This is a genomic window from Escherichia sp. MAL-1, assembly GCF_052948035.1.
Genome location: NZ_CM129609.1, coordinates 1,380,222 through 1,495,564 on the forward strand (window position 1 = coordinate 1,380,222; position 115,343 = coordinate 1,495,564).

106 protein-coding genes, 6 tRNA genes, 1 other RNA gene and 2 pseudogenes (2 of these 115 cut by a window edge) are annotated in these 115,343 nt (G+C 52.2%); 64 read left to right on the top strand and 51 right to left on the bottom strand.

Features of this window, described 5'->3' with window-relative positions; all coding sequences use genetic code 11:
* The 14 genes and pseudogenes from focB to ACU8XX_RS06800 form a co-directional block, all read right to left on the bottom strand.
* Positions 1–115, bottom strand: partial view of a formate transporter FocB gene (focB, locus tag ACU8XX_RS06735; RefSeq protein ID WP_001244735.1) — the start only. It extends 734 nt beyond the left edge of the window; 115 of the gene's 849 nt are visible here — the first part of the coding sequence; it begins with the start codon at positions 113–115; its stop codon lies off the left edge, out of view.
* Positions 116–136: 21 nt separating this feature from the next.
* Positions 137–2,149: a DNA-binding transcriptional regulator HyfR gene (gene hyfR / locus ACU8XX_RS06740; protein ID WP_001251538.1), complete on the bottom strand. Its 2,013-nt coding sequence runs from the start codon at positions 2,147–2,149 to the stop codon at positions 137–139.
* Between the two features lie 29 nt (positions 2,150–2,178).
* Positions 2,179–2,592: a hydrogenase 4 assembly chaperone HyfJ gene (gene hyfJ, locus ACU8XX_RS06745; protein WP_001344401.1), complete on the bottom strand. Its 414-nt coding sequence runs from the start codon at positions 2,590–2,592 to the stop codon at positions 2,179–2,181.
* Complete coding sequence (gene hyfI / locus ACU8XX_RS06750; protein WP_000075558.1) at positions 2,585–3,343, bottom strand: hydrogenase 4 catalytic subunit HyfI; 759 nt, start codon at positions 3,341–3,343, stop codon at positions 2,585–2,587. The genes hyfJ and hyfI overlap by 8 nt, the downstream gene beginning before the upstream one ends.
* A complete protein-coding gene (gene hyfH / locus ACU8XX_RS06755) occupies positions 3,340–3,885 on the bottom strand; it encodes a hydrogenase 4 subunit H (RefSeq protein ID WP_000916058.1) in 546 nt (181 codons plus the stop codon). Before hyfH ends, hyfI begins: the two co-directional genes overlap by 4 nt.
* 9 nt (positions 3,886–3,894) lie before the next feature.
* A complete protein-coding gene (hyfG, locus tag ACU8XX_RS06760) occupies positions 3,895–5,610 on the bottom strand; it encodes a hydrogenase 4 catalytic subunit HyfG (protein ID WP_240765401.1) in 1,716 nt (571 codons plus the stop codon).
* A complete protein-coding gene (gene hyfF, locus ACU8XX_RS06765; RefSeq protein ID WP_139466814.1) occupies positions 5,600–7,180 on the bottom strand; it encodes a hydrogenase 4 subunit F in 1,581 nt (526 codons plus the stop codon). Before hyfF ends, hyfG begins: the two co-directional genes overlap by 11 nt.
* Before the next feature lie 4 nt (positions 7,181–7,184).
* Positions 7,185–7,835 carry a hydrogenase 4 membrane subunit gene (hyfE, locus tag ACU8XX_RS06770; protein WP_000147987.1) on the bottom strand — a complete coding sequence of 217 codons (651 nt, stop codon included), beginning with the start codon at positions 7,833–7,835 and terminating at the stop codon, positions 7,185–7,187.
* Between the two features lie 11 nt (positions 7,836–7,846).
* A pseudogene (gene hyfD, locus ACU8XX_RS06775) lies at positions 7,847–9,285 on the bottom strand (hydrogenase 4 subunit HyfD).
* A gap of 16 nt (positions 9,286–9,301) precedes the next feature.
* Positions 9,302–10,248 (bottom strand): annotated as a pseudogene (gene hyfC / locus ACU8XX_RS06780) (hydrogenase 4 subunit HyfC).
* Between the two features lie 10 nt (positions 10,249–10,258).
* A complete protein-coding gene (hyfB, locus tag ACU8XX_RS06785) occupies positions 10,259–12,277 on the bottom strand; it encodes a hydrogenase 4 subunit B (RefSeq protein ID WP_000339450.1) in 2,019 nt (672 codons plus the stop codon).
* A complete protein-coding gene (gene hyfA, locus ACU8XX_RS06790; protein WP_001352202.1) occupies positions 12,277–12,894 on the bottom strand; it encodes a hydrogenase 4 subunit HyfA in 618 nt (205 codons plus the stop codon). Before hyfA ends, hyfB begins: the two co-directional genes overlap by 1 nt.
* Positions 12,895–13,146: 252 nt before the next feature.
* Complete coding sequence (bcp, locus tag ACU8XX_RS06795) at positions 13,147–13,617, bottom strand: thioredoxin-dependent thiol peroxidase (protein ID WP_001068682.1); 471 nt, start codon at positions 13,615–13,617, stop codon at positions 13,147–13,149.
* Positions 13,617–14,189: a glycine cleavage system transcriptional repressor gene (locus ACU8XX_RS06800; RefSeq protein WP_000176187.1), complete on the bottom strand. Its 573-nt coding sequence runs from the start codon at positions 14,187–14,189 to the stop codon at positions 13,617–13,619. Before ACU8XX_RS06800 ends, bcp begins: the two co-directional genes overlap by 1 nt.
* A gap of 145 nt (positions 14,190–14,334) precedes the next feature.
* On the opposite strand from ACU8XX_RS06800, the gene dapA reads away from it, so the two are divergent.
* From dapA to ypfH, 6 genes are all read left to right on the top strand, one after another.
* On the top strand, positions 14,335–15,213 hold the full coding sequence (dapA, locus tag ACU8XX_RS06805; protein ID WP_001311023.1) for a 4-hydroxy-tetrahydrodipicolinate synthase: 879 nt from the start codon (positions 14,335–14,337) through the stop codon (positions 15,211–15,213).
* Between the two features lie 16 nt (positions 15,214–15,229).
* Complete coding sequence (bamC, locus tag ACU8XX_RS06810; RefSeq protein ID WP_001297320.1) at positions 15,230–16,264, top strand: outer membrane protein assembly factor BamC; 1,035 nt, start codon at positions 15,230–15,232, stop codon at positions 16,262–16,264.
* A gap of 212 nt (positions 16,265–16,476) precedes the next feature.
* Positions 16,477–17,190, top strand: a complete 714-nt coding sequence (purC, locus tag ACU8XX_RS06815) for a phosphoribosylaminoimidazolesuccinocarboxamide synthase (protein WP_001295467.1) — start codon at positions 16,477–16,479, stop codon at positions 17,188–17,190.
* 167 nt (positions 17,191–17,357) lie between these two features.
* Positions 17,358–18,221 carry a KPN_02809 family neutral zinc metallopeptidase gene (ypfJ, locus tag ACU8XX_RS06820; RefSeq protein WP_001267498.1) on the top strand — a complete coding sequence of 288 codons (864 nt, stop codon included), beginning with the start codon at positions 17,358–17,360 and terminating at the stop codon, positions 18,219–18,221.
* Positions 18,222–18,235: 14 nt separating this feature from the next.
* Positions 18,236–20,251 carry a tRNA cytosine(34) acetyltransferase TmcA gene (gene tmcA, locus ACU8XX_RS06825; protein WP_240765403.1) on the top strand — a complete coding sequence of 672 codons (2,016 nt, stop codon included), beginning with the start codon at positions 18,236–18,238 and terminating at the stop codon, positions 20,249–20,251.
* Positions 20,252–20,324: 73 nt separating this feature from the next.
* Complete coding sequence (gene ypfH / locus ACU8XX_RS06830; RefSeq protein WP_000679812.1) at positions 20,325–21,023, top strand: esterase; 699 nt, start codon at positions 20,325–20,327, stop codon at positions 21,021–21,023.
* A gap of 109 nt (positions 21,024–21,132) precedes the next feature.
* Here ypfH and ACU8XX_RS06835 read toward each other — a convergent pair whose 3' ends face one another.
* From ACU8XX_RS06835 to ACU8XX_RS06845, 3 genes are read right to left on the bottom strand one after another with little or no spacing between them, the layout of a single operon-like run.
* Positions 21,133–21,333, bottom strand: coding sequence for a YpfN family protein (locus ACU8XX_RS06835; RefSeq protein WP_000383836.1), 201 nt, complete (start codon positions 21,331–21,333; stop codon positions 21,133–21,135).
* A 27-nt stretch (positions 21,334–21,360) separates the two neighbouring features.
* On the bottom strand, positions 21,361–22,488 hold the full coding sequence (gene dapE / locus ACU8XX_RS06840) for a succinyl-diaminopimelate desuccinylase (RefSeq protein WP_001277801.1): 1,128 nt from the start codon (positions 22,486–22,488) through the stop codon (positions 21,361–21,363).
* Positions 22,489–22,491: 3 nt separating this feature from the next.
* Positions 22,492–22,848 carry an ArsC family reductase gene (locus ACU8XX_RS06845; protein ID WP_016242298.1) on the bottom strand — a complete coding sequence of 119 codons (357 nt, stop codon included), beginning with the start codon at positions 22,846–22,848 and terminating at the stop codon, positions 22,492–22,494.
* 264 nt (positions 22,849–23,112) lie between these two features.
* Between ACU8XX_RS06845 and ACU8XX_RS06850 the strand changes: the two genes are divergently transcribed.
* Positions 23,113–23,810, top strand: a protein-coding gene (locus ACU8XX_RS06850) for an IS1-like element IS1A family transposase (protein ID WP_103215986.1) whose coding sequence is annotated in 2 segments (ribosomal slippage) — positions 23,113–23,362 and positions 23,362–23,810 — 699 coding nt in all. Because the reading frame shifts where the segments join, the coding sequence is not laid out codon by codon here.
* A gap of 195 nt (positions 23,811–24,005) precedes the next feature.
* Positions 24,006–24,065, top strand: coding sequence for a protein YpfM (ypfM, locus tag ACU8XX_RS06855; protein ID WP_001386977.1), 60 nt, complete (start codon positions 24,006–24,008; stop codon positions 24,063–24,065).
* 98 nt (positions 24,066–24,163) lie between these two features.
* Here ypfM and acrD read toward each other — a convergent pair whose 3' ends face one another.
* Both acrD and narQ read right to left on the bottom strand, forming a co-directional pair.
* Positions 24,164–27,277, bottom strand: a complete 3,114-nt coding sequence (gene acrD / locus ACU8XX_RS06860) for a multidrug efflux RND transporter permease AcrD (protein WP_240765405.1) — start codon at positions 27,275–27,277, stop codon at positions 24,164–24,166.
* A gap of 162 nt (positions 27,278–27,439) precedes the next feature.
* Positions 27,440–29,140, bottom strand: coding sequence for a nitrate/nitrite two-component system sensor histidine kinase NarQ (gene narQ, locus ACU8XX_RS06865; protein WP_001300881.1), 1,701 nt, complete (start codon positions 29,138–29,140; stop codon positions 27,440–27,442).
* A gap of 205 nt (positions 29,141–29,345) precedes the next feature.
* Between narQ and aegA the strand changes: the two genes are divergently transcribed.
* The 3 genes from aegA (at position 29,346) to ACU8XX_RS06880 (ending at position 33,137) form a co-directional block, all read left to right on the top strand.
* Positions 29,346–31,325, top strand: coding sequence for a formate-dependent uric acid utilization protein AegA (gene aegA, locus ACU8XX_RS06870; protein ID WP_001078880.1), 1,980 nt, complete (start codon positions 29,346–29,348; stop codon positions 31,323–31,325).
* A 67-nt stretch (positions 31,326–31,392) separates the two neighbouring features.
* Complete coding sequence (gene nudK, locus ACU8XX_RS06875; RefSeq protein ID WP_001300814.1) at positions 31,393–31,968, top strand: GDP-mannose pyrophosphatase NudK; 576 nt, start codon at positions 31,393–31,395, stop codon at positions 31,966–31,968.
* Between the two features lie 125 nt (positions 31,969–32,093).
* A complete protein-coding gene (locus tag ACU8XX_RS06880; protein WP_001270542.1) occupies positions 32,094–33,137 on the top strand; it encodes a DUF1176 domain-containing protein in 1,044 nt (347 codons plus the stop codon).
* 94 nt (positions 33,138–33,231) lie between these two features.
* Here the strand turns inward: ACU8XX_RS06880 and tkt are convergent, their stop codons facing one another.
* Both tkt and tal read right to left on the bottom strand, forming a co-directional pair.
* Positions 33,232–35,235: a transketolase gene (gene tkt, locus ACU8XX_RS06885; RefSeq protein ID WP_000087280.1), complete on the bottom strand. Its 2,004-nt coding sequence runs from the start codon at positions 35,233–35,235 to the stop codon at positions 33,232–33,234.
* Positions 35,236–35,254: 19 nt separating this feature from the next.
* Positions 35,255–36,205, bottom strand: coding sequence for a transaldolase (tal, locus tag ACU8XX_RS06890; protein ID WP_001003709.1), 951 nt, complete (start codon positions 36,203–36,205; stop codon positions 35,255–35,257).
* Between the two features lie 288 nt (positions 36,206–36,493).
* Here tal and maeB point away from each other — a divergent pair, with 288 nt between their 5' ends.
* The 18 genes from maeB (at position 36,494) to eutR (ending at position 53,850) form a co-directional block, all read left to right on the top strand.
* Complete coding sequence (gene maeB / locus ACU8XX_RS06895) at positions 36,494–38,773, top strand: NADP-dependent oxaloacetate-decarboxylating malate dehydrogenase (protein WP_112033925.1); 2,280 nt, start codon at positions 36,494–36,496, stop codon at positions 38,771–38,773.
* A 292-nt stretch (positions 38,774–39,065) separates the two neighbouring features.
* Positions 39,066–39,401 (top strand): ethanolamine utilization microcompartment protein EutS, encoded by a 336-nt coding sequence (eutS, locus tag ACU8XX_RS06900; protein ID WP_000356956.1) that lies wholly within the window; start codon positions 39,066–39,068, stop codon positions 39,399–39,401.
* A 12-nt stretch (positions 39,402–39,413) separates the two neighbouring features.
* A complete protein-coding gene (gene eutP / locus ACU8XX_RS06905; RefSeq protein WP_000820782.1) occupies positions 39,414–39,893 on the top strand; it encodes an ethanolamine utilization acetate kinase EutP in 480 nt (159 codons plus the stop codon).
* Positions 39,868–40,569: an ethanolamine utilization acetate kinase EutQ gene (gene eutQ, locus ACU8XX_RS06910; protein ID WP_000733916.1), complete on the top strand. Its 702-nt coding sequence runs from the start codon at positions 39,868–39,870 to the stop codon at positions 40,567–40,569. The genes eutP and eutQ overlap by 26 nt, the downstream gene beginning before the upstream one ends.
* Complete coding sequence (gene eutT, locus ACU8XX_RS06915; RefSeq protein WP_000651297.1) at positions 40,566–41,375, top strand: ethanolamine utilization cob(I)yrinic acid a,c-diamide adenosyltransferase EutT; 810 nt, start codon at positions 40,566–40,568, stop codon at positions 41,373–41,375. Before eutQ ends, eutT begins: the two co-directional genes overlap by 4 nt.
* On the top strand, positions 41,365–42,381 hold the full coding sequence (gene pta / locus ACU8XX_RS06920) for a phosphate acetyltransferase (protein ID WP_000582977.1): 1,017 nt from the start codon (positions 41,365–41,367) through the stop codon (positions 42,379–42,381). Before eutT ends, pta begins: the two co-directional genes overlap by 11 nt.
* A gap of 38 nt (positions 42,382–42,419) precedes the next feature.
* Positions 42,420–42,713: an ethanolamine utilization microcompartment protein EutM gene (gene eutM, locus ACU8XX_RS06925; protein WP_000387713.1), complete on the top strand. Its 294-nt coding sequence runs from the start codon at positions 42,420–42,422 to the stop codon at positions 42,711–42,713.
* 106 nt (positions 42,714–42,819) lie between these two features.
* Complete coding sequence (gene eutN / locus ACU8XX_RS06930; RefSeq protein WP_000762196.1) at positions 42,820–43,107, top strand: ethanolamine utilization microcompartment protein EutN; 288 nt, start codon at positions 42,820–42,822, stop codon at positions 43,105–43,107.
* A gap of 11 nt (positions 43,108–43,118) precedes the next feature.
* A complete protein-coding gene (locus ACU8XX_RS06935; protein WP_001075690.1) occupies positions 43,119–44,522 on the top strand; it encodes an aldehyde dehydrogenase family protein in 1,404 nt (467 codons plus the stop codon).
* 10 nt (positions 44,523–44,532) lie between these two features.
* A complete protein-coding gene (gene eutJ, locus ACU8XX_RS06940; protein ID WP_000929711.1) occupies positions 44,533–45,369 on the top strand; it encodes an ethanolamine utilization protein EutJ in 837 nt (278 codons plus the stop codon).
* A complete protein-coding gene (gene eutG, locus ACU8XX_RS06945; protein WP_001491243.1) occupies positions 45,359–46,546 on the top strand; it encodes an ethanolamine utilization ethanol dehydrogenase EutG in 1,188 nt (395 codons plus the stop codon). The genes eutJ and eutG overlap by 11 nt, the downstream gene beginning before the upstream one ends.
* A 116-nt stretch (positions 46,547–46,662) precedes the next feature.
* Positions 46,663–47,889 carry an ethanolamine utilization protein EutH gene (gene eutH / locus ACU8XX_RS06950; RefSeq protein ID WP_089640360.1) on the top strand — a complete coding sequence of 409 codons (1,227 nt, stop codon included), beginning with the start codon at positions 46,663–46,665 and terminating at the stop codon, positions 47,887–47,889.
* A complete protein-coding gene (gene eutA, locus ACU8XX_RS06955; protein WP_001097542.1) occupies positions 47,886–49,289 on the top strand; it encodes an ethanolamine ammonia-lyase reactivating factor EutA in 1,404 nt (467 codons plus the stop codon). Before eutH ends, eutA begins: the two co-directional genes overlap by 4 nt.
* A gap of 11 nt (positions 49,290–49,300) precedes the next feature.
* Positions 49,301–50,662 carry an ethanolamine ammonia-lyase subunit alpha gene (gene eutB / locus ACU8XX_RS06960; protein ID WP_000769961.1) on the top strand — a complete coding sequence of 454 codons (1,362 nt, stop codon included), beginning with the start codon at positions 49,301–49,303 and terminating at the stop codon, positions 50,660–50,662.
* 20 nt (positions 50,663–50,682) lie between these two features.
* The gene (gene eutC, locus ACU8XX_RS06965) at positions 50,683–51,570 is read left to right on the top strand and encodes an ethanolamine ammonia-lyase subunit beta (protein WP_000372316.1); all 888 of its coding nucleotides are present in this window, start codon (positions 50,683–50,685) and stop codon (positions 51,568–51,570) included.
* Positions 51,571–51,579: 9 nt separating this feature from the next.
* The gene (gene eutL / locus ACU8XX_RS06970; protein WP_001111023.1) at positions 51,580–52,239 is read left to right on the top strand and encodes an ethanolamine utilization microcompartment protein EutL; all 660 of its coding nucleotides are present in this window, start codon (positions 51,580–51,582) and stop codon (positions 52,237–52,239) included.
* 12 nt (positions 52,240–52,251) lie between these two features.
* Complete coding sequence (eutK, locus tag ACU8XX_RS06975) at positions 52,252–52,752, top strand: ethanolamine utilization microcompartment protein EutK (protein WP_000606257.1); 501 nt, start codon at positions 52,252–52,254, stop codon at positions 52,750–52,752.
* Between the two features lie 45 nt (positions 52,753–52,797).
* The gene (eutR, locus tag ACU8XX_RS06980) at positions 52,798–53,850 is read left to right on the top strand and encodes an HTH-type transcriptional regulator EutR (protein WP_000753700.1); all 1,053 of its coding nucleotides are present in this window, start codon (positions 52,798–52,800) and stop codon (positions 53,848–53,850) included.
* 5 nt (positions 53,851–53,855) lie between these two features.
* On the opposite strand, the gene hemF is transcribed toward eutR, so the two are convergent.
* Both hemF and amiA read right to left on the bottom strand, forming a co-directional pair.
* A complete protein-coding gene (gene hemF, locus ACU8XX_RS06985; RefSeq protein WP_000801367.1) occupies positions 53,856–54,755 on the bottom strand; it encodes an oxygen-dependent coproporphyrinogen oxidase in 900 nt (299 codons plus the stop codon).
* Positions 54,756–54,758: 3 nt separating this feature from the next.
* The gene (gene amiA / locus ACU8XX_RS06990; protein ID WP_000102891.1) at positions 54,759–55,628 is read right to left on the bottom strand and encodes an N-acetylmuramoyl-L-alanine amidase AmiA; all 870 of its coding nucleotides are present in this window, start codon (positions 55,626–55,628) and stop codon (positions 54,759–54,761) included.
* Between the two features lie 213 nt (positions 55,629–55,841).
* Here amiA and ACU8XX_RS06995 point away from each other — a divergent pair, with 213 nt between their 5' ends.
* The 4 genes from ACU8XX_RS06995 (at position 55,842) to yfeX (ending at position 58,480) form a co-directional block, all read left to right on the top strand.
* The gene (locus ACU8XX_RS06995) at positions 55,842–56,267 is read left to right on the top strand and encodes a GNAT family acetyltransferase (RefSeq protein WP_000406000.1); all 426 of its coding nucleotides are present in this window, start codon (positions 55,842–55,844) and stop codon (positions 56,265–56,267) included.
* A complete protein-coding gene (locus ACU8XX_RS07000; protein WP_001300381.1) occupies positions 56,254–56,703 on the top strand; it encodes a DUF2919 domain-containing protein in 450 nt (149 codons plus the stop codon). Before ACU8XX_RS06995 ends, ACU8XX_RS07000 begins: the two co-directional genes overlap by 14 nt.
* A 206-nt stretch (positions 56,704–56,909) precedes the next feature.
* Complete coding sequence (locus ACU8XX_RS07005; protein ID WP_000838937.1) at positions 56,910–57,485, top strand: RpoE-regulated lipoprotein; 576 nt, start codon at positions 56,910–56,912, stop codon at positions 57,483–57,485.
* Positions 57,486–57,580: 95 nt separating this feature from the next.
* A complete protein-coding gene (gene yfeX, locus ACU8XX_RS07010) occupies positions 57,581–58,480 on the top strand; it encodes a porphyrinogen peroxidase (protein ID WP_000084590.1) in 900 nt (299 codons plus the stop codon).
* 57 nt (positions 58,481–58,537) lie between these two features.
* Here the strand turns inward: yfeX and pbp4b are convergent, their stop codons facing one another.
* The 3 genes from pbp4b to murQ are packed head-to-tail and all read right to left on the bottom strand — an operon-like array spanning position 58,538 to position 62,171.
* Positions 58,538–59,842: a penicillin binding protein PBP4B gene (pbp4b, locus tag ACU8XX_RS07015; RefSeq protein WP_021575281.1), complete on the bottom strand. Its 1,305-nt coding sequence runs from the start codon at positions 59,840–59,842 to the stop codon at positions 58,538–58,540.
* A 4-nt stretch (positions 59,843–59,846) separates the two neighbouring features.
* Positions 59,847–61,271 (bottom strand): PTS N-acetylmuramic acid transporter subunit IIBC, encoded by a 1,425-nt coding sequence (gene murP, locus ACU8XX_RS07020; RefSeq protein WP_001400779.1) that lies wholly within the window; start codon positions 61,269–61,271, stop codon positions 59,847–59,849.
* 3 nt (positions 61,272–61,274) lie between these two features.
* The gene (gene murQ, locus ACU8XX_RS07025) at positions 61,275–62,171 is read right to left on the bottom strand and encodes an N-acetylmuramic acid 6-phosphate etherase (protein WP_001400778.1); all 897 of its coding nucleotides are present in this window, start codon (positions 62,169–62,171) and stop codon (positions 61,275–61,277) included.
* A gap of 163 nt (positions 62,172–62,334) precedes the next feature.
* Here murQ and murR point away from each other — a divergent pair, with 163 nt between their 5' ends.
* From murR to cysM, 7 genes are all read left to right on the top strand, one after another.
* Positions 62,335–63,192 (top strand): HTH-type transcriptional regulator MurR, encoded by an 858-nt coding sequence (gene murR / locus ACU8XX_RS07030; RefSeq protein ID WP_001400777.1) that lies wholly within the window; start codon positions 62,335–62,337, stop codon positions 63,190–63,192.
* A 128-nt stretch (positions 63,193–63,320) separates the two neighbouring features.
* On the top strand, positions 63,321–64,112 hold the full coding sequence (ucpA, locus tag ACU8XX_RS07035; protein ID WP_000517443.1) for an SDR family oxidoreductase UcpA: 792 nt from the start codon (positions 63,321–63,323) through the stop codon (positions 64,110–64,112).
* 157 nt (positions 64,113–64,269) lie between these two features.
* Positions 64,270–65,286, top strand: coding sequence for a thiosulfate/sulfate ABC transporter substrate-binding protein CysP (gene cysP, locus ACU8XX_RS07040; protein WP_000290225.1), 1,017 nt, complete (start codon positions 64,270–64,272; stop codon positions 65,284–65,286).
* Positions 65,286–66,119, top strand: coding sequence for a sulfate/thiosulfate ABC transporter permease CysT (gene cysT / locus ACU8XX_RS07045; RefSeq protein ID WP_000458406.1), 834 nt, complete (start codon positions 65,286–65,288; stop codon positions 66,117–66,119). Before cysP ends, cysT begins: the two co-directional genes overlap by 1 nt.
* Positions 66,119–66,994: a sulfate/thiosulfate ABC transporter permease CysW gene (gene cysW / locus ACU8XX_RS07050; protein ID WP_000852686.1), complete on the top strand. Its 876-nt coding sequence runs from the start codon at positions 66,119–66,121 to the stop codon at positions 66,992–66,994. Before cysT ends, cysW begins: the two co-directional genes overlap by 1 nt.
* Positions 66,984–68,081 (top strand): sulfate/thiosulfate ABC transporter ATP-binding protein CysA, encoded by a 1,098-nt coding sequence (gene cysA, locus ACU8XX_RS07055; protein WP_000021016.1) that lies wholly within the window; start codon positions 66,984–66,986, stop codon positions 68,079–68,081. The genes cysW and cysA overlap by 11 nt, the downstream gene beginning before the upstream one ends.
* 134 nt (positions 68,082–68,215) lie before the next feature.
* Positions 68,216–69,127 (top strand): cysteine synthase B, encoded by a 912-nt coding sequence (cysM, locus tag ACU8XX_RS07060; RefSeq protein ID WP_000105477.1) that lies wholly within the window; start codon positions 68,216–68,218, stop codon positions 69,125–69,127.
* 2 nt (positions 69,128–69,129) lie between these two features.
* Here the strand turns inward: cysM and ACU8XX_RS07065 are convergent, their stop codons facing one another.
* Positions 69,130–69,498: a YfeK family protein gene (locus ACU8XX_RS07065; RefSeq protein WP_000719957.1), complete on the bottom strand. Its 369-nt coding sequence runs from the start codon at positions 69,496–69,498 to the stop codon at positions 69,130–69,132.
* Positions 69,499–69,602: 104 nt separating this feature from the next.
* On the opposite strand from ACU8XX_RS07065, the gene pdxK reads away from it, so the two are divergent.
* Entirely contained in the window at positions 69,603–70,454 is an 852-nt protein-coding gene (gene pdxK / locus ACU8XX_RS07070; protein WP_000096674.1) for a pyridoxine/pyridoxal/pyridoxamine kinase, read from the top strand.
* 42 nt (positions 70,455–70,496) lie between these two features.
* Here pdxK and crr read toward each other — a convergent pair whose 3' ends face one another.
* From crr to cysZ, 5 genes are all read right to left on the bottom strand, one after another.
* On the bottom strand, positions 70,497–71,006 hold the full coding sequence (crr, locus tag ACU8XX_RS07075; RefSeq protein WP_000522247.1) for a PTS glucose transporter subunit IIA: 510 nt from the start codon (positions 71,004–71,006) through the stop codon (positions 70,497–70,499).
* Between the two features lie 40 nt (positions 71,007–71,046).
* The gene (gene ptsI / locus ACU8XX_RS07080; RefSeq protein ID WP_000623136.1) at positions 71,047–72,774 is read right to left on the bottom strand and encodes a phosphoenolpyruvate-protein phosphotransferase PtsI; all 1,728 of its coding nucleotides are present in this window, start codon (positions 72,772–72,774) and stop codon (positions 71,047–71,049) included.
* 44 nt (positions 72,775–72,818) lie between these two features.
* Positions 72,819–73,076, bottom strand: a complete 258-nt coding sequence (gene ptsH / locus ACU8XX_RS07085; RefSeq protein ID WP_000487600.1) for a phosphocarrier protein Hpr — start codon at positions 73,074–73,076, stop codon at positions 72,819–72,821.
* Positions 73,077–73,459: 383 nt separating this feature from the next.
* Entirely contained in the window at positions 73,460–74,431 is a 972-nt protein-coding gene (gene cysK / locus ACU8XX_RS07090) for a cysteine synthase A (protein ID WP_000034402.1), read from the bottom strand.
* Between the two features lie 184 nt (positions 74,432–74,615).
* Positions 74,616–75,377 (bottom strand): sulfate transporter CysZ, encoded by a 762-nt coding sequence (gene cysZ / locus ACU8XX_RS07095; protein WP_000254839.1) that lies wholly within the window; start codon positions 75,375–75,377, stop codon positions 74,616–74,618.
* A gap of 229 nt (positions 75,378–75,606) precedes the next feature.
* On the opposite strand from cysZ, the gene zipA reads away from it, so the two are divergent.
* The 3 genes from zipA (at position 75,607) to ACU8XX_RS07110 (ending at position 78,899) form a co-directional block, all read left to right on the top strand.
* Complete coding sequence (zipA, locus tag ACU8XX_RS07100; RefSeq protein WP_001297862.1) at positions 75,607–76,593, top strand: cell division protein ZipA; 987 nt, start codon at positions 75,607–75,609, stop codon at positions 76,591–76,593.
* A gap of 70 nt (positions 76,594–76,663) precedes the next feature.
* Positions 76,664–78,679: an NAD-dependent DNA ligase LigA gene (gene ligA / locus ACU8XX_RS07105; RefSeq protein ID WP_000443700.1), complete on the top strand. Its 2,016-nt coding sequence runs from the start codon at positions 76,664–76,666 to the stop codon at positions 78,677–78,679.
* 1 nt (position 78,680) lies between these two features.
* Positions 78,681–78,899 carry a DUF3820 family protein gene (locus tag ACU8XX_RS07110; protein WP_000410201.1) on the top strand — a complete coding sequence of 73 codons (219 nt, stop codon included), beginning with the start codon at positions 78,681–78,683 and terminating at the stop codon, positions 78,897–78,899.
* Here ACU8XX_RS07110 and ACU8XX_RS07115 read toward each other — a convergent pair.
* Positions 78,896–79,894, bottom strand: coding sequence for a bile acid:sodium symporter family protein (locus ACU8XX_RS07115; RefSeq protein ID WP_000765610.1), 999 nt, complete (start codon positions 79,892–79,894; stop codon positions 78,896–78,898). The genes ACU8XX_RS07110 and ACU8XX_RS07115 overlap by 4 nt on opposite strands.
* Before the next feature lie 89 nt (positions 79,895–79,983).
* Here ACU8XX_RS07115 and ACU8XX_RS07120 point away from each other — a divergent pair, with 89 nt between their 5' ends.
* Complete coding sequence (locus tag ACU8XX_RS07120; RefSeq protein WP_001109799.1) at positions 79,984–80,910, top strand: LysR family transcriptional regulator; 927 nt, start codon at positions 79,984–79,986, stop codon at positions 80,908–80,910.
* On the opposite strand, the gene ACU8XX_RS07125 is transcribed toward ACU8XX_RS07120, so the two are convergent.
* The 6 genes from ACU8XX_RS07125 to ACU8XX_RS07150 form a co-directional block, all read right to left on the bottom strand.
* Positions 80,901–81,242, bottom strand: coding sequence for a FlxA-like family protein (locus ACU8XX_RS07125; RefSeq protein ID WP_000201405.1), 342 nt, complete (start codon positions 81,240–81,242; stop codon positions 80,901–80,903). The two genes, ACU8XX_RS07120 and ACU8XX_RS07125, sit on opposite strands and share 10 nt — an antisense overlap.
* Before the next feature lie 119 nt (positions 81,243–81,361).
* Positions 81,362–81,487, bottom strand: a non-coding RNA gene (locus ACU8XX_RS07130) — RtT sRNA.
* A gap of 30 nt (positions 81,488–81,517) precedes the next feature.
* Positions 81,518–81,593: transfer RNA gene (locus ACU8XX_RS07135), tRNA-Lys, on the bottom strand.
* Between the two features lie 4 nt (positions 81,594–81,597).
* Positions 81,598–81,673 (bottom strand) — tRNA-Val (locus ACU8XX_RS07140).
* A gap of 46 nt (positions 81,674–81,719) precedes the next feature.
* A tRNA-Val gene (locus tag ACU8XX_RS07145) sits at positions 81,720–81,795 on the bottom strand.
* Positions 81,796–81,839: 44 nt separating this feature from the next.
* Positions 81,840–81,915 (bottom strand) — tRNA-Val (locus tag ACU8XX_RS07150).
* A gap of 258 nt (positions 81,916–82,173) precedes the next feature.
* Here ACU8XX_RS07150 and gltX point away from each other — a divergent pair.
* Positions 82,174–83,589 carry a glutamate--tRNA ligase gene (gltX, locus tag ACU8XX_RS07155; RefSeq protein WP_000695655.1) on the top strand — a complete coding sequence of 472 codons (1,416 nt, stop codon included), beginning with the start codon at positions 82,174–82,176 and terminating at the stop codon, positions 83,587–83,589.
* Positions 83,590–83,640: 51 nt separating this feature from the next.
* Here gltX and ACU8XX_RS07160 read toward each other — a convergent pair whose 3' ends face one another.
* Both ACU8XX_RS07160 and ACU8XX_RS07165 read right to left on the bottom strand, forming a co-directional pair.
* Entirely contained in the window at positions 83,641–84,033 is a 393-nt protein-coding gene (locus ACU8XX_RS07160) for a MerR family transcriptional regulator (RefSeq protein ID WP_000826503.1), read from the bottom strand.
* Position 84,034: 1 nt separating this feature from the next.
* Positions 84,035–84,394 carry a YfeC-like transcriptional regulator gene (locus ACU8XX_RS07165; RefSeq protein WP_000472021.1) on the bottom strand — a complete coding sequence of 120 codons (360 nt, stop codon included), beginning with the start codon at positions 84,392–84,394 and terminating at the stop codon, positions 84,035–84,037.
* Positions 84,395–84,614: 220 nt separating this feature from the next.
* Between ACU8XX_RS07165 and ACU8XX_RS07170 the strand changes: the two genes are divergently transcribed.
* From ACU8XX_RS07170 to ACU8XX_RS07180, 3 genes are all read left to right on the top strand, one after another.
* A tRNA-Ala gene (locus tag ACU8XX_RS07170) sits at positions 84,615–84,690 on the top strand.
* Positions 84,691–84,729: 39 nt separating this feature from the next.
* Positions 84,730–84,805, top strand: a tRNA-Ala gene (locus tag ACU8XX_RS07175).
* Positions 84,806–85,013: 208 nt separating this feature from the next.
* A complete protein-coding gene (locus ACU8XX_RS07180; protein ID WP_000497400.1) occupies positions 85,014–87,203 on the top strand; it encodes a bifunctional diguanylate cyclase/phosphodiesterase in 2,190 nt (729 codons plus the stop codon).
* Between the two features lie 49 nt (positions 87,204–87,252).
* Here the strand turns inward: ACU8XX_RS07180 and nupC are convergent, their stop codons facing one another.
* Positions 87,253–88,455: a nucleoside permease NupC gene (gene nupC / locus ACU8XX_RS07185; RefSeq protein WP_000376337.1), complete on the bottom strand. Its 1,203-nt coding sequence runs from the start codon at positions 88,453–88,455 to the stop codon at positions 87,253–87,255.
* 298 nt (positions 88,456–88,753) lie between these two features.
* Between nupC and ACU8XX_RS07190 the strand changes: the two genes are divergently transcribed.
* Together ACU8XX_RS07190 and ACU8XX_RS07195 are read left to right on the top strand one after the other, a co-directional pair.
* Complete coding sequence (locus ACU8XX_RS07190) at positions 88,754–88,810, top strand: hypothetical protein (protein WP_418134935.1); 57 nt, start codon at positions 88,754–88,756, stop codon at positions 88,808–88,810.
* Entirely contained in the window at positions 88,791–90,029 is a 1,239-nt protein-coding gene (locus ACU8XX_RS07195; RefSeq protein ID WP_016242296.1) for an Nramp family divalent metal transporter, read from the top strand. Before ACU8XX_RS07190 ends, ACU8XX_RS07195 begins: the two co-directional genes overlap by 20 nt.
* 140 nt (positions 90,030–90,169) lie before the next feature.
* Here the strand turns inward: ACU8XX_RS07195 and ypeC are convergent, their stop codons facing one another.
* Together ypeC and ACU8XX_RS07205 are read right to left on the bottom strand one after the other, a co-directional pair.
* Positions 90,170–90,496, bottom strand: a complete 327-nt coding sequence (ypeC, locus tag ACU8XX_RS07200; RefSeq protein ID WP_000490072.1) for a DUF2502 domain-containing protein YpeC — start codon at positions 90,494–90,496, stop codon at positions 90,170–90,172.
* Positions 90,497–90,610: 114 nt separating this feature from the next.
* A complete protein-coding gene (locus ACU8XX_RS07205; protein ID WP_016242295.1) occupies positions 90,611–91,867 on the bottom strand; it encodes an ion channel protein in 1,257 nt (418 codons plus the stop codon).
* Positions 91,868–92,070: 203 nt separating this feature from the next.
* Here ACU8XX_RS07205 and glk point away from each other — a divergent pair, with 203 nt between their 5' ends.
* From glk to ptsP, 6 genes are all read left to right on the top strand, one after another.
* Positions 92,071–93,036: a glucokinase gene (gene glk / locus ACU8XX_RS07210; RefSeq protein WP_000170346.1), complete on the top strand. Its 966-nt coding sequence runs from the start codon at positions 92,071–92,073 to the stop codon at positions 93,034–93,036.
* A gap of 218 nt (positions 93,037–93,254) precedes the next feature.
* Entirely contained in the window at positions 93,255–93,581 is a 327-nt protein-coding gene (locus ACU8XX_RS07215) for a PTS fructose transporter subunit IIB (RefSeq protein WP_000038456.1), read from the top strand.
* 21 nt (positions 93,582–93,602) lie between these two features.
* Positions 93,603–94,850 carry a PTS fructose transporter subunit IIC gene (locus tag ACU8XX_RS07220; RefSeq protein WP_000985359.1) on the top strand — a complete coding sequence of 416 codons (1,248 nt, stop codon included), beginning with the start codon at positions 93,603–93,605 and terminating at the stop codon, positions 94,848–94,850.
* A gap of 14 nt (positions 94,851–94,864) precedes the next feature.
* Positions 94,865–95,950, top strand: coding sequence for an aminopeptidase (gene ypdF, locus ACU8XX_RS07225; RefSeq protein ID WP_000173291.1), 1,086 nt, complete (start codon positions 94,865–94,867; stop codon positions 95,948–95,950).
* Positions 95,950–96,987, top strand: coding sequence for an aminopeptidase (gene ypdE, locus ACU8XX_RS07230; RefSeq protein WP_000366028.1), 1,038 nt, complete (start codon positions 95,950–95,952; stop codon positions 96,985–96,987). The genes ypdF and ypdE overlap by 1 nt, the downstream gene beginning before the upstream one ends.
* Before the next feature lie 24 nt (positions 96,988–97,011).
* Positions 97,012–99,507, top strand: a complete 2,496-nt coding sequence (ptsP, locus tag ACU8XX_RS07235) for a phosphoenolpyruvate--protein phosphotransferase (protein ID WP_112033924.1) — start codon at positions 97,012–97,014, stop codon at positions 99,505–99,507.
* Positions 99,508–99,509: 2 nt separating this feature from the next.
* Here the strand turns inward: ptsP and ACU8XX_RS07240 are convergent, their stop codons facing one another.
* Genes ACU8XX_RS07240 through ypdA form a run of 3 tightly spaced genes read right to left on the bottom strand, consistent with a single transcriptional unit; the run spans position 99,510 to position 102,826 of the window.
* Entirely contained in the window at positions 99,510–100,367 is an 858-nt protein-coding gene (locus tag ACU8XX_RS07240; RefSeq protein ID WP_000646835.1) for an AraC family transcriptional regulator, read from the bottom strand.
* A gap of 12 nt (positions 100,368–100,379) precedes the next feature.
* Positions 100,380–101,114, bottom strand: a complete 735-nt coding sequence (ypdB, locus tag ACU8XX_RS07245) for a two-component system response regulator YpdB (protein WP_001295458.1) — start codon at positions 101,112–101,114, stop codon at positions 100,380–100,382.
* Between the two features lie 14 nt (positions 101,115–101,128).
* The gene (gene ypdA, locus ACU8XX_RS07250; protein WP_000544359.1) at positions 101,129–102,826 is read right to left on the bottom strand and encodes a two-component system sensor histidine kinase YpdA; all 1,698 of its coding nucleotides are present in this window, start codon (positions 102,824–102,826) and stop codon (positions 101,129–101,131) included.
* 375 nt (positions 102,827–103,201) lie between these two features.
* On the opposite strand from ypdA, the gene alaC reads away from it, so the two are divergent.
* Positions 103,202–104,440 carry an alanine transaminase gene (gene alaC / locus ACU8XX_RS07255; RefSeq protein WP_000785931.1) on the top strand — a complete coding sequence of 413 codons (1,239 nt, stop codon included), beginning with the start codon at positions 103,202–103,204 and terminating at the stop codon, positions 104,438–104,440.
* 64 nt (positions 104,441–104,504) lie between these two features.
* On the opposite strand, the gene ypdK is transcribed toward alaC, so the two are convergent.
* Both ypdK and lpxP read right to left on the bottom strand, forming a co-directional pair.
* Positions 104,505–104,576, bottom strand: a complete 72-nt coding sequence (gene ypdK / locus ACU8XX_RS07260) for a membrane protein YpdK (protein WP_010723117.1) — start codon at positions 104,574–104,576, stop codon at positions 104,505–104,507.
* 355 nt (positions 104,577–104,931) lie between these two features.
* On the bottom strand, positions 104,932–105,852 hold the full coding sequence (lpxP, locus tag ACU8XX_RS07265) for a kdo(2)-lipid IV(A) palmitoleoyltransferase (RefSeq protein WP_000484404.1): 921 nt from the start codon (positions 105,850–105,852) through the stop codon (positions 104,932–104,934).
* A 352-nt stretch (positions 105,853–106,204) separates the two neighbouring features.
* On the opposite strand from lpxP, the gene ACU8XX_RS07270 reads away from it, so the two are divergent.
* Positions 106,205–106,447: a YfdY family protein gene (locus ACU8XX_RS07270; RefSeq protein WP_000639883.1), complete on the top strand. Its 243-nt coding sequence runs from the start codon at positions 106,205–106,207 to the stop codon at positions 106,445–106,447.
* 76 nt (positions 106,448–106,523) lie between these two features.
* Here ACU8XX_RS07270 and ypdI read toward each other — a convergent pair whose 3' ends face one another.
* Positions 106,524–106,799 (bottom strand): colanic acid biosynthesis lipoprotein YpdI, encoded by a 276-nt coding sequence (gene ypdI, locus ACU8XX_RS07275; protein WP_000867637.1) that lies wholly within the window; start codon positions 106,797–106,799, stop codon positions 106,524–106,526.
* A 295-nt stretch (positions 106,800–107,094) separates the two neighbouring features.
* On the opposite strand from ypdI, the gene ACU8XX_RS07280 reads away from it, so the two are divergent.
* The 5 genes from ACU8XX_RS07280 to yfdE all read left to right on the top strand — a co-directional run bounded on the left by ACU8XX_RS07280 (position 107,095) and on the right by yfdE (position 113,471).
* The gene (locus tag ACU8XX_RS07280) at positions 107,095–107,727 is read left to right on the top strand and encodes a YfdX family protein (protein WP_000825604.1); all 633 of its coding nucleotides are present in this window, start codon (positions 107,095–107,097) and stop codon (positions 107,725–107,727) included.
* 512 nt (positions 107,728–108,239) lie between these two features.
* Positions 108,240–109,490 carry a formyl-CoA transferase gene (frc, locus tag ACU8XX_RS07285; protein WP_000106759.1) on the top strand — a complete coding sequence of 417 codons (1,251 nt, stop codon included), beginning with the start codon at positions 108,240–108,242 and terminating at the stop codon, positions 109,488–109,490.
* 53 nt (positions 109,491–109,543) lie between these two features.
* A complete protein-coding gene (oxc, locus tag ACU8XX_RS07290; protein ID WP_001283499.1) occupies positions 109,544–111,238 on the top strand; it encodes an oxalyl-CoA decarboxylase in 1,695 nt (564 codons plus the stop codon).
* Positions 111,239–111,307: 69 nt separating this feature from the next.
* Entirely contained in the window at positions 111,308–112,252 is a 945-nt protein-coding gene (gene yfdV / locus ACU8XX_RS07295) for a transporter YfdV (protein ID WP_000955028.1), read from the top strand.
* Between the two features lie 73 nt (positions 112,253–112,325).
* On the top strand, positions 112,326–113,471 hold the full coding sequence (gene yfdE, locus ACU8XX_RS07300) for a CoA:oxalate CoA-transferase (protein ID WP_001296867.1): 1,146 nt from the start codon (positions 112,326–112,328) through the stop codon (positions 113,469–113,471).
* 55 nt (positions 113,472–113,526) lie between these two features.
* On the opposite strand, the gene evgS is transcribed toward yfdE, so the two are convergent.
* On the bottom strand, positions 113,527–115,343 hold the 3' portion of the coding sequence (evgS, locus tag ACU8XX_RS07305) for an acid-sensing system histidine kinase EvgS (protein ID WP_001326970.1). The gene runs 1,777 nt beyond the window's last position; 1,817 of the gene's 3,594 nt are visible here — the last part of the coding sequence; its start codon lies beyond the right edge, outside the window — the gene reads right to left on this strand; its stop codon occupies positions 113,527–113,529.

A 115,343-nucleotide genomic window follows, 5' to 3' on the forward strand; every position in this document is an offset into this window, starting at 1 on the left:
TCGCCATTAAAAAGACCGACACTTTACTGCGGGCAATTTTATGGGCGGCAATCCGTTCAGCGATTGCCGCTTTTCTGGCGCTCAACTGCAAGTCGAAAGAGAGTTTGTTTCTCATGCATACTCCTGCAAAAGCAGATTACAACACCTCGCGAACCGAGATCCCCAGACGCTGCATTCGTGACAGCAGCGTGGTGCGCTTCATCCCTAATCGTGTCGCCGCGCCACGGGGCCCGGCAACAATGCCATTGGTTTCTCGCAATACCTGAACAATGCGCTGACGTTCTTCTTCGTCATTCTCTGGCGTCGTCGGGTGCAGCAACTGCGCCATTGAACTGCGAAGCGCTGAATCTTCATTTAGCGTCGGCAGTAAACGGCTTTGTCGGACATTTAGATGTAAATTCAGACTGTTACCACGAGTCAACAGTACCGCCCGCTCAATCACGTTTTCCAGCTCGCGCACGTTGCCCGGCCAATCCCACGACATCAACTGGCGTAGTGCCTCGGTCGGGATGGCGTCAATTGCGCGATTCATATGGCGCGCCATTTTTTGCGTGAAATGCTTTGCTAAAAGAGGGATATCTTCCGGACGGTCGCGCAGCGGCGGCAATTCCAGTGGGAAGACATTCAGGCGATAAAAGAGATCGCTGCGAAACTGGCGATCTTCAACCATTTGCCACAAATCACGGTTGGTGGCGGCAATGACTCTGACATTTACCGGGATCGTTCTACTCCCGCCGAGACGCTCAATCTCCCGTTCCTGCAATACGCGCAGCAGTTTAGGCTGAAGTTCTAACGGCAGATCGCCAATTTCATCGAGAAACAACGTGCCGCCATCGGCAATTTCAAAACGACCACGATGGGTATTAATCGCACCAGTAAACGCCCCTTTGTCATGACCGAATAACTCACTTTCCAGAAGACTGGCGGGGATGGCAGCGCAGTTGATTTTGACCAGCGGCTTGTCGCGTCGCGGGCTAAGTTGATGGATCGCTCTGGCGATCACCTCTTTGCCGGTTCCGGTTTCACCGCAAATCAACACCGTACTGTCGCTCTTCGCCACAATATCTACCTGCTGGAGTAGGTCTTCCATTGCCTGGCTTTGATAGATAATGTCACCGATGCCCAGATTCGAAAGGAGCTGCTCGCTAAGCTGGTGGTTTTCTTGCTGCAAACTTTCCTGCAAATCGGTCATGCTACGCCAGGCATCGGCATTGCCAACGGCAATAGCGATGCGATCGGCTATGTGTTGTAGTAGCTGGCAGTTTTCCTCACTAAAGAGAGTGGAAGAGGTATGCGCCAGCAACAATGCACCCGGTGTATGGTTGCCAAAGGTAAGCGGTATAAGGAGCGCAGATTCGCAGCCGTTAGATGCAAGTAAGAGTAATAACGGGTCGCGTTGCCAGAGAAACAGATCGTCTGCACGGTGCGTCAAGGTCGGTTGTCGGGTTTGTAGCGTTTGTGTCAGCAATACACTGTCGCCAGGCATATTGCGTGGCAGACACGCACAATGTGAGGCAGAAAGATCGCTGCACCACAGGCTAAACTTCTCGTTCTTTCGATGATCGCCCAGTACCATACTGACTGAAGCCAGACCGAAAAAATGATGGATCTCACGAGCGACGTCAGCGATCAGATCGTCGAGATCAAGATGTGACAGCACTGCATTAGTAATATCAACCAGTACCCGATGATGATCGCGATCTTTCTCCAGCAAACGCAGCGCCACCTGCTGTTCTTCATCATTGAGCCATGATTGCAGAACCGGGGTGATTATCCGCGCCAGCCAGTTAAACAGTGTGCAATCCTGGGGAGTAAAACGACTGCCGTGGGTGCGAATAAAGCGTAGCTCCGCCATTCCACTACTGCCGAGAAGGACGGCGTGACGCGAATAATCGACCATCTCGCCCTGATACTCTGTTGTTGCCGTCACATCGCTGCCATCATCATGGTAGCGGTAATAGAAGTTGCTTTTGAGAACATGCAGTTCAATAAGTTGTACCGGGCTGAACGGCGGCGGCAGCGGGATGAAGGCGCGTAATAAAGACGCCTTACCGTGTTTCTGCGCTAACCGCTCCGCGAGCATTCCGTTTACCGCTTCAATTGTTATTCCTTGCGGCGGGGCAAACATCGCCTCGTCTGACATAGCCATCAACAGTCCTTATTAATGAGAAATCCTTCTCACGTAATTTTTCTGGCCATCAGATAGATGGCCGGTTCCTGCACAATTTCATCCAACAGATGAATGAATTGAATGCTACGCGCCTGCCACACAGACGTCGCGTCATCCGCCAGTGGCGCGAATGCCCGGGTCAACAGGGCGGTGTGGCTGGCGTCAATAACAATCTCACCAAAAGTCATCACCCCCAGCATCTTACGTCGGGCTTGCTCCTCTTCGACCAGTGCAAGCCAATCTTCGTATTCCGTCAGTGGGCAGGGGAAGGCGACATTCAGACAATCAATCACGCCAACGTGATGACCGATAGCCAGCGAGTAATACATTACCTGAGAGCTGTGTTCCGGCATCTCGTCGCTACTGGCGACAAACTTTTTTCGCAGCGTCCAGAAAACAATTTCCCCGCACTCTTCAGTCATGTAACCCCCGGAGTACGCGAAAGAGTTGCTGAACGATACTATTGAGACGTGGATCGTCGGCATCGCGCAACCAGGTGTTAACCCGATTTCCTGTAGGATCGTCGCTTAAATGGCGCAGGAGCCGATCGCAAATTTCTCGCCCCTGACGATAGCCCGCCAGCCGCCGCGCTTCTCGCTCAATGGCGATACGCTGTGATGGCGGGATCTGCGGCCACAACGGTTGCATAGTCACCCCGGTGGGATCGCGATAATCCACCGCGTGAATCTTCTGTTGCAGCAAACCGAGCGCCACGGCGAAACCGTGAATGGTGGCGGCCGGTGTTGGCGGGCAGCCGGGGATCCAAACATCAATGGGGACAATGGTGTCGCTACCGCCCCAGACGCTGTAGAGATCGTGGAAAATACCGCCGCCGACACCGCACGCGCCGTAGGAAACACAAATTTTATGATCGGGGGCAGACTCATACGCCCGAAGTGCAGGCATACGCATCGCCCGGGTGACTGCGCCAGTAAATAACAAAATATCGGCGTGACGCGGTGATGAAACAACCTTAATGCCAAAACGTTCTGCGTCGAATACGGGTGTGATGGCGGCAAAAATTTCGATTTCACAGGCGTTGCAGCCGCCGCAATCGACGCGATAAACGTAAGCCGAGCGACGGATATCCTGTAGCAAATGCCGCTTCATCTTTTGCGTTTGCTCATCCAGCGTGATGGGCTGGCTGACATGTTGTGTAAGCACTGGACTCATAGCTGCTCCTTAGCCACCAGCGGTACATCTGTATCGTCGTTGATCAGCGTCGCGCGTTGTTTGCACTCCGGGCAGACGCTCGCTTGCGCCCGCAACATTTCGCGGTTTTGTGGCGCATTTTGTTGCTGTGCCAACAATTCAGCAGCCAGTGCGACGGTTTTTTGCGGGGCAAACGGGCGTTCGCAACGGCTGCAACGTTGTAGATGGAACGTCGCGCGGGTATAGAGATCGGCTTTATTGGTGACGGTCAGTTCAAAGTTATTGGTAAGCTGGATGGCTCTGGTCGGGCACACTTCTTCACAACGTCCGCAGTAAATACAACGCCCCAGATAGAGCTGCCAGGTGCGCGAATTTTGCTGGTCGTCGGTCTGGATAGTCAGCGCATTTGCCGGACAAGCACAGGCGCAGGCACCGCAGGCAATACATTGGCTGGGCATCAGGTCCGGTTTCCCGCGAAAGCCTGGGCTGACCTCCAGTGGCGCGAAGGGATATTTCACCGTCGCGGTTCCGGCGCGCATAATAGTTTTCAGTAACTTCAGCATCTTCTGTCCTTACTTCAGCGGCGAACGGTTACGATCAATGCCGTAGCGTTCGATCTCTTTATACGGCACGGTTTTTGACTGGCGCTTGCGCACATCTACCAGCGTCACACGGTCGGTACAGGAGTAGCAGGGATCAAGGCTACCGATAATCAGCGGTGCGTCAGAAACGGTATTGCCGCGTAGCATGTAACGCAGCACTGGCCAGTTGGCGTAGGTGGCGGCACGACAGCGCCAGCGGAACAATTTTTGGTTATCACCGAGCATGCTCCAGTGCACGTCTTCACCGCGTGGCGCTTCAACAAAGCCCAGCGCGAATGCGTGAGGTTTATAGCTAAAGCCTTCGGTCAGCAGCGGGGTATCCGGCATGTTGTCGAGGGCAAATTCCAGCATTGCCAGCGAATCAAACGTCTCTTTGACACGGACCATCACGCGGGAGAAAACATCGCCGCCGGTGAAGGTAAACAGTGTTTTTGGAATATTGCCGTAGTCGGCGTAGGGGTGATCAAAGCGCAAATCACGGGCAAAACCACTGCCGCGGATCAGCGGCCCTACAGGGCTATAATCACGGGCGATTTGTCGGTCGAGAATGCCAATGCCCTGAGTGCGTTGTTCCATATTCGGCGTAGCAAGCAGCATCTCTACCAGCTCCGACACGTCGGCGCGCATCTCGCGCACCAGTTTCAGCGTTTGCAGACGTTGCTCTTTGAGAATATCGCGGCGAACACCACCAATCAGATTCAGACCGTAGGTTTTACGCGACCCGGTCAGCAATTCCGCCATCGTCATCGACTTTTCCCGCACGCGGAAAAATTGCATAAAGCCGGTATCAAAACCAACAAAATGGCAGGAGAGGCCAAGGTTGAGCAAATGACTGTGTAGCCGTTCGACTTCCAGCAGAATCGAGCGAATGGTATGCGCTCGTTGCGGCACCTCAATCCCCAGTGCATTTCCAACCGAGTTGGTATAGGCCACACTGTGGGCAAAACCGCAAATCCCACACACGCGGTCTGATAAGAAGGTCACTTCGTTGTAGCCCATCCGCGTTTCTGCCAGTTTCTCCATGCCGCGATGGACATAAAACAGGCGGTAATCAGCATCGACAATTTGCTCGCCATCCACAAACAAGCGGAAGTGACCCGGTTCATCGGAGGTGATATGCAGCGGGCCGACAGGGATCACCTGCGCATCGCTGTTGCCCTCATTGATAAACGGATACGTTTCGGAATCAGTCGTCGGTTCAGGGCGCAGTCGATAATCCATCGCATCTTTGCGCAGCGGATGCATATCTTCCGGCCAGTCATCGGGCAACACCAGGCGACGCTGATCCGGCAGGCCAACCGGAATCAGCCCGTACATATCGCGAATTTCTCGCTCGCCCCAGACCGCGGCAGGGACGCGCGGTGTGACTGACGGAAACTCCCGACTGTCGGCATCGACCAGTGCCTTCACTACGATCCAGCATTTTTCGGCCCCTTCCATAGAAAGGGCATAATAAACCGCGTAATGACCGTTAAGTGTCCGCTCGTCGTTGCCAAACAGGACCGGAAGCCAGCCATCATGTTGATAATAAAGATAATGTACAACGTCAGGCAGCAGATTGATTTTCACCGTAATGGTGACCTGTTCAGGCGTTTGTCGCTCTTCATCCAGCACCGCGCCGGGGAACTGCGTTTTCAGGGCGGCGAGAATCGCTTCGCCACGATTTGACGATGAATTAACGTTCACTGTGTTTCTCCGAAACAGATGCGGTGCCTGAAGGCAAAAAATCATGCCAGGTGCTACGTTGTGCAGGCAGGTCGTGCGTCCCTGAGAGGACTATAGTGGAAGCGCCCGCCAGGATCCTGATGACAGGTTGTGGAATATGCGTTCCCATCGCCAGCATCATGACCAGCAGAATCACCATTGGCGAGGTGGTCAACCAGCCGAGATCACCCCGGTTAACGGCCTGCGGCGGTTTCGCCATTAACACCCGCGCTGCCATCCGTACCAGGCCCGCCAGCACCAGCGTTAACAGCAATAACAGCAGGACGATAATCAGCAGGTGATTACGTGCCAGTCCGGCGGTAATGGTCATAAATTCGCTAAGAAAAATGTTGAAGGGCGGCATCCCTGCCAGCGCCAGCGCACCGCCGCCAAACAGCACGGCGGTAAATGGCATGATTTTGAGCATCCCACAGACGACGTTGAGATCGCGCGTGCCGTACTTGAGCAGTACATTGCCGGAACCGCAGAACAGCAGCGTTTTTGCCAGACTGTGGTTTAAGATGTGCAGCAGCGCGGCAAAAATTCCCAGCGGCCCGCCAATGCCTAGCGCCACCGCGACCAGCCCCATGTTCTCCACGCTGGAGTACGCCAGCAGACGCTTAATGTCCCGCTGTACCAGAATGAAAAATGCCGCCACGGCAACCGACAACATGCCGAAGATGAGCAACAACCGGTTGGGGAAATCGCTGCCGATGGCTTGGCAAATAATGATGTAATAGCGAATCAGCACCAACAGCGCGCAGTTCAGCAATACGGCGGAGAGCAGGGCGCTGACCGGACTCGGCGCTTCACTGTGAGCATCCGGCAGCCAGGCGTGCATGGGAAATAGCCCGGTTTTGGTACCAAAGCCAATTAGCAAAAACACAAAGGCCAACAGCATTAATGTTGGGTCAAGCAAGGACGATTGCTTAAGAACCTCGCTCCAGAATATCGCCATTTCTGCCTGCGGCATAACGCTGGCGGCGTTGGCGTATACCAGCACGGTACCGAACAGACCAAAAGCGACACCAACAGTACAAATAATGATGTACTTCCATGCAGCTTCCAGCGATGAACGCTGACCGTAAATGCCTACCAGAAACGCCGAGCTTAAGGTGGTGGCTTCGATCGCCGCCCACATCACAATCAGGTTATTGCTGGTAACAACCAGCAGCATGGTGAACAAAAACAGATGGAAGAAACCGTAGTAATCGCACAGCGTAACGGGTGAAAGCTCGCCGTGTGCCACTTCATGACGCATGTAGCCAATCGAGTAAATACCGGTGAGAAAGCCAATCACACCAAGAATGGCGAGGAACAAACCGCCCAGACCATCAATATGAAGCCACAGTCCCGCAGCGAATATTTCTCCTGCATTAGCGGCAGTTTGGACCACCCAGAGTGCCAGAATCAGCAGCAGTGTGATCCCTAAGCTATGTAATACGGTCACCGTGCGAGTCGCAGAAAGTCTCCGTTTCCGGCAGGCAAAACAGAGCAGCGAAAAAAGCAGCGGCGTGAGCAGGAGTAAAGCGAACATCACAGAATAACTCATCTCATTATCCCTTCAGCGCGGTCAAGTTGTTCACGTCCAGCGTGCCGTGGGTACGCCATATTTTTCTTGCCAGTAACACCATCACAATGACGGCGAAGATGGCGTCGGTAGCGATACCTATTTCCACCAGTTCCGGTGCTCGCCAGGCAAGAAGCGCCAGCACCAGATGGGAGCCGTTTTCCATCAGGCAGTAACCAAAAATTTGCCGCAGGATATTGCGCTGGCTGACAATGCACAGCAGGCCAAGCAGAAAATGACCTAACGCTACCGCCAGCGCCGGTTTCAGCCCGGTAGCCATCGGTAGCTTCACGGGCTGAACGACAAATGCGCAAAGCAGGACAATTAACGCCGCGAGCAGTGCCATCATTGCCGGACCGAATAACGCTTTTTCCGGGATGTTCTGGGGAATATTTCGTGCAGCGTAAGTCATGATTAACGGTACCAGCAGCACTTTGGTGATAAAGGCGCTGGCGGACCAGATCAGCAGTTGCTCTGCGGCGAACAGGCACGAGAGGGTGGCGAAAATAGACACCAGCACCAGTGACTGGCAGGCGTAAAATCCGCATGACAGGCGATAGCTTTTGACGCTAATCACAAACAGTGATGTCAGCATCATCAGTCCCGCCAGATTATTTACGATCATAGAACCGGTCATTCATCATCTCCTTACTGCAACCAGGTCGCGGCGATTACGCTGGAAATCAGCGACATCACAATCAGTACAATCAACACCAGGCGCATTGACCCTGGCAGCGGTGCGGCATCAGCGACGGCCTCGCTCGGTTTGCCAGGCACGACGCGACCAAACCAGCGAATAAACCAGGCGAAACTGGCGACCGATTCAATCATCAGCAGAATCATGGCGGGCAGCAGGATCCAGTACTCCACTGACAACGCAAAACCGGCAGCAAACAGCGGGAATTTACTGAAGAAGCCGTTGAACGGCGGCACGCCGGTAATTGCCAGCGCTGCCACGCAGAAACCCACGCCAGGCAACGGCAGGGTGTGCAATACGCCACGCAGACGCGGCAACAAGCGCGTGCCGCAGCTGTAACTCAGCGCACCTGCTACAAGGAAAAACAGGCTTTTAGCGAACGCGTGGTTGACGATGTAGGCGATGCTACCCTCCAGCGCCAGCCGCGAGCCGAAGATGGAGAGCGACAAGCCGAAGAACATCCAGCCAAGTTGAGTGATGGTCGACCAGGCCAGCAACCGCTTCATATCCTGCTGTGGCAAATACATCAGAAATCCATAAAGAATGGTGACCAGGGCCATGACCATGCCAACGCCGCCAATCACATGCGGGATATTGCCGCCGTCGATAATGGCGCGGGCAAAAATGTAAACGCCCACTTTCACCATCGATGCGGCGTGGAGATAGGCGCTGATCGGTGTTGGCGCTTCCATTGCGTCCGGTAGCCACGCTTGCATCGGTAGCTGGGCCGATTTCCCCCACGCGGCAAACAGGATGCCGCCATAAACCAGATAACGTGCGTCGCCGTGTAACTCGCTCATCGCGCTAAGCGCAAACGTTCCGGTCTGCAAAAACAGCGTGGCGGCGGCAAGATACAACCCCAACGAGCCGATATGAGTGATAAGTAACGCTTTTAGTGCTGAACGCTGCGCTTTATCGCTCTGGTAATAACTGATCAACGCCCAGGAGCAGCCGCCCGTAATTTCAAAAAACAACAACTGACCGAGCAGCGTCGAGGAGAGTACCAGTCCCGCCATCGCGCCGATAAACACCAGCAAAAATGCGTAATAACGATTCGTGCCGTTATGCGGGTGTTCGCGATTTTTATCCGTCAGATAACCCGTGGAGTAGATCGTGACCAGCAAACCGAGAAACACCACCACAAACAGAATCAGCGTACTCACGCGATCAATGACCAGGCCAAACAATGCCACATCCCCCACGTTGACCAACGTCAACGTGACGGCAACTTTATCGGCCTGATAAAACGCGGAGATCAGCGACAACATGCACAGCGTGGTCAGTGCGGCGAACAAAACCCCCATTCGGCGGCCCGACGTTGTGGCGAAAACGAAACGACCAGTGCGCCGATAAAAGGCAGCATTAACGTCGTCAGAGCAAGATTTTCCATATTCCGTCAGTGCTCCTTACAGACCGGTTAACCAGAAGACCCATGCAAGCGCAGCAAGGCTGAAGCCAAGCCAGGTCACATGGTGAATGAGTAAAAAACGCCCGCGTGCCAGCGTGTTTTCTGCGATTGAAGCCAGTACAAAAATCAGCAAAACCTTGAGCAGCGTAACGACAAGTGAAGTCAGCAGGCAGGTGAGAGAAAGTTCTTGCGCGCGCCCAAAGGGCAGAAACAGGGCCACAAACAGTGCTGCCATCACGACCTGTTTCAGCCCCAGCCCCCATTTCGCCAACGCCAGCCCGGCACCGGAATATTCGGTCAGCGGGCCTTCCTGTAATTCCTGTTCTGCTTCAGCAACATCAAAGGGAATTTTTCCCATCTCTATGAAGCAGGCAAAACCACAGGCCAGTAACGCCAGTACGGTGGTTAGCGGCGAGTTCCAGCCCATCGCCAGCGTATTGCTGATCATCTCGATATGCGTGGAATCCGCTATCAGCGCCAATACCAGCAGTGAGAGAATGAGCATGGGTTCGACCAGAATGCCGAGCGTCAACTCGCGACTGGCACCGACTCCCGCAAACGGGCTTCCGGTATCCAGCCCTGAAAGAGCAAAGAAAAAACGAAACAGGGCAAGAAGATAGATAAGGGTGATCAGATCGCCGCCGCCCGCAAAAGGGAAACGGTAATAAATAGTGGTAGGGCCATCGCCAGCACCAGCATGCTGCTGATTAATACCCACGGCATCAGGCGGAACATCAGACCTGAAGATATAGGCGCAACTTCCTGGCGTTTAAACAGTTTGTGGATATCGCGATAATCCTGCCAGATCTCCGGCCCGCGGCGGGAGTGCATACGCGCGCGTATCTGCCGGGAAATACCCGTAAAAAGTGGGGTTAGCATCAGCAGAATCACGGCCTGTGCTAACGCAAAAATGACCAGATATCCGTCGCAAAGAGTTTGTCTCATGGTGATTTCCTTAGACGGCAATAGCGATTAGCAGCACAACCAGTGCGGCGACCACATACAGGCAATAGAGACGAAAGTCGCCGCTTTGCAGATGCTGTATTTCTTTGGCCAGCCGTTGGGTGGCGCTCACGATGGGGCGGATCACCCGCTCATCCCAGAAGGGTTCTGTGCTCTGAGCCCTGGCGGTGACGTGCGCAAGACCTTTATTTAGCCTCAGCGTAGGGTCGAGCTGTTGTCGTAGACGAAATAGCGCAGAAAAGACCACACGCAGCGGCTGCATCACGCCATTGCCTGACGGGGCCATCGCATTTTCCCAGCTGTAGCCGCATGCCCAGGCATCTCCTGTGCGACGAAACGCTGCGCGGCGCGAACGACACCACAGCCAGTAAAGGCCAGGCAGCAAAGGCATCGCCAGTAGTAACAGCAACAGTAATGAAGGAGTGACCCGTGTATGAAACGTGCCGGGTACAAGTGCTATTCCGCTGGCGACAGTGACGGGAGGGGTATCGGTAAACGCATGGGCAATATGCATTATCTTCGGTGCCAGCCAACTGGCACTAAGCGCAATTAATACGCAGAGTGCCGCGAGCAGTAGCATGGCGACGATCATCGTATTTGGCACTTCCTGTGCCTCTTCAGCGTGTGTACTGCGCGGCGCACCACAGAAAGTAATACCGTACATTTTTACGAAGCACATTACTGCCAGCCCACCAGTGACTGCCAGCATTACCATAGCAATAGGACCCGCAAGTTGTAGCGCTACGGCTTCCACACGACTTAGTGAGAACAGCGACTGCCAGGTGTACCATTCGCTGATAAAACCATTCAGCGGAGGAAGGGCTGATATCGCCAGGCAACCAATCAGGCATGCTGCGGCTGTCCACGGCATCCGTTTCGCCAGTGCCCCCATTTTTTCCATGTCGTGGGTATGCAAACGCGAAATAATCGCGCCCGCGCCGAGAAATAGCAGCCCTTTGAACAGCGCATGGTTGAGCAGATGAAACAGTGCGCCGAGCAGTCCAACCACGGTGAGCAGCGGGTCGTGCAGTGACAGACCGACCATCGCCACACCGACCGCCAGCAAAATAATGCCGACGTTTTCGACGGTACTCCAGGCCAGTAGCCGTTTGATATCCTGTTCCGCCAGCGCATACAGCACGCCCAGGAGCGCGGAGATTGCGCCGATCGCCATCACCAGAATGCCCCACCACAGCGGCAAACCCGTTTGCGCCAGCAGATCCATCGCCACTTTCAGGATGCCGAAAATACCGATTTTGACCATTACGCCAGACATCAACGCTGAAGCGTGCGATGGTGCGGCAGGGTGAGCGCGCGGCAACCAGCTGTGCAACGGCATCATCCCGGCTTTCGCGCCAAAACCGAAAAAGGCCAGCAGGAACACCGCCGACGCCAGCCCCGGAGAAAGTGAAAGCGTGCGGAAACTGGCAAAATCGAGGCTGCCGCTTTCGCGCCCCATCAGCAAGAAGGCGATCATTATCAGCACCGATCCGGCGTGGGCGATAAAAAAGTAGAGCATGCCAGCGTTGATCGACGTTTTATCCTGCCTGGCAATGACCAGAAACCAGGAAGACAGCGACATCATTTCAAACAGCACGATGAACCAAAAAGCGTTGTCCATCACCAGCAGGGCAACCATCGATGCGATGAAAAGATTCATAAAGAAGCCCATCGCCGCCGCGCCTTTGCCCTCGTATTCGCGCATATAAGTCAATGAATAGAGCGAACAAACCACCACCAGCAAGGAGATAACCAGCACCATAAATGCCGAGAGGCTATCCATTCGCAGGGTTAAATCGGCAAAGTCAAAAGGGGTGGCAAAATGGGCGACTAAAGTTACACCAGCATGTAATTGCGTAATTCCGCTGATGATGCCAATCACGCCGCCCACCAGCGATGTGATGCCGGAAAGCTTAATAGCCAGTCTGTCCAGACCGAGTAAAAACAGCGAAGCCAGACTGGCAAACAGATAGAGGATCAGCGACCAGGTTAATAATTGCAGGGCATCCATTAGCGTTGCTCCTGAGTGAGGGAAAGGGGATCCTCCCCGCCATTGGCAAACCAGCTTGCGGCAAGGCGCTGTTTTTCTTTCATCTGACGTTGCAGGCTATCGTCGGTGATCAGCCGTAACGCCTGATTCGGGCAAGCGCGAACGCAGGCCGGACCTTCTGGCAAGAAATCACACAGGTCGCATTTCACCGCGACGGTCTGGACACCCGGTTCCCAGCGCAGCAACGCATGTTGGGGCAGCACGTTTTCTTCGCCGTTTTTGAGTGAGCCTTCAGCCTGAAAAACATATTGCGCATGGGCATTCACCGGACGGCTTCCTGAAGCGCTGATTGCGCCAAATGGGCAGACCACGGCGCAAAGCTTGCAGCCAATACAGAGGCTTTCGTTGAGTTGGATCGCATCATCCCTCTGAGAGATGGCATTGACCGGGCAGACCTGCAGGCAAGGGGCTTCCTCACAGTGATGACACACGACAGGGGCAGTGATTGTTGACGTCTTCGCCAGGGCCAGGCGCGGGTGTTGCTGTAAACCTTGCGTTTTATGCACGTCCGAACAGGCAGCGAGACAGGTATTACATCCTGTACACCACAGTGGTTCGGCCACCACAAAGCGGTTCATGTCGGCTCCTTGAAAATGATATGAAACATTGCATTTCATATTGCATAAAGGATGCCATTCTGATTAACTCAATATATTCAATAAGTTATGTATTGACTGGATTCTGAACGGTACAAAAATGATGGTCATTAACGTTCAGCAAAAAATGGATTCGACACCCGTGTCGCAGGGGAAAGCGAGAATGTGATCTTGATCACGAGAAGTGAGGTATGCTGGCCGCAAGCGCAGCCAGCACGGAATGGAGCAGAGTAATCAGGCGTGTTCTTTCAGCCAGTTCAGCACAACGTCGTGGTGATTGCTGGTTTTGAAATCGTCAAAGACATGTTCGATTTTGCCATCAGCGTCAATCAGGAAGCTGATGCGATGAATACCATCGTAGGTTTTGCCCATGAAGGACTTTTCACCCCAGACGCCGAATTGTTCGCACACCTGGTGGTCCTCATCAGACAGGAGCGTAAAGTTAAGCAGCTCTTTTTCCGCAAAACGGGAGAGTTTTTCGGGTTTATCGGTGCTGATACCCAGCACATCAACGCCCGCTTTTTTCAACTCATCCATGTTATCGCGTAAGCCGCAGGCCTGTACGGTACAGCCGGGGGTCATGGCTTTCGGGTAGAAATAAACCAGAACACGCTGTCCCTGGAAGTCGGTCAAATTAACTTGTTCTCCGTCTTGATCCGGCAAGCTAAATTTCGGTGCGATATCACCGGCTTTCAGTGGATTCATTACTTAACTCCATCCTGTTCATCATGTTGGGAATAATTGACGACGTTAATACTGCCTTGTGCATTGAGTTCTGTACATAGGGCTTTGAACGCTTGCTCAATATTTGCTGCGTCCGCAGATGCGGGGCTGTGGGCGGTTATCTGAATATGCAACTGCGCAGCCCGTTCATTTTCAGCAGGTTGCGTGCGCGACACCAGCTCCGCAATGTTCATATGATGCGCGTCGAAAAGTGCTGTGAAGCGTTCAATTAAATGCGGGGAGTCTGCCACATCGACCTGAACCCAGACAGATGCTGGCATTGGCGGACGCGGACGCGCCGTCGTGCGCTTCATCACGATTAAAAGATCCAGTTCTGCACCTTTCAACGGTAACGTTGATTCAATCAGAGTAATGGCATTCCATGAACCGGAAAGCAGCATGATAAACGTGAACTCTTCTCCCAGCATCGCCAGGCGACTGTCTTCAATATTACAGCCGCAACTACTGACATGACGGGTGATGGTGTTCACAATTCCAGGGCGATCGGCACCCAACGCAGTGATCACCAGATAATGTTGCGATGACAGTGTCAAACTGGTTATTCCTTTAAGGGGTGAGTTGTTCTTAAGGAAAGCATAAAAAAAACATGCATACAACAATCAGAACGGTTCTGTCTGCTTGCTTTTAATGCCATACCAAACGTACCATTGAGACACTTGTTTGCACAGAGGATGGCCCATGTTCACGGGAAGTATTGTCGCGATTGTTACTCCGATGGATGAAAAAGGTAATGTCTGTCGGGCTAGCTTGAAAAAACTGATTGATTATCATGTCGCCAGCGGTACTTCGGCGATCGTTTCTGTTGGCACCACTGGCGAGTCCGCTACCTTAAATCATGACGAACATGCTGATGTGGTGATGATGACGCTGGATCTGGCTGATGGGCGCATTCCGGTAATTGCCGGGACCGGCGCTAACGCTACTGCGGAAGCCATTAGCCTGACGCAGCGCTTCAATGACAGTGGTATCGTCGGCTGCCTGACGGTAACCCCTTACTACAATCGTCCGTCGCAAGAAGGTTTGTATCAGCATTTCAAAGCCATCGCTGAGCATACTGACCTGCCGCAAATTCTGTATAATGTGCCGTCCCGTACTGGCTGCGATCTGCTCCCGGAAACGGTGGGCCGTCTGGCGAAAGTAAAAAATATTATCGGAATCAAAGAGGCAACAGGGAACTTAACGCGTGTAAACCAGATCAAAGAGCTGGTTTCAGATGATTTTGTTCTGCTGAGCGGCGATGATGCGAGCGCGCTGGACTTCATGCAATTAGGCGGTCATGGGGTTATTTCCGTTACGGCTAACGTCGCAGCGCGTGATATGGCCCAGATGTGCAAACTGGCAGCAGAAGGGCATTTTGCCGAGGCACGCGTTATTAATCAGCGTCTGATGCCATTACACAACAAACTATTTGTCGAACCCAATCCAATCCCGGTGAAATGGGCATGTAAGGAACTGGGTCTTGTGGCGACCGATACGCTGCGCCTGCCAATGACACCAATCACCGACAGTGGTCGTGAGACGGTCAGAGCGGCGCTTAAGCATGCCGGTTTGCTGTAAAGTTTAGGGAGATTTGATGGCTTACTCTGTTCAAAAGTCGCGCCTGGCAAAGGTTGCGGGTGTTTCGCTTGTTTTATTACTCGCTGCCTGTAGTTCTGACTCACGCTATAAGCGTCAGGTCAGTGGTGATGAAGCCTACCTGGAAGCGGCACCGCTTGCGGAGCTTCATGCCCCGGCTGGAATGATTTTGCCGGTGACCTCCGGTGATTATGCAATCCCGGTGACCAACGGTAGTGGTGCTGTCGGTAAGGCGCTGGACATTCGTCCACCAGCCCAGCCGCTGGCACTGGTTTCTGGCGCGCGTACCCAGTTCACGGGCGATACCGCTTCATTGCTGGTGGAAAATGGTCGTGGCAATACTCTGTGGCCGCAGGTGGTTAGCGTGCTGCAGGCGAAAAACTACACCATCACCCAACGTGATGATGCTGGTCAGACACTGACCACCGATTGGGTACAATGGAACCGTCTGGACGAAGACGAGCAGTATCGTGGTCGTTATCAAATCTCTGTTAAGCCGCAGGGTTATCAGCAGGCGGTTACGGTTAAACTGCTGAACCTGGAACAGGCGGGCAAACCGGTTGCAGACGCGGCTTCCATGCAGCGTTACAGCACGGAGATGATGAACGTTATTTCCGCCGGTCTGGATAAATCTGCCACTGACGCCGCGAACGCTGCGCAAAATCGTGCCTCCACCACTATGGACGTACAAAGTGCAGCTGATGACACCGGTTTACCAATGCTGGTCGTACGCGGGCCGTTCAATGTGGTTTGGCAACGTCTGCCAGCGGCGCTGGAAAAAGTGGGCATGAAAGTGACCGACAGCACCCGTTCGCAGGGCAACATGGCCGTAACTTATAAGCCGCTGTCTGACAGCGACTGGCAGGAACTGGGCGCGAGCGATCCAGGCCTGGCATCCGGTGACTATAAACTGCAGGTTGGCGATTTAGATAACCGCAGCAGCCTACAGTTCATCGATCCGAAAGGTCATACTCTGACTCAGAGTCAGAACGACGCGCTGGTAGCTGTCTTCCAGGCTGCGTTTAGCAAGTAAAAATACAGGGCTGGAATCATCCGGCCCTTTTTTCTGATATGATACGCAAACGTGTGCGTCGGCAGGAAAACGCGATTTTAGCGGTAATTCGCACGAAATTTGTTTGTCGGACGTAGTTCGGATAAGGCGTTCACGCCGCATCCGACAAAACATCCGGCACACCAGACAGCAAAAGATTTTAAAACGTTAATTCACACCCAGGAGTGATAAAGATGCAAAAGCAAGCTGAGTTGTATCGTGGTAAAGCGAAAACCGTATACAGCACGGAAAACCCGGACCTGTTGGTGCTCGAATTCCGCAATGATACGTCAGCAGGGGATGGCGCGCGCATTGAGCAGTTTGATCGCAAAGGTATGGTGAACAACAAGTTCAACTACTTCATTATGAGCAAACTGGCTGAAGCGGGTATCCCGACTCAAATGGAGCGTCTGCTCTCCGATACCGAATGTCTGGTGAAAAAGCTGGATATGGTACCGGTTGAGTGTGTCGTGCGTAACCGTGCTGCGGGCTCTCTGGTGAAACGTCTTGGAATCGAAGAAGGTATTGAGCTGAACCCGCCGCTGTTCGATCTGTTCTTGAAAAACGACGCCATGCACGATCCGATGGTCAACGAATCTTACTGCGAAACCTTTGGCTGGGTAAGCAAAGAGAACCTGGCGCGTATGAAAGAGCTGACCTACAAAGCGAACGACGTGCTGAAAAAACTGTTCGATGATGCTGGTCTGATTCTGGTCGACTTCAAGCTGGAGTTTGGCCTGTACAAAGGTGAAGTCGTACTGGGCGATGAGTTCTCTCCGGACGGCAGCCGCCTGTGGGACAAAGAAACGCTGGAGAAAATGGACAAAGACCGTTTCCGCCAGAGCCTCGGTGGCCTGATCGAGGCCTATGAAGCCGTCGCCCGCCGCCTGGGTGTACAGCTGGACTGATTTTTCTGTTCATCATCTTGCCGTGCAGCTGGCACGGCAAGACAACCGCTCTCGGAAGATGTGCATTGAACGCTCATTCCTCCGCCATTTCATCCCGCTTTCCTGTGGTAATCTTCCTCTGAACCACCTACGATCATTTCTATAATGAATATATTGTTGAGGTATCTATGCGTTGGCAAGGGCGACGTGAAAGTGACAATGTTGAAGACAGGCGCAACAGCTCTGGTGGTCCGTCTATGGGCGGTCCCGGTTTTCGCCTGCCGAGCGGTAAAGGCGGGCTGATTTTACTGATAGTCGTGCTGGTTGCAGGCTACTATGGCGTTGATTTAACCGGGTTGATGACCGGACAGCCGGTTTCCCAACAGCAATCAACGCGGTCAATTAGCCCAAATGAAGACGAAGCCGCAAAATTCACCTCGGTGATTCTGGCAACTACGGAAGACACCTGGGGACAGCAGTTCGAGAAGATGGGTAAAACCTATCAGCAACCGAAGCTGGTCATGTACCGTGGAATGACGCGTACCGGCTGCGGGGCGGGCCAGTCCATAATGGGGCCATTCTATTGCCCGGCGGATGGCACGGTTTATATCGATCTCTCCTTCTATGATGACATGAAAGACAAACTTGGCGCGGATGGCGATTTTGCCCAGGGGTACGTTATCGCCCATGAAGTCGGTCATCATGTGCAGAAACTGTTAGGCATCGAGCCGAAAGTTCGTCAACTGCAACAAAACGCGACGCAGGCGGAAGTGAACCGCTTATCTGTGCGTATGGAACTCCAGGCCGACTGTTTTGCCGGTGTCTGGGGGCATAGTATGCAGCAGCAAGGCGTTCTGGAAACCGGCGATCTGGAAGAGGCGCTGAACGCGGCGCAGGCCATCGGCGATGACCGTTTACAACAGCAAAGTCAGGGGCGAGTAGTACCAGACAGTTTCACTCATGGCACTTCTCAGCAACGCTACAGCTGGTTTAAACGTGGTTTCGACAGCGGCGATCCGGCACAATGCAATACTTTTGGTAAAAGCATTTAACTTCCGGGGCAGGGATGGCTGAACTGACTGCGCTTCACACATTAACAGCGCAAATGAAACGTGAAGGGATCCGCCGCTTGCTGGTGTTGAGCGGGGAAGAGGGTTGGTGTTTTGATCATGCGCTTAAGTTACGTGATGCCTTACCTGGCGACTGGCTGTGGATTTCGCCGCAGCCAGATGCTGAAAACCACTGTTCTCCCTCGGCACTACAAACTTTACTTGGGCGCGAGTTCCGGCATGCGGTATTCGACGCCCGCCACGGCTTTGATGCCGCTGCCTTTGCAGCACTTAGCGGAACGTTGAAAGCGGGAAGCTGGCTGGTTTTGTTACTCCCTGTATGGGAAGAGTGGGAAAACCAACCTGATGCCGACTCGCTGCGCTGGAGTGATTGCCCTGACCCTATTGCGACGCCGCATTTTGTCCAGCATCTCAAACGCGTACTTACGGCGGATAACGACGCTATCCTCTGGCGGCAAAACCAGCCGTTCTCGTTGGAGCATTTTACTCCCCGTACTGACTGGCACCCCGCGACCGGCGCACCACAACCAGAACAACAGCAACTCTTACAGCAGCTACTGACCATGCCGCCGGGCGTGGCAGCGGTAACGGCTGCGCGTGGGCGCGGTAAGTCGGCGCTGGCAGGGCAACTCATTTCTCGTATTGCGGGCAGTGCGATTGTCACCGCGCCCGCAAAAGCGGCAACGGATGTACTGGCACAATTTGCGGGCGAGAAGTTTCGCTTTATTGCGCCGGATGCCTTGTTAGCCAGCGATGAGCAAGCCGACTGGCTGGTGGTCGACGAAGCCGCAGCCATACCTGCGCCGTTGTTGCATCAACTGGTATCGCGTTTTCCTCGAACGTTGTTAACCACTACGGTGCAGGGCTACGAAGGCACCGGACGTGGTTTTTTGCTGAAATTTTGCGCTCGCTTTCCGCATTTACACCGTTTTGAACTGCAACAGCCGATCCGCTGGGCACAGGGATGCCCGCTGGAAAAAATGGTTAGTGAGGCACTGGTTTTTGACGATGAAAACTTCACCCATACACCACAAGGCAATATCGTCATTTCCGCATTTGAACAAACGTTATGGCGAAGCGAGCCAGAAACGCCGTTAAAGGTTTATCAGTTATTGTCTGGTGCGCACTACCGGACTTCGCCGCTGGATTTACGCCGGATGATGGATGCACCAGGGCAATATTTTTTACAGGCGGCTGGCGAAAACGAGATTGCCGGAGCGCTGTGGCTGGTGGATGAGGGGGGATTATCTCAACAACTCAGTCAGGCGGTATGGGCAGGTTTTCGTCGCCCGCGGGGTAATCTGGTGGCCCAGTCGCTGGCGGCGCACGGTAGCAATCCACTGGCAGCGACATTGCGTGGACGGCGGGTCAGCCGGATAGCAGTTCATCCGGCGCGTCAGCGGGAAGGCACAGGGCAGCAACTTATTGCTGGTGCTTTGCAATATACGCGTGACCTCGACTATCTTTCGGTGAGTTTTGGTTACACCGGGGAGTTATGGCGTTTCTGGCACCGCTGCGGTTTTGTGCTGGTGCGGATGGGTAATCATCGTGAAGCCAGCAGCGGTTGCTATACGGCGATGGCGCTGTTACCGATGAGTAATGCGGGTAAACAACTGGCTGAACGTGAGCATTACCGTTTACGTCGCGATGCGCAAGCTCTCGCAAAGTGGAATGGCGAAACGCTTCCTGTTGATCCACTAAACGATGCCGTCCTTTCTGACGACGACTGGCTTGAACTGGCCGGTTTTGCTTTCGCTCATCGTCCGCTATTAACATCGTTAGGTTGCTTATTGCGTATGCTACAAACCAGTGAACTGGCATTACCGGCGCTGCGTGGGCGTTTACAGAAAAACGTCAGCGACGCGCAGTTATGTACCACACTTAAACTTTCAGGCCGCAAGATGTTACTGGTTCGCCAGCGGGAAGAGGCCGCGCAGGCGCTGTTCGCACTTAATGAGGTTCGCACTGAGCGTCTGCGCGATCGCATAACGCAATGGCAATTTTTTCACTGACTCCTTCAATTTTCTCCCATGGTCATTGTGAGTCAGCGGCGTAAAATTAATGACATCAGTTAAGGAGTTCGCCATGAAACATGACCATTTTGTTGTTCAAAGCCCGGATAAACCTGCGCAACAGTTGTTACTGCTTTTCCACGGTGTCGGGGATAACCCGGTGGCAATGGGGGAAATAGGTAGCTGGTTTGCACCGCTGTTTCCTGATGCGCTGGTGGTGAGTGTCGGTGGCGCGGAGCCGAGCGGTAATCCGGCGGGGCGTCAGTGGTTTTCGGTGCAGGGTATTACGGAAGATAATCGCCAGGCGCGTGTGGATGCCATCATGCCGACGTTTATTGAGACGGTACGCTACTGGCAGAAACAGAGCGGAGTAGGGGCTAATGCCACGGCGCTAATTGGTTTCTCACAAGGCGCGATTATGGCGCTGGAGAGCATTAAAGCCGAACCGGGCCTTGCTTCGCGCGTCATTGCCTTTAACGGACGCTATGCGAGCCTGCCGGAAACCGCGTCTACAGCCACGACAATTCACTTGATTCATGGTGGTGAAGATCCGGTTATCGATCTGGCGCATGCGGTTGCGGCGCAGGAAGCGTTAATCAGTGCCGGTGGTGACGTGACGCTGGATATCGTGGAGGATTTAGGCCATGCGATCGACAATCGCAGTATGCAATTTGCCCTGGATCACTTGCGTTATACCATTCCGAAACATTATTTCGACGAAGCGCTAAGTGGCGGTAAGCCTGGCGATGATGATGTGATTGAAATGATGTAAAAGACAGATTACCTGGCCTGATAAGACGCGTGAGCGTCGCATCAGGCATCGTTCACCATTGCCGGATGCGGCGTTAACGCCTTATCCGGCCTACGGTTGAGCACTCAGCTTACTTCTTCGGTTGATCCTTTTTCGGCCAGTCGTCGTCATCGTCCCACTTATCGTTGAAATCACGATGCGGGGGAAGCTCCGGCTTGTTGGCGAGAAATTTCTTATGGTCGACGCGCTTGAGATCTTTAATCACGTTCAGCAGGACGCCTACCAAAAAGACAATCACCAGAATCCACCAATATTTAGCCAGCCAGTCCATGCTTATTTCCTCTTGCAGAACCACTCATCAGGCGACGAGCTGTTCCATGATACGTTGATACATACGGGCAAGTAGCTGCAGGTCGGCAGCGTTCACACATTCATTAATTTTATGAATAGTGGCATTGACCGGCCCGAGTTCCACCACCTGCGCCCCCATGCGAGCAATAAAGCGCCCGTCGGACGTTCCGCCTGTGGTCAGTAGCTGCGGTTTAATTTCATTATAGTGCTCAACCGCGTTAACGACCGCATCCACCAGTTTACCGCGCGCGGTCAAAAATGGCTGCCCGGAAAGCCACCAGTCCACCGTATAACGCAGTTGATGTTTTTCAAGCAGGGCAAGCACCTGTGCTTTGATCATCTCATCAGTCAGTTCGGTGCTGAAGCGGAAGTTAAACTGCACAAACAGTTCACCCGGAATAACGTTGTTACTGCCCGTTCCCGCCTGAATATTAGCAATCTGCATACTGGTCGCCGGGAAAAATTCATTGCCCTGATCCCACTCAATAGCCACTAATTCATTAAGGAAAGGTGCTGCGCGATGTACCGGATTGTCAGCCAGATGCGGGTAGGCAACATGCCCCTGAACGCCATGAATGGTGAGGTTGCAGGTTAATGATCCGCGACGACCATTTTTCACCACATCACCTACCACTTCGATACTCGACGGTTCGCCGACCAGGCAGTAATCGAGACGCTCATTACGTGCCATTAACGCCTCGACGACTTTTACCGTACCGTTGTGGGCACTGGCTTCTTCATCAGAGGTGATCAGAAATGCCAGTCGCCCCGTATGGTTGGGATGTTGTGCGACAAAACGCTCTGCTGCTACCACCATCGCCGCCAGCGAGCCTTTCATATCTGCCGCGCCGCGCCCGAATAACATGCCGTCACGAATGGTCGGTTCAAACGGCGGATTGATCCAACGATCGGCGTCGCCAGGCGGCACCACGTCGGTATGCCCGGCAAAGGCTAACGTTTCACCTTGCCCACGCCATGCCCAAAAATTCTGCGTATCGGCAAAATCCATGCGTTCAACGGTAAAACCGATCGCCTGCAAACGTTCAATCAACAAAGCCTGGCATCCTGCGTCATCAGGACTCAGGGAAGGGCGGCGAATAAGCTGTTGTGTCAGCTCAATAACCGGGCACGACATAGACTACACCTCATGGAAAAATTGCTGATAACTGGAATCACTGAAACCCAGCAGCATAGGCTTACCAGGCGCGCAGAGCAATGGACGTTTGATAATTGCAGGCATTTCAGTCATTAATGCCGCCGCAGAGGCCGCATCGGTGATTTTATTGCGGGTGGTTTCGTCCAGTTTACGCCAGGTTGTACCACGGGTGTTCAGTAACGCTTCCCAGCCTAATTCGTTGATAAAACCGTTCAATAATTCGCTGTCCAGCCCATCGACGCGGTAATCATGAAAACGATAGTCGATGTTATTGGCTTCCAGCCAACGGCGAGTCTTTTTAATGGTGTCACAATTTTTGATGCCGTAAAGTGTAACCATAATGAATCCTTTTTCGATCTATGAGAATAAATACTCATTTAAGGGTGAAAACATTTTGCCTGCAAATGATTATCAGGAAATATAACATTATCGAAGTATTCAAATTAACAACTATTAAATAATGTTAAACATTTTTAACGTAAACATTAAGAATATTCATCTTGTTATCTGTCTGTATTTTAACCAGAATTAAATCAGTATTAGATGCCGGTGATGCTGCCAACTTACTGATTTAGTGTATGATGGTGTTTTTGAGGTGCTCCAGTGGCTTCTGTTTCTATCAGCTGTCCCTCCTGTTCAGCTACTGACGGGGTGGTGCGTAACGGCAAAAGCACCGCCGGACATCAGCGCTATCTCTGCTCTCACTGCCGTAAAACATGGCAACTGCAGTTCACTTACACCGCTTCTCAACCCGGTACGCACCAGAAAATCATTGATATGGCCATGAATGGCGTTGGATGCCGGGCAACAGCCCGCATTATGGGCGTTGGCCTCAACACGATTTTACGTCACTTAAAAAACTCAGGCCGCAGTCGGTAACCTCGCGCATACAGCCGGGCAGTGACGTCATCGTCTGCGCGGAAATGGACGAACAGTGGGGCTATGTCGGGGCTAAATCGCGCCAGCGCTGGCTGTTTTACGCGTATGACAGGCTCCGGAAGACGGTTGTTGCGCACGTATTCGGTGAACGCACTATGGCGACGCTGGGGCGTCTTATGAGCCTGCTGTCACCCTTTGACGTGGTGATATGGATGACGGATGGCTGGCCGCTGTATGAATCCCGCCTGAAGGGAAAGCTGCACGTAATCAGCAAGCGATATACGCAGCGAATTGAGCGGCATAACCTGAATCTGAGGCAGCACCTGGCACGGCTGGGACGGAAGTCGCTGTCGTTCTCAAAATCGGTGGAGCTGCATGACAAAGTCATCGGGCATTATCTGAACATAAAACACTATCAATAAGTTGGAGTCATTACCTTAGATGCCGTATGAATATCTCGAAATGTTGCTGTGTATCACATACAAATTATCACCGCAGGACCATAGTATTTACATAAGGTTTGTCCCCCGGAGGTAGTCATCGCAGCAATCGAGTAAATTAGCTTCACCACGGTATATTGTTTCCGTAGAATACCCATAATTATAAGAGAGGTTGTTATGATTGAACGTGAACTGGGGAACTGGAAAGACTTTATTGAAGTTATGCTTCGTAAGTAATTCCTGAGACAAAGTACAAACAGCAAGAACCCGCTGAGCAGGTTCTTAATCGGAAAGTTGAAAAAGGCGACACATTAGCATGTCGCCTTTTTTATTGCTTATTCCGGGCGCGGCTTCAGCGGGAAGCGGCGGCGCACCAGTACAAAGAACAGCGGCACGAAGTAAATAGCCAGAATAGTGGCCGAAATCATCCCGCCCATTACGCCAGTACCCACCGCATGCTGACCATCGGAACCGGCACCCGTGCTGGTTGCCATTGGCAATACGCCGAAGATAAATGCCAGCGAGGTCATCAGAATCGGGCGTAAACGCTGACGGCAGGCGTGGAGCGTCGCTTCAAACAGGTCGTGGCCTTTTTGGTTCATCTCGTTAGCAAACTCGACGATCAGGATGGCGTTTTTCGCCGATAAACCAATGACCGTTAACAGGCCCACCTGGAAGTAAACGTCGTTTTCCAGCCCGCGCATCCAGGTTGCCAGCAGCGCGCCGATTACCCCCAGCGGCACGACCAGCATTACCGAGAACGGCACCGACCAGCTTTCATACAACGCAGCCAGACACAGGAATACCACCAGCAAGGAAATGGCGTACAGCGCCGGAGCCTGCGCGCCGGAAAGCCGCTCCTGATACGACATCGCCGTCCACTCCAGACCAAAGCCGTTTGGCAGCTGCTTCACTAACGATTCCATAATATCCATCGCCGTACCGGTACTGACCCCCGGTGCGGCTTCCCCAACAATCTCAACCGCAGAATAACCGTTATAGCGTTCCAGACGCGGCGAGCCTGTTTCCCAGCGTGAGGTCGCGAAAGCAGAGAAGGGCACCATGCCGCCATCTTTATTTCGGACATACCAGAGATTGATGTCATCTGGCAGCATGCGATACGGCGCAGCTGCCTGCACATAGACTTTCTTCACGCGACCGCGATCCATAAAGTCATTCACATAGCTCGAACCCCAGGCGGTTTGCAGTGTGTCGTTAATATCGTCGATAGCAACGCCCAGCGCCTGAGCTTTACGCTGGTCGATATCAATCTGCAACTGCGGACTGTCGTCGAGGCCGTTATGGCGCACACGGGTTAGCTCCGGGTTTTCCGCCGCCAGCGCCAGCAACTGATTACGTGCTGCCATCAGCGCATCGTGACCCGCTCCAGCGTGGTCCTGCAACTCCATATCAAAACCTGCAGAACTACCAAGACCGCTAATTGCTGGCGGGCTGCTGGCGATAACGCGAGCTTCTTTAATTTGGTTAAACGCCTTCGTTGCACGCTCGATAATGGCAAACGAGGTGCCGGTCTTACTGTCGCGTTCGCTCCAGTCTTTCAGGCGGATAAACATTCGCGCCACGTTTTGCCCGTTACCCCCAGGGCCAGAACCAACGGTGGCAAACACCGACATGATGTTGTCTTTTTCATGGGTGAAGTAGTATTTCTCGATTTGCTCAACGACTTTCAGGGTCTGTTGTTGCGTTGAACCGCTGGGCAACTGTACCGAGGTAGTAAACATGCCACGGTCTTCCAGCGGTAAGAACGACGTCGGCAAACGCAGGAACAGGAACACCATGCCGCCAAGCAGCAGGACATAAATCACAATCCAGCGCAGGCTACGGTGGAGAATTTTCGCCACCCCTTTTTCGTAGCGTTCGGCGTTGCGGTTAAACATCTGGTTAAACCAGGCAAAAAAGCCTTTTTGCCCATGATGCTCACCTTTTTTCAGTGGCTTAAGTAGTGTGGCACACAGAGCCGGAGTGAGGATCATCGCTACCAGTACTGACAGCACCATCGCCGCAACAATGGTAATAGAGAACTGGCGATAGATGGCACCGGTGGTGCCGCCGAAGAAGGCCATTGGTACAAATACCGCCGAAAGAACCATCGCAATCCCGACCAGTGCCCCCTGGATCTGCCCCATCGATTTACGTGTGGCTTCGCGAGGAGTGAGTCCTTCCTCACTCATAATACGTTCGACGTTTTCCACCACCACGATGGCGTCATCCACCAGCAGACCGATCGCCAGCACCATCGCGAACATGGTTAAGGTGTTGACGCTGTAACCGAAGGCGTAAAGTACGGAGAAGGTTCCCATCAACACCACCGGCACGGCGATAGTGGGTATCAGCGTGGCGCGGAAGTTTTGCAGGAACAGATACATAACGAGGAAAACCAGAGCGATAGCTTCCAGCAGCGTTTTCACCACGTCTTCAATGGAGGCTTTAACAAACGAGGTGGTTTCATACGCCACCTTGTATTCCAGTCCGTGCGGGAAGTACTGCGCCAGCTCGTCGAGACGATTGAGCACCAGCTCCGCTGTCGCCATTTCGTTTGCGCCGGAGGCCAGTTTTACCCCCAGCCCGGAGGCTGGCTTACCATTGAAGCGGCTAAGATAATCGTATTTCTCCGCCCCCATTTCGACGGTGGCGACATCGCCCAGCCTTACCTCTGAGCCGTCTTGAGTCACCCTCAAGGTGATATCGCGGAACTGTTCTGGTGTTTGCAGCAGTGACTGGGCGTTAATGGTGGCGTTGAGCGCCTGCTTATCGACGGAAGGTGTACCACCAAGTTGCCCAACCGCAATCTGCGCGTTCTGTGACTCAATGGCATCAGTGACATCTTTAGCTGTCATCTGGAAACTGTTGAGTTTCGCCGGGTCCAGCCAGATACGCATGGAATATTGCGAACCATAGGCATCAATATCCCCGACGCCATTTACGCGGCTTAACGGGTCCTGAATATTACTGGCAACATAATCAGCAATATCCTGTTTATCCATCGAACCATCGGTAGAGACGAAGGCAATGGTCAGAATGTTGGTATCGCCGGTTTTACGCACCGTCACGCCCTGATTTTGCACCGCCTGCGGTAACTTTCGCATGGCTGATTGCAGCTGGTTTTGTACTTGCTGCACGGCTTCGTCCGGATCGGTGCCTGCTTTAAAACTTAAAGTGACAGATGCCTGACCGGTGCCACTGCTCTGAGATGACATATACATGAGATTATCGAGGCCGGTCATATTTTGCTCGATAACCTGGGTCACGGTGTTTTCCAGCGTCTGGGCCGATGCGCCGGGATAGTTAGCGGTCACTCGCACATTCGGTGGCGCGAGATCGGGGTATTGTTCAACGGGCAATGAAAAAATCGCCAGGGTACCTGTCAGACACAACAGGATTGCCAGCACCCAGGCAAAAATGGGGCGATCAATAAAGAAATTCGCCATTAAAAGAGGACCTCGTGTTTCTGCGTATCGTTGTAGGCTTGACTTGCTTCACTGTAGCGGCAAGGTACGAGCCAATCGTGGAGAAAAAAGGAGTTAATGTAAATTATCATGCCCTTTTATACTGAACCTTAAGTGCAAGTATTCTTTGGTCAGTAGGAGGCATTACATTAACTGACTTTCCTCACCCTCCGCAGAGCGAAAGCTAATACTCACTAACGTGCCGCCGCCGGAAGGTTGTGAAAAAGTCAGCGTCCCACCTAGCCGTTCCGCGCGTTCGCGCATGATATTCAGACCATAATGACCTTCGGGTTCTTTCGGTTCACCGATACCAATCCCGTTATCACGGATATAAACCGTGTGATTGCCGTCCGGCGCAGTGACGCAACTGACGGCGATTTCGCTGGCGTTGGCGTGCTTCATCGCATTCAGCACCGCTTCGCGAATAATTTGCAACAAATGCACCTGCATTTGCGCATCCAGTGCCAGGGTTGGCAGACGGCAGTCGAGGGTCAGTTTGGCGCTGGTTTGATTTTGTAACGTATCCAGCATTTCCCTCAATGCGGAGGGGAGATCCGCCTGCTGCAGCGTCAGGCGGAAAGTAGTCAACAGCTCGCGTAACTGCCGATAAGCATCATTCAACGCCTGGGAAAAATCGGCCATGATACTTTGTGCGGTGGCGTTATCTTCCGGTATCGAACGCTTCAGTAACGTCAACTGGATACGTAAGTAAGAAAGTACCTGAGCCAGCGAGTCGTGCAATTCGCGGGCGATGGTCGCACGTTCTTCCATCAACAATAATTGCTGAAAATGCTTCTGCGCCTGATTAAAGTACAAACCGCGTCCCAGCATCGACGAAACGCTGTTAAGCAGCGGTTCTGATGATGAAACGTGACTATTTTGCCAGTGCAGTTCGCCGTAAACCGTCTCTTGCATTGTCACCGGTAAAATCTGCATCGGCAATTCCGGGTTTGGTTGCCCTTCGCTAATCCGCCAGTTTTCACCGACATTTAACTCCAGATATTCAGCCGCTTCATTGTCGCGAACAATCTGCAAAATATGGCGGAAACAATGCACATCAATCTGGCTAGTGTTCAGCGCCTGCGAACACTGATACAACACCTCCAGACGACGCTTGGCCTCGTGGAGATCGCGGGTCTTTTCTTCTACTGACGCTTCCAGCGAACGGTACAATTTATGCAGCTCGCTCGACATCTGGTTAAAGGTTTTTGCAAGCAGACCAAGCTCATTCGGCAGGTTGGTATCCAGCGGCGGCGAGTCGAACTGCCCGTGTTCAATACGCTGACTGGCGGTAACCAGCTGATTCAGCGGGGCAACCACCTGATGGCGTATGCGGCGCAAAGTAAAAAAGACCAGCGTGAAAATACCGATGCCGCCAGCCAGGGAAATCGCCACCACCAGCAGCATTTTGCGTTCAGCGTAGTGCTGTAAAGCCAGTACGAACAGGTCTATCTGATTAACATAATTATTAATATTGGCCTGATACCACGGCAAATCGCCCTTGCTGAGCCGATTATTCATCTCCAGCCAGTTGGCATTCAGATGCGCATAGCGAGTTTTTACTGCTTCTGGCACATACCAGACGTTGAGGTTGGTTAATACCGGTGAATGCAGTGCCTGCTGAAATAACTGGCGATGTGCATTGAGTTGTGGACTGCCACTTTGCAAGTCGTAGCCCAGGCGGTAACTCTGCATACGCAGCGATCCGGCAATATTGATAGCCTCAGCGTCGCGCAAACTGCTCGCCAGAGTTAGCAGAGCGATACCCGTGGAAAGAATCGACAGCAGCACAATGTAAAAAAAGGCCCGGGCCAGACTGGCCGAGACGGGTCGTTTAACAATCACACGCGTCTTCTCCACAAAAAATCATTAATGTTCCAGTTCGCTGAAACGCAATTTAGTCAGTGATGGGATTATTTGATCTGCCACAGTTTATAGCGAAATAGTTACTTATTCTGGGCACATGAACATTGCCGATTCCCCTGTAAGTCGGGTAATAACAACACTCATATAAAGAATAAGGTTTTTACAACCAAAAAAGAAGGTCGTTATGAATCGTTTTATTATGGCCAACAGTCAGCAATGTCTGGGTTGTCATGCTTGTGAAATCGCCTGTGTCATGGCTCACAATGATGAGCAACATGTCCTGAGCCAACACCATTTTCATCCCCGAATTACGGTTATCAAACATCAACAGCAACGTAGTGCAGTGACCTGTCACCATTGTGAAGATGCGCCCTGCGCCCGTAGCTGCCCTAATGGCGCAATCAGCCACGTTGATGACAGCATTCAGGTCAATCAGCAAAAGTGTATTGGCTGTAAATCCTGCGTGGTGGCCTGTCCTTTTGGTACGATGCAAATCGTCCTGACACCCGTCGCGGCAGGAAAAGTAAAAGCCACGGCGCATAAATGCGACCTTTGTGCGGGGCGCGAAAACGGTCCTGCCTGTGTTGAGAATTGCCCGGCGGACGCGCTGCAACTGGTCACTGACGTCGCACTCTCCGGCATGGCGAAATCCCGCCGCTTGCGCACCGCGCGTCAGGAACATCAACCGTGGCATGCCAGTACCGCGGCGCAAGAAATGCCGGTAATGAGTAAAGTCGAACAAATGCAGGCAACGCCCGCGCGTGGCGAGCCGGATAAACTGGCGATTGAAGCGCGCAAAACCGGTTTTGATGAAATTTATCTGCCATTTCGCGCCGACCAGGCACAACGGGAAGCCTCGCGCTGCCTTAAGTGCGGCGAGCACAGCGTTTGTGAATGGACCTGCCCGCTGCATAACCATATACCGCAGTGGATTGAACTGGTGAAAGCCGGAAACATCGACGCCGCCGTCGAGCTTTCTCACCAGACCAACACCCTGCCGGAAATTACCGGACGCGTTTGTCCGCAAGACCGTTTGTGTGAAGGTGCCTGTACTATTCGCGATGAGCACGGCGCGGTAACTATCGGCAACATTGAACGCTACATTTCAGATCAGGCGTTGGCGAAAGGTTGGCGTCCTGACTTAAGCCATGTCACCAAAGTGGACAAGCGGGTGGCGATTATCGGTGCAGGTCCGGCAGGGCTGGCCTGTGCGGATGTTCTGACCCGCAATGGCGTGGGGGTGACGGTGTACGATCGCCATCCAGAAATCGGTGGCTTGCTCACTTTCGGCATTCCTTCTTTCAAACTGGATAAATCCCTGCTGGCACGCCGTCGGGAAATCTTCAGCGCGATGGGGATTCACTTCGAACTCAATTGTGAAGTGGGTAAAGATGTCTCTTTGGATTCGCTTTTGGAACAATACGACGCGGTCTTCGTTGGCGTAGGCACTTACCGTTCCATGAAAGCGGGTTTACCCAATGAAGATGCGCCGGGCGTTTATGACGCGCTGCCGTTCCTCATTGCCAACACTAAACAGGTGATGGGGCTCGAAGAGCTACCGGAAGAGCCGTTTATCAATACCGCCGGACTTAACGTCGTGGTACTGGGCGGCGGCGACACCGCGATGGACTGTGTGCGTACCGCACTGCGCCACGGCGCGAGTAACGTCACCTGCGCTTATCGTCGTGATGAAGCTAACATGCCAGGCTCGAAGAAAGAAGTGAAGAACGCCCGCGAAGAGGGGGCCAACTTCGAATTTAACGTCCAGCCGGTGGCGCTTGAGCTGAATGAACAAGGTCACGTCTGCGGGATTCGTTTCCTGCGCACGCGTCTTGGCGAGCCGGATGCCCAGGGGCGTCGGCGTCCAGTGCCGGTGGAAGGCAGTGAATTTGTCATGCCAGCCGACGCGGTGATTATGGCGTTTGGCTTCAATCCGCACGGGATGCCGTGGCTGGAGTCGCACGGTGTAACGGTAGACAAATGGGGCCGCATCATCGCGGATGTGGAAAGCCAGTACCGTTACCAGACCACCAATCCGAAAATCTTCGCTGGTGGTGACGCCGTGCGTGGTGCGGATCTGGTGGTTACCGCAATGGCAGAAGGACGTCATGCGGCACAGGGGATTATTGACTGGCTGGGGGTAAAATCAGTCAAATCTCACTGATAGCCTGCGCAGACAAACCCGACTTCACAGCGTAAGATAATTGTTCATTTCGCGCTGTGGAGTCGGTATGACGCAACAAATCACCCTCATTAAAGACAAAATTCTCTCCGATAACTATTTCACCCTGCACAACATTACTTACGATCTCACGCGCAAAGACGGCGAAGTTATCCGCCATAAACGTGAAGTGTACGATCGCGGCAATGGTGCGACGATCCTCCTGTACAACACGAAGAAAAAGACCGTGGTTCTGATTCGTCAGTTCCGTGTCGCTACCTGGGTTAATGGCAATGAAAGCGGGCAGCTGATTGAAAGCTGCGCCGGGCTGCTGGATAACGACGAACCGGAAGTGTGTATTCGCAAAGAAGCGATTGAAGAGACGGGCTATGAAGTGGGTGAAGTGCGCAAATTATTTGAACTGTATATGTCGCCAGGCGGTGTGACTGAGCTAATCCACTTTTTTATCGCCGAATACAGTGACAATCAGCGCGCTAACGCCGGTGGCGGTGTCGAAGATGAAGATATTGAAGTGCTCGAGCTGCCGTTCAGCCAGGCGCTGGAGATGATCAAAACCGGCGAGATACGTGACGGTAAGACGGTGTTATTGCTTAACTATTTGCAAACGTCACATTTAATGGACTGAAAAATAACAATAATATTTCGTTGTTTATTATTGGCTCAATCCGACAAATCCGATTGAGCCGCGCTACCTGCGCAACGAAGATACGACTTGTGCTGTTTGTTTGAACTTCTGGGGTCGTACCGTCCATGCGCTATCGCATTTTCCTTCTCTTTTTTTTCGCTTTGTTGCCGACGTCTTTGGTGTGGGCGGCACCAGCGCAACGGGCGTTTTCCGACTGGCAGGTCACCTGTAATAACCAAAATTTCTGCGTGGCGCGTAATACGGGCGATCATAATGGACTGGTGATGACCCTGAGCCGCAGCGCCGGGGCGCATACCGATGCCGTTTTACGTATTGAGCGCGGCGGATTGAAGTCGCCGGAGGCGTCAGAAGGGGAGATAGCGCCACGGCTGCTGTTAGATGGCGAGCCGTTGGCGTTAAGTGGTGACAAGTGGCGGATTTCACCATGGTTATTAGTAACCGATGATACGGCAACCATCACCGCGTTTTTGCAGATGATTCAGGAAGGGAAGGCAATCACCTTACGCGATGGCGATCAGACCATTTCTCTGAGTGGCTTAAAAGCAGCGTTGTTGTTTATTGATGCTCAGCAAAAGCGCGTTGGCAGTGAAACCGCGTGGATCAAGAAAGGGGACGAACCGCCGCTCAGCGTACCGCCCGCGCCTGCGCTGAAAGAGGTCGCGGTGGTTAACCCAACGCCGACGCCACTCTCACTCGAAGAACGCAACGATTTGCTGGATTATGGAAACTGGCGGATGAATGGTCTGCGCTGCTCGCTTGATCCATTGCGTCGTGAGGTGAATGTCACTGCGCTGACTGATGATAAAGCGCTGATGATGATTAGCTGTGAGGCAGGGGCCTATAACACCATTGATTTGGCATGGATTGTGTCGCGTAAAAAGCCACTAGCTTCGCGCCCGGTTCGGTTGCGTTTGCCGTTCAACAACGGTCAGGAGACGAATGAACTGGAACTGATGAACGCAACATTTGATGAGAAATCGCGTGAACTGGTGACCTTAGCGAAAGGGCGCGGATTAAGCGATTGTGGCATTCAGGCGCGCTGGCGCTTTGACGGTCAGCGTTTTCGCCTGGTGCGTTACGCCGCAGAACCCACCTGCGATAACTGGCATGGGCCAGACGCCTGGCCCACGTTGTGGATCACCCGTTAAACAAAATGGCGGGACATGTAGGCCGGATAAGACGCTGTAGGCCGGATAAGACGCGTCAGCGTCGCATCCGGCAATCAGCATCCGGCAATCACCATCAGGCACCTTTCACTCCCAGCACCTTATGCGCTTTTGCCACAATATTCTCGGCGGTAAAGCCAAAGAACGGGAACAGCTTATCCGCCGGAGCAGATTCCCCGTAACCCGTCATCCCGACAATTGCCCCTTTCAGACCAACATACTTGTACCAGTAATCGGCAATACCTGCTTCCACCGCCACGCGAGCCGCAACGTTAGAAGGCAACACCGACTCCCGATATTCCTCATCCTGGGCGTCGAAAATATCGGTCGAGGGCAGGGAAACTACGCGTACATTGCGACCTTCTCCTGCTAATTTCTCTGCCGCTTGCAGGGTAATTTCCATCTCTGAACCGGTGGCAATCAGAATAATATCTGGCTTACCGCCGCTGTCTTTCAGCACATAACCGCCACGAGCAATCTCTTTAACCTGATCCGGCGTACGTTCCACCTGGGCCAGATTCTGCCTTGAGAGGATCAGTGCCGTCGGTCCGTTGTGGCGCTCAACCGCCAGCTTCCAGCCCACCGCCGCTTCCACCTGATCGCACGGTCGCCAGGTGCTGAAATTTGGCGTTAAGCGCAGGCTGGCCAGTTGCTCAACAGCCTGGTGCGTCGGACCATCTTCGCCCAGGCCAATTGAGTCGTGGGTATAAACCATAATCTGCCGCGCTTTCATCAGTGCCGCCATCCGCGCGGCGTTACGGGCGTATTCAACAAACATCAGGAACGTCGCGGTATACGGCACAAAGCCGCCGTGGTGCGCGATGCCGTTGGCGATAGCGGTCATGCCAAATTCACGCACCCCGTAGTGAATGTAGTTGCCCGCTGGATCTTCCTTCAGCGAAACAGAACCTTTCCAGATGGTCAGGTTGCTGGGAGCCAGATCCGCCGAACCGCCGAGCAACTCAGGCAGCATCGGCCCGTAAGCGTTAAGCGTATTTTGCGAAGCCTTACGGGTAGCGATTTTCGCCGGATTTGCCTGTAACTCATTGATATATTTCTGAGTCGTTTTCTCCCAGTCCTTCGGTAAACCACCGCTCATCCGTCGGGTAAACTCTTCTGCCAGTTGCGGATGAGCCTTTTTATAGGCGGCAAACTTCTCATTCCAGCTCTGCTGCGCTTTTTCGCCTTTTTCACGGGCATCCCAGGCGTGATAAATCTCTTTAGGGATCTCAAATGGCGGATGGTGCCAGCCCAGTTTTTGCCGTGCCAGCGCCACTTCTTCTTCCCCCAGTGGTGCGCCGTGCGCCTCTTCCTTACCTGCTTTATTCGGCGAACCAAAGCCAATCACCGTACGGCAGATAATCAGCGACGGCTTATCTTTCACGCTTTGCGCTTCAAGGATCGCTTCCTTCACCGCCTGCGGATCGTGACCGTCGATTTCATGGATCACATGCCAGTGATAGGCTTCAAAACGTTTTGCCGTATCGTCGGTAAACCAGCCTTCTGTTTCACCGTCGATGGAAATACCGTTGTGATCGTAAAAACCAATCAGCTTGCCCAGTCCCAGCGTGCCTGCCAGCGAACAGACTTCGTGGGAAATACCTTCCATCAGGCAGCCGTCGCCCATAAACACATAGGTGAAGTGATCGACGATCTCATGGTCTGGCTGGTTAAACTGCGCCGCCAGTGTACGCTCTGCTATCGCCAGCCCGACGGCGTTCGCCAAACCTTGTCCAAGCGGGCCGGTGGTGGTTTCAACGCCTGGCGTATAGCCAATCTCCGGGTGGCCTGGGGTTTTCGAATGCAACTGACGGAAGTTCTTCAGTTCTTCCAGCGGCAGGTCGTAACCGGTCAGATGTAGCAAACTGTAGAGCAGCATCGACGCGTGACCGTTGGAAAGAATAAAGCGGTCGCGATCATACCAGGTTGGGTCGGTAGGGTTATGTTTAAGAAAATCGTTCCACAGCACTTCGGCAATATCAGCCATGCCCATCGGCGCGCCGGGATGACCAGAGTTGGCTTTTTGTACCGCATCCATACTGAGTGCGCGAATCGCATTGGCAAGGTCTTTTCGGGACATATAACACTCCGTGGCTGGTTTATAGTTTGGCGGCAAGAAGATCTTCCAGTTTGCGTTGATCAACGGCGAACAGACGAATGCCTTCAGACAGTTTTTCTACCGCCATCGCATCCTGATTGTGCTCCCAACGGAACTCCGCTTCGCTCATGGGAGCTGGGCGTGGGAACGTCTGAGAAGGTGGGATTAATTTACGTACCACTGGCGAAACTTTTTCCTGCAGCTCCTTCAGTAAATTCGGTGCGATAGTCAGTCGATCGCAGCCGGTTAAGGCGAGGATTTGTTCGGTGCGACGGAAGCTCGCGCCCATCACAATGGTTTCATAGTGGTGTTGCTTATAGTAGTCGTAGATATTGCGCACCGATTTAACGCCCGGATCTTCTTCCACCACATACGGGTCCATCGGCTTGCGTGCCTGATACCAGTCATAAATACGCCCGACAAACGGCGAAATCAGAAAAACGCCTGCTTCCGCACAGGCCCGTGCCTGTGCAAAAGAAAACAGCAGCGTCAGGTTGCAGTTAATACCTTCTTTTTCCAGCTCTTCTGCCGCGCGAATTCCTTCCCAGGTCGAAGCCAGCTTGATCAGAATGCGTGATTTCTCAACGCCTTGTTGCTGATACAAGTCCACCAGATGGCGCGCCTTCTCAATACTCTTTTCTTTATCAAAAGAGAGGCGTGCATCAACTTCTGTTGACACGCGACCGGGTACGATTTTGAGGATTTCAGCACCGAAATTGACCGCCAGTTTGTCACACGCTGCGACCACCTGTTGTTCCTGGGTCTTGCCATTTTTTTTACCCCAGGCGATAGCATCGTCTATTAAATGCTCATATTGTGATAATCCGGCAGCTTTGAGTAACAGCGAAGGATTGGTGGTGGCATCCTGGGGATGATAATGGCGAATGGACTCAATATCGCCGCTGTCTGCCACGACAGTGGTGAACTGTTTGATGCCGTCTAACTCGTTCATAGGAAATACTCCTTGAAAAGTAAAGTGTTAGATGAGTGCGTTAATTCACACTTCTGAGAAATTTCGCTAAACGCATCAAAAAAGCATAGCAGACAGGCATGGTATTGCTGGATTAAGCAGGTAACATCAGTGTTATAGGATTATTACCAAAACATTATATTAATGGTGAGAGTTTGGACTTGCTCAAAGTCTGTAGACTCCGGCAGGGTAATAATGTGCGCCACGTTGTGGGCAGGGGCTGTTGCCCACACACTTTATTTGTGAACGTTACGTGAAAGGAACAACCAAATGGATGACCAGTTAAAACAAAGTGCACTTGATTTCCATGAATTTCCAGTTCCAGGGAAAATCCAGGTTTCTCCAACCAAGCCTCTGGCAACACAGCGCGATCTGGCGCTGGCCTACTCACCAGGCGTTGCCGCACCTTGTCTTGAAATCGAAAAAGACCCGTTAAAAGCCTACAAATATACCGCCCGCGGTAACCTGGTGGCGGTGATCTCTAACGGTACGGCGGTGCTGGGGTTAGGCAACATTGGCGCGCTGGCAGGCAAACCGGTGATGGAAGGCAAGGGCGTTCTGTTTAAGAAATTCGCCGGGATTGATGTATTTGACATTGAAGTTGACGAACTCGACCCGGACAAATTTATTGAAGTTGTCGCCGCGCTCGAACCAACCTTCGGCGGCATCAACCTCGAAGACATTAAAGCGCCAGAATGTTTCTATATTGAACAGAAACTGCGCGAGCGGATGAATATTCCGGTATTCCACGACGATCAGCACGGCACGGCAATTATCAGCACTGCCGCCATCCTCAACGGCTTGCGCGTGGTGGAGAAAAACATCTCCGACGTGCGGATGGTGGTTTCCGGCGCGGGTGCCGCAGCAATCGCCTGTATGAACCTGCTGGTAGCGCTGGGTCTGCAAAAACATAACATCGTGGTTTGCGATTCAAAAGGCGTTATCTATCAGGGCCGTGAGCCAAACATGGCGGAAACCAAAGCCGCATATGCGGTGGTGGATGACGGCAAACGTACCCTCGATGATGTGATTGAAGGCGCGGATATTTTCCTGGGCTGTTCCGGCCCGAAAGTGCTGACCCAGGAAATGGTGAAGAAAATGGCTCGTGCGCCAATGATCCTGGCGCTGGCGAACCCGGAACCGGAAATTCTGCCGCCGCTGGCGAAAGAAGTGCGTCCGGATGCCATCATTTGCACCGGTCGTTCTGACTATCCGAACCAGGTGAACAACGTCCTGTGCTTCCCGTTCATCTTCCGTGGCGCGCTGGACGTTGGCGCAACCGCCATCAACGAAGAGATGAAACTGGCGGCGGTACGTGCGATTGCAGAACTCGCCCATGCGGAACAGAGCGAAGTGGTGGCTTCAGCGTATGGCGATCAGGATCTGAGCTTTGGTCCGGAATACATCATTCCAAAACCGTTTGATCCGCGCTTGATCGTTAAGATCGCTCCTGCGGTCGCTAAAGCCGCGATGGAGTCGGGCGTGGCGACTCGTCCGATTGCTGATTTCGACGTCTACATCGACAAGCTGACTGAGTTCGTTTACAAAACCAACCTGTTTATGAAGCCGATTTTCTCCCAGGCTCGCAAAGCGCCGAAGCGCGTTGTTCTGCCGGAAGGGGAAGAGGCGCGCGTTCTGCATGCCACTCAGGAACTGGTAACGCTGGGACTGGCGAAACCGATCCTTATCGGTCGTCCGAACGTGATCGAAATGCGCATTCAGAAACTGGGCTTGCAGATCAAAGCGGGCGTTGATTTTGAGATCGTCAATAACGAATCCGATCCGCGCTTTAAAGAGTACTGGACCGAATACTTCCAGATCATGAAGCGTCGCGGCGTCACTCAGGAACAGGCGCAGCGGGCGCTGATCAGTAACCCGACAGTGATCGGCGCGATCATGGTTCAGCGTAGGGAAGCCGATGCAATGATTTGCGGTACGGTGGGTGATTATCATGAACATTTTAGCGTGGTGAAAAATGTCTTTGGTTATCGCGATGGCGTTCACACCGCAGGTGCCATGAACGCGCTGCTGCTGCCGAGTGGTAACACCTTTATTGCCGATACATATGTTAATGATGAACCGGATGCAGAAGAGCTGGCGGAGATCACCTTGATGGCGGCAGAAACTGTCCGTCGTTTTGGTATTGAGCCGCGCGTTGCTTTGTTGTCGCACTCCAACTTTGGTTCTTCTGACTGCCCGTCGTCGAGCAAAATGCGTCAGGCGCTGGAACTGGTCAGGGAACGTGCACCAGAACTGATGATTGATGGTGAAATGCACGGCGATGCAGCGCTGGTGGAAGCGATTCGCAACGACCGTATGCCGGACAGCCCTTTGAAAGGTTCCGCCAATATTCTGGTGATGCCGAACATGGAAGCTGCCCGCATTAGTTACAACTTACTGCGTGTTTCCAGCTCGGAAGGTGTGACTGTCGGCCCGGTGCTGATGGGTGTGGCGAAACCGGTTCACGTGTTAACGCCGATCGCATCGGTACGTCGTATCGTCAACATGGTGGCGCTGGCCGTGGTAGAAGCGCAAACCCAACCGCTGTAATTTTTTTTAACTCTCACGCTTATCCTGAATATTCAGGGTAAGCAGTTTAGCTGCAATATATTAGTAAAGCTTATTACTGAGTTTGCGAATAATAAAAAAAAGCAGTCTATATAATATCTCGATATTATTTTATTTATATTCATGCGTTGCATATGAAAGTTTATGCACCACAGCGAATATCTCTCCATTCTTAGTGATCTACCTCACCTTTTAAACGCGCTTGCCGAATTTTGTTATTTACTCTGACGAAAAATTGTCACGATACACGAAAGTTTTTCACAGGCGGCGACTCATGGATAAAGAACGCATCATTCAGGAATTTGTGCCCGGCAAACAGGTCACGCTGGCGCATCTCATCGCGCATCCCGGCGAGGAACTGGCGAAGAAAATCGGCGTTCCGGATGCGGGCGCAATTGGCATTATGACGCTAACTCCTGGCGAAACGGCGATGATCGCCGGTGATTTAGCATTGAAAGCCGCTGATGTGCATATCGGTTTTCTCGACCGCTTCAGTGGTGCATTGGTGATTTATGGCTCGGTGGGCGCAGTAGAAGAAGCGTTATCACAAACCGTCAGCGGTTTAGGTCGCTTATTAAATTATACGCTTTGTGAAATGACCAAAAGTTAATACGAGGCATTCATGAAACGAATTGCGTTTGTGGGTACCGTCGGGGCAGGAAAAACAACGTTATTTAATGCGTTGCAGGGGAATTATACCCTCGCCAGAAAAACACAGGCCGTGGAATTTAATGATAAGGGCGATATTGATACGCCGGGTGAATATTTTAGCCATCCCCGCTGGTATCACGCCTTAATTACCACGCTACAGGATGTGGACATGCTGATCTATGTCCACGGCGCGAATGACCCGGAAAGTCGGTTGCCTGCCGGGTTGCTGGATATTGGCGTCAGCAAACGGCAAATCGCCGTCATCAGTAAAACGGACATGCCAGATGCTGACGTCGCCGCAACGCGAAAGTTATTGCTTGAGACTGGCTTCGAAGAGCCGATTTTCGAGCTAAACAGCCACGACCCGCAAAGCGTGCAGCAACTGGTGGATTATCTGGCATCTCTCACCAAACAGGAGGAAGCAGGTGAAAAAACTCATCACAGCGAATGATATTCGTGAAGCACACGCGCGCGGCGAACAGGCAATGTCCGTGGTTCTGCGCGCCAGCATTATTACCCCGGAAGCCCGTGAAGTGGCGGATCTACTGGGTTTTACCATCACCGAATGTGATGAATCGTCCCCGGTAACGGCGTCCGTTCCCGCCAGCGTGCCAGCCGATAAAACCGAAAGTCAGCGCATCCGCGAAACCATCATTGCCCAGCTGCCGGAAGGCCAGTTTACCGAAAGCCTGGTCGCGCAGTTGATGGAAAAAGTGATGAAGGAAAAACAGTCGCTGGAGCAGGGTGCAATGCAGCCGAGCTTCAAATCGGTGACCGGCAAAGGCGGCATCAAAGTGATTGATGGTAGCAGCGTCAAGTTTGGTCGTTTCGACGGCGCAGAGCCGCATTGCGTGGGCTTAACTGACCTTGTGACCGGAGACGACGGCAGCAGCATGGCCGCCGGTTTTATGCAGTGGGACAACGCATTCTTCCCGTGGACCCTGAACTACGACGAAATCGATATGGTGCTGGAAGGGGAGCTGCATGTTCGCCACGCAGGAGAAACCATGATCGCCAAAGCGGGCGATGTGATGTTTATCCCGAAAGGCTCCAGCATCGAATTTGGTACGACATCCAGCGTGAAATTCCTGTATGTCGCCTGGCCGGCTAACTGGCAATCCCTATGAAAGATTTCATCACCGAAGCATGGCTAAGAGCGAACCATACGCTCAGCGAAGGCGCAGAGATCCATCTCCCTGCGGACAGTCGCCTGACGCCCTCTGCCCGGGAGTTGCTGGAAAGCCGCCATCTGCGCATCAAGTTTATTGACGAGCAGGGCCGCCTGTTTGTTGACGATGAACAGCAGCAGCCGCAGCCCGTTCATGGGCTGACCAGTAGCGATGAACATCCGCAGGCGTGCTGCGAACTGTGCCGCCAGCCGGTGGCAAAAAAGCCGGATACGCTGACTCACCTGTCGGCGGAAAAAATGGTCGCCAAAAGCGATCCGCGTCTGGGTTTTCGCGCGGTTCTCGACAGCACCATTGCGCTGGCAGTGTGGCTGCAAATTGAACTGGCGGAACCGTGGCAGCCGTGGCTGGCGGATATCCGTTCGCGTCTTGGCAACATTATGCGCGCCGATGCGCTGGGGGAACCGCTGGGCTGCCAGGCGATTGTCGGGCTTTCTGACGAAGATCTGCATCGGCTTTCTCATCAGCCGCTGCGCTATCTCGACCACGATCATCTGGTGCCGGAAGCCAGCCACGGGCGCGATGCTGCGTTGCTCAATCTGCTACGCACCAAAGTGCGGGAAACCGAAACCGTAGCGGCGCAGGTCTTTATCACCCGCAGCTTTGAAGTATTACGCCCGGACATTTTGCAGGCGCTGAACCGCCTTTCCAGCACGGTCTACGTGATGATGATCCTGAGCGTAACGAAGCAGCCGCTAACGGTGAAGCAGATCCAACAACGACTGGGGGAACGCAATGATTATTGAACGTTGTCGTGAACTGGCGTTGCGAGCGCCCGCCAGAGTGGTTTTTCCGGATGCGTTAGACCAACGTGTGCTGAAAGCCGCGCAATATTTACATCAACAAGGTCTGGCAACGCCCATTCTGGTCGCCAATCCGTTTGAACTTCGTCAGTTTGCGCTCAGTCACGGCGTGGCGATGGACGGGCTACAGGTGATTGATCCGCATGGCAACCTCGCAATGCGGGAAGAATTTGCTCATCGCTGGCTGGCCCGCGCGGGCGAAAAAACGCCGCCGGATGCGCTGGAAAAACTTACCGACCCTCTGATGTTCGCCGCAGCAATGGTCAGCGCCGGTAAAGCGGATGTCTGTATCGCGGGCAACCTCTCTTCCACGGCAAATGTGCTGCGTGCCGGATTACGCATTATCGGCTTGCAGCCAGGCTGTAAAACGCTCTCTTCCATTTTCCTGATGTTGCCACAGTACAGCGGCCCGGCGTTGGGCTTTGCCGATTGCAGCGTGGTGCCACAGCCGACGGCGGCGCAGCTGGCGGATATCGCGCTTGCCAGTGCCGAAACCTGGCGCGCCATCACCGGAGAAGAGCCGCGCGTGGCGATGCTGTCGTTTTCCAGCAATGGTAGCGCCCGTCACCCCTGTGTTGCTAACGTCCAGCAGGCGACAGAAATCGTCCGTGAGCGCGCACCAAAGCTGGTGGTGGATGGCGAGTTACAGTTTGACGCCGCCTTCGTGCCGGAAGTGGCGGCGCAAAAAGCGCCTGCCAGCCCGCTACAGGGCAAGGCCAATGTGATGGTTTTTCCGTCGCTGGAAGCCGGAAATATTGGTTACAAAATCGCACAACGACTCGGCGGATATCGTGCCGTCGGGCCACTGATACAAGGACTTGCCGCGCCGATGCACGATCTCTCTCGTGGTTGTAGCGTGCAGGAAATTATCGAGCTGGCGCTGGTGGCAGCTGTGCCGCGTCAGACAGAAGTGAACCGCGAAAGCAGTTTACAAACACTGGTTGAATGAACGGTCCCGTTCTGGACCCTGATAAAGAGGAAAGCACAATGGAAGCATTAGGAATGATCGAAACCCGGGGCCTGGTTGCACTGATTGAGGCTTCTGACGCGATGGTGAAAGCTGCGCGCGTCAAGCTGGTTGGTGTTAAGCAGATTGGCGGCGGCCTGTGTACTGCCATGGTTCGTGGTGATGTTGCAGCCTGTAAAGCCGCGACCGATGCAGGTGCCGCAGCGGCACAGCGTATCGGCGAGCTGGTATCTGTACACGTTATCCCGCGTCCGCACGGCGACCTGGAAGAAGTCTTCCCGATCGGCCTGAAAGGCGATAGCAGCAACCTGTAATCACCCTGTGTGACGTCGATTCGGGCGTCACGCTCTCTCCTTTTTCATTTTACCTTCTGCGGAGGGTAGGGGGAGCTTTTACCTGAAATACGCCACGGAGGCGGGTATGAAACTGGCAGTCGTCACTGGACAAATTGTTTGTACCGTACGCCATCACGGACTGGCGCATGACAAATTGCTGATGGTGGAAATGATTGATCCACAAGGTAATCCTGACGGGCAATGCGCCGTCGCCATCGACAATATTGGCGCGGGAACCGGGGAGTGGGTGTTACTGGTGAGTGGCAGTTCCGCCCGCCAGGCGCATAAAAGCGAAACGTCACCGGTCGATCTGTGCGTGATTGGCATTGTCGATGAGGTGGTGTCTGGCGGTCAGGTAATTTTCCACAAATAAGGCAGAACATCATGAATCAACAGGATATTGAACAGGTGGTGAAAGCGGTACTGCTGAAAATGCAAAGCAGTGACACGCCGCCCGCCGCCGTTCATGAGATGGGCGTTTTCGCGTCCCTGGATGACGCCGTTGCGGCAGCCAAAGTCGCCCAGCAAGGGTTAAAAAGCGTGGCAATGCGCCAGTTAGCCATTGCTGCCATTCGTGAGGCAGGCGAAAAACACGCCAGAGATTTAGCGGAACTTGCCGTCAGTGAAACCGGCATGGGCCGCGTTGAAGATAAATTTGCCAAAAACGTCGCTCAGGCGCGCGGCACGCCAGGCGTTGAGTGTCTCTCTCCGCAGGTGCTGACCGGCGACAACGGCCTGACTTTAATTGAAAACGCGCCCTGGGGCGTGGTGGCTTCGGTAACTCCGTCCACTAACCCGGCGGCAACCGTAATTAATAACGCCATCAGCCTGATTGCCGCGGGCAACAGCGTCATTTTTGCCCCGCATCCGGCGGCGAAAAAAGTCTCCCAGCGGGCGATCACGCTGCTCAACCAGGCGATTGTTGCCGCAGGCGGGCCGGAAAACTTACTGGTTACTGTGGCAAATCCGGATATCGAAACCGCGCAGCGTTTGTTCAAGTTTCCGGGCATCGGCCTTCTGGTGGTGACCGGCGGCGAAGCGGTAGTAGAAGCGGCGCGTAAACACACCAATAAACGTCTGATTGCCGCAGGCGCTGGCAACCCGCCGGTAGTGGTGGATGAAACCGCCGACCTCGCCCGTGCCGCTCAGTCCATCGTCAAAGGCGCTTCTTTCGATAACAACATCATTTGTGCCGACGAAAAGGTACTGATTGTTGTTGATAGCGTAGCCGATGAACTGATGCGTCTGATGGAAGGCCAGCACGCGGTGAAACTGACCGCAGAACAGGCGCAGCAGCTGCAACCGGTGTTGCTGAAAAATATCGACGAGCGCGGAAAAGGCACCGTCAGCCGTGACTGGGTTGGTCGCGATGCGGCGAAAATCGCGGCGGCAATCGGCCTGAACGTGCCGCAAGAAACGCGTTTGCTGTTTGTGGAAACCACTGCAGAACATCCGTTTGCCGTGACCGAACTGATGATGCCGGTGCTGCCCGTCGTGCGCGTCGCCAACGTGGCGGATGCCATTGCGCTGGCGGTGAAACTGGAAGGCGGTTGCCACCACACGGCGGCAATGCACTCGCGCAACATCGAAAACATGAACCAGATGGCGAATGCTATTGATACCAGCATTTTCGTTAAGAACGGACCGTGCATTGCCGGGCTGGGGCTGGGCGGGGAAGGCTGGACCACCATGACCATCACCACGCCAACCGGTGAAGGGGTAACCAGCGCGCGTACGTTTGTCCGTCTGCGTCGCTGTGTATTAGTCGATGCGTTTCGCATTGTTTAAGGAGTAACAGATGGCGCACGACGAACAATGGCTCACCCCACGTCTGCAAACGGCGGCAACGCTGTGTAACCAGACGCCCGCCGCGACGGAATCTCCGCTGTGGCTGGGGGTGGATCTGGGTACCTGCGATGTGGTGTCGATGGTTGTTGACCGCGACGGTCAGCCGGTGGCGGTATGCCTCGACTGGGCCGATGTGGTCCGCGACGGCATCGTCTGGGATTTCTTCGGTGCGGTCACCATTGTTCGTCGCCATCTCGACACTCTTGAGCAGCAATTCGGTCTTCGTTTTAGCCATGCGGCGACTTCATTTCCTCCAGGTACGGACCCGCGTATTTCCATCAACGTGCTGGAATCTGCCGGGCTGGAAGTGAGCCATGTGCTGGATGAGCCAACCGCAGTTGCGGATCTGCTGCAACTGGACAACGCCGGTGTAGTGGATATCGGCGGCGGCACTACCGGCATTGCCATCGTGAAAAAGGGCAAGGTGACGTACTCGGCGGATGAAGCCACCGGCGGACATCACATCTCTCTGACTCTCGCCGGAAATCGCCGTATTTCGCTGGAAGAGGCGGAGCAGTACAAGCGCGGTCACGGTGAAGAGATTTGGCCTGCGGTGAAACCGGTGTACGAAAAAATGGCGGACATTGTCGCCCGGCATATTGAAGGGCAGGGCATTACTGATTTATGGCTGGCGGGCGGCTCTTGTTTGCAACCGGGCGTGGCGGAACTGTTTCGCAAACAATTCCCGGCGTTACAGGTGCATTTACCGCAGCACAGTTTGTTTATGACCCCGCTGGCGATCGCCAGTAGTGGGCGAGAGAAAGCGGAGGGGCTATATGCAAAATGAATTGCAGACCGCGCTCTTTCAGGCGTTCGATACCCTGAATCTGCAACGGGTAAAAACATTTAGCGTTCCACCGGTGACGCTTTGCGGTCCGGGCGCGGTGAGCAGTTGCGGGCAGCAAGCGCAAACGCGTGGGCTGAAACATCTGTTCGTGATGGCAGACAGCTTTTTGCATCAGGCGGGGATGACCGCCGGGCTGACGCGCAGCCTGGCTGTTAAAGGCATCGCCATGACGCTCTGGCCATGTCCGGTGGGCGAACCGTGCATTACCGACGTGTGTGCAGCCGTGGCGCAGTTGCGTGAGTCAGGCTGTGATGGGGTGATCGCATTTGGCGGCGGCTCGGTGCTGGATGCGGCGAAAGCCGTGGCGTTGCTGGTGACGAACCCCGATAGCACGCTGGCAGAGATGTCAGAAACCAGCGTTCTGCAACCGCGCTTGCCGCTGATTGCCATTCCAACGACCGCCGGAACCGGCTCTGAAACCACCAATGTAACGGTGATTATCGACGCGGTGAGCGGGCGCAAGCAGGTGTTAGCCCATGCCTCGCTGATGCCGGATGTGGCGATCCTCGACGCCGCATTGACCGAAGGTGTGCCGTCGCATGTCACGGCGATGACCGGCATTGATGCGTTAACCCATGCCATTGAAGCATACAGCGCCCTGAACGCTACACCGTTTACCGACAGCCTGGCGATTGGTGCCATTGCGATGATTGGCAAATCGCTGCCGAAAGCGGTGGGCTACGGTCACGACCTTGCCGCGCGCGAGAGCATGTTACTGGCTTCATGTATGGCGGGAATGGCGTTTTCCAGTGCGGGTCTTGGGTTGTGCCACGCGATGGCGCATCAGCCGGGCGCGGCGCTGCATATTCCACACGGTCTGGCGAACGCCATGTTGCTGCCAACGGTGATGGAATTTAACCGGATGGTTTGTCGCGAACGCTTTAGTCAGATTGGTCGGGCACTGCGTACTAAAAAATCCGACGATCGTGACGCTATTAACGCGGTAAGTGAGCTGATTGCGGAAGTTGGGATTGGTAAACGACTGGGCGATGTTGGTGCGACATCTGCGCATTACGGTGCATGGGCGCAGGCCGCGCAGGAAGATATTTGTCTGCGCAGCAACCCGCGTACCGCCAGCCTGGAGCAGATTGTCGGCCTGTACGCGGCGGCGCAATAAATGCCGGATGCGACGCTTGCCGCGTCTTATCCAGCCTACGGGATTGCACATGTAGGGCGGATAAGGCGTTTACGCCGCATCCGCCAATAAATAACAACTAACAGGGAGTAAAGGCGATGGGAATTAACGAAATCATCATGTACATCATGATGTTCTTTATGCTGATAGCTGCCGTAGACAGGATCCTGTCGCAGTTCGGCGGTTCTGCTCGTTTCCTCGGTAAGTTCGGTAAAAGTATCGAAGGATCAGGCGGTCAGTTCGAAGAAGGCTTTATGGCAATGGGCGCTCTGGGTCTGGCGATGGTCGGTATGACCGCGCTGGCACCGGTACTGGCTCACGTACTCGGGCCGGTAATTATCCCGGTTTACGAAATGCTCGGCGCAAACCCGTCAATGTTCGCCGGAACGCTGCTGGCGTGCGATATGGGCGGCTTCTTCCTCGCCAAAGAGCTGGCGGGCGGCGACGTAGCAGCGTGGCTATACTCTGGGTTAATTCTCGGGTCGATGATGGGGCCAACGATTGTGTTTTCCATTTCGGTGGCGCTCGGCATTATCGAACCTTCTGACCGTCGTTATCTGGCGCTCGGCGTGCTGGCGGGCATTGTGACCATTCCAATAGGCTGTATTGCTGGTGGCCTGGTGGCTATGTACTCCGGTGTTCAGATCAACGGCCAGCCGGTGGAATTCACTTTCGCCCTGATCCTGATGAACATGATCCCGGTGATCATTGTCGCGATTCTGGTGGCGCTGGGGCTGAAATTCATCCCGGAAAAAATGATCAACGGCTTCCAGATCTTCGCCAAATTCCTCGTTGCATTGATCACCCTCGGTCTTGCCGCTGCGGTAGTGAAATTCCTGCTTGGCTGGGAACTGATCCCCGGTCTGGATCCTATCTTTATGGCCCCTGGCGATAAACCCGGTGAGGTGATGCGCGCCATTGAAGTTATCGGTTCTATCTCCTGCGTTCTGTTAGGGGCGTATCCGATGGTGCTGCTGCTGACTCGCTGGTTTGAAAAACCGCTGATGAGCGTCGGTAAAGTGCTGAATATGAACAACATCGCGGCAGCCGGCATGGTGGCAACGCTTGCCAACAATATCCCAATGTTCGGCATGATGAAGCAGATGGATACCCGCGGCAAAGTCATCAACTGCGCCTTCGCCGTTTCCGCTGCTTTCGCCCTGGGCGACCACTTAGGCTTCGCCGCTGCCAACATGAACGCCATGATCTTCCCGATGATTGTCGGCAAGTTGATCGGCGGCGTAACGGCGATTGGCGTGGCGATGATGCTGGTGCCAAAAGACGACGCGACCGCGGCTAAAACCGAAGCGGAGGCACAATCGTGAACACTCGCCAGCTACTGAGCGTCGGTATCGATATCGGCACCACCACCACCCAGGTGATTTTCTCCCGGCTGGAGCTGGTTAACCGTGCGGCGGTGTCGCAGGTGCCGCGCTACGAATTCATTAAACGCGAAATTAGCTGGCAAAGTCCGGTGTTCTTTACCCCTGTCGATAAACAGGGCGGTTTAAAAGAAGCGGAACTGAAAACCTTAATACTCGAGCAATATCATGCTGCGGGTATTGAGCCGGAAAGCGTTGATTCTGGTGCCATCATCATCACCGGTGAAAGCGCGAAAACCCGCAATGCTCGCCCGGCGGTGATGGCGCTCTCTCAGTCGCTGGGCGATTTTGTCGTTGCCAGCGCCGGGCCGCACCTCGAATCCGTGATCGCCGGTCACGGAGCCGGGGCACAAACCCTTTCTGAACAACGGCTGTGTCGGGTACTGAATATCGACATCGGCGGTGGCACCGCGAACTACGCCCTGTTCGATGCCGGAAAAATCAGCGGCACTGCCTGCCTCAACGTCGGTGGTCGCCTGCTGGAAACCGACAGCCACGGGCGCGTGGTTTACGCTCATAAACCGGGGCAGATGATTGTGGATGAGTGCTTCGGTGCAGGCACCGACGCCCGTTCGCTGACCGGCGCGCAGCTGGTGCAGGTGACCCGGCGGATGGCAGAACTGATTGTCGAAGTGATTGACGGAACGCTCTCACCGCTCGCGCAGGCATTGATGCAAACCGGTTTGCTGCCCGCAGGTGTTACGCCCGAAATCATTACGCTTTCTGGCGGCGTGGGCGAATGTTATCGCCACCAGCCCGCCGACCCGTTCTGTTTTGCCGATATTGGCCCGCTGCTGGCAACTGCGCTGCATGACCATCCGCGCCTGCGTGAGATGAACGTACAGTTTCCGGCGCAAACCGTGCGCGCCACGGTGATTGGCGCGGGCGCGCATACCCTTTCGCTCTCTGGCAGCACAATCTGGCTTGAGGGCGTACAACTGCCGCTGCGCAATTTGCCGGTGGCGATCCCGATTGATGAAACGGATCTGGTGGGGGCCTGGCAACAGGCGCTGATTCAGCTGGATCTTGATCCCAAAACTGACGCGTACGTGCTGGCGCTTCCCGCCTCGCTGCCTGTGCGTTACGCCGCGGTACTGACGGTCATCAACGCGTTGGTCGATTTCGTCGCGCGTTTTCCGAATCCGCATCCCCTGCTGGTGGTGGCCGGGCAGGACTTTGGTAAAGCTCTGGGCATGTTGTTGCGCCCACAGCTACAACAACTCCCGTTGGCAGTCATTGACGAAGTGATTGTCCGCGCGGGGGACTATATCGACATTGGTACGCCTCTTTTTGGCGGATCGGTTGTGCCGGTGACGGTGAAATCACTCGCATTTCCTTCCTGAGGGAACGACTTATGAAACTAAAGACCACATTGTTCGGCAATGTATATCAGTTTAAGGATGTAAAAGAGGTGCTGGCTAAAGCCAACGAACTGCGTTCGGGGGATGTGCTGGCGGGCGTCGCAGCGGCAAGCTCACAGGAGCGCGTGGCGGCAAAGCAGGTGTTGTCGGAAATGACCGTAGCGGACATCCGCAATAATCCGGTGATTGCCTATGAAGATGACTGCGTGACGCGGCTGATTCAGGACGATGTTAACGAAACGGCCTACAACCAGATTAAAAACTGGAGCATCAGCGAACTGCGTGAGTATGTGCTGAGCGATGAAACCAGCGTGGACGACATTGCCTTTACCCGCAAAGGGCTGACCTCGGAAGTGGTCGCGGCGGTAGCGAAGATTTGCTCCAACGCGGACCTGATCTACGGCGCGAAGAAAATGCCGGTAATCAAAAAGGCCAATACCACCATCGGTATTCCGGGCACCTTTAGCGCCCGTTTGCAGCCAAATGACACCCGTGACGACGTGCAAAGTATCGCCGCGCAAATCTACGAAGGGCTTTCCTTCGGGGTGGGCGATGCGGTGATCGGCGTTAACCCGGTGACTGACGACGTGGAAAACTTAAGCCGCGTGTTGGATACCATCTATGGCGTGATCGACAAATTCAACATCCCAACTCAGGGCTGTGTACTGGCGCACGTCACCACCCAGATCGAAGCGATCCGTCGTGGCGCACCGGGCGGGCTGATTTTCCAGAGTATCTGTGGCAGCGAAAAAGGGCTGAAAGAGTTTGGCGTGGAGCTGGCGATGCTCGACGAAGCGCGCGCAGTGGGCGCGGAGTTCAACCGTATCGCCGGGGAAAACTGCCTCTACTTCGAAACCGGACAAGGCTCTGCGCTATCCGCTGGCGCTAACTTCGGCGCAGACCAGGTAACGATGGAAGCACGTAACTACGGGCTGGCGCGTCATTACGATCCGTTTATCGTCAACACCGTGGTCGGCTTTATTGGGCCGGAGTATCTCTACAACGACCGCCAGATTATCCGTGCTGGCTTAGAAGATCACTTTATGGGCAAGCTGAGCGGCATCTCTATGGGCTGTGACTGCTGTTATACCAACCACGCTGACGCTGACCAGAACCTCAACGAAAACCTGATGATCCTGCTCGCCACCGCAGGCTGCAACTACATCATGGGGATGCCGCTGGGTGATGACATCATGCTCAACTACCAGACCACCGCATTCCACGATACCGCCACTGTGCGTCAGTTACTCAACCTGCGCCCGTCACCGGAGTTTGAACGCTGGCTGGAAAGCATGGGCATTATGGCAAACGGTCGCCTGACCAAACGGGCGGGCGATCCGTCACTGTTCTTCTGATGACGCGGAGATAACATATCATGGATCAAAAACAGATTGAAGAAATTGTACGCAGCGTGATGGCGTCAATGGGACAAGCGGCCCCCGCGCCGTCAGAAGCAAAGTGCGCCACCACCAACTGTGCGGCACCGGTGACCTCGGAAAGCTGTGCGCTGGATTTAGGTTCCGCTGAAGCAAAAGCGTGGATTGGTGTTGAAAATCCGCATCGCGCAGACGTATTAACAGAACTGCGCCGCAGCACCGTGGCCCGCGTTTGTACCGGTCGTGCCGGTCCGCGTCCACGTACGCAGGCGCTGCTGCGTTTCCTGGCCGATCACTCTCGTTCGAAAGATACCGTACTGAAAGAAGTGCCGGAAGAGTGGGTGAAAGCGCAGGGCTTGCTGGAAGTACGCTCTGAAATTAGCGACAAAAATCTCTACCTGACTCGCCCGGATATGGGCCGCCGCCTGTGTGCAGAAGCTGTTGAAGCGCTGAAAGCGCAGTGTGTTGCCAATCCGGACGTACAGGTCGTTATTTCTGATGGCCTGTCAACTGATGCGATCACCGTGAACTACGAAGAGATCCTGCCACCGCTGATGGCGGGCCTGAAACAGGCCGGGCTGAAAGTCGGTACACCATTCTTTGTTCGTTATGGTCGCGTGAAGATTGAAGATCAGATCGGTGAGATCCTCGGCGCGAAAGTAGTGATCCTGCTGGTGGGCGAACGTCCGGGGTTGGGTCAGTCAGAAAGCCTCTCCTGCTACGCCGTTTACTCGCCGCGTATGGCGACCACCGTTGAGGCCGATCGCACCTGTATCTCTAACATTCACCAGGGCGGCACGCCGCCGGTTGAAGCCGCAGCCGTCATTGTGGATTTGGCGAAACGTATGCTGGAGCAGAAAGCATCCGGCATCAACATGACCCGATAAGGAGGCATCATGCCAGCTTTAGATTTGATTCGACCGTCTGTCACCGCTATGCGGGTGATTGCCTCCGTTAACGCCGATTTTGCGCGTGAACTGAAATTGCCGCCGCATATTCGTAGCCTCGGTCTGATTTCTGCCGACTCCGATGACGTCACCTACATTGCCGCTGATGAAGCGACCAAGCAGGCGATGGTGGAAGTGGTGTATGGCCGCTCGCTATATGCGGGCGCTGCACACGGCCCGTCACCGACTGCCGGTGAAGTGCTGATTATGCTTGGTGGGCCAAACCCGGCGGAAGTGCGTGCAGGTCTGGATGCGATGATTGCGCATATTGAAAATGGCGCAGCTTTCCAGTGGGCTAATGACGCGCAAGATACGGCATTCCTGGCACATGTAGTTTCGCGTACCGGTTCTTATCTCTCATCAACCGCCGGGATCACGCTTGGCGATCCGATGGCGTATCTGGTGGCACCGCCGCTGGAAGCGACCTATGGCATTGATGCAGCCCTGAAGTCTGCCGACGTACAGCTGGCGACCTATGTCCCGCCACCGTCTGAAACCAACTACTCGGCAGCATTTTTAACCGGTAGCCAGGCAGCGTGTAAAGCAGCCTGTAACGCCTTTACCGATGCAGTGCTGGAAATCGCGCGTAATCCAATCCAGCGTGCGTAACGGAGGTTGCCGATGATCAATGCACTGGGATTGCTGGAAGTGGACGGCATGGTCGCCGCGATAGATGCAGCGGATGCCATGCTCAAAGCAGCTAACGTTCGTCTGCTCAGTCACGAAGTGCTTGACCCTGGTCGCTTAACGCTGGTGGTGGAAGGCGATCTGGCGGCGTGTCGTGCGGCGCTGGACGCAGGTTGTGCTGCCGCGATGCGTACCGGGCGTGTCATCAGCCGCAAGGAGATCGGTCGGCCAGACGATGACACCCAGTGGCTGGTTACTGGCTTTAACCGCCAGCCGAAGCAACCCGTAAGGGAACCCGACGCGCCAGTTATCGTCGCGGAATCTGCTGACGAGTTGTTGGCGCTGTTAACATCAGTACGTCAGGGAATGACGGCAGGAGAAGTGGCTGCCCACTTTGGCTGGCCGCTGGAAAAAGCCAGAAATGCGCTCGAACAGCTCTTTTCTGCCGGGACGTTACGTAAACGCAGTAGTCGTTATCGTCTCAAGCCCCATTAACCTGTCGGAGGTGCCGGGTGTCCTACAACACCCGGCATTAACATCATGAAAAAGACCCGTACAGCCAATTTGCACCATCTTTATCATGAACCCTTACCCGAAAACCTGAAGCTCACGCCGAAGGTCGAAGTGGATAATGTTCATCAACGACAGACAACGGATGTCTATGAACATGCTTTAACGATTACCGCCTGGCAGCAGATTTACGATCAGCTGCATCCGGGCAAGTTTCATGGTGAATTTACGGAAATTCTACTCGATGATATTCAGGTTTTTCGTGAATACACCGGTCTGGCGCTGCGTCAGTCGTGCCTGGTCTGGCCGAACTCGTTCTGGTTTGGCATTCCGGCGACGCGCGGTGAGCAGGGATTTATCGGTTCGCAATGTCTGGGAAGCGCGGAAATCGCCACCCGCCCTGGTGGCACTGAATTTGAACTGAGCACGCCGGATGATTACACGATCCTGGGCGTGGTGCTTTCTGAAGATGTCATCACCCGGCAGGCTAACTTTTTGCATAACCCGGATCGGGTATTACATATGCTGCGTAGCCAGTCGGCGCTGGAAGTGAAAGAGCAGCATAAAGCCGCGCTGTGGGGCTTTGTCCAACAGGCGCTGGCGACGTTTTGCGAGAACCCGGAAAATCTCCATCAGCCTGCAGTGCGAAAAGTGCTGGGGGATAATTTGCTAATGGCGATGGGGGCGATGCTGGAAGACGCGCAACCAATGGTGACGGCGGAAAGCATCAGTCATCAGAGTTACCGTAGATTACTTTCCCGCGCCCGTGAATATGTGCTGGAAAATATGTCTGAGCCGGTGACGGTGCTGGACTTGTGTAATCAACTGCATGTCAGTCGCCGCACGCTACAAAACGCGTTTCACGCTATTTTAGGCATTGGCCCAAACGCGTGGCTGAAACGCATTCGCCTGAACGCCGTACGCCGCGAACTGATAAGCCCGTGGTCGCAAAGCACAACGGTAAAAGACGCCGCCATGCAGTGGGGATTCTGGCATCTGGGGCAATTTGCCACGGATTACCAGCAGCTGTTTGCCGAGAAGCCGTCGTTGACGTTGCATCAGCGGATGCGGGAATGGGGGTGAGGGAGTTACACCCAATCCCTGACCTTAATAAACTCACTTAACGCCGCTTCTGGGCTGCCATCTTTTGGCTGATAATCATACTCCCAGCGTACCAGTGGCGGCATTGACATCAGGATCGACTCGGTGCGCCCGCCAGTTTGCAGGCCAAACAGCGTGCCGCGATCCCAGACCAGATTGAACTCGACATAACGACCGCGACGGTAGAGCTGAAAATTGCGCTCGCGCTCGCCGTAGGCCATCGCTTTACGTCGCTCTACAATTGGTAAATAAGCGTCGGTGTAGCCTTTGCCTACCGCCTGCATAAAGGCAAAACAGTGGTCGAAATCTGGCGTGTTCAGATCATCAAAGAACAGCCCGCCAATACCGCGCTGTTCGTTGCGATGTTTGAGGTAGAAGTAATCGTCGCACCACTTTTTGTAACGGGGATAAACGTCTTCACCAAATGGCAGGCACAGGTCACGGGCGGTGCGGTGCCAGTGAATGGCGTCTTCTTCAAAACCATAGAAAGGGGTTAAATCGAAGCCGCCGCCAAACCACCAGACGGGCTCTGCACCCGGTTTTTCGGCAATAAAAAAGCGCACATTCGCGTGGCTGGTGGGAACATACGGATTATGCGGATGCACTACCAGCGAAACGCCCATCGCCTCGAAACTGCGCCCGGCAAGTTCCGGACGATGAGCGGTGGCGGAAGCGGGCATCGCCTCGCCGTGGACGTGAGAAAAGTTGACGCCCGCCTGTTCGAAAACACCACCATTACGCAACACCCGACTACGCCCACCGCCGCCAGCTTCGCGCTGCCAGCTATCTTCAACAAATTCTGCGCCATCGACAGCGGTCAACTGCTGACAAATCGTATCCTGAAGGTTGAGCAGGAACTGTTTAACCTGGTGTGCGTCGGGTTTCATAACTTATCGCTTTTTCGAATGTGCTTTCTGGTTGTCGAACCAGTGGAAATAACTGATCACGCCTTCAGCAATCGCTGTGGCGATTTTCTGACGAAACGCCGCCGTGCCTAACAGCCGCTCTTCTTCCGGGTTGGTGATAAACGAGGTTTCCACCAGCACCGAAGGAACCGACGGCGATTTCAACACCACAAACGCGGCTTGTTCGGTGTTGCGGCTGTGCAGTTTATGCACCGGCTTAATCTTTTTCAGAATATGCGAGCCAAGCGTCAGGCTGTTTTTAATAGTATCGGTTTGCACCAGATCAAACAGCACTTGCTGCAATAGGTGATCCTTGTCAGTCGCCTTTTTACCGGCAACTTCATCGGCGCGGTTTTCGCGTTCAGACAGGTATTTCGCCATTGCGCTACTTGCCCCACGGTTAGAGAGGGCAAATACCGAAGCACCGGCAGCTTTCGGGTTGGTAAAGCCATCGGCATGAATTGACATAAACAGATCTGCGCCATGTTTATGGGCGATTTCAACGCGATCGTAAAGTGGGATAAACGTATCGCCAGAACGCGTTAAACGCGCATCAATCCCATGATTACGCAAAATGGAACGGACGTTTTTAGCAATCGCCAGCACCACATGTTTTTCTTTCGAACCGTTGCGTCCAATCGCTCCGGTATCAATTCCGCCGTGGCCTGGATCGAGAACAACGACACGTTTGCCGCCAGATTTTTTGGCTTTCGGCTTGCTGTGTCCGTTGCTGGTTTTTAAAGGTTCGTCTTTGGCGATGGCTTGCGACATTCCTGACAACGTCAGGGCAGCCAAACCGGCTTTCAGCACCTGGCGGCGCGAAGTGAGTGTTTTTAGTGGTTTAAAAGTGCTCATACGGCCTGAGTTGTAATAATAAAGTTCCAGATGTTATATCGTATCGCGTAATCCGTTACGACGGTTTGATGTTGAGAATTGTTTTACTTTTCATTTCAATAGTTGACAACTCCCCATTATGCCACTTTTTCAACCGATTTTCGTCAGATATTGGCTAATTCGACCGTTCACGCCATAATCAGCCTTTTAACCCGCAAAAAGGTAACGAATACCATGGAGATACGCGTATTTCGCCAGGAAGATTTCGAAGAGGTCATCACCCTTTGGGAGCGTTGCGACTTGCTGCGTCCGTGGAACGATCCGGAAATGGACATCGAGCGTAAGATGAACCATGACGTCAGTTTGTTTTTGGTCGCTGAGGTAAACGGTGAAGTGGTCGGAACGGTGATGGGCGGTTATGACGGGCATCGCGGGTCTGCTTATTATCTTGGCGTGCATCCAGAGTTTCGTGGGCGTGGGATTGCCAATGCGTTGCTTAATCGGCTGGAGAAAAAGCTGATTGCTCGTGGCTGCCCGAAAATTCAGATCAACGTGCCGGAAGATAACGACATGGTGCTCGGAATGTATGAACGCCTGGGATATGAACACGCCGACGTGCTGAGTCTGGGTAAGCGTTTGATTGAAGATGAAGAGTACTGAGTTTCATCCTGTCCATTATGATGCGCACGGTCGCCTGCGTTTACCCTTGCTCTTCTGGCTTGTGCTATTGCTTCAGGCGCGAACCTGGGTGCTGTTTGTCATTGCCGGTGCGTCGCGCGAGCAGGGTACTGCGCTGCTAAATCTGTTTTATCCCGATCACGATAATTTCTGGCTGGGGCTGATTCCTGGCATTCCGGCGGTGCTGGCGTTTTTGTTGAGCGGTCGGCGGGCTACGTTTCCTCGCACCTGGCGTGTACTCTATTTTCTGTTGCTGTTGGCGCAGGTGGTTTTACTTTGCTGGCAACCGTGGCTGTGGCTGAACGGTGAATCCGTTAGCGGTATCGGTCTGGCGCTGGTAGTGGCGGATATTGTGGCGTTAATCTGGCTGCTGACCAATCGACGTTTACGCGCTTGTTTTAATGAAGAAAAAGAATAACGCAGAGGTGCGCTTTGTTTATGCCGGATGCGGCGAGAACGCCTTATCCGGCCTACAAAACATCGAAAATTCAATATATTGCAGGAGAAAGTAGGCCTGATAAGCGTAGCGCATCAGGCAATTTTGTGTTTGTCATCAACCTTTAACGGCACTTTTTGGTGAATTTGCACTCCAAGCAACGTTATTGAATAACCAAAGGAAGTGACATGAAATCGCTGCGTTTAATGTTATGCGCTATGCCGTTGATGCTGACCGGCTGTTCCACGATGTCGTCAGTTAACTGGTCTGCCGCTAACCCGTGGAACTGGTTTGGGTCGTCCACCAAAGTGAGCGAGCAGGGCGTGGGTGAATTAACGGCGTCCACACCACTGCAAGAACAAGCCATTGCTGATGCGCTTGATGGCGATTATCGCCTGCGCAGCGGAATGAAAACCGCGAACGGCAACGTGGTGCGCTTTTTTGAAGTGATGAAAGACGACAATGTGGCGATGGTGATTAACGGCGAGCAAGGCACGATCAGCCGCATTGACGTGCTGGATAGCGATATTCCTGCTGACACCGGTGTTAAAATCGGTACACCGTTTAGCGACCTTTACAGCAAAGCATTTGGCAATTGCCAAAAAGCTGATGGTGATGATAATCGTGCCGTCGAATGTAAAGCCGAAGGCAGTCAACATATTAGCTACCAGTTCAGCGGGGAATGGCGTGGTCCTGAAGGGTTAATGCCTTCGGACGATACCCTGAAAAACTGGAAAGTCAGTAAAATTATCTGGCGGCGTTAATTTGCGTCTGAACAAACCGCCGCCGCGAAAAAACACGTAAAATAGCGCTCAACAATGCCACGGATTGCGTGGCATTCTTATTTTCAGGAGGAACAATGTCTCAGGTTCAGAGTGGCATTTTGCCAGAACATTGCCGCGCGGCGATTTGGATCGAAGCCAACGTGAAAGGGGAAGTTGACGCCCTGCGTGCGGCCAGTAAAACATTTGCCGATAAACTGGCAACTTTTGAAGCGAAATTCCCGGACGCGCATCTTGGTGCGGTGGTTGCCTTTGGTAACAACACCTGGCGCGCTCTGAGCGGCGGCGTTGGGGCAGAAGAGCTGAAAGATTTTCCGGGCTACGGTAAAGGCCTTGCGCCGACGACCCAGTTCGATGTGTTGATCCACATTCTTTCTCTGCGTCACGACGTAAACTTCTCTGTCGCTCAGGCGGCGATGGAAGCCTTTGGTGACTGCATTGAAGTGAAAGAAGAGATCCACGGCTTCCGTTGGGTGGAAGAGCGTGACCTGAGCGGCTTTGTTGACGGTACAGAAAACCCGGCGGGTGAAGAGACGCGCCGCGAAGTGGCGGTTATCAAAGACGGCGTGGATGCCGGCGGCAGCTATGTGTTTGTGCAGCGTTGGGAGCACAACCTGAAGCAGCTCAACCGGATGAGCGTTCACGATCAGGAGATGATGATCGGGCGCACCAAAGAGGCCAACGAAGAGATTGACGGCGACGAACGTCCGGAAACCTCTCACCTCACCCGCGTTGATCTGAAAGAAGATGGCAAAGGGCTGAAGATTGTTCGCCAGAGCCTGCCGTACGGCACCGCCAGTGGCACTCACGGTCTGTACTTCTGCGCCTACTGCGCGCGTCTGCATAACATTGAGCAGCAACTGCTGAGCATGTTTGGCGATACCGATGGTAAGCGTGATGCGATGTTGCGTTTCACCAAACCGGTAACCGGCGGCTATTACTTCGCGCCGTCGCTGGACAAGCTGATGGCGCTGTAAGCGTTTCTGATTCATTGATTAAAGGCCAGCCAGTAACAAAACTGACTGGCCTTTTTATTACTTTTGCTTCAACGCCGCATACACCTGATCAACTACCCAACCATAAGTTGCAATTGGTAACTGACCGCTTTCGAACATATTGGGATTTTTTTGTGGATCGGCAACTGGCGAATGGGGCTTGTTGCTTAACATCACAATCGCCATATGATTGACCGGATCGATAACGGTCACCGTTCCGGTCCAGCCAGTGTGACCGTAGGTTTGCGGGCTTGCCAGCGTGCCAAACGTCGGCGTCATGGTGGCATTACCATTCACGCGCCAGCCGAGGCCAAAAGTGGCATCTTCCTTAGAGCTGGTGGTGAACATCTTCACCGTTTCCGCACTGAACAGCTGCACATCGCCATAGCCCCCGCCGTTCAGCATCGTTTGCATTAACACCGCAATATCGCCGGTATTGGAAAACAAACCTGCGTGCCCGGAAACGCCGCCCATCGAATAAAAGGCTTTTTCATCGTGCACCTGACCCCAGAGAGTGGAGGTGCGGATATTCGGGAAATGGATCACGCCATCGCGGGTATTGCCGTTCAATTCCGTGGCGGCAATTTGTTGCGGTTTAAAGCCTTTCAGCAGCGGGTTAAATACCGTATGTGTCAGGCCGAGCGGGCGATAAATCGACTCTTCAACATAGCGGTCAAGCGGCTGACCGGTAACCGACTCGACGATAAATCCAAGCAGCATATAATCGACATCGCTGTAGATATGTTTGCTGCCGGGCTGATATTCCAGCGGCGTGCGCTTGATCATCTCCAGCGTCTGGCCTTTATCCTGGGAATAAAACGCGCCCGCGACCGCTTTATTCGGGTATTGCGGATCTGCCGGGAAACCGCCGCTGTGATGCAGCAGGTCAGAAATCCGCAGGGTGTTTTTGCCTTTAATGGTGTCATTTGGACTATCGGCAAACCCCGGAATATATTTCGCAATCCGATCGTCAGGATGCAGTTTGCCTTCGCTCATCAGCTTTTGCAGGGCGAAGTTCGTGGCGTACATTTTGGTGTTTGAGGCCAGGTCATACAGCGTCCCGGTGGTGGCTTTGACAGGCTGTTCCATCAACACGCTGCCATCGTACTTTTTCGCCGCTCCCCAGGCTTTGCGATACACAATCTGATTATCTTTAATGATCAGCAGGTTTACGCCGGGATAACCGACATCAACTTGCTGGCTAATCCAGCGATCCATCTGGTTAAGCCGTTCGACGTTGAACCCTGCTTTCTCTGGCGAACTTTCTGTCAGAACAGGGTATTTTGCGGCGCTGACGCTACAACTAACAGCCAGCAGAGAAAGATAGAGCATTGTCCGTTTCATGATATCAGTCCAGATTGACGTTACGGCAGCCAAAGAGCGTGGTGAAAATAAACCCGCAAACCCATGCCACCAGAATCCCGCCAGCATAAACCGCCATTGCCGGAAGGATGCCTTGTGCGGAAGTCATCAGCGGCAGCGCCACCAGACCAGACGGCCCAAAGGCGCTGTTTAAGCCCATCGGCAGACCCCACCAGGCTATCAATCCGATAAACAAACCGCCCGCCGCGCCGCCTAAACAGGCGGTAATAAACGGTTTCATGCGGGGCAGGGTGACGCCATAAATCAACGGTTCGCCAACGCCCAGCAGGCCGGGAATAATCGCCCCGCGTACCTGACTGCGTAATGCACTGTGCGGTTGCGCCCGCCAGTAGAGTGCCAGCGCCGCGCCCACCTGGCCCGCGCCTGCCATCGAAAGGATGGGAAATAAGCTGTTGAATCCCTGGCTGTCCATTAACGCGAGGTAAACAGGAATAAAGCCCTGATGCACGCCAAATACCACGGCGATCAGGAACAGCCCGGCTAAAACCGCACAACCGAGCGGATTACTGTTCAGGTGCATAAACAGCCACGACATACCTTCGAATAACCAGCCGCCCAGCGGCATAATGATCAGATAGGCCAGCGTAGCGGTGATCAGTAGGGTGATTAACGAGGTCAGCAGCATGTCGAGATCGTCGGGCATAAAGCGGCGCACCATGCCTTCGATGCGGGCGCAGGCCCACGCGGCAATCAACACGCCGATAATATTGCCGCGCGGATCGATGGGCAGACCAAAGAAATCGTGAAAACCGGCGTAGTAACCGGTGGTTGCAGCGGGGTTATAACCAAGCAAAAAGAGTGCGGCAATAATTGCGCCATTTACGCCCGTGCCGCCAAATGCCTGGGCGGCGTTATAGCCCACCAGAATCACCAGGAAGGTGAACAAACCTTTGCTGAACACCTTCATAAAATTCAGCGCGTCGGGTAGCGTGCCCTGAGCATCTGCCGGAACGTGCATCACCGTGGCAATTAACGTCGCTATCCCCAGCAGCAGACCGGCGGCAATAAAACCGGGGATCAGCGGCGTGAAGATGGTGGCGAATTTGGCGAGAAATTGTTGCACGCCGGAGGTTTGTTTGGCTTTTAACTGACGTTTGTTCTGGGCGGCGATTTCTGCGGCATCCTGTACCGGTGCTTCTCCCAGCAGCTCGCTCATCGCTTTTGCGGCACGATGCGCTTTACCAGGCCCAAAAACGACCTGCACCTGGTCGCTGGTCAAAATGACGCCCTTCACGCCTTCCAGCGTTTTGATATCGGGATCAACCAGTGAACTGTCATGTACACCCAGACGCAGGCGCGTCATACAGTTACCACAACTGGCGATATTTCCCGGTCCGCCGACACGGGTAAGAATGGTGTTCATAAGTTCACTGCTGATCTCTTTGGCCATGGGTTATTCCTTGTCTAAAACCTGACGAATAAAGCCGCCGTGTTGATCCAGGCGTTTTTTAGCTTCTGCGGCATCGAGATTTTTCAGCACCATCACAATGGCCGTTTTACAGTTGCGCTCGCAGGCAATTAACGCCGCTTCCGCTTGTTCGGCATTACATCCGGTGGCGTTTTTAACGATATTGACCTGGCGCACATGCAGTTTTTCGTTGGTGGCGACCACATCGACCATCAGGTTGCCGAACACTTTGCCGGATTTAATCATCAGCCCGGTGGAGAGCATATTGAGTACCAGTTTCTGCGCTGTACCTGCTTTCATCCGCGAAGAACCGGTAACCACTTCGGCACCTACAATCGGTGTAATGGCAAACTCTGCGGTGGTTGAAACGGCGCTCCCCGGATTACAGGAAATTCCCACTGTACGGCAACCGAGCTGGCGCGCGTATTCCAGTCCGGCAATCACATACGGCGTACGACCACTGGCGGCAATACCGACCACCACATCCTGTGCCGTTAAATTAATATTTTTCAGATCGTTAACGCCGCCTTCCCGGCTATCTTCCGCGCCTTCCACCGCGTGCTTAATGGCATATTCGCCGCCAGCAATTAATCCAACTACCAGACCTGGTTTCACGCCGTAGGTGGGCGGACATTCGCTGGCATCCAGAATCCCCAGACGACCGGATGTTCCCGCACCGAGGTAAATCAGACGCCCGCCACCGCTTACCTGGGCGTGGATAACATCGATCGCCGCGGCGATATCCGGCAGTACGCGCTCAACGGCAAGCGGTACGGTTTTATCTTCATCGTTGATAATCCGGCACATTTCCAGCGTCGATACGCGGTCAATTTCAGCCGAGGCGGTGTTCGAGCCTTCAGTAATCATCTTTTCAAATTGCATCGGTGGTGACCTTACTATTTACGATCAAATAATTGCAGATGTATGGAATCATATATCCCGAATTGACAGACTTAAAGGAATCATTGAGTCTACACTCGCAGAGTGTGAAGAGCGTCATAAGAACTTAAGCGGAATTTATGCTGCCAGCCCAGGAGAGTGGAAGATGTTGTACCTGACGAAAATACGCAATGCGGAAAGTGAATTTACCGGGAACGAGCAAAAAATTGCTGACTTTCTGCGGGCCAACGTGAGTGAGCTGAAATCCGTCTCTTCGCGCAAGATAGCGAAACAGCTCGGCATCAGCCAGTCGAGTATTGTGAAGTTTGCCCAGAAGCTCGGCGCACAAGGATTTACTGAATTGCGTATGGCGTTAATAGGCGAATACAGTGCCAGCCAGGAGAAAACGAATGCCACGGCGCTGCACCTGCACAGTTCGATTACCAGTGATGATTCGCTGGAAGTGATTGCCCGCAAACTGAATCGCGAAAAAGAGCTGGCGCTGGAGCAAACCTGTGCGTTGTTCGACTACGCGCGGCTGCAAAAAATCATTGAGGTCATCAGTAAAGCACCGTTTATCCAGATAACGGGCCTGGGCGGGTCGGCGCTGGTGGGGCGCGATCTGTCGTTCAAACTGATGAAAATTGGCTATCGCGTGGCCTGCGAAGCCGACACGCACGTACAAGCCACCGTTTCCCAGGCGTTGAAAAAAGGCGATGTACAAATCGCTATCTCTTACAGCGGCAGTAAAAAAGAGATTGTCTTGTGCGCAGAAGCGGCACGAAAGCAGGGGGCAACGGTGATTGCCATTACTTCTCTGGCTGACTCTCCGCTGCGGCGGCTGGCGCATTTCACGCTCGATACCGTTTCCGGTGAAACCGAATGGCGTAGCTCGTCGATGTCTACCCGCACGGCGCAAAATTCTGTTACCGATTTACTGTTTGTTGGTCTTGTGCAACTCAATGATGTGGAGTCATTGAAAATGATTCAGCGCAGCAGTGAGCTAACACAACGCCTGAAATGATGCATAAAGCAGCGACTGGATTGAGATTTTCCTGAATTAGTGAGCTGATCCGCAGCAATATTTTGTTTATCCTGTATTTTCAGAGGGAATGGAGTGTAACGCTCTGTATTAACAAGGAGAGCATTAAAATGGGTAAACTCACGGGCAAGACAGCACTGATTACGGGCGCATTGCAGGGAATTGGCGAAGGAATTGCCAGAACTTTTGCGCGTCATGGCGCAAACCTAATCTTGCTGGATATCTCCCCTGAGATCGAAAAGCTGGCGGACGAACTGTGTGGTCGTGGTCATCGCTGTACGGCGGTTGTCGCCGATGTGCGTGACCCGGCGTCGGTCGCCGCAGCTATCAAGCGCGCGAAGGAAAAAGAAGGGCGCATTGATATCCTGGTGAATAACGCAGGCGTTTGTCGTCTGGGCAGTTTCCTCGATATGAGCGATGAAGATCGCGATTTCCATATTGATATCAATATTAAAGGCGTATGGAACGTCACGAAGGCGGTGCTGCCGGAGATGATTGCCCGCAAAGATGGTCGCATTGTGATGATGTCTTCAGTCACTGGTGATATGGTGGCCGATCCTGGCGAAACGGCGTACGCCTTAACGAAAGCGGCGATTGTTGGCCTGACAAAATCGCTGGCGGTGGAGTACGCGCAGTCTGGTATTCGCGTTAACGCCATTTGCCCGGGATACGTGCGCACACCAATGGCGGAAAGCATTGCCCGCCAGTCGAACCCGGAAGATCCAGAGTCGGTGCTGACTGAAATGGCGAAAGCAATCCCGATGCGTCGCCTCGCCGATCCGCTGGAAGTCGGCGAACTGGCGGCCTTCCTCGCATCGGATGAATCCAGCTATTTAACCGGTACACAGAATGTGATTGATGGCGGCAGCACACTGCCGGAGACGGTTAGCGTCGGTATCTGATTCACCTCTGTTTCCTCCCTGCATTTGTGGGGAGGATTTCGTCTTATTCCCTTTTCAACTTCCAAATCACCAAACGGTATATAAAACCGTTACTCCTTTCACGTCCGTTATAAATATGATGGCTATTAGAAAGTCATTAAATTTATAAGGGTGCGCAATGGCCGTTAACTTACTGAAAAAGAACTCACTCGCGCTGGTCGCTTCTCTGCTGCTGGCGGGCCATGTACAGGCAACGGAACTGCTGAACAGTTCTTATGACGTCTCCCGCGAGCTGTTTGCCGCCCTGAACCCGCCGTTTGAACAGCAATGGGCCAAAGATAACGGCGGCGACAAACTGACGATAAAACAATCTCATGCCGGGTCATCAAAACAGGCGCTGGCAATTTTGCAGGGCTTAAAAGCCGACGTTGTCACTTATAACCAGGTGACCGACGTACAAATTCTGCACGATAAAGGCAAGCTTATCCCGGCGGACTGGCAGTCGCGCCTGCCGAATAATAGCTCGCCGTTCTACTCCACCATGGGCTTCCTGGTGCGTAAGGGCAACCCGAAGAATATCCACGACTGGAACGACCTGGTGCGCTCCGACGTGAAGCTGATTTTCCCGAACCCAAAAACGTCCGGTAACGCGCGTTACACCTACCTTGCGGCATGGGGCGCAGCGGATAAAGCTGACGGTGGTGATAAAGCCAAAACCGAACAGTTTATGACTCAGTTCCTGAAAAACGTTGAAGTGTTCGATACTGGCGGTCGTGGCGCGACCACCACTTTTGCCGAGCGCGGCCTGGGCGATGTGCTGATCAGCTTCGAGTCGGAAGTGAACAACATCCGCAAACAGTATGAAGCGCAGGGCTTTGAAGTGGTGATTCCGAAAACCAACATTCTGGCGGAATTCCCGGTGGCGTGGGTCGATAAAAATGTGCAGGCCAACGGTACGGAAAAAGCAGCAAAAGCCTACCTGAACTGGCTCTACAGCCCGCAGGCGCAGACCATCATCACCGACTATTACTACCGCGTAAATAACCCGGAAGTAATGGACAAACTGAAAAACAAATTCCCGCAGACCGAGCTGTTCCGCGTGGAAGACAAATTTGGCTCCTGGCCGGAAGTGATGAAAACCCACTTCACCAGCGGCGGCGAGTTAGACAAGCTGTTATCGGCGGGGCGTAACTGATGTTTGCTGTCTCCTCCAGACGCGTGCTGCCGGGCTTTACCTTAAGCCTCGGCACCAGTCTGCTGTTTGTGTGCCTGATTTTGCTGCTGCCGCTCTCCGCGCTGGTGATGCAGCTGGCCCAGATGAGCTGGGCGCAGTACTGGGAGGTGATCACCAACCCGCAGGTGGTCGCAGCCTATAAAGTGACGCTGCTGTCGGCGTTTGTGGCATCGATTTTTAATGGCGTTTTCGGCCTGCTGATGGCGTGGATCTTAACCCGCTATCGCTTTCCGGGCCGCACGCTGCTTGATGCGCTGATGGATTTACCCTTTGCGCTGCCAACGGCAGTCGCCGGTTTAACGCTGGCCTCGCTCTTTTCCGTGAACGGTTTTTACGGTGAATGGCTGGCGAAGTTTGATATCAAAGTCACCTATACATGGCTGGGGATTGCGGTAGCGATGGCCTTTACCAGCATTCCGTTTGTAGTACGTACCGTGCAGCCGGTGCTGGAAGAGTTAGGCCCGGAATATGAAGAAGCGGCGGAAACGCTTGGTGCAACGCGCTGGCAGAGTTTCTGCAAAGTGGTGCTGCCGGAGCTTTCTCCGGCGCTGGTGGCGGGCGTGGCGCTGTCGTTTACCCGTAGTCTTGGTGAATTTGGCGCGGTGATTTTTATCGCCGGAAATATCGCGTGGAAGACGGAAGTGACGTCGCTGATGATTTTTGTGCGCTTGCAGGAGTTTGATTACCCGGCAGCGAGCGCGATTGCCTCGGTGATCCTCGCGGCATCTCTGCTGCTGCTGTTCTCAATTAACACTCTGCAAAGTCGCTTTGGTCGGCGTGTGGTAGGTCATTAATGGCGGAAGTGACACAATTGAAGCGTTATGACGCGCGCCCGATTAACTGGGGCAAATGGTTTCTGATTGGCATCGGGATGCTGGTATCGGCGTTCATCCTGCTGGTGCCGATGATTTATATCTTCGTACAGGCGTTCAGCAAAGGGCTGATGCCGGTTTTACAGAATCTGGCCGATCCGGACATGCTGCACGCCATCTGGCTGACGGTGATGATCGCGCTGATTGCCGTACCGGTAAACCTGGTGTTCGGCATTCTGCTGGCCTGGCTGGTGACGCGCTTTAACTTCCCTGGACGCCAGTTACTGCTGACGCTACTGGACATTCCGTTTGCCGTATCGCCGGTGGTTGCCGGTCTGGTGTATCTGCTGTTCTACGGCTCTAACGGCCCGCTGGGCGGCTGGCTGGATGAACATAATCTGCAAATTATGTTCTCCTGGCCCGGAATGGTGCTGGTCACCATCTTTGTGACGTGTCCGTTTGTGGTGCGCGAGCTGGTGCCGGTGATGTTAAGCCAGGGCAGCCAGGAAGACGAAGCGGCGATTTTGCTTGGCGCGTCTGGCTGGCAGATGTTTCGCCGCGTCACATTGCCGAACATTCGCTGGGCGCTGCTTTATGGCGTGGTGTTGACCAACGCCCGCGCGATTGGCGAGTTTGGTGCAGTGTCGGTGGTTTCCGGCTCGATTCGCGGCGAAACACTTTCGCTGCCGTTACAGATTGAATTGTTGGAGCAGGACTACAACACCGTCGGCTCCTTTACCGCCGCCGCGCTGTTGACGCTGATGGCGATTATCACCCTGTTTTTAAAGAGTATGTTGCAGTGGCGCCTGGAGAATCAGGAAAAACGCGCGCAGCAGGAGGAGCATCATGAGCATTGAGATTGCCAATATCAAGAAGTCTTTTGGTCGCACCCAGGTGCTGAACGATATCTCACTGGATATTCCTTCTGGTCAGATGGTCGCGTTGCTGGGGCCGTCCGGTTCCGGGAAAACCACGCTGCTGCGGATTATCGCCGGGCTGGAGCATCAAACCAGCGGGCATATTCGCTTCCACGGCACCGACGTCAGCCGCCTGCACGCGCGCGATCGCAAGGTCGGTTTCGTGTTCCAGCATTACGCGCTGTTCCGCCATATGACGGTATTCGACAATATCGCTTTTGGCCTGACGGTGCTGCCGCGTCGCGATCGCCCGAATGCCGCAGCCATCAAAGCGAAAGTGACAAAATTGCTGGAGATGGTGCAGCTTGCTCATCTGGCGGATCGTTATCCGGCACAGCTTTCCGGCGGCCAGAAACAGCGCGTGGCGCTGGCGCGCGCGCTGGCTGTAGAACCGCAAATTCTGCTGCTTGATGAACCGTTTGGCGCGCTGGATGCGCAGGTGCGTAAAGAGCTGCGTCGCTGGCTGCGTCAACTGCATGAAGAGCTGAAATTCACCAGCGTGTTCGTGACCCACGACCAGGAAGAAGCGACGGAAGTAGCTGATCGTGTAGTGGTGATGAGCCAGGGCAATATTGAACAGGCTGATGCGCCGGAGCAGGTATGGCGCGAACCAGCGACCCGTTTTGTGCTCGAATTTATGGGCGAAGTGAACCGCCTGCAGGGAACCATTCGCGGCGGGCAGTTCCATGTTGGCGCACATCGCTGGCCGCTGGGCTACACACCTGCTTATCAGGGGCCGGTGGATCTCTTCCTGCGCCCTTGGGAAGTGGATATCAGCCGCCGTACCAGCCTCGATTCGCCGCTGCCGGTACAGGTACTGGAAGCCAGCCCGAAAGGTCACTACACCCAATTAGTGGTGCAGCCGCTGGGGTGGTACAACGAACCGCTGACGGTCGTGATGCATGGCGACGATGCCCCGCAGCGTGGCGAGCGTTTATTCGTTGGTCTGCAACATGCGCGGCTGTATAACGGCGACGAGCGTATTGAAACCCGAGATGAGGAACTTGCTCTCGCACAAAGCGCCTGATAGGTTGAGTGAATGTTAAACGCCCGGAGGCGCTTCCCGCGATCCGGGCTTTTTAATGGCAAGGTTTGTAACCTGTAGGCCTGATAAAACGCGGCAAGCGTCGCATCAGGCAACACCACGTATGGACAGAGATCGTGAGTACATTAGAACAAACAATAGGCAATACGCCTCTGGTGAAGTTGCAGCGAATGGGGCCGAATAACGGCAGTGAAGTGTGGTTAAAACTGGAAGGCAATAACCCGGCAGGTTCGGTGAAAGATCGTGCGGCGCTTTCGATGATCGTCGAGGCGGAAAAGCGCGGGGAAATTAAACCGGGTGATGTGTTAATCGAAGCCACCAGTGGTAACACCGGCATTGCGCTGGCAATGATTGCCGCGCTTAAAGGCTATCGCATGAAATTGCTGATGCCCGACAACATGAGCCAGGAACGCCGTGCGGCGATGCGTGCTTATGGTGCGGAACTGATTCTTGTCACCAAAGAGCAGGGCATGGAAGGTGCGCGCGATCTGGCGCTGGAGATGGCGAATCGTGGCGAAGGAAAGCTGCTCGATCAGTTCAATAATCCCGATAACCCTTATGCGCATTACACCACCACTGGGCCGGAAATCTGGCAGCAAACCGGCGGGCGCATCACTCATTTTGTCTCCAGCATGGGGACGACCGGCACTATCACCGGCGTCTCACGCTTTATGCGCGAACAATCCAAACCGGTGACCATTGTCGGCCTGCAACCGGAAGAGGGCAGCAGCATTCCCGGCATTCGCCGCTGGCCTACGGAATATCTGCCGGGGATTTTCAACGCTTCTCTGGTGGATGAGGTGCTGGATATTCATCAGCGCGATGCGGAAAACACCATGCGCGAACTGGCGGTGCGGGAAGGAATATTCTGTGGCGTCAGCTCCGGCGGCGCGGTTGCCGGAGCACTGCGGGTGGCAAAAGCTAACCCTGGTGCGGTGGTGGTAGCGATCATCTGCGATCGTGGCGATCGCTACCTTTCCACCGGGGTGTTTGGGGAAGAGCATTTTAGTCAGGGGGCGGGGATTTAAGATTATTGCGCAGGCACTGTTTTATCCGTCTGCGCAATTAACGCATGTAAAAAAGGCTGTGCGTTCTCATCGCTCTTACCGGGGATCTTCACAATATACGGCTTCCCGGTAATCGATGACGACGAAGCAACCTTATCAATAAACTGCTCGGCTGTGTCAATGCGGTTACGGGTATTGCCCAGCTTCAGACGCAGATGAGAAACCGCTTCATCGCAGGTATGTTCATCACCGTTGCGCACAAATATCAAATCCTTTTTCTGTGCTAATCCCTCCAGCATGGCGTTGATGCGGGCTTCTTCATGGGCAGTTAACTTCGCGTAAACGGGGAGTGTCATTAGTAGTGTAATGACCAGACAAATGATTTTCTTCATTGAATTACCTTATCCTTGTTTTGTGATAGCCGATTTGACTGCCAGAATCAGGTAAAGTTTCGGTTGGATTACGATGAGGATCATCGGCAAGGAGAAAAAATTAAATGAGTAGTTTGTTGTTGTTTAACGATAAGAGTAGGGCACTGCAGGCGGATATCGTCGCCGTGCAGTCGCAGGTGGTTTACGGCAGCGTGGGCAACAGCATTGCCGTGCCTGCTATCAAACAGAACGGCCTGAATGTCTTTGCCGTGCCGACGGTATTGCTGAGCAATACGCCGCATTATGACACTTTCTACGGTGGTGCGATTCCGGACGAATGGTTTAGCGGCTATTTGCGTGCGCTTCAGGAGCGTGATGCGCTGCGCCAACTTCGTGCTGTAACCACGGGCTATATGGGAACGGCATCGCAAATCAAAATCCTTGCCGAGTGGCTGACTGCGCTACGCAAAGACCATCCTGACCTATTGATCATGGTCGATCCGGTGATTGGCGATATTGATAGCGGAATTTATGTCAAACCTGACCTTCCCGAAGCGTATCGACAATATTTACTGCCGCTGGCGCAGGGAATTACCCCCAATATCTTTGAGTTGGAAATCCTGACCGGTAAAAATTGCCGCGATCTCGACAGTGCCATTGCTGCCGCAAAAAGTCTGCTTTCAGACACATTAAAATGGGTGGTGGTTACCAGCGCCTCCGGTAATGAAGAAAATCAGGAGATGCAGGTTGTGGTGGTCACTGCCGACAGCGTGAATGTCATTTCCCATTCACGGGTAAAAACCGACCTGAAAGGGACTGGCGACCTGTTTTGTGCTCAGCTCATCAGTGGCTTGCTGAAAGGGAAGGCGTTAACCGATGCAGTGCACCGAGCGGGGTTGCGCGTACTGGAAGTGATGCGCTACACCCAGCAGCATGAGAGCGATGAATTGATTTTGCCGCCGCTGGCGGAAGCATAAAAAAATGGCGCCGATGGGCGCCATTTTTCACTGCGGCAAGAATTACTTCTTGATGCGGATAACCGGGGTTTCACCCACGGTTACGCTACCGGACAGTTTGATCAGTTCTTTGATTTCGTCCATGTTGGAGATAACAACCGGAGTCAGGGTAGACTTGGCTTTCTCTTCCAGCAGCGGCAGATCAAATTCAATGACAGTATCGCCAACTTTCACGCGCTGACCTTCTTCAGCAATACGCTTGAAGCCTTCGCCTTTCAGTTCAACGGTGTCGATACCGAAGTGGACGAACAGTTCAACGCCGCTATCAGATTCGATAGAGAATGCGTGGTTGGTTTCAAAGATTTTACCAATGGTGCCGTCTACTGGCGCGACCATTTTGTTACCCGTTGGTTTGATAGCAATACCATCACCAACGATTTTTTCCGCAAAAACGACATCCGGCACGTCTTCGATATTGACGATCTCGCCAGAGAGCGGAGCAATGATCTCAATAGTTCCGGTATCCTTCTTGTCGTCGGAAACCAGAGATTTCAGTTTATCGAACAAACCCATGATCTTCTCCTAAGCAGTAAATTGGGCCGCATCTCGTGGATTAGCAGATTGTTTTTTCTTCAATGAACTTGTTAACCAGCGTCATTAACTCGTCCGTTGTCGGTTGAGCAAGAGCCTGCTCTGCTAACACCTTCGCATCTTCGAAGTTCGTGTTACGGATAATCTTCTTAATGCGCGGGATAGAAATGGCGCTCATAGAGAATTCGTCCAGACCCATCCCCAGCAACAGAAGTGTAGCACGTTCATCGCCAGCAAGCTCACCACACATGCCAGTCCATTTGCCTTCAGCATGAGAAGCATCAATAACTTGCTTGATCAAGTTCAGCACGGACGGTGACATTGGCTGGTAAAGGTGTGAAATCATATCATTACCACGGTCAACTGCCAGAGTGTACTGCGTTAAATCATTGGTGCCGATACTAAAGAAATCAACTTCTTTGGCTAAATGACGTGCAATTGTTGCGGCAGCCGGTGTTTCCACCATTACGCCGATTTCAATTGACTCGTCAAACGCTTTACCTTCGTCGCGCAGTTCCTGTTTGTAGATTTCGATCTCTTTGCGCAGTGCACGCACTTCTTCAACAGAGATGATCATCGGGAACATAATGCGCAATTTACCGAAAGCCGAGGCACGCAGGATAGCGCGGAGCTGATCGCGCAGGATCTCTTTACGATCCATCGCGATACGGATAGCGCGCCAGCCGAGGAACGGGTTCTCTTCTTTCGGGAAGTTCATGTATGGCAGCTCTTTGTCGCCGCCGATGTCCATGGTACGAACGATAACCGCTTGCGAGCCACACGCTTCAGCCACTGCTTTGTAAGCAGCAAACTGTTCTTCTTCAGTGGGCAGTGCGTCGCGGTCCATGAACAGGAACTCAGTACGATACAGACCAACGCCTTCAGCGCCGTTACGCTCTGCCCCTTCAACGTCACGAACCGTACCAATGTTAGCGCATACTTCTACCTGGTGACCGTCCAGCGTAATAGCTGGCAGATCTTTCAGTTTAGCAAGCTCTGCTTTTTCAGAAGCCACTTGCTCCTGAACAGCGCGCATTTTATCAATAACTTCGTTGGTTGGATTGACGTAAACCTGATTATTTACGGCATCCAGAATCAGATAGTCGTCATTTTTCACCTGAGAGGTGACGCTACCGGTACCCACGATAGCAGGTAGTTCCAGAGAACGCGCCATGATAGAGGTGTGGGAAGTACGGCCACCCGCGTCGGTGATGAAACCCAGCACCTTCTTCAGGTTCAGCTGTGCGGTTTCGGACGGCGTCAGGTCAGCGGCAACCAGAATGACTTCATCCTGAATGGCGCTCAGGTCGATAATCTTCAGGCCCAGGATGTTGCGCAGCAGGCGCTTACCGATATCACGTACGTCAGCCGCACGTTCTTTCAGGTATTCATCATCCAGCTCTTCCAGGGCAGAAGCCTGACCTTCGATAACTTCATGAGCAGCTGCGTCAGCTGTCATGTGCTTATCTTTAATCAGGGCTATGATTTCCTGCTCCAGCTCCTCATCTTCGAGCAGCATAATATGCCCTTCAAAGATGGCTTCTTTTTCTTCACCGAACGTTTCACCAGCTTTCGTTTTGATCGTTTCCAGCTGGGCTGATGCCTTGGCACGACCGCTCAGAAAACGTTCAACTTCCTGATCAACCTGGTCGGCAGAAATTTTTTTCCGGTCAATGACAATTTCGTCTTCTTTCAGAAGCAGAGCTTTACCGAAAGCGATACCCGGGGATGCTAAAATGCCTGAAATCATAACCCTACCTTACTTGTGACTGATTTTTAAAAGAACCCGGGAAATTACTCGAGTTCCGCCATCAGTTTAACCAGATGTTCAACCGCTTTCTGCTCGTCTTCGCCTTCTGCGGAGATAGTCACAACGGTACCTTGAGTCAGGCCCAGAGTCTGCAGTTTAAACAGGCTTTTCGCGCTGGCGCTTTTGCCGTTGGAAGTCACAGTAATTTCAGAAGTGAAGCCCTTAGCTTCTTTTACAAACTGGGCAGCAGGGCGGGTGTGCAGACCGTTCGGAGCGGTAATGGTAACTTCTTGCTGGAACATTGTATTTCCCCAACTTATAGGTTTAGTGTTGTGGAACTAAAGTCTAGCCTGGCGGTTCGACTTTAGCCTGTATTGTTAGCGCCAGTTTTTAACAGACGCGACGCACGAAGAGCGCAATACAGTCCATTGCTGGCGGGTGTTGACCGCTGACGTTTCGTACGTCATTAAACATTATGCCGCTAAAGGAAGAATTGAACCAAATCATAAAATCGATTCAGCTTTGGCTTTTCCTGTAACGATTAATTTCGCGCATCAAAATAATTAGTCTGGTTAAATACCAGTTCCGACAGGCTGAATCAATGCCAGGAGGGGCAAAAGTTTGAAGCAGGCCACAAAAAAGCACCTAAAAAGGTGCTTTTTTACGCATTTTTAACAAGCTGGCATTACTGTTGCAATTCTTTCTCAGTGAAGAGATCGGCAAACAATGCGGTGCTTAAATAACGCTCACCCGATGATGGTAGAATAACCACAATATTCTTGTTGGTAAAGCTTTCATCTTCTTGTAGTTTCAACGCCGCGGCAACAGCTGCTCCAGAAGAGATACCTGCAAGAATACCTTCTTCTTCCATTAGACGACGGGCGGTAGAAATGGCTTCTTCATTGGTGATGCCAATGACTTTATCGACCAGCTTGAGATCGAGGTTAGCCGGGATAAAACCAGCGCCAATACCCTGAATTTTATGCGGGCCAGGTTTAATCTCTTCACCTGCCAGCGCCTGGGCGATAACTGGAGAATCGGTTGGCTCAACGGCGACAGATATAAGATCGGTCTTGCCTTTGGTGCCTTTAATGTAGCGGCTGACGCCAGTCAGCGTACCGCCAGTCCCAACGCCAGCAATAAATACATCAACCTGACCGTCGGTATCTTCCCAGATCTCCGGACCGGTGGTTTTTTCGTGAATTTCAGGGTTTGCCGGATTGCTGAATTGTTGCAGCAGGAGGTATTTCTCTGGATTGCTGGCGACAATTTCTTCTGCTTTTTGGATTGCGCCTTTCATGCCTTTAGCACCTTCCGTCAGCACCAGGTTTGCACCTAACGCTTTCAGCAGCTTGCGGCGTTCAATACTCATGGTTTCTGGCATGGTCAGGGTGAGTTTGTAACCGCGAGCGGCAGCTACATAGGCCAGTGCAATCCCGGTATTACCGCTGGTCGGTTCAACCAGTTCAACGCCTGGTTTCAGCACGCCGCGCTTTTCGGCATCCCAAATCATGTTGGCACCGATACGGCACTTAACGCTGAAGCTGGGGTTACGAGATTCCACCTTCGCCAGAATGCGTCCGTTACCGATGCGATTCAGGCGAACCAGCGGCGTGTGACCGATAGTCAGCGAGTTATCTTCAAAAATCTTACTCATGGCCTGTCCTTAACTGTATGAAATTGGGATACAACAGGTAGCATACCCGCTCAGAGAATATGCGGAAGTAAGGATTTAGCATATCTATATGCAGAAGGGAAATAATGACATGCAAGATGGAATAAGGGGCGGCATAAGCCACCCCTGTTTCACACAAACGGTTTACAAAATAACCGTTAGATTGTTACCGCCACATCGCGTGTTTATCGCGATAGCAATCGACCCACATCGCCGTCGCGCCACAAACGGCAACGGGCATAATGAACAGATTAAGCAGCGGGATCATCGTAAACAGACTGGTTAAAGCACCAAACTGCATATTGGTGATTTTGCGTGTGCGCAGGGCGGTGCGCATCTCTTTAAACGGCACTTTGTGGTTATCGAAGGGGTAATCGCAATACTGGATGGCTAACATCCAGGCGCTAAACAGGAACCACAGTACCGGCGCGACGGTTTGCCCAATACCAGGGATGAAGTAAAGAATTAGCAATACAATTGCGCGTGGCAGATACCAGGCAAATTTTTGCCATTCGCGTTTCATGATTCGCGGCACATCTTTCATGATACCGAAAATCCCGGTATCTGGCGGTGTAGCGCCAGTCAATCGTGCTTCCAGTTGTTCAGCCAATAAACCGTTGAACGGAGCGGCAATCCAGTTAGCAATCGTTGAGAAGAAATAGCCAAACACTAACAGCACAGAGATGACAGCCAGGGGCCACAACAGATAGCTCAGCCATTGTAACCAGTCCGGAACATAACTCATGAGAGTCGGGATCCAGACATCGAGTTGCGTAAAGAGCCACCAGAATGCGCCCCCCATCAACAAAATATTGACCAGCAGCGGTAAAATAACGAAACGCCGAATCCCAGGTTGCGAGACGAGCTTCCAGCCTTGCGCAAAATAGTAAAAACCGCTGCGTGGGGCAGATGTGAATGATGAAACCATAATCAGGATGAGCTCCTTTTGACCAATCCCAGGAAAATTCTGCGTATTTTACCGGGTAATTGCGCAATGGACAGTTAGGATATGTTCGAAAAAACAGCAAAAAGCACGATTTCATCTATCTTTGTGCTGTGAAAGTTAATAGTGCACTTGCACTTGAGGTAATCGGCAAATACTCTTAGTGAGTAAATGTTTGCCGTGGTGGCAAGGTGTTAGAACAACAGAGAATATAATGATGCAGGATTTGCGTCTGATATTAATCATTGTTGGCGCGATCGCCATAATCGCTTTACTGGTACATGGTTTCTGGACCAGCCGTAAAGAACGATCTTCTATGTTCCGCGATCGGCCATTAAAACGAATGAAGTCAAAACGTGACGACGATTCTTATGACGAGGATGTCGAAGATGATGAGGGCGTTGGTGAGGTTCGTGTTCACCGCGTGAATCATGCCCCGGCTAACGCTCAGGAGCATGAGGCTGCTCGTCCGTCGCCGCAACACCAGTACCAACCGCCTTATGCGTCTGCGCAGCCGCGTCAACCGGTCCAGCAGCCGCCTGAAGCGCAGGTACCGCCGCAACATGCTCCGCGTCCAGCGCAGCCGGTGCAGCAGCCTGCCTATCAGCCGCAGCCTGAACAGCCGTTGCAGCAGCCAGTTTCGCCACAGGTCGCGCCAGCGCCGCAGCCTGTGCATTCAGCACCGCAACCGGCACAACAGGCTTTCCAGCCTGCAGAACCCGTAGCGGCACCACAGCCTGAGCCTGTAGCGGAACCGGCTCCAGTTATGGATAAACCGAAGCGCAAAGAAGCGGTGATTATCATGAACGTCGCGGCGCATCACGGTAGCGAGCTAAACGGTGAACTGCTTCTTAACAGCATTCAACAAGCGGGCTTCATTTTTGGCGATATGAATATTTACCATCGTCATCTTAGCCCGGATGGCAGCGGCCCGGCGTTATTCAGCCTGGCGAATATGGTGAAACCGGGAACCTTTGATCCTGAAATGAAGGATTTCACTACTCCGGGTGTCACTATCTTTATGCAGGTACCGTCTTACGGTGACGAGCTGCAGAACTTCAAGCTGATGCTGCAATCTGCGCAGCATATTGCCGATGAAGTGGGCGGTGTCGTGCTTGACGATCAGCGCCGTATGATGACTCCGCAGAAATTGCGCGAGTACCAGGACATCATCCGCGAAGTCAAAGACGCCAACGCCTGATACACTTAAGGCAAATTAACTCCTCTTCGAACCCCCGCTTGTCGGGGGTTTTTAGCATTGATGGTGCGATATGGAATCAATCGAACAACAACTGACAGAACTGCGAACGACGCTTCGCCATCATGAATATCTTTATCATGTGATGGATGCGCCGGAAATTCCCGACGCTGAATACGACAGGCTGATGCGCGAACTGCGCGAGCTGGAAACCAAACATCCAGAACTGATTACGCCTGATTCGCCTACCCAACGTGTAGGTGCTGCGCCGCTGGCGGCTTTCAGCCAGATTCGCCATGAAGTGCCAATGCTGTCGCTGGATAACGTTTTTGATGAAGAAAGCTTTCTTGCCTTCAACAAACGAGTGCAGGACCGTCTGAAAAGCAACGAGAAAGTCACCTGGTGCTGTGAGCTGAAGCTGGATGGCCTTGCTGTCAGTATTCTGTATGAAAATGGCGTTTTAGTCAGTGCCGCGACCCGTGGCGATGGCACCACCGGGGAAGATATCACGTCTAACGTGCGTACCATTCGCGCCATTCCACTGAAGCTACACGGAGAGAATATCCCGGCGCGTCTGGAAGTGCGTGGTGAAGTGTTCCTGCCGCAGGCGGGGTTCGAAAAGATTAACGAAGATGCGCGACGCACGGGCGGGAAAGTTTTTGCTAACCCACGTAATGCGGCAGCTGGTTCACTGCGTCAGCTTGATCCGCGTATTACAGCGAAGCGACCGCTCACTTTTTTCTGCTATGGCGTTGGTGTTCTGGAAGGTGGCGAGCTGCCGGATACTCATCTTGGCCGTTTACTGCAATTTAAACAGTGGGGGTTGCCGGTCAGCGATCGGGTAACGCTTTGTGAATCGGCGGAAGAAGTGCTGGCGTTCTATCACAAAGTGGAAGAAGACCGCCCGACGCTGGGCTTTGATATCGACGGCGTGGTGATTAAGGTCAACTCACTGGCACAGCAGGAGCAGCTTGGCTTTGTCGCGCGTGCCCCGCGCTGGGCGGTAGCGTTTAAATTCCCGGCGCAGGAGCAGATGACCTTTGTGCGTGACGTCGAGTTTCAGGTTGGGCGTACTGGCGCGATTACGCCTGTTGCGCGTCTGGAACCTGTCCATGTTGCAGGCGTGCTGGTGAGTAACGCAACCTTACACAATGCGGATGAAATCGAACGTCTTGGTTTACGCATTGGCGATAAAGTGGTGATTCGCCGCGCTGGCGACGTGATCCCGCAGGTGGTTAACGTCGTGCTTTCTGAACGCCCGGAAGATACCCGTGAGGTTGTATTCCCGACGCATTGTCCGGTATGTGGTTCTGACGTTGAGCGTGTGGAAGGTGAAGCGGTTGCCCGCTGTACCGGTGGCCTGATTTGCGGTGCGCAGCGTAAAGAGTCGCTGAAACACTTTGTTTCCCGCCGTGCGATGGATGTTGACGGAATGGGCGACAAAATCATCGATCAGCTGGTTGAAAAAGAATATGTCCATACTCCGGCAGATCTGTTCAAACTCACCGCAGGCAAACTGACCGGACTGGAGCGTATGGGGCCAAAATCGGCACAAAACGTGGTTAACGCGCTGGAAAAAGCGAAAGAAACCACCTTTGCTCGCTTCCTCTATGCACTTGGCATCCGTGAAGTCGGCGAGGCCACCGCAGCAGGTCTGGCGGCATATTTCGGCACGCTGGAAGCGCTGGAAGCCGCTTCGATTGAAGAGCTGCAAAAGGTGCCTGATGTTGGCATTGTCGTTGCATCCCACGTTCACAACTTCTTTGCCGAAGAAAGCAACCGCAATGTCATCAGCGAGCTGTTGGCGGAAGGTGTTCACTGGCCTGCGCCGATCGTTATCAACGCGGAAGAGATTGACAGCCCGTTTGCTGGTAAAACCGTGGTGCTTACGGGCAGCTTAAGCCAGATGTCGCGTGATGACGCTAAAGCTCGACTGGTCGAACTGGGCGCGAAAGTCGCGGGCAGCGTGTCGAAGAAAACCGATCTGGTGATAGCGGGTGAAGCTGCAGGATCTAAACTGGCGAAGGCGCAGGAACTGGGCATTGAAGTCATCGACGAAGCGGAAATGCTGCGTTTGCTGGGTAGCTGAGATGGAAAAAGAGCAGCTGATTGAAATAGCCAATACGATAATGCCGTTTGGCAAATACAAAGGGCGTCGCTTAATCGACCTGCCGGAGGAGTATCTGCTGTGGTTTGCCCGCAAAGATGAGTTCCCGGCAGGGAAGCTCGGTGAGCTAATGCAAATCACGCTGCTGATTAAAACCGAGGGGCTGACGCAACTGGTCCAGCCCCTGAAGCGTCCGCTTTAAGCTTTATCGGCGCTGCTTTCCTGCTGCGCCTGTAACTGTTCGGTCTGGCGTTTGTATCGACGCGCCAGCACCGCACAGACCATCAATTGGATCTGATGGAAAATCATCAGGGGCAGCACCATCATACCGATCACCGATGTGGGGAACAGAATGTTTGCCATCGGGATGCCATTTGCCAGACTCTTTTTCGAACCACAAAAGACGATAGTAATTTCATCTGCCTTATTGAAGCTCAGTCGGCGTGCCATAAAGACGTTAACTACAATCACGATAGCCAGAAGAACGCAGCTGACCACCACGATAAACAGCAATGATCCCCAGCCAACTTTATGCCAGATACCATTAACGACGGCTTCGCTGAACGCTGTATAAACCACCAACAGAATGGACGTCTGGTCAGTTTTCGCAATCCATTTTTTATTGCGCGACACCCAGTCACCAATCCACGGCCGGGAAAGATGCCCCAACACAAACGGCAGCAGCAGTTGCAGCATAATTTTACCGACCTGCTCAAGGCTGCCCCCTGCACCGTGAACATTCATCACCAGACCAACCAGCAATGGTGAAAGGAAAATCCCCAGCAGGCTGGATGCCGACGCAGAACAAACCGCTGCCGCGACGTTACCGCCCGCCATTGACGTGAAGGCGATTGCAGACTGCACGGTAGCCGGGAGAATGCACAAGTAGAGAAAACCGGAGTAGAGCATCGGGTCGACATTTACCGGTTTCCACCAGGCAAACAGTACACCCAGAATCGGAAACAGCACGAAGGTGCTGCACATTACCCACAAATGCAGTCGCCAGTGACCACCGCCAGCAATAATCGCCTCACGCGACAACTTCGCGCCGTGCATAAAGAACAGCAGGGCAATAGCTGCGGTGGTCAGATTTTCAAAGAAGGGGACGAAATCGCCTCTGGCCGGAAAGAAAGAGGCCAGCAACACCACCGTGATCAGGGTTAAGGTGAAAGGATCGAGGATACGAAAAAGTTTCATAAAGACTCCAGATGATCGATGGTTCTATTGTGCTTCTTCCAGTTTGAGAAATAAAATTGATTTATTGCATCCATTCATGAAGAAAACAGATGAATTATTCTTTAAAACAATTAAAGGTTTTCGTCACAGTAGCGCAGGAGAAAAGTTTTAGTCGTGCAGGAGAGCGTATCGGCCTGAGCCAGTCGGCAGTGAGTCACAGTGTGAAGGAACTGGAAAATCATACTGGTGTTCGCCTGCTGGACAGAACCACGCGTGAAGTGGTGCTTACAGATGCAGGGCAGCAGCTGGCTTTGCGTCTTGAGCGACTGCTGGATGAACTGAACAGCACGTTGCGCGATACCGGGCGTATGGGGCAACAACTGAGCGGAAAAGTTCGGGTCGCTGCCAGCCAGACCATTTCCGCGCATCTTATTCCGCAATGCATTGCTGAAAGCCATCGCCGCTATCCAGATATTCAGTTTGTCCTGCACGATCGTCCGCAGCAGTGGGTAATGGAAAGTATTCGCCAGGGAGATGTCGATTTTGGCATCGTCATCGATCCAGGCCCAGTGGGCGATCTGCAATGTGAAGCGATTCTTTCCGAGCCTTTCTTTCTGCTTTGCCATCGCGATAGCGCTTTGGCCGTGGAAGATTATGTACCCTGGCAGGCATTACAGGGAGCGAAATTGGTGTTGCAGGATTACGCGTCAGGCAGCCGACCGCTGATTGACGCAGCGCTGGCGCGCAATGGTATTCAGGCGAATATTGTGCAGGAGATTGGACATCCGGCGACGCTGTTCCCGATGGTAGCCGCAGGCATCGGCATCAGTATTCTTCCCGCACTGGCGCTACCATTGCCTGAAGGTAGCCCACTGGTGGTACAGCGCATTACGCCGGTTGTTGAACGCCAGTTGATGCTGGTGCGCAGGAAGAACCGTTCACTTTCCACCGCCGCTGAAGCGTTATGGGACGTGGTACGAGACCAGGGCAATGCGCTAATGGCTGGTCGGGAAGGGGATCCGTTGTATCAGATATAGATATCGATATGAGTCGTTTTTTCAACAGGATTTAGAAGGGATACATTCAGAGACAAACGCTGCTCTTTCTCCTGCGCCTTTTCTGCCTGCTGTCTCTGCAACTGCGCCAGTTGTGTTTCCAGTAGGGTGATTTGCTGTTGAATCAATTCGGCCTGTTTTTGCTTGTCTTCAGCACTGCCGCTAGTGTCTACAATCTCTTTAATTTGTTGAGTGAGTTTGATGATTTGCTGACTTATCCGCGCGATTTGTGAAGCAACATCGCCACCTTGTGATGCCCTGTTACTACTCTGTGTTTGTATGGAAGGAATTGAAGTTGAAGAGATAGTGGCCATTGTTCAGTCCTCGTCACTGTACGAGGTAATATCGGTAGAAGAACAAGGAACTTGAGAAGAAAAATCAATCTTACAAATCGCAGATAGCAAAAAAGCGCCTTTAGGGCGCTTTTTTACATTGGTGGGTCGTGCAGGATGACTCGCTTCGCTCGCCCTTCGGGCCGTCGCCGCGAGCGGCTCCGTTGTTTCGCTGCGCTCAACTCAAACCTGCTGCAGGTTCGAATCTTTGAGTATCGCAGATAGCAAAAAAGCGCCTTTAGGGCGCTTTTTTACATTGGTGGGTCGTGCAGGATTCGAACCTGCGACCAATTGATTAAAAGTCAACTGCTCTACCAACTGAGCTAACGACCCGAAGTGGTGGGTGATGACGGGATCGAACCGCCGACCCCCTCCTTGTAAGGGAGGTGCTCTCCCAGCTGAGCTAATCACCCACTTCGGTACTTCACATTTTTACAAGAAATTTAGCTGGCGAGAAAGTGGTGGGTGATGACGGGATCGAACCGCCGACCCCCTCCTTGTAAGGGAGGTGCTCTCCCAGCTGAGCTAATCACCCACTTCTCAATTTCTTGCTACACGGCGGAGACTACATAAAGTAGTTGGTGGGTGATGACGGGATCGAACCGCCGACCCCCTCCTTGTAAGGGAGGTGCTCTCCCAGCTGAGCTAATCACCCCCGCTGTGTGGAGTCGCATTATAGGGAGAGTTCAAAATGAGTCAACGCATTTTCTAAAGAAATTGTTCGTTCGTCGTAAATTTAAGCAAGATGATCGCAAAACAGACCGTGTTGCGCAATTTGTCAACGAAAACAATAATGCGTAAGGTAGAAACCCGAACTACATTGAGGAATCAGGCGGGAGTGATAGAATATCGCCCACTCAATTTTTCCAGGATTTGCCGGTTGTCGGCATCTTTCTAAACGTAAGGCCATTTCATGAAAATCAAAACTCGCTTCGCGCCAAGCCCAACAGGCTATCTGCACGTTGGCGGCGCGCGTACTGCTCTTTACTCCTGGCTTTTTGCACGTAACCACGGCGGTGAGTTCGTGCTGCGTATTGAAGACACCGATCTTGAGCGTTCCACGCCGGAAGCTATCGAAGCCATTATGGATGGCATGAACTGGCTGAGTCTGGAGTGGGATGAAGGTCCGTACTACCAGACCAAACGTTTTGATCGCTACAACGCGGTGATCGATCAGATGCTGGAAGAGGGCACTGCTTATAAATGCTATTGCTCTAAAGAGCGCCTGGAAGCGCTGCGCGAAGAGCAAATGGCGAAAGGTGAGAAGCCGCGTTATGACGGTCGCTGCCGCCACAGCCATGAGCATCATGCTGATGATGAACCGTGTGTTGTACGTTTTGCTAACCCGCAGGAAGGTTCTGTTGTTTTTGACGATCAGATCCGTGGTCCGATCGAGTTCAGCAACCAGGAACTGGACGATCTTATTATCCGCCGTACCGATGGTTCCCCAACCTATAACTTCTGTGTGGTTGTCGATGACTGGGATATGGAAATCACCCACGTTATCCGTGGCGAAGACCATATCAACAACACGCCACGCCAGATCAACATTCTTAAGGCCCTGAAAGCGCCGGTGCCGGTTTACGCGCACGTTTCTATGATCAATGGCGATGACGGTAAAAAACTGTCCAAACGTCACGGGGCAGTCAGCGTAATGCAGTATCGTGATGACGGTTATTTGCCAGAAGCACTGCTGAACTATCTGGTGCGTCTGGGCTGGTCCCACGGCGATCAGGAAATCTTCACTCGTGAAGAGATGATCAAATACTTCACTTTGAATGCCGTCAGCAAATCTGCCAGTGCGTTCAACACCGACAAGCTGCTGTGGCTGAACCATCACTACATTAACGCGCTGCCGCCGGAGTATGTTGCTACTCACTTACAGTGGCACATTGAGCAGGAAAATATCGATACCCGTAACGGCCCGCAGCTGGCTGATCTGGTGAAACTGCTGGGCGAACGCTGCAAGACGCTGAAAGAGATGGCACAGAGCTGCCGTTATTTCTACGAAGATTTTGCTGAGTTCGATGCCGACGCCGCGAAAAAACATCTGCGTCCGGTAGCGCGTCAGCCGCTGGAAGTGGTTCGTGACAAACTGGCCGCGATTACTGACTGGACCGCTGAAAACGTTCATCACGCTATTCAGGCGACGGCGGATGAGCTGGAAGTGGGTATGGGTAAAGTTGGTATGCCGCTGCGTGTCGCCGTAACCGGTGCGGGGCAGTCTCCAGCACTGGATGTTACCGTTCACGCAATTGGTAAGACCCGCAGTATCGAGCGTATCAACAAAGCGCTGGATTTTATTGCTGAACGCGAAAATCAGCAGTAATTAGCGTGTAAAAAGATAAACGGCAGGAGATAATATCCTGCCGTTTTTTATTTATGCTGATTCGTCAATATCGAGACGGGCGAGGAAATTGCGAATTCCTTCACGTGACAAAAATTGCGCGACTTTTTCCTGCTCAATGTCTGTCATATTATCTATCGCGTTGATGATTTGTCGATACGCCGGGGCGCGTGCTCCAGGAGCGTATTCAGCAATTCTCTCTTCAGCTTCCATCAACATTGGTGTGTTATGGAAGGCTGGCGTGTTCTGAATAAACTCGCAAACTTGCGTATCGACCAGAATAAGTCTGGCACGACCGCCTTTCACGCCGGGAAATTTTTCCGTTTTCCAGCCTTTTTCTCTGATCCAACGGTTAACAGTTTGTTTAGCCACACCGAGGCATTCAGCCAGTTCTTCGGTGGTCATTTTATTGCGTAATCTTTTCATATTATTTGCTATCGCGAATCCCTAAGCGTTGTAACAATCCGATAATCCCTTCCCGCAGAAGCAAGGATGTAAACTGTTTTTGTTCAACTGGCGTCATCTCTTTCGCCAGTGTCACCAGCAATACTTCAAGCGGCGCATCACCAGAAAGGGCAGGCGCTTCTCCCTGACCTTCTGGACGTTCAGCATTGCGAATATATTCACGAACCTGTTCATTGACGTGAACCAGTCGGGCTTTGCCACCCTGGACGCCAGGTTTTGGTGACGTTGTCCAGCCTTCCTTGCGTACCCATTTATTAATGGTCTGGCGGCTATAGCCGGTCAGTCTGGCAAGTTCATCTGGTGTCATCCTCTCCTTGAACATAACAATTCCCTGAATGTATGTGGGTCTATTAGTAGTTCATTTTATAACACCACTTTACAGGAAACCGTGACATGAATAACTACTGAATGCGAGCGGTTTTCCAAAATTGTTCATTTGCCTGATTTTTCAGCGATTGAAACTACACGTTGCAATTTGCCGTTGACACATTCGGGCGGAATTCATATGATGCCGCCCGTCAACTCGACAAGCTTTACGTGACGGGGCTATAGCTCAGCTGGGAGAGCGCTTGCATGGCATGCAAGAGGTCAGCGGTTCGATCCCGCTTAGCTCCACCAAATTTTGCACCCAGCAAACTTGGTACGTAAACGCATCGTGGGGCTATAGCTCAGCTGGGAGAGCGCTTGCATGGCATGCAAGAGGTCAGCGGTTCGATCCCGCTTAGCTCCACCAAATTTCCAACCCTCGCTGCAAAGCGGGGGTTTTTTGTCTCTGCTTTTTGCCGCTTTTGTAATACAGTCTACGTCCGGGTTAGTGCCGCCTGGTGAAAGCATCATTGGATGAAAAATCGGCAACAGGCTGGCCCCCTGTTTGCTTCGCGATGCGAATAAACTTATTATTTGTGTGCCTGAAAACCCCGATCAGTGAGAGTAGTGTACTCATGTTTGTGGAGCATAACCTGATAAAAAATATCAAGATATTCACACTAGCGTTTACGCTCACCGTGGTACTTATTCAGCTATCCCGTTTTATTTCGCCACTTGCCATTATCCATTCCAGTTATATCTTTCTGGCGTGGATGCCACTGTGCGTAATGCTGTCAATCTTGTTTATCTTTGGCTGGCGCGGTGTCGTTCCCGTTTTATGCGGGATGTTTTGCACCAATCTGTGGAACTTTCATCTCTCTTTTTTACAGACTGCGGTCATGCTCGGTAGCCAGACGTTTGTCGTGTTGTGTGCCTGCGCAATATTACGCTGGCAGCTGGGGACGCGTTGGCGTTATGGATTGACCAGCCGATATGTCTGGCAACGTCTGTTCTGGCTTGGTTTGGTGACGCCGATCGGCATCAAATGCAGCATGTATCTTGTGGGGAGCTTCTTTGATTTCCCGCTAAAGATATCCACCTTTTTCGGCGATGCGGATGCCATTTTCACGGTCGTTGATTTGCTAAGCCTTTTCACCGCTGTGCTGATTTACAACATGCTTTTCTACTATCTCACTCGCATGATTGTAAGTCCCCACTTTGCGCAGATATTGTGGCGCAGGGATATCGCTCCGTCGTTGGGCAAAGAGAAACGCGCATTTACCTTAAGCTGGCTGGCAGCGTTAAGCGTGCTGCTACTTCTGTTGTGCACACCTTATGAAAACGACTTTATTGCCGGTTACCTGGTACCCGTTTTCTTCATCATCTTTACCCTCGGGGTCGGTAAGCTTCGCTATCCGTTTTTAAATCTCACCTGGGCTGTTTCAACGCTTTGCCTTCTGAATTACAACCAGAACTTTTTGCAAGGGGTGGAAACCGAATATTCGCTGGCATTTATTCTTGCGGTGCTGATTTCCTTTAGCGTTTGCCTGCTCTATATGGTGCGCATTTATCATCGCAGTGAATGGCTTAATCGCCGCTGGCATTTGCAGGCGCTGACAGATCCGTTAACGCTCCTACCCAACTTTCGTGCGTTGGAACAAGCGCCGGAGCAAGAGGCGGGCAAGAGTTTTTGCTGCCTGCGCATTGATAATCTTGAGTTTATGAGTCGTCATTACGGCTTAATGATGCGCGTTCACTGTATCCGCTCAATTTGCCGTACGCTGCTGCCGTTGATGCAGGAAAACGAAAAGTTGTATCAATTGCCGGGTAGTGAACTGCTGTTAGTGCTGAGCGGGCCGGAAACGGAAGGGCGACTCCAGCATATGGTTAACATCCTGAATAGTCGGCAAATTCACTGGAACAATACCGGGCTGGATATGGGCTATGGTGCTGCCTGGGGGCGTTTTGATGGAAATCAGGAAACCCTGCAACCCTTGTTGGGGCAGTTAAGCTGGCTGGCGGAGCAATCCTGCGCACATCATCATGTGCTGGCGCTGGATAGCAGAGAGGAGATGGTTTCCGGGCAGACCACTAAACAGGTGCTATTGCTGAATACCATTCGCACGGCGTTAGATCAGGGTGATTTGCTGCTCTACGCCCAGCCAATTCGCAACAAAGAGGGTGAAGGTTATGATGAGATCCTCGCGCGACTGAAATATGACGGCGGCATTATGACCCCGGATAAGTTTCTGCCCCTTATTGCTCAGTTTAACCTTAGCGCGCGTTTTGATTTGCAAGTGCTGGAATCCTTGTTGAAGTGGCTGGCAACACACCCTTGCGACAAAAAAGGACCGCGCTTTTCAGTCAATTTAATGCCGCTCACGCTGCTGCAAAAGAATATTGCCGGGCGGATTATTCGTCTGTTTAAGCGTTATCACATCTCCCCGCAGGCGGTCATTCTTGAGATCACCGAGGAGCAGGCGTTTTCTAACGCAGAAAGCAGCATGTACAACATCGAGCAGCTGCATAAGTTTGGTTTCCGGATTGCGATTGATGACTTTGGCACCGGATATGCCAACTACGAACGGTTAAAGCGTTTGCAGGCTGATATCATCAAAATTGATGGCGTCTTTGTGAAAGATATTGTCACGAACACGCTGGATGCGATGATTGTGAGATCAATTACCGATCTGGCGAAAGCGAAGTCATTGAGTGTGGTCGCGGAGTTTGTCGAGACGCAACAGCAGCAGGCGCTATTGCATAAGCTCGGGGTGCAATATCTGCAAGGGTATTTGATTGGTCGCCCGCAGCCATTAGCTGATTAACAGGCGTAAAAAAACCGGGGAATTATCCCCGGCTTTTTTATGTATGGTCTTACAGCACCAGTGCTGCGATTGACGCAGACAGCACACTCACCAGGGTAGAGCCGTAAACCAGCTTCAGACCGAAGCGAGAAACCACGTTACCTTGCTCTTCATTCAGGCCTTTAACTGCACCTGCGATAATCCCGATTGAAGAGAAGTTAGCGAAGGAAACCAGGAACACAGAGATGATGCCTTCAGCACGCGGAGAGAGCGTGGAAGCAATTTTCTGCAGATCCATCATCGCAACGAACTCGTTGGAAACCAGTTTGGTCGCCATGATACTGCCCACTTGCAGTGCTTCACTGGAAGGAACACCCATCACCCATGCAATCGGATAGAAGATGTAGCCCAGGATGCCCTGGAAGGAGATGCTGTAGCCAAACCAGCCAGTAACGGTGGCAAACAGTGCGTTCAGCGCGGCGATCAGGGCGATAAAGCCAATCAGCATCGCGGCAACGATAATGGCAACTTTGAAACCTGCCAGAATGTATTCACCCAGCATTTCGAAGAAGCTCTGACCTTCGTGCAGGTTGGACATCTGGATGTTTTCTTCACTGGCATCAACACGGTAAGGATTGATCAGCGACAGCACGATAAAGGTGCTGAACATGTTCAGTACCAGCGCAGCAACGACGTATTTCGGTTCCAGCATGGTCATGTATGCACCAACGATGGACATCGACACGGTGGACATTGCCGTGGCAGCCATGGTGTACATACGATTACGGGAGATTTTGCCGAGGATATCTTTATAGGCAATAAAGTTTTCAGACTGACCCAGAATCAGGGAGCTGACGGCGTTAAAGGATTCCAGTTTGCCCATGCCGTTGACTTTGGAGAGCAGGAAACCAATTGCGCGGATGATCACCGGCAACACGCGAATGTGCTGGAGAATACCGATCAGTGCAGAGATAAAGACGATTGGGCACAGCACTTTCAGGAAGAAGAATGCCAGGCCTTGATCATTCATGCTACCAAAGACGAAGTTAGTCCCTTCGTTGGCAAATCCGAGCAGTTTTTCGAACATTTCGGAGAAGCCTTTCACGAAGCCTAAACCAACGTCGGAGTTCAGGAAGAACCACGCCAGTAACACTTCGATAACAAGCAGTTGAATAACATAACGGATACGAATTTTTTTGCGGTCGCTGCTTACCAGCAGTGCGAGAATCGCAACAACGGCAAGTGCCAGTACAAAATGAAGGACGCGGTCCATATTTGCTCCAAATATGAGGCAGGTTAAATTTCCGTGCACATTCTATGTAACATGGTTAAGGAAAACGAGATCTGACACACACTATAATGACGTCCTGTGACAGGCTTCAAAAATAGTGATCTGTCATACATTTCTGCTATGTTGTGTATGGAAGCTGAAAGTTATGTAAATGTGCTAACATTAAACATAACCATAACATTCAAGTCATCAATCTTTTCGTAGTCATAATCCTGGTCTATCAGAGAAATCACCACAATCCATTTAAATGAATTTGATAATCATTCTCGTTTGGCATAGCATGAAACATAGCAAAGGCTATGTTTTAGAGGCACAAGATGACGAACTATCGCGTTGAGAGTAGCAGCGGACGGGCGGCGCGCAAGATGAGGCTCGCATTAATGGGACCTGCGTTCATTGCGGCGATTGGTTATATCGATCCCGGTAACTTTGCGACCAATATTCAGGCGGGTGCTAGCTTCGGCTATCAGCTACTGTGGGTTGTCGTTTGGGCCAACCTGATGGCGATGCTGATTCAGATCCTCTCTGCCAAACTAGGGATTGCCACCGGTAAAAATCTGGCGGAGCAGATTCGCGATCACTATCCGCGTCCCGTAGTGTGGTTCTATTGGGTTCAGGCAGAAATTATTGCGATGGCAACCGACCTGGCGGAATTTATTGGTGCGGCGATCGGTTTTAAACTCATTCTTGGTGTTTCGTTGTTGCAGGGCGCGGTGCTGACGGGGATCGCGACTTTCCTGATTTTAATGCTGCAACGTCACGGGCAAAAACCGCTGGAGAAAGTGATTGGCGGGTTACTGTTGTTTGTTGCCGCGGCTTACATTGTCGAGTTGATTTTCTCCCAGCCTAACCTGGCGCAGCTGGGTAAAGGAATGGTGATCCCGAGTTTACCTACTTCGGAAGCGGTCTTCCTGGCAGCAGGCGTGTTAGGGGCGACGATTATGCCGCATGTGATTTATTTGCACTCCTCGCTCACTCAGCATTTACATGGCGGTTCGCGTCAACAACGTTATTCCGCCACCAAATGGGATGTGGCTATCGCCATGACTATTGCCGGTTTTGTCAATCTGGCGATGATGGCTACAGCTGCGGCGGCGTTCCACTTTTCCGGTCATACTGGTGTTGCCGATCTTGATGAGGCTTATCTGACGCTGCAACCGCTGTTAAGCCACGCTGCGGCAACGGTCTTTGGATTAAGCCTGGTTGCTGCGGGGCTGTCTTCAACGGTGGTGGGGACACTGGCGGGGCAGGTGGTGATGCAGGGCTTCATTCGCTTTCATATCCCGCTGTGGGTGCGTCGTACAGTCACCATGTTGCCGTCATTTATTGTCATTCTGATGGGATTAGATCCGACACGGATTCTGGTTATGAGTCAGGTACTGTTAAGTTTTGGTATCGCTCTGGCGCTGGTTCCACTGCTGATTTTCACCAGTGACAGCAAGTTGATGGGCGATCTGGTGAACAGCAAACGCGTAAAACAGACAGGCTGGGTGATTGTGGTGCTGGTCGTGGCGCTGAATATCTGGTTGTTGGTGGGGACGGCGCTGGGATTGTAGTTGAATGAGCGTCGCATCTGGCACTATTGGCGGATGCGGCGTAAACGCCTTATCCGCCCTACGCGTTAAAGAGCCGGTTTGTAGGCCTGATAAGACGCACTAGCGTCGCATCAGGCATTGTGCTCCATTGGCGGACGCGTTTAATGGCGGTGCCCATGACCCCGGCCTTTTCCGCGATGATCGTCACGATCGCGCCAGCCTTCACGATAGCCACGCTCATACGCTTTACGCTTATCCCAGCCACGGTGGTAGCCATTATCATGACGCCACCAACGGTTTTTGCGCCACTCATAATTGCGATGCCAGTAGTCACGGTCGCGCCAGTGACCACCGTCCCAGTAATTACCGTAATGATCGCGATCGCCAATTTGTAATTTGATTGATGGCAGTAGGGTGATTTCACCTGCGTTTGCTGCAAGCGGGGTAAATGCCATCAGGGCGGCCGCCAGAAACAGTGACCTGAACATTGTTATTCTCCTTCACGCTCGAAGCCGTCAGCGGCCTGTTAACGCAATATTACGGGGAGGTAAAGCCCCGTATCATCGCCATAACTCTTAAATCATAAAGGAGAGCATTTTTTGCTAAACGTTATCGTGGGGTGGCTGTTGCTTCGGACGATTGACCATCATCATCGGCTTACCTGCTAATAACAGCCATGCCGGAAGCATGACGATACAGAGCAGCGGTAGCAATGTGGTATTGGGTACAACGACTGCCGCCATAAAAAGACTTAACCAGCCATCGCGTGTTACCACCAGCACGATGCCGAGAATAGCGCAAGAAACGGTTATTGCCGCTGGTACGGCGGGAACGTGCTCATGCAGCATCAACCCTAATGCCACGCCGACAAACACTGCCGGGAAGATTCGCCCACCGCGAAAGCCACTGGCGGCAGCAACGACCAGGGCGGCAAGTTTAATTACCGCCAGCAAAAAGTAATCGCTGGTGCTGAAAGCCTGATTTGCCACCATCTGCTGCATCTCATCCAGCCCTTTAAACAGCGAAACTGGTCCACCAATAACCCCCAGAATACCGAGAATAAATCCGCCAATACCCAGCACGAGCACCGGATTTTTCATTTGATGCATCATCGCGTGCAACCGTGGTAAGCACCATACGGCGACCATCCCTGCTGCGATGGCAATCGCCGCGACAATTGCACCGCTGAGAATATCGGTCATTTCCATCTGTCCGTAATGAGCAATGGGCAGTGAAAAATGAGGATGGAAAAATAATCCGGTAGTAAGTGCACCAGCTGCTGCCGCCATTAACGGCGCAAAGAGACGATCCCATAGCGGAACTTCACTACTGCCATTTAAGGTTTGCGAAAATATCAACGCCGCCGCAACAGGAGTGCCAAACAGTGCGCCGATGGTTCTGGCAGAGGCTAAAATAGTCCACTCCATTCGGTTGACGCGCGGTAACAGACGAGCGCCAATGGCAACCGCAAGGGCGATATTGACGGTCATGATCGGATGTTCCGGCCCCAGGCTGACGCCGCCAGCAAGACCGAGAATTAATGCTACGATAAGTCCAGGTAGCGCAGAGGGCGGAACCGGTGCGCCGATCAGCGGTTCACAGGCGGGGTCTGGTCCGGCATGACCCTGGCTGAAACGGATAACCAACCCCACCGCAATACCCGTTAGCGTTAATACACCGATGATCCAGAGGGGTGAATCCTGGGCTATCCCCAGAGTTCCCGGCAGTCGTTGCCAGAGCAAATTCTGTAATACCGAGGCGATTTTCATCACCACAATCAGAATAAGACTGGACGCAATCCCAATTGCCACGGCGGGGAGCGATAATAACAACATGGTTCTGGCTCGCGGATGGAGCATGTTCTATTCCTTATGCGGGGTCAGATACTTAGTTTGCCCAGCTTGCAAAAAGGCATCGCTGCAATTGGTGCTGAAACGATAAAGTAATTGTGTGACCCAGATCGATATTTACAGGGAGCCTGCCTTTCCGGCGTTGTTGTTATGCCCCCAGGTATTTACAGTGTGAGAAAGAATTATTTTGACTTTAGCGGAGCAGTTGAAGAATGACAAAGTATGCATTAGTCGGTGATGTGGGCGGCACCAACGCACGTCTTGCTCTGTGTGATATTGCCAGTGGTGAAATCTCGCAGGCTAAGACCTATTCAGGGCTTGATTACCCCAGCCTCGAAGCGGTCATTCGCGTTTATCTTGAAGAACATAAGGTCGAGGTGAAAGACGGCTGTATTGCCATCGCTTGCCCAATTACCGGTGACTGGGTGGCGATGACCAACCATACCTGGGCGTTCTCAATTGCCGAAATGAAAAAGAATCTCGGTTTTAGCCATCTGGAAATTATTAACGATTTTACCGCTGTATCGATGGCGATCCCGATGCTGAAAAAAGAGCATCTGATTCAGTTTGGTGGCGCAGAACCGGTCGAAGGTAAGCCTATTGCGGTTTACGGTGCCGGAACGGGGCTTGGGGTTGCGCATCTGGTCCATGTCGATAAGCGTTGGGTAAGCTTGCCAGGCGAAGGCGGTCACGTTGATTTTGCGCCGAATAGTGAAGAAGAGGCCATTATCCTCGAAATATTGCGTGCGGAAATTGGTCATGTTTCGGCGGAGCGCGTGCTTTCTGGCCCTGGGCTGGTGAATTTGTATCGCGCAATTGTGAAAGCTGACAACCGCCTGCCAGAAAATCTCAAGCCAAAAGATATTACCGAACGCGCGCTGGCTGACAGCTGCACCGATTGCCGCCGCGCATTGTCGCTGTTTTGCGTCATTATGGGCCGTTTTGGCGGCAATCTGGCGCTCAATCTCGGGACATTTGGCGGCGTGTTTATTGCGGGCGGTATCGTGCCGCGCTTCCTTGAGTTCTTCAAAGCCTCCGGTTTCCGTGCCGCATTTGAAGATAAAGGGCGCTTTAAAGAATATGTCCATGATATTCCGGTGTATCTCATCGTCCATGACAATCCGGGCCTTCTCGGTTCCGGTGCACATTTACGCCAGACCTTAGGTCACATTCTGTAAATCCTTCCTTTTATATCGGGAGGTAACTCTCCCGATAATCTTTTAAATCATACAGTTTATTCAATTTTTCTTTGTGTCCCCTCACAAGGCCGACCTGCGTCACACTTCCGTACAGCGGGATTAATTCTCCAGTAAATGCATTATTTGTCTGGTAACGGCGATTTGTTTTGCACGTTCATAATTTCACTCGTCAACTATCACTGAACGAGGAATTAACGATGAGTAAGAAACTGATTGCCTTATGTGCCTGCCCGATGGGCCTGGCTCACACCTTTATGGCCGCTCAGGCGCTGGAAGAAGCGGCGGTAGAAGCCGGTTATGAAGTGAAAATTGAAACCCAGGGCGCGGACGGTATCCAGAATCGCCTGACGGCGCAGGATATCGCCGAAGCGACCATCATCATCCACTCCGTGGCAGTTACCCCGGAAGATAACGAACGTTTCGAATCACGCGACGTTTATGAAATCACTTTGCAGGACGCAATTAAAAACGCTGCGGGCATCATCAAAGAAATCGAAGAGATGATTGCCTCTGAACAACAGTAATATTCGACAGGGATAATTGTTATGGCCATTAAAAAACGCAGTGCAACCGTTGTGCCTGGCGCATCCGGTGCGGCAGCGGCAGTTAAGAATCCGCAGGCCTCTAAAACCAGCTTCTGGGGTGAACTCCCGCAGCATGTGATGTCAGGGATTTCACGCATGGTGCCGACCTTAATTATGGGCGGTGTGATCCTCGCTTTCAGCCAGCTGATTGCTTATAGCTGGCTTAAAATTCCTGCTGAGATCGGCATCATGGATGCTCTTAATAGCGGGAAATTCTCCGGTTTCGACCTCTCCTTACTTAAATTTGCCTGGCTGTCGCAGTCCTTCGGCGGCGTGTTGTTTGGTTTTGCCATTCCGATGTTTGCTGCTTTTGTGGCGAACTCTATCGGTGGCAAACTGGCGTTCCCGGCTGGTTTTATCGGCGGGTTGATGTCTACCCAGCCGACGCAACTGCTGAACTTCGATCCCAGCACTATGCAATGGGCGACCTCTTCGCCGGTGCCGTCCACCTTCATTGGTGCGCTGATTATTTCTATCGTCGCGGGTTACCTTGTGAAGTGGATGAACCAGAAAATCCAGTTACCGGATTTCCTGTTAGCGTTCAAAACCACATTTTTGCTCCCGATTCTTTCCGCCATTTTTGTCATGCTGGCGATGTACTACGTCATCACCCCCTTTGGTGGCTGGATCAACGGCGGTATCCGTACTGTGCTGACTGCCGCAGGTGAGAAGGGCGCGCTGATGTACGCAATGGGGATCGCCGCGGCGACAGCAATCGACCTTGGTGGCCCGATCAACAAAGCCGCAGGTTTTGTTGCCTTCAGCTTTACCACTGACCACGTATTACCGGTCACCGCTCGTTCTATCGCTATCGTTATTCCGCCGATTGGTCTGGGGCTGGCGACCATTATCGACCGTCGTTTAACCGGCAAACGCCTGTTCAACGCTCAACTTTATCCGCAGGGTAAGACCGCCATGTTCCTGGCGTTTATGGGGATCAGTGAGGGTGCGATTCCGTTTGCGCTGGAAAGCCCCATCACCGCCATTCCGTCGTATATGGTCGGCGCTATTGTCGGCTCAACCGCCGCTGTCTGGCTGGGCGCAGTGCAATGGTTCCCGGAGTCCGCTATCTGGGCATGGCCGCTGGTCACTAACCTGGGCGTCTATATGGCGGGGATCGCGCTGGGGGCAGTCATAACTGCGCTGATGGTGGTGTTCCTGCGTCTGATGATGTTCCGTAAAGGCAAATTGTTAATCGATAGCCTGTAAGAAGGAAAATCCAGATGACATTACTCGCTTCGCTGCGCGACTGGCTTAAGGCGCAACAACTGGATGCAGTGCTTCTCTCCTCACGGCAGAACAAACAGCCGCATCTGGGGATCTCCACCGGATCAGGTTATGTGGTGATTAGCCGTGAAAGTGCGCACATTCTGGTGGATTCGCGCTATTACGTTGAGGTGGAAGCCCGTGCGCAAGGCTACCAGCTGCATTTGCTTGACGCGACGAACACGCTTACCACTATCGTCAATCAAATCATTGCCGATGAACAGTTGCAAACGCTCGGTTTTGAGGGCCAGCAGGTGAGTTGGGAAACCGCGCACCGCTGGCAGTCTGAACTCAATGCGAAACTGGTTAGCGCCACGCCGGATGTGCTGCGGCAAATCAAAACGCCAGAGGAGGTGGAGAAAATCCGCCTCGCCTGTGGGATTGCTGATCGCGGTGCAGAGCATATTCGCCGCTTTATTCAGGCGGGGATGAGCGAGCGCGAGATAGCCGCTGAACTGGAGTGGTTTATGCGCCAGCAGGGCGCAGAAAAAGCCTCTTTTGACACCATTGTCGCCAGTGGCTGGCGTGGGGCGCTGCCGCACGGCAAAGCCAGCGACAAGATTGTTGCAGCGGGCGAGTTTGTCACTCTCGATTTCGGTGCGCTGTATCAGGGCTACTGCTCTGATATGACGCGCACCTTGCTGGTGAATGGCGAAGGGGTGAGCGCCGAATCTCACCCGCTGTTTAACGTCTATCAAATTGTCCTGCAGGCACAGCTCGCAGCAATCTCCGCGATTCGCCCCGGCGTGCGCTGCCAGCAGGTTGACGATGCCGCGCGCCGGGTCATTACAGAAGCAGGTTATGGCGACTATTTCGGTCATAACACCGGTCACGCTATCGGCATTGAAGTTCATGAAGATCCGCGTTTTTCACCGCGGGACACCACGACGCTACAGCCAGGCATGTTACTGACCGTGGAGCCGGGGATTTATTTGCCAGGGCAAGGGGGCGTGCGCATCGAAGATGTTGTGCTGGTTACCCCGCAAGGCGCAGAAGTGCTCTACGCCATGCCGAAAACAGTGTTGCTCACGGGAGAGGCATAATGGATTTATCGCTATTAAAAGCGTTGAGCGAGGCAGATGCGATCGCCTCCTCGGAACAGGAAGTGCGGCAGATCCTGCTGGAAGAAGCGGATCGCCTGCAAAAAGAAGTGCGATTTGATGGTCTGGGATCGGTGCTGATCCGCCTGAATGAATCGACAGGTCCGAAGGTGATGATCTGTGCGCATATGGACGAAGTGGGATTTATGGTGCGCAGCATCTCCCGCGAAGGGGCGATTGATGTGCTGCCGGTTGGCAACGTACGCATGGCTGCCCGCCAGCTGCAGCCGGTGCGCATCACCACCCGTGAAGAGTGCAAAATTCCAGGCCTGCTTGACGGCGACCGGCAGGGGAATGACGTCAGCGCCATGCGCGTGGACATTGGTGCGCGCTCCTATGACGAAGTGATGCAGGCGGGAATTCGTCCCGGCGATCGCGTCACGTTTGATACCACTTTTCAGGTTCTCCCTCACCAGCGAGTGATGGGGAAAGCCTTTGATGACCGCCTCGGTTGCTATCTGCTGGTGACGTTACTGCGCGAACTGCACGACGCCGAACTACCTGCGGAAGTGTGGCTGGTGGCAAGTTCCAGCGAAGAGGTGGGATTACGCGGCGGGCAAACTGCCACCCGCGCGGTGTCGCCGGACGTCGCCATTGTGCTTGATACCGCCTGCTGGGCGAAAAACTTTGATTATGGCGCGGCTAACCATCGCCAGATTGGTAACGGGCCGATGCTGGTGTTAAGCGACAAGTCGCTGATTGCGCCGCCAAAACTTACCGCCTGGGTCGAAACCGTGGCGGCAGAAATTGGCGTGCCGTTGCAGGCAGATATGTTCAGCAACGGCGGCACGGACGGCGGGGCGGTGCACTTAACCGGCACCGGCGTGCCCACAGTGGTGATGGGGCCAGCAACCCGCCATGGACATTGCGCCGCATCGATTGCCGATTGCCGCGACATTTTGCAGATGCAGCAACTTTTATCTGCCCTTATTCAACGTCTTACGCGTGAGACGGTTGTTCAACTGACGGATTTCAGATGATCTCCTGATTAACCCGGAGCGGTTATGTTAACGATTCAATTTCTCTGTCCTTTGCCTAACGGTCTACATGCTCGTCCGGCGTGGGAACTTAAAGAACAGTGCAGCCAGTGGCAAAGCGAAATCACTTTTATTAACCATCGCCAGAACGCAAAGGCAGATGCGAAAAGCTCGCTGGCGCTGATTGGCACCGGCACCCTATTTAATGACAGTTGCAGCCTGAACATTAGCGGCAGCGATGAAGAGCAGGCGCGGCGCGTGCTGGAAGAGTACATCCAGGTGCGCTTTATCGACAGCGACAGCGTTCAGCCTACGCAGGCAGAACTGACGGCGCATCCGCTGCCGCGTTCATTAAGCCGCCTTAACCCGGATTTACTGTACGGCAATGTGCTGGCAAGCGACGTCGGCGTGGGTACGCTGACCCTGTTACAAAGCGACAGCCTCGACAGTTATCGGGCAATCCCCGCCAGTGCGCAAGATTCCACCCGGCTGGAGCACAGCCTGGCAACGCTTGCCGAGCAACTGAACCAGCAATTGCGTGAGCGTGACGGCGAAAGCAAAACTATCCTCAGCGCCCATTTGTCGCTGATTCAGGATGATGAATTTGCAGGCAATATCCGTCGCCTGATGACAGAACAGCATCAGGGGCTGGGGGCGGCGATCATCAGCAATATGGAGCAGGTTTGCGCCAAACTTTCTGCCTCTGCCAGCGATTATCTGCGCGAACGTGTTAGCGACATTCGCGATATCAGCGAACAGTTGCTGCATATCACCTGGCCGGAACTGAAGCCGCGCAACAAGCTGGTGCTTGAAAAACCGACCATTCTGGTGGCTGAAGATTTAACCCCAAGCCAGTTTTTGAGCCTTGATTTGAAAAATCTTGCGGGCATGATTCTGGAGAAAACCGGGCGCACCTCGCATACACTGATTCTGGCCCGTGCCTCGGCGATCCCGGTACTGAGTGGCTTGCCGCTGGATGCGATTGCCCGTTATGCCGGGCAACCTGCAGTGCTTGACGCCCAGTGCGGCGTGCTGGCGATTAACCCGAATGACGCGGTGAGCGGTTATTATCAGGTCGCGCAGACGCTGGCGGATAAACGCCAAAAACAACAGGCGCAGGCTGCCGCGCAGCTGGCCTATTCCCGTGATAACAAGCGTATTGATATTGCGGCGAATATCGGCACCGCTCTGGAAGCGCCAGGCGCGTTTGCCAACGGCGCGGAAGGCGTTGGGCTGTTCCGTACCGAAATGCTCTATATGGATCGCGACAGCGCGCCGGACGAGCAGGAGCAATTTGAAGCCTACCAGCAGGTGCTACTGGCGGCGGGCGACAAGCCGATTATCTTCCGCACGATGGACATCGGCGGCGATAAAAGCATTCCTTATCTGAATATTCCCCAGGAAGAGAACCCGTTCCTCGGCTATCGCGCGGTACGTATTTACCCGGAATTTGCTGGCCTGTTCCGCACTCAACTGCGGGCCATTTTGCGCGCCGCCAGTTTCGGCAACGCCCAGTTGATGATCCCGATGGTTCACAGCCTCGATCAGATCTTATGGGTGAAAGGCGAGATCCAAAAAGCGATCGTTGAGCTTAAGCGCGATGGCCTGCGTCATGCAGAGACGATTACGCTTGGGATCATGGTGGAAGTTCCGTCGGTGTGCTACATCATCGACCACTTCTGCGATGAGGTCGATTTCTTCAGTATCGGCTCCAACGATATGACCCAGTATCTGTATGCGGTCGATCGTAATAACCCGCGCGTATCGCCGCTATATAACCCGATTACGCCATCGTTCCTGCGCATGTTGCAGCAAATAGTTACCACTGCGCATCAGCGGGGCAAATGGGTAGGCATTTGCGGTGAACTGGGCGGTGAAAGCCGTTATCTGCCGCTACTGCTTGGGCTGGGCCTGGATGAGCTGAGTATGAGTAGCCCGCGTATTCCGGCGGTGAAAAGCCAGCTTCGTCAACTGGATAGCGAGGCGTGTCGGGAACTGGCGCGTCAGGCATGTGAATGCCGCAGTGCGCAGGAAATTGAAGCGTTACTCACCGCCTTTACGCCGGAAGAAGACGTTCGCCCACTGCTGGCGCTGGAGAATATCTTTGTTGATCAGGATTTTAGCAATAAAGAGCAGGCGATCCAGTTCCTGTGCGGCAACCTCGGCGTTAACGGGCGCACTGAACATCCGTTTGAGCTGGAAGAAGATGTCTGGCAGCGGGAAGAGATTGTTACCACCGGCGTTGGTTTTGGCGTAGCGATCCCGCACACCAAATCTCAGTGGATCCGTCATTCCAGTATCAGCATTGCCCGGCTGGCGAAACCGATTGGCTGGCAGTCAGAAATGGGCGAAGTCGAACTGGTGATCATGCTGACGCTGGGTGCTAACGAAGGGATGAATCATGTGAAAGTCTTCTCGCAGCTGGCGCGTAAACTGGTGAATAAAAACTTCCGCCAGTCGTTGTTTGCCGCGCAAGATGCACAAAGTATCCTGACGCTGCTGGAAACAGAATTAACCTTCTGACGTTAGCCCTGAAAACGGGCGCTGTACTCTCCCGGCGTCAGACCAAACTGACGCCGGAAAACGCGACAAAAATAGTCGCTATCCGGAAAACCGCAACGCTGTGCCACTTCATGAATTGACAGATGATATTTCTGCAAAATCATCCTCGCCTTCGCCATTCGCACCCAACGCACATACTCGATAAAACGCATCGTTCCATGCTGAGCAAACAGTTTTGACAGATGATTGGGCGTGATATTAAAAAACTGCGCCACGCTCTCGCGGGTGAGCGGCTGGGCATAATTATCCTGAACCCAGTTACAAATGCTGTGATAGAGAAAATCGCCGCGCGGCTGCGAATTGCCCGGCGGCATATTCACCACGCTACGGCAAAGATGCAGCAAACTTAACACCAGCGGCTGAATGATATTTTGCTCCAGCGGCGAACGGCTAAGATGGGTGAGGGCGGTAAGCATCGCTTCACCTTCACCGCGTTGCAGGCTGGGAAGCTGGATCTGGCGAGCAGGATGCAACAACGACGTGGTGCGGCTATCGTAAAACGATAACCCAAGCCAGGTCGGAGCGAACACCAGGCTTAACAGCATCACCGGTTTGTTGTTGACCGGTAAATTAGCCGCGCGCGCCGGAATAAACAGCATTTCTCCTTCCACCAAACGTTGCTGCTTTGCTTCCAGCAGATTGCCGTATTCGCCGCGCAGCACGATATCCAGACGGGGAAAATCAATACATAAACTGCCCACCGGCAACGAGGCAGGCTGGCTGGCAAACCAGACGCGCCCCAGTAGTTGCGGGTTAAGCACCAGGCCGCTGAACAGATCGGCGAAAAATTGTTGATCGGCGGGCAAGCCTGGTGCTTTCATGAGAGTTCCCGATTAAAGATGCATTAACTGGCGAAATTCTTTCACTTTGCTGCGGCTGACCGGCACTTCAAAATCCAGATCTTTCAGTCGCAGAATGTAGGTGTTATTAAACCACGGTTCGATTTCGCGTATTTTGTTCAGATTGACACAAAATGAGCGATGGCAGCGGAAAAAATGCGACGGCGGCAGTTTGCTGCAAAATTCGGTAATGTTCATCGGCATTACGTAGGATTCACGCCGCGTATAGACAAAGGTCATTTTCTCGTGCGCTTCGGCGTAATAGATATCGTTAATTGGCGTGACGATTATTCGCTCATCTTTCACCAGATTAATGGTGTCATTCTCACGCGTTACCGTCGCGGCAGGCGTACTGCTGGTCTGCTGTTGTTGCCAGGCCGCTTCCAGTTTTTGCAGCATCCCGGTAATACGTGACTCCTGATACGGTTTGAGAATGTAGTCAAACGCCTCCAGTTCAAACGCTTCTACCGCATGTTCTTTCCACGCGGTGATGAACACAATAAACGGTTTATGGGCGAACTGGCTGATGTTTTGCGCCAGCAACACGCCATCCAGCGACGGAATATTGATATCCAGAAAAATGGCGTCGACGCGGTTATGCTGCAAAAACTTCAACACGTCCAGACCGTCGTCAAAGGTGCCGACAATCTCCATCTGGCTGTGCTCTTTAATTAGCCAGCTCAGTTCCTGTTGTGCCAGGAATTCGTCTTCAACAATGATGACTTTCACAATATCACTCCGGCTCAAAGCAATAACGTAGCCTGTGAGGCGACTGGGGTGCGTTGGTTAGGAATGTAAAACGCAATTTCCGTCCCCGGCTCCAGGCGGCGGATATGCAGCCCCTCGCCATACAATAACTTCACGCGATGATGGACATTCAGCAGGCCAATTTTATTGCCCGGCATTTCATTCGCTTCGACCCGCTCAATCACCTTTGGATCGATGCCGTGCCCGGTATCTCGCACCGCAATGCGTACCCGATTTCCGCACTCTGCAACGCTGATGGTGACAACGCCTTTACCTTTGCAAGGCTGAATACCGTGGACAATGGCGTTCTCCACCAACGGCTGGATCAGCAGGCTGGGAATGCAGCAATTCACCTCTTCATCAATATCATAGATAACCGTCAGCTTGTCACCAAAGCGGGCCTGCTCAATGGCAATATAGTCTTTAATTTGATACAGCTCTTTTTTGATATCGATTTGCTCATCGTCTTTTAATTCAATGTTATAGCGCAGATAACGCGACAGATTAAAGATCAACTGGCGAGCGGTATCCGGATTCAGACGGATTGACGATGAAATAGCGTTCAGAGCGTTAAACAGAAAATGGGGATTAATTTTGCTTTGCAGGGCGCGAAGCTCTGCCTTATTTGCCATTTCACGTAGCTGCTCGGCGCGTGAAACCTCCAGTTGCGTGGAGATGATTTGCGACAGACCGACCGCCATTTCCTGTAATGACGAGGTGATCTGATGCGCGTGGCAGTAGTAAATTTTCAGCGTTCCGGTCACGACCCCTTTCTCCCACAATGGGATCACCAGCATGGAATGAATCTCTGGTGTGCGGTGGGCTTCATCATTGTTTTTAATGATGATTTTTCCGTAATTCATCGCCTGACGGGTAGTCGGGCTAATGAAGTCATCGCCATTCTGATAGTTATGTTCACCCACGCCAACATAGGCCAGCACATGATCGGTATTAGTAATCGCCACCGCATCGGCGTGAATGTCATCGCGGATAATTTCGCAGACCTTGCGTAATGACTCGCTATTGACATGGCGAAACAGCGGTAGCGTTTTGTTGGCGATATCCAGCGCCAGCTTGGCCTGCCGCGCGGCGCTGGCCTCTTTTTCGCCCTCAACGCTTTGCACCAGAAGCACAATAAAGCCGATACAGACGCTACCGAGGATCATTGGAATGCCGATTTTAGAGACGATATCGATCCCCAACGCGGTAGTTGGTGCCCAGACAATTACCAGAATCATGGTCAACGTCTCACACAACATGCCGCCGAGAATACCGACGCGCCAGCGCTGTGCTTTGGGGATTTTCAGGTTGATCCAGCCCGATATACAACCCGCCAGAATGCTGGTGATAAAGCAGGGGATCGCCGTCACGCCGCCGATATCAATTAAATACCGGTGAATACCCGCAATCACGCCGGTAATGATGCCTACCCACGGGCCAAACAGAATCCCGCCGGACATCACCGCGATAATACGTACGTTCACCAGCGAGCCTTCTACGGGAACGCCGGACCAGGTGCTGAACAGGGCGAACAGCGAGAAAATGGCGGTAACGGCGAGCAATTCTTTTGGGGAGTGCGCCGACTTGTGCAACAGTTCGCGAAACAGGCGGATACGGATGAGAAAGAACAGGCAGATAAGCATTAACGCTGCCCGATCGAAGACCGCCAGCAGCATGTTGAATATTTCGTGCACGGGTGACTCTGAATAAGGATTAAACCTCTATGATAGGTAACCTGAAGGCTGATGACCAGCAGGCCGTTTTTGAGGAAAAACCACAATTTTAAAAGGGGATTGATAGATAAATGGTGTATTAGCAATGCATCTCTTGATAATGCACTTCTGGTTAGTAAATTTATTGAAATTATTATGTTAATAAAATGAGTGGTAATTTTCTTGTTAGCGCAGATAAATTTCCTGTTTTTAAAGCAGAGTTCCTCATTTAACGTCATTAATAAAATGTTCTAAAACGCTGGACAGACAGAAATTAATCAGGCTATTTTCAAAACAGCCACCATCGTGGCAGCGTCGCTCGGACGGTCCGGGCGCTAACGTTAATCTGAGGAAATTATGGCTGACACTCGCCCTGAACGTCGCTTTACGCGCATTGATCGTCTCCCGCCCTACGTTTTTAACATCACCGCTGAACTGAAAATGGCTGCGCGTCGGCGCGGCGAAGATATTATCGATTTCAGCATGGGTAACCCGGACGGTGCGACTCCGCCGCATATCGTCGAAAAATTATGTACTGTGGCCCAGCGCCCGGACACGCATGGTTACTCCACTTCACGCGGCATTCCGCGGTTACGTCGCGCCATTTCCCGCTGGTATCAGGATCGCTACGACGTTGAAATCGACCCGGAATCAGAAGCCATCGTCACTATTGGTTCGAAAGAGGGCCTGGCGCATCTGATGCTGGCGACGCTGGATCATGGTGACACGGTGCTGGTGCCGAATCCAAGTTACCCGATCCATATTTATGGCGCGGTGATTGCCGGGGCGCAGGTACGCTCAGTGCCGCTGGTGGAAGGTGTCGATTTCTTCAACGAACTGGAGCGAGCCATTCGTGAAAGTTATCCGAAACCGAAGATGATGATCCTCGGCTTCCCGTCAAACCCAACCGCGCAATGCGTGGAACTGGAGTTCTTCGAAAAAGTAGTGGCGCTGGCGAAACGCTACGATGTGCTGGTGGTCCATGACCTGGCCTATGCCGATATCGTCTACGATGGCTGGAAAGCGCCGTCAATTATGCAGGTACCGGGTGCACGCGATGTGGCAGTCGAGTTCTTTACGCTGTCGAAAAGCTACAACATGGCGGGCTGGCGTATCGGCTTTATGGTTGGCAACAAAACGCTGGTCAGCGCCCTGGCTCGTATTAAAAGCTATCACGATTACGGCACCTTTACGCCGTTGCAGGTGGCGGCGATTGCGGCGCTGGAGGGCGATCAACAGTGCGTGCGCGACATTGCCGAACAGTACAAACGCCGCCGTGATGTATTGGTTAAAGGGCTGCATGAAGCGGGCTGGATGGTTGAAATGCCGAAGGCTTCGATGTATGTCTGGGCGAAAATCCCGGAACCATATGCGGCCATGGGATCGCTGGAATTTGCCAAGAAGCTCCTTAACGAAGCGAAGGTTTGTGTCTCGCCGGGGATTGGCTTTGGCGACTATGGTGATACGCATGTTCGCTTTGCACTGATTGAAAACCGCGACCGTATTCGTCAGGCCATCAGAGGGATTAAAGCGATGTTCCGTGCCGACGGTTTACTACCCGCCAGCAGCAAACATATTCACGAAAACGCGGAATAAACACCGTCGTCAGAAATGCAAACAGGAGCCTGATGGCTCCTGTTTTTCATTGCACAGTTTGCTTTTAGATCATCAGGGCAAAAGTACCGGCCCAAACGATGACCATAAAAGAAATGCCCATAAAGAAATATTTCACTTTACATCTCTCCGCGTAATTACTGTTACGCCTGAATGACTTCATTACACCTGATACAGTGAGTTGACACCGGGCAAAGCGACCTTAAAAGCCCTGTATTTTACCGTGGGCATCACCCCAGAATTCTGAGCTAAACTGCTCGAGACGGCGCTAATGTACGCCTAAAACTGAAACGAGACAAGAGGCATTTTCTTATTTACTTTTAGTAACTTACAAGTGTCTCATATCGGCGACAGTTTAATTTCTGACGGTAATAATTAGATATTCAGCGAAGGAAAAAACCTTAAGAAAAAAGCCATAAAAACCATGAGGTTATTATGGCCGATTTGAGGAGGGAAAGAGTAAGAGCAGTTTGTTAAATGTACAACGACGATTCTCCCACCGGGCGCGTTTTAAAGCGACGGTGGATCCAGAGGTACTGCTCCGGTGCGCGCATGATCTCTTTCTCGATAATCTTGTTCATATAGGCAGCGGCTTGATTTTCATCTGTCGGGTAGCCTTCCATCTCTGGGGTGATGAACAAACGATATCCGCTGTAATCCGCTTTTCTTACCATCGTTACGGTCAACATGGCTGCGCCAGAGAGACGGGAGAGAACATAGGTGCCATTGGTTGTGGCGACATTTTCCACCGCAAAGAACGGCGCGAAGGAGCTGCCTTTACGACCATAATCCTGATCGGGAGCAAACCATACCGCTTCACCTTTCTTCAGTGCACCGACAATGCCGCGCAGATTATTTCTGCCGATCATCGCTTTGTTAGAGCGCATGCGCCCACGGGTCTGCACCCATTCCATCAGCTGATTATTATGTGGACGATAGGTAGCCATCATTGGTTGGCACAGTCCCATCACGCGGCCGCCCAGTTCCAGCGACATAAAATGGACGCCGACAACCATTACGCCGCGATTTTGCATTTGTGCGCGTTTAAGGTTATCCAACCCTTCAACATCAAACCATTTACGTACGCGACTGTCGGGCCAGAACCATGCCATGCCGGTTTCTACCAGCGCCATGCCGAGTGAACGAAAGTTTTCGGCAATCATCTTCTCGCGTTCTTCCGCAGAATGCTGCGGGAAACAAAGTTCCAGGTTTTTACGGGCGATAGATTCACGACGTTTCAGGAATGGTCGCGCCATTGCGCCAATACGCGTGCCGAGAAAGCAGAGAACAGGATAAGGAAGCTGTACCCAAAGCCAGAGTACACCAAGCCCAAACCATGTGAGCCAGTAGCGAGGATGTAGAAACTCGCGGGAAAATTTGCATTGTGGAAACATAGTTACCTTCTGTAGATACGAATTGTTGTATCGCAGAAGATTCCATGTCGACAGCGGTACACTCAATTGGTTGGGCCATCATGTACGACAATGGTTCCTGTAAAGAGTGTAAAGACTAGTCAGGACATAACCACGAGGAGCATGAATGCGGTATCTGTACTTTATCACTCGCTGACTGCTTTCAGCTACTGATTATTAATCGTGCAAAGTAAATATTTTTCCGTACACAACAGTCTTGCATTTAACATGCTGTTTTCATTGATGCTTAGCAAAAATTGCCAGAGGTTAAGGATTGTCTTACTATTAAAGTGACTGAAGTTACAGGTTTTTTAGCGCGGCAGGAGGTTGAGCTATGATTTATTTATGGATGTTTCTCGCCCTGTGTATTGTCTGCGTAAGCGGCTACATCGGTCAGGTATTGAACGTGGTATCGGCGGTCTCTTCTTTCTTCGGCATGGTGATCCTCGCTGCACTCATTTATTACTTCACCATGTGGTTAACTGGCGGTAATGAACTGGTGACGGGGATATTTATGTTTCTTGCCCCGGCTTGTGGCTTGATGATTCGCTTTATGGTGGGGTATGGCAGGCGATAGTGGGTCAGGATGGCTCATTTGGGCAGGTGTTCACATCAGCATCAGACATGATTGTTCACCTGCCATGTGACAGACGCTATCGCACAGGATGAATAAGATAATTCGCCTTTGTCGGATAAGTAGGCGTGATTTCTTCTGTGAGGTTTAATGGTGGCGCATCTTCTCTCATCTTAAACAAAATCGCCTGTGATGGCTGAAGTTTTGTAGAGTGTGTGGTCGTCATCGCTGATGTTTTTTCAGTCTCTTTATAGCTCCTCTCACTTACACCACCAGAAATGGAAAATGCAAAAACATTGCATGCCATAATAGAGACCAATAAAAATAAGCTGAAAAGTATTAAGTTTACTTTCATAGAAAGTTATCCTGAAAATGGTTCACTGAGAACCTACGATGTTATGGCTGTATTTACATATAATTAATCAATATTTACATCGATATAATAAATGACATCTCTTTGTGGTACATAAGAATAGTTCTCTGCGACAGGAAGCAGATTCCTACAATTGTAAGACTAAAATACTTCTTGCGATAATAACTACAACTGTAAGATAACCCTTTCAAAATGACCGTTGCTCTCTGATTTCTCATTTCATGCTCACCCAATATGATGGCGGCGTTTTCTAAAACTGTTAAAGAATGAGGTAAGTATGAAACGTTTAATTATGGCTACGATGGTCACAGCAATTCTGGCATCTTCAACTGTATGGGCTGCTGATAATGCACCGGTAGCGGCACAACAGCAAACTCAGCAAGTTCAGCAAACCCAGAAAACGGCAGCAGCAGAGCGTATCTCTGAACAAGGTTTATATGCGATGCGTGACGTGCAGGTAGCGCGCCTGGCTCTGTTTCATGGCGATCCAGAAAAGGCAAAAGAACTGACCAATGAAGCTTCCGCTTTGCTGTCAGATGACAGTACCGAATGGGCAAAGTTCGCTAAGCCAGGTAAAAAGACCAATCTCAATGATGACCAATATATTGTCATTAATGCATCTGTCGGAATTTCTGAGAGTTATGTAGCAACTCCCGAAAAAGAAGCCGCGATAAAAATTGCCAATGAAAAAATGGCGAAAGGGGATAAAAAGGGCGCAATGGAAGAGCTTCGCCTGGCCGGTGTTGGCGTAATGGAAAACCAATATCTGATGCCACTTAAACAGACTCGTAATGCACTTGCTGATGCGCAGAAACTGCTTGATAAAAAGCAATACTACGAGGCAAACCTGGCGCTTAAAGGTGCGGAAGATGGAATCATCGTCGATAGCGAAGCACTGTTTGTGAACTAATGCTGACAGGCAGTATATTGAGGTAAAGGATTTAACTCCCTCCAGCCGACAATTTTTTATGACCACAATACGACAGGTTGTGGTCATAAAATTATTTGGCGCTCGCGGTGCTATAAACTCGCATTTTATATTCCTCAAAGTAAACCGCAATAATCCCGTGTCATCACAAATCATTTATTATGTTATGTTTTATGGTACGCTTTAAAAAGCGTAATCATACCCTTGCTTGTAAATCACCGGCGCTTCTTACAGTTGTAAGAATAACATCACAAATCTCGCGGCTCTCTCTGATTACCGCGAAGCAATATTTATCATATTCTTCTTTTCGTCCTCACTACTTACCATGCAGAAAGGAATTGGAAGTGGCGATGAAATGATTTTCAGCACTTGATACAGGAATGTGAAAATATCGAGTGCCGCTACGACGATATTTTGCGGGTTATTTATAGAAGATATTACGCCTTAAATAAACGCTAAATTAACACATATTTAATTAACTAATAGGTATTGCTATGTCAACTCCACTTCAAGGAATTAAAGTTCTCGATTTCACCGGTGTGCAATCTGGCCCATCTTGTACTCAAATGCTGGCCTGGTTTGGCGCTGACGTTATTAAAATTGAACGTCCCGGCGTTGGTGACGTAACGCGTCACCAGCTGCGAGATATTCCTGATATCGATGCGCTTTACTTCACCATGCTTAACAGTAACAAACGTTCTATTGAGTTAAATACCAAAACAGCGGAAGGCAAAGAGGTAATGGAAAAGCTGATCCGCGAAGCTGATATCTTAGTCGAGAACTTTCATCCAGGGGCCATTGATCACATGGGCTTCACCTGGGAGCATATTCAAGAAATCAATCCACGTCTGATTTTTGGTTCGATCAAAGGGTTTGATGAGTGTTCGCCTTATGTGAATGTAAAAGCCTATGAAAACGTTGCTCAGGCAGCGGGTGGCGCGGCATCCACTACGGGTTTTTGGGATGGTCCGCCGCTGGTAAGCGCTGCAGCGTTGGGTGACAGCAACACCGGAATGCATTTGCTGATCGGTTTACTTGCTGCTTTGCTGCATCGCGAAAAAACGGGGCGTGGGCAACGAGTCACCATGTCAATGCAGGATGCCGTATTGAACCTTTGCCGCGTGAAATTACGTGACCAGCAGCGTCTCGATAAATTGGGTTATCTGGAAGAATACCCGCAGTATCCGAATGGTACATTTGGTGATGCAGTTCCCCGCGGTGGTAATGCAGGTGGTGGCGGTCAGCCTGGCTGGATCCTGAAATGTAAAGGCTGGGAAACCGATCCTAACGCCTATATTTATTTCACTATTCAGGAGCAAAACTGGGAAAACACCTGTAAAGCCATCGGCAAACCAGAATGGATTACCGATCCGGCATACAGTACAGCCCATGCACGACAGCCACATATTTTCGATATTTTTGCTGAAATCGAAAAATACACTGTCACTATTGATAAACATGAAGCGGTGGCCTATTTGACTCAGTTTGATATTCCTTGTGCACCGGTTTTAAGTATGAAAGAAATTTCACTTGATCCCTCTTTGCGCCAAAGTGGCAGTGTTGTTGAAGTGGAACAACCGTTGCGTGGAAAATATCTGACCGTTGGTTGTCCAATGAAATTCTCTGCCTTTACGCCGGATATTAAAGCTGCGCCGCTATTAGGTGAACATACCGCTGCTGTATTGCAGGAGCTGGGTTATAGCGACGATGAAATTGCTGCAATGAAGCAAAACCACGCCATCTGATATTAACGGGGGCTTCTGGCTCCCAATTTATAAAAATTTCGAGGTTATTAATCATGTCAGATCAACTTCAAATGACAGATGGTATGCATATCATCGTTGAAGCATTAAAACAGAATAATATTGACACTATTTATGGTGTTGTAGGTATTCCTGTGACGGATATGGCACGCCATGCCCAGGCGGAAGGCATTCGTTATATTGGTTTTCGTCATGAGCAGTCGGCAGGCTATGCCGCTGCGGCAAGCGGTTTTCTTACCCAAAAACCGGGGATCTGCCTGACAGTTTCTGCGCCAGGATTCCTCAATGGTTTGACCGCATTGGCCAACGCAACGGTAAATGGTTTTCCGATGATCATGATTAGCGGCTCCAGCGACCGCGCGATCGTCGACCTACAGCAAGGTGATTATGAAGAGCTGGACCAAATGAATGCGGCAAAACCGTATGCCAAAGCAGCATTTCGCGTTAATCAGCCGCAGGATCTTGGCATTGCATTGGCACGCGCTATCCGGGTCTCTGTATCGGGTCGCCCTGGCGGAGTTTATCTTGATTTGCCAGCAAATGTCCTGGCCGCGACGATGGAAAAAGACGAAGCGTTAACCACGATTGTTAAAGTTGAAAATCCGTCGCCAGCATTATTGCCATGCCCGAAGTCAGTCACTAGCGCAATTTCGCTTTTAGCAAAAGCTGAACGGCCATTAATTATCCTTGGCAAAGGCGCGGCGTATTCACAAGCTGATGAACAGCTTCGTGAATTTATTGAAAGTACTCAGATTCCATTCCTGCCAATGTCTATGGCGAAAGGGATCCTTGAAGATACGCATCCACTTTCTGCGGCAGCTGCGCGTTCGTTTGCCCTGGCAAATGCTGACGTTGTCATGCTTGTTGGTGCACGACTGAATTGGTTATTGGCACACGGTAAAAAAGGATGGGCGGCAGATACACAGTTTATTCAACTGGATATTGAACCGCAGGAAATTGACAGCAACCGCCCCATTGCTGTGCCAGTCGTTGGTGATATTGCATCCAGTATGCAAGGTATGCTGGCAGAACTGAAACAAAACACATTTACGACTCCACTGGTATGGCGCGATATTTTAAATATCCACAAGCAGCAAAATGCACAAAAAATGCATGAAAAATTAAGTACAGATACTCAACCATTAAATTACTTTAATGCATTAAGTGCTGTGCGCGACGTATTGCGCGAGAACCAGGATATTTATTTAGTTAATGAAGGTGCAAATACCCTGGATAATGCACGAAATATTATTGATATGTATAAACCACGTCGTCGTCTGGATTGTGGTACCTGGGGTGTCATGGGCATCGGTATGGGCTATGCCATCGGTGCTAGCGTGACTTCTGGTTCTCCGGTTGTCGCCATTGAAGGTGATAGTGCTTTTGGTTTCAGTGGGATGGAAATTGAAACGATTTGTCGATATAACCTGCCGGTGACGATCGTTATTTTTAATAATGGCGGCATCTACAGAGGAGACGGTGTTGATCTCAGTGGCGCTGGTGCACCATCACCAACGGATCTGTTGCACCATGCAAGGTATGACAAATTAATGGATGCGTTTCGTGGCGTTGGCTATAACGTCACCACGACAGATGAACTTCGCCATGCTTTAACCACCGGTATTCAGTCGCGCAAACCGACCATTATTAATGTGGTCATCGACCCTGCAGCAGGAACTGAAAGTGGCCATATTACCAAACTTAACCCAAAACAAGTCGCTGGTAATTAAATACTGACATCGTCTCCTCTTGCCAACTCATTATGCGATGGTGAGGGGACCCTTATCGGAAATACTATTATGCTAACATTTTTTATTGGCGATTTATTGCCTATTATCGTAATCATGCTGTTGGGTTATTTTAGCGGCAGACGAGAAACTTTTTCAGAAGATCAAGCCCGCGCATTTAATAAACTGGTATTAAACTACGCTCTTCCTGCGGCTCTATTTGTTTCTATTACCCGGGCAAACAGGGAAATGATTTTTGCGGACACTCGTCTGACCCTTGTATCACTTGTGGTTATTGTCGGATGTTTCTTTTTCTCCTGGTTTGGTTGCTACAAATTTTTTAAACGTACCCATGCAGAAGCAGCTGTATGTGCATTAATTGCGGGTTCACCTACCATTGGATTCCTGGGGTTTGCAGTTCTCGATCCTATTTATGGTGATTCCGTATCAACAGGTTTAGTGGTAGCAATTATTTCTATTATTGTTAACGCAATTACTATTCCTATTGGTCTGTATTTGCTGAATCCTTCCTCAGGAGCGGATGGTAAGAAGAATAGTAATCTGAGCGCATTAATTTCTGCGGCAAAGGAGCCAGTAGTATGGGCACCTGTTCTGGCAACGATCCTGGTGTTGGTTGGGGTAAAAATTCCGGCAGCATGGGACCCAACCTTTAATCTGATTGCGAAGGCTAACTCAGGGGTAGCGGTATTCGCTGCGGGGTTGACTCTGGCTGCACATAAATTCGAGTTCAGTGCCGAAATTGCTTATAACACCTTCCTGAAGCTGATTCTGATGCCACTGGCACTGCTTCTCGTTGGTATGGCATGTCATTTGAACAGCGAACATCTGCAGATGATGGTACTGGCAGGCGCATTACCGCCGGCATTCTCCGGAATCATTATTGCCAGCCGGTTTAATGTCTACACCCGTACTGGTACAGCGTCATTGGCTGTGAGCGTACTGGGCTTTGTCGTCACGGCTCCCTTGTGGATTTATGTCAGTCGACTGGTTTCATAATTAATCATGTTATTGATTTTACATAAATGCCGAAGTGTCTTTTCACCTTCGGCTTTTTTCAAGGCATAAGCAAATGACAAATAATGAAAGCAAAGGGCCGTTTGAAGGCTTATTAGTTATCGATATGACACATGTCCTTAATGGACCTTTCGGAACTCAACTTCTTTGTAATATGGGCGCAAGGGTAATTAAAGTTGAGCCGCCGGGTCATGGTGATGATACCCGCACATTTGGTCCCTATGTGGATGGACAGTCACTCTATTACAGTTTTATTAATCATGGCAAAGAGAGTGTGGTTCTTGATTTAAAGAATGATCACGATAAAAGTATATTTATAAATATGCTCAAACAAGCTGATGTATTAGCTGAGAATTTTCGCCCAGGTACAATGGAAAAACTGGGGTTTTCATGGGAAACGCTTCAAGAAATCAACCCGCGCCTCATATATGCTTCATCGTCAGGTTTCGGACATACCGGTCCGCTAAAAGATGCTCCTGCCTACGATACCATCATTCAGGCAATGAGCGGGATAATGATGGAAACAGGATATCCTGATGCTCCGCCAGTGCGCGTTGGTACATCTCTTGCGGATCTATGCGGCGGTGTCTATTTATTCAGCGGAATAGTGAGTGCACTTTATGGCCGTGAAAAGAGCCAGAGAGGGGCGCATGTCGATATAGCGATGTTTGATGCCACGCTGAGTTTTCTGGAGCATGGTCTGATGGCATATATCGCGACAGGGAAGTCACCACAACGTCTGGGAAATCGCCATCCCTACATGGCACCTTTTGATGTTTTCAATACTCAGGATAAGCCGATTACGATTTGTTGTGGTAATGACAAGCTTTTTTCTGCGTTATGCCAGGCACTGGAGCTTACGGAACTGGTTAATGATCCCCGATTTAGCAGCAATATTTTACGCGTACAAAACCAGGCTATTCTTAAACAATATATTGAGCGGACGTTAAAAACGCAGGCAGCTGAAGTTTGGTTAGCCAGAATACATGAAGTTGGTGTACCCGTCGCGCCGTTATTAAGTGTGGCTGAGGCCATTAAATTGCCACAAACTCAGGCGAGAAATATGTTGATTGAAGCCGGGGGAATAATGATGCCGGGTAATCCGATAAAAATCAGCGGCTGCGCGGACCCGCATGTTATGCCGGGAGCGGCAACGCTCGACCAGCATGGGGAACAAATTCGCCAGGAGTTCTCATCATAAATGTAAGATGTGCTGGTAAATAGCTCCCACATTTGAACATTGTGGGAGCCGCTATTTAGTCATTTTTCTGACAGAAAACAGCAATCTCCTGGTCCAGCTCTGCAATGTGTTCTTTTACAGAGTTCAGCAACTGAAGAATTTCAGGCTTACTGTCATCTGAAACAGGTGTTATTTCTAACTGATGGCTAATATTAATCAACTTTTGCAAATTCAGGATGTTAGCCGCACCGTGGATGCGATGAATACACTGATGGAAAGTTCTGTTATCGCCAGCTTCTAGTGCTTGAAACGCAGCGGGTAGATCTTTATGCGTTTCATGCTGGAAAGTCATGAGAATCTCCTGCATCAGTTGTAGATCGTTCGCCGTATTATTTTTCAGGGCTTCGATATCAAGGTGGCGATACTGAGGTGCAATATGCGCAACTTGGTGTAACTGACTTAAATGTGTTTTCAGTACATCCAGGGTCAACGGTTTGAACAAACATAAGTTCATGCCGCAACTTAACCCTTTTTCACGTTCGTTAGCCTGTGCGTTGGCTGTAAGCCCCCAGATGGGTAAGGAAGAATTTTGCTCACGGAGTTTGCGAGTCAACTCAAAACCATCCATATTCGGCATATTAACGTCAGTAATAAGCAGATCATAATGTTGCATACTGACTTTGTGTAGCGCTTGCACACCATCAGTGGCTTCATCAACATCATATCCTAATAGATTTAGCTGGCGTTTGAGTAATAGCCTGTTGGTCGGATGATCATCCGCGATTAATATGCTCAACTTTTCAGGTAGTGTGATGGGTTGTTCTGCTTTTGCCTCGACAGTCGCCACTTGCTGGCTAATTTCTACCGGGATTGTGATCGTAAATGTTGTTCCTATGCCTGGATGACTTTCTAATGACAAATCGCCCTGCATATTTTTAATTAATTCTTTGCAGATCATTAAGCCTAAACCAGAACCTGTTTGCTGACGACCTGCACTTGTTTGGCTGTAGCGTTTAAACAGTTGTTGTTGTTCTTCCTGCGATAATCCACTTCCAGAATCCATAATCGTCATTTTGATAACAGCGTGGTTGTCATCAATGTGACCCAGGGAGGTCGTAATTTTTACTGCCCCCTCGGTGGTAAATTTGAGAGCATTACTCAGTAAATTTGATAAGACCTGCTTAAACGCCTGAGGGTCGATCTTAACCAGGTAATGTTCAGGAAACGTACTGCTGCAACTTAATGCGATCGATTTGCTTGCAGCAATCGCACCGAAAGAGTGACAAGTGTTCTGGACTAAAGTAGGGATATCGACCCATTGTGGTTGAAGTTGATAGTTACCCGATTCAATTTTGTCGACATCAAGGATTTCACCAATTAAGCCGAGGAGTGATTGTCCGGTGGCGTAGGCAAGTGAAATCGCCTCCACCCGTTGCTCCTTGCTAAGACCAGAACCCGACAGAAGTTCCAGGAAGCCCATAATAGAGCTTATTGGTGTTCTTATTTCGTGACTCATCGTTGCCAGAAACTGACTTTTTGCTACGGTAGCCTTTATCGCTTTATTTTTTTCTACCTCGAGTGCATTAATTAGATCACGCGTTTCAGTAATATCTTGCCAACCACAAATATATACTGCATTGTCACTTGCAGGAAGATTGCATAATGTATGCCAGTGATTAATGCATCTTTTCTCGATGCCATTATCAATTTCAAATACCTGTGTGTATATTGTTCGATTTTCTTTCGTTTCTGCTGTGACTTCATGCGCATTAGAAAAAACATCTTTAAAGGGTGAGTCACTGTTTTCTAATGGTAACATTGCATTTTTGTAGTAATCCGCAGTGAAATAATGTTCAAAAGCACTATTATGACTAATGACATTACCTTGCCAGT

Excerpts from the sequence above, each read along its gene's own strand:
- hyfR (WP_001251538.1), bottom strand. The coding sequence starts at position 2,149 with ATGGCTATGTCAGACGAGGCGATGTTTGCCCCGCCGCAAGGAATAACA.
- hyfJ (WP_001344401.1), bottom strand. The coding sequence starts at position 2,592 with ATGACTGAAGAGTGCGGGGAAATTGTTTTCTGGACGCTGCGAAAAAAG.
- hyfI (WP_000075558.1), bottom strand. The coding sequence starts at position 3,343 with ATGAGTCCAGTGCTTACACAACATGTCAGCCAGCCCATCACGCTGGAT.
- hyfH (WP_000916058.1), bottom strand. The coding sequence starts at position 3,885 with ATGCTGAAGTTACTGAAAACTATTATGCGCGCCGGAACCGCGACGGTG.
- hyfF (WP_139466814.1), bottom strand. The coding sequence starts at position 7,180 with ATGAGTTATTCTGTGATGTTCGCTTTACTCCTGCTCACGCCGCTGCTT.
- hyfE (WP_000147987.1), bottom strand. The coding sequence starts at position 7,835 with ATGACCGGTTCTATGATCGTAAATAATCTGGCGGGACTGATGATGCTG.
- hyfB (WP_000339450.1), bottom strand. The coding sequence starts at position 12,277 with ATGGATGCCCTGCAATTATTAACCTGGTCGCTGATCCTCTATCTGTTT.
- hyfA (WP_001352202.1), bottom strand. The coding sequence starts at position 12,894 with ATGAACCGCTTTGTGGTGGCCGAACCACTGTGGTGTACAGGATGTAAT.
- bcp (WP_001068682.1), bottom strand. The coding sequence starts at position 13,617 with ATGAATCCACTGAAAGCCGGTGATATCGCACCGAAATTTAGCTTGCCG.
- dapA (WP_001311023.1), top strand. The coding sequence starts at position 14,335 with ATGTTCACGGGAAGTATTGTCGCGATTGTTACTCCGATGGATGAAAAA.
- bamC (WP_001297320.1), top strand. The coding sequence starts at position 15,230 with ATGGCTTACTCTGTTCAAAAGTCGCGCCTGGCAAAGGTTGCGGGTGTT.
- purC (WP_001295467.1), top strand. The coding sequence starts at position 16,477 with ATGCAAAAGCAAGCTGAGTTGTATCGTGGTAAAGCGAAAACCGTATAC.
- ypfJ (WP_001267498.1), top strand. The coding sequence starts at position 17,358 with ATGCGTTGGCAAGGGCGACGTGAAAGTGACAATGTTGAAGACAGGCGC.
- tmcA (WP_240765403.1), top strand. The coding sequence starts at position 18,236 with ATGGCTGAACTGACTGCGCTTCACACATTAACAGCGCAAATGAAACGT.
- ypfH (WP_000679812.1), top strand. The coding sequence starts at position 20,325 with ATGAAACATGACCATTTTGTTGTTCAAAGCCCGGATAAACCTGCGCAA.
- ACU8XX_RS06835 (WP_000383836.1), bottom strand. The coding sequence starts at position 21,333 with ATGGACTGGCTGGCTAAATATTGGTGGATTCTGGTGATTGTCTTTTTG.
- dapE (WP_001277801.1), bottom strand. The coding sequence starts at position 22,488 with ATGTCGTGCCCGGTTATTGAGCTGACACAACAGCTTATTCGCCGCCCT.
- ACU8XX_RS06845 (WP_016242298.1), bottom strand. The coding sequence starts at position 22,848 with ATGGTTACACTTTACGGCATCAAAAATTGTGACACCATTAAAAAGACT.
- acrD (WP_240765405.1), bottom strand. The coding sequence starts at position 27,277 with ATGGCGAATTTCTTTATTGATCGCCCCATTTTTGCCTGGGTGCTGGCA.
- aegA (WP_001078880.1), top strand. The coding sequence starts at position 29,346 with ATGAATCGTTTTATTATGGCCAACAGTCAGCAATGTCTGGGTTGTCAT.
- nudK (WP_001300814.1), top strand. The coding sequence starts at position 31,393 with ATGACGCAACAAATCACCCTCATTAAAGACAAAATTCTCTCCGATAAC.
- ACU8XX_RS06880 (WP_001270542.1), top strand. The coding sequence starts at position 32,094 with ATGCGCTATCGCATTTTCCTTCTCTTTTTTTTCGCTTTGTTGCCGACG.
- tkt (WP_000087280.1), bottom strand. The coding sequence starts at position 35,235 with ATGTCCCGAAAAGACCTTGCCAATGCGATTCGCGCACTCAGTATGGAT.
- tal (WP_001003709.1), bottom strand. The coding sequence starts at position 36,205 with ATGAACGAGTTAGACGGCATCAAACAGTTCACCACTGTCGTGGCAGAC.
- maeB (WP_112033925.1), top strand. The coding sequence starts at position 36,494 with ATGGATGACCAGTTAAAACAAAGTGCACTTGATTTCCATGAATTTCCA.
- eutS (WP_000356956.1), top strand. The coding sequence starts at position 39,066 with ATGGATAAAGAACGCATCATTCAGGAATTTGTGCCCGGCAAACAGGTC.
- eutP (WP_000820782.1), top strand. The coding sequence starts at position 39,414 with ATGAAACGAATTGCGTTTGTGGGTACCGTCGGGGCAGGAAAAACAACG.
- eutT (WP_000651297.1), top strand. The coding sequence starts at position 40,566 with ATGAAAGATTTCATCACCGAAGCATGGCTAAGAGCGAACCATACGCTC.
- pta (WP_000582977.1), top strand. The coding sequence starts at position 41,365 with ATGATTATTGAACGTTGTCGTGAACTGGCGTTGCGAGCGCCCGCCAGA.
- eutM (WP_000387713.1), top strand. The coding sequence starts at position 42,420 with ATGGAAGCATTAGGAATGATCGAAACCCGGGGCCTGGTTGCACTGATT.
- eutN (WP_000762196.1), top strand. The coding sequence starts at position 42,820 with ATGAAACTGGCAGTCGTCACTGGACAAATTGTTTGTACCGTACGCCAT.
- ACU8XX_RS06935 (WP_001075690.1), top strand. The coding sequence starts at position 43,119 with ATGAATCAACAGGATATTGAACAGGTGGTGAAAGCGGTACTGCTGAAA.
- eutJ (WP_000929711.1), top strand. The coding sequence starts at position 44,533 with ATGGCGCACGACGAACAATGGCTCACCCCACGTCTGCAAACGGCGGCA.
- eutG (WP_001491243.1), top strand. The coding sequence starts at position 45,359 with ATGCAAAATGAATTGCAGACCGCGCTCTTTCAGGCGTTCGATACCCTG.
- eutH (WP_089640360.1), top strand. The coding sequence starts at position 46,663 with ATGGGAATTAACGAAATCATCATGTACATCATGATGTTCTTTATGCTG.
- eutB (WP_000769961.1), top strand. The coding sequence starts at position 49,301 with ATGAAACTAAAGACCACATTGTTCGGCAATGTATATCAGTTTAAGGAT.
- eutC (WP_000372316.1), top strand. The coding sequence starts at position 50,683 with ATGGATCAAAAACAGATTGAAGAAATTGTACGCAGCGTGATGGCGTCA.
- eutL (WP_001111023.1), top strand. The coding sequence starts at position 51,580 with ATGCCAGCTTTAGATTTGATTCGACCGTCTGTCACCGCTATGCGGGTG.
- eutK (WP_000606257.1), top strand. The coding sequence starts at position 52,252 with ATGATCAATGCACTGGGATTGCTGGAAGTGGACGGCATGGTCGCCGCG.
- eutR (WP_000753700.1), top strand. The coding sequence starts at position 52,798 with ATGAAAAAGACCCGTACAGCCAATTTGCACCATCTTTATCATGAACCC.
- hemF (WP_000801367.1), bottom strand. The coding sequence starts at position 54,755 with ATGAAACCCGACGCACACCAGGTTAAACAGTTCCTGCTCAACCTTCAG.
- amiA (WP_000102891.1), bottom strand. The coding sequence starts at position 55,628 with ATGAGCACTTTTAAACCACTAAAAACACTCACTTCGCGCCGCCAGGTG.
- ACU8XX_RS06995 (WP_000406000.1), top strand. The coding sequence starts at position 55,842 with ATGGAGATACGCGTATTTCGCCAGGAAGATTTCGAAGAGGTCATCACC.
- ACU8XX_RS07000 (WP_001300381.1), top strand. The coding sequence starts at position 56,254 with ATGAAGAGTACTGAGTTTCATCCTGTCCATTATGATGCGCACGGTCGC.
- ACU8XX_RS07005 (WP_000838937.1), top strand. The coding sequence starts at position 56,910 with ATGAAATCGCTGCGTTTAATGTTATGCGCTATGCCGTTGATGCTGACC.
- yfeX (WP_000084590.1), top strand. The coding sequence starts at position 57,581 with ATGTCTCAGGTTCAGAGTGGCATTTTGCCAGAACATTGCCGCGCGGCG.
- pbp4b (WP_021575281.1), bottom strand. The coding sequence starts at position 59,842 with ATGAAACGGACAATGCTCTATCTTTCTCTGCTGGCTGTTAGTTGTAGC.
- murP (WP_001400779.1), bottom strand. The coding sequence starts at position 61,271 with ATGGCCAAAGAGATCAGCAGTGAACTTATGAACACCATTCTTACCCGT.
- murQ (WP_001400778.1), bottom strand. The coding sequence starts at position 62,171 with ATGCAATTTGAAAAGATGATTACTGAAGGCTCGAACACCGCCTCGGCT.
- murR (WP_001400777.1), top strand. The coding sequence starts at position 62,335 with ATGTTGTACCTGACGAAAATACGCAATGCGGAAAGTGAATTTACCGGG.
- ucpA (WP_000517443.1), top strand. The coding sequence starts at position 63,321 with ATGGGTAAACTCACGGGCAAGACAGCACTGATTACGGGCGCATTGCAG.
- cysP (WP_000290225.1), top strand. The coding sequence starts at position 64,270 with ATGGCCGTTAACTTACTGAAAAAGAACTCACTCGCGCTGGTCGCTTCT.
- cysT (WP_000458406.1), top strand. The coding sequence starts at position 65,286 with ATGTTTGCTGTCTCCTCCAGACGCGTGCTGCCGGGCTTTACCTTAAGC.
- cysW (WP_000852686.1), top strand. The coding sequence starts at position 66,119 with ATGGCGGAAGTGACACAATTGAAGCGTTATGACGCGCGCCCGATTAAC.
- cysA (WP_000021016.1), top strand. The coding sequence starts at position 66,984 with ATGAGCATTGAGATTGCCAATATCAAGAAGTCTTTTGGTCGCACCCAG.
- ACU8XX_RS07065 (WP_000719957.1), bottom strand. The coding sequence starts at position 69,498 with ATGAAGAAAATCATTTGTCTGGTCATTACACTACTAATGACACTCCCC.
- pdxK (WP_000096674.1), top strand. The coding sequence starts at position 69,603 with ATGAGTAGTTTGTTGTTGTTTAACGATAAGAGTAGGGCACTGCAGGCG.
- crr (WP_000522247.1), bottom strand. The coding sequence starts at position 71,006 with ATGGGTTTGTTCGATAAACTGAAATCTCTGGTTTCCGACGACAAGAAG.
- ptsI (WP_000623136.1), bottom strand. The coding sequence starts at position 72,774 with ATGATTTCAGGCATTTTAGCATCCCCGGGTATCGCTTTCGGTAAAGCT.
- ptsH (WP_000487600.1), bottom strand. The coding sequence starts at position 73,076 with ATGTTCCAGCAAGAAGTTACCATTACCGCTCCGAACGGTCTGCACACC.
- cysK (WP_000034402.1), bottom strand. The coding sequence starts at position 74,431 with ATGAGTAAGATTTTTGAAGATAACTCGCTGACTATCGGTCACACGCCG.
- cysZ (WP_000254839.1), bottom strand. The coding sequence starts at position 75,377 with ATGGTTTCATCATTCACATCTGCCCCACGCAGCGGTTTTTACTATTTT.
- zipA (WP_001297862.1), top strand. The coding sequence starts at position 75,607 with ATGATGCAGGATTTGCGTCTGATATTAATCATTGTTGGCGCGATCGCC.
- ligA (WP_000443700.1), top strand. The coding sequence starts at position 76,664 with ATGGAATCAATCGAACAACAACTGACAGAACTGCGAACGACGCTTCGC.
- ACU8XX_RS07110 (WP_000410201.1), top strand. The coding sequence starts at position 78,681 with ATGGAAAAAGAGCAGCTGATTGAAATAGCCAATACGATAATGCCGTTT.
- ACU8XX_RS07115 (WP_000765610.1), bottom strand. The coding sequence starts at position 79,894 with ATGAAACTTTTTCGTATCCTCGATCCTTTCACCTTAACCCTGATCACG.
- ACU8XX_RS07120 (WP_001109799.1), top strand. The coding sequence starts at position 79,984 with ATGAATTATTCTTTAAAACAATTAAAGGTTTTCGTCACAGTAGCGCAG.
- ACU8XX_RS07125 (WP_000201405.1), bottom strand. The coding sequence starts at position 81,242 with ATGGCCACTATCTCTTCAACTTCAATTCCTTCCATACAAACACAGAGT.
- gltX (WP_000695655.1), top strand. The coding sequence starts at position 82,174 with ATGAAAATCAAAACTCGCTTCGCGCCAAGCCCAACAGGCTATCTGCAC.
- ACU8XX_RS07160 (WP_000826503.1), bottom strand. The coding sequence starts at position 84,033 with ATGAAAAGATTACGCAATAAAATGACCACCGAAGAACTGGCTGAATGC.
- ACU8XX_RS07165 (WP_000472021.1), bottom strand. The coding sequence starts at position 84,394 with ATGTTCAAGGAGAGGATGACACCAGATGAACTTGCCAGACTGACCGGC.
- ACU8XX_RS07180 (WP_000497400.1), top strand. The coding sequence starts at position 85,014 with ATGTTTGTGGAGCATAACCTGATAAAAAATATCAAGATATTCACACTA.
- nupC (WP_000376337.1), bottom strand. The coding sequence starts at position 88,455 with ATGGACCGCGTCCTTCATTTTGTACTGGCACTTGCCGTTGTTGCGATT.
- ACU8XX_RS07195 (WP_016242296.1), top strand. The coding sequence starts at position 88,791 with ATGACGAACTATCGCGTTGAGAGTAGCAGCGGACGGGCGGCGCGCAAG.
- ypeC (WP_000490072.1), bottom strand. The coding sequence starts at position 90,496 with ATGTTCAGGTCACTGTTTCTGGCGGCCGCCCTGATGGCATTTACCCCG.
- ACU8XX_RS07205 (WP_016242295.1), bottom strand. The coding sequence starts at position 91,867 with ATGCTCCATCCGCGAGCCAGAACCATGTTGTTATTATCGCTCCCCGCC.
- glk (WP_000170346.1), top strand. The coding sequence starts at position 92,071 with ATGACAAAGTATGCATTAGTCGGTGATGTGGGCGGCACCAACGCACGT.
- ACU8XX_RS07215 (WP_000038456.1), top strand. The coding sequence starts at position 93,255 with ATGAGTAAGAAACTGATTGCCTTATGTGCCTGCCCGATGGGCCTGGCT.
- ACU8XX_RS07220 (WP_000985359.1), top strand. The coding sequence starts at position 93,603 with ATGGCCATTAAAAAACGCAGTGCAACCGTTGTGCCTGGCGCATCCGGT.
- ypdF (WP_000173291.1), top strand. The coding sequence starts at position 94,865 with ATGACATTACTCGCTTCGCTGCGCGACTGGCTTAAGGCGCAACAACTG.
- ypdE (WP_000366028.1), top strand. The coding sequence starts at position 95,950 with ATGGATTTATCGCTATTAAAAGCGTTGAGCGAGGCAGATGCGATCGCC.
- ptsP (WP_112033924.1), top strand. The coding sequence starts at position 97,012 with ATGTTAACGATTCAATTTCTCTGTCCTTTGCCTAACGGTCTACATGCT.
- ACU8XX_RS07240 (WP_000646835.1), bottom strand. The coding sequence starts at position 100,367 with ATGAAAGCACCAGGCTTGCCCGCCGATCAACAATTTTTCGCCGATCTG.
- alaC (WP_000785931.1), top strand. The coding sequence starts at position 103,202 with ATGGCTGACACTCGCCCTGAACGTCGCTTTACGCGCATTGATCGTCTC.
- lpxP (WP_000484404.1), bottom strand. The coding sequence starts at position 105,852 with ATGTTTCCACAATGCAAATTTTCCCGCGAGTTTCTACATCCTCGCTAC.
- ACU8XX_RS07270 (WP_000639883.1), top strand. The coding sequence starts at position 106,205 with ATGATTTATTTATGGATGTTTCTCGCCCTGTGTATTGTCTGCGTAAGC.
- ypdI (WP_000867637.1), bottom strand. The coding sequence starts at position 106,799 with ATGAAAGTAAACTTAATACTTTTCAGCTTATTTTTATTGGTCTCTATT.
- ACU8XX_RS07280 (WP_000825604.1), top strand. The coding sequence starts at position 107,095 with ATGAAACGTTTAATTATGGCTACGATGGTCACAGCAATTCTGGCATCT.
- frc (WP_000106759.1), top strand. The coding sequence starts at position 108,240 with ATGTCAACTCCACTTCAAGGAATTAAAGTTCTCGATTTCACCGGTGTG.
- oxc (WP_001283499.1), top strand. The coding sequence starts at position 109,544 with ATGTCAGATCAACTTCAAATGACAGATGGTATGCATATCATCGTTGAA.
- yfdV (WP_000955028.1), top strand. The coding sequence starts at position 111,308 with ATGCTAACATTTTTTATTGGCGATTTATTGCCTATTATCGTAATCATG.
- yfdE (WP_001296867.1), top strand. The coding sequence starts at position 112,326 with ATGACAAATAATGAAAGCAAAGGGCCGTTTGAAGGCTTATTAGTTATC.